The following is a 115343-nucleotide window of genomic DNA, read 5'->3' on the forward strand; positions in this document are numbered from 1 at the left end:
GCGTACGGCGAGAAGAAGCTCTACGGCAAAACGGTGACGGGTGTCATCCGGTCCACGGTCGTGGTGGACGAGGAGGGGAAGGTCGCCCACGCGTTCTACAACGTGAAGGCCACCGGCCACGTCGCCAAGATCATCAAGGACCTCAAGATCTGAGATCCGGCGGGGCGGAACGGGCGGGTCCGCAAGCGACGCGGAACAGTCCGAAACGGGCCATCCACTCGACCAAATGGCCGAAATCATGTGATGGACATCCCATTCCTTCGCCGAACCGGTTTGCGGCCGCCATGTCCGCGCAGAAGCCTTTCCTGTAACAGTTGCCGAGGAAAGGAACCGGCCATGGCGGCCTCCGACCCCCACCAGGTGGCCGACCCGGAAGCGGTCAAACGCCACCCCGCGCTGTTCCGTGCCATCCGGAAGCGCCAGAACCCCAAGCTGCGGCGCACCGACATCACGATCACGGACGACCAGTCGGTCAAGCGCGCGGTCAAGGCCGCCTCGCTCGGCAACGCCATGGAGTGGTTCGACTTCGGCATCTACTCCTACCTCGCCGGCACCCTCGGGCACGTGTTCTTCCCGTCCGGGAACGACACGACCCAGCTGCTCTCCTCGTTCGCCACCTTCGCGGTCGCCTTCCTCGTCCGCCCCCTCGGCGGCATGTTCTTCGGGCCGATGGGCGACAAGATCGGCCGCAAGAAGGTCCTCGCCCTCACGATGATCCTGATGGCGACCGGCACCTTCGCGATCGGCCTGATCCCCTCCCACGCCACGATCGGCGTCTGGGCCGCGGTCCTGCTGATCTTCTTCCGCATGCTCCAGGGCTTCTCGACGGGCGGCGAGTACGGCGGCGCCTCGACCTTCATCGCGGAGTACGCCCCCGACAAGCGGCGCGGCTTCTTCGGCAGCTTCCTGGAGTTCGGCACGCTCGCCGGCTACGTGGGCGCCGCGGGGCTGGTGACGCTGCTGTACGCGCTGCTGAACGACGCCCAGATGGAATCCTGGGGCTGGCGCGTACCGTTCCTGGTCGCGGGCCCGCTCGGCCTGGTCGGCCTCTACCTGCGACTGCGCCTGGACGAGACCCCGGCCTTCCAGAAGCTGGAGGGCGGCACGGCGCACGCCACGGAGGCGGCGGACAGCGTCGAGACGACGGCGAAGGGCGACCTCGCGAAGATCTTCCGCGACTACTGGCCCACGCTGATCCTCTGCATCTGCCTGGTCGGCGCGTACAACATCACCGACTACATGCTGCTGTCGTACATGCCGACGTACCTCTCCGACGAGCTCGGCTACAGCGAGACGCACGGCCTGCTGATCCTGCTCGGCGTCATGGTGTTCCTGATGCTGATCATCAACCAGGTCGGCAAGCTCTCGGACCGCTTCGGCCGCAAGCCGCTCCTGATGACGGGCATGCTGGGCTTCCTGATCTGCTCGCTGCCGTCCTTCCTCCTGATCCGCCAGGGCAGCATCCCGGCGATCATCATCGGCATGCTCCTCCTGGGCCTCTCCCTGGTCTGCATGCTCGGCACGATGTCGGCGGCGCTCCCGGCCCTGTTCCCGACGAACGTCCGCTACGGCTCCCTCTCGGTGGGCTACAACCTCTCCGCGTCGATCTTCGGCGGTACGACTCCGCTGGTGATCACGGCCCTGATCAGCGTCTCCGGCTCCAACCTGATGCCGGCGTACTACTCGATGGCGGCGGCCCTGGTGGGCGTGATCGCGGTGGCCTGCATGAAGGAAACGGCGAACAAGCCCCTGGCGGGCTCCCCGCCGTCGGTGGAGACGACGGCGGAGGCGGAGGAACTGGTCCACGCCCAGACCCCGGACCCGAAGTTCTGACCGTCCCGCCCGGTCACGGCCCGTACCGCTTCCCCCTCGGCGGTACGGGCCGTTCCGCATCTTGTCGGATATCGGACGTGCCATTCCGGTAATCGGTTCGTTACTCCGTACGAGGCCGCGAACGGGCGGCCGGATGCGGAGGGGAACGTGCCGAGGAGCCCATACACACGCGAGCAGCTTTCGGAAGCCGCCGCCGGATCGCGGACCTTGTCCGAGGCCCTGCGCAGACTCGGAGTCGATCCCAGAAGCAGTACGCGGGCATATCTGAGGGAACGCATGCGAAAGCTCGGGGTGGACACCAGCCACTTCGAGCGCGAGGGCGCACGCTGGACGAGAGAGGTCCTCGAACCCGTCGTAGCGGCATCGACGAGCGTGCACGAGGTGCTCAGGCGACTCGGCCTCGAACTCGTCGGCGGGCACCATACGAATATCAGCCGCCGCATCAGGGCGTACGGCCTGGACACCTCCCACTTCGCCCAGCCCTCGCGAGCCGGCATCAAGCAACGACGCCGCACGCCTCAGCAGCTCCTCGTCAAGGACGAGTCGCCACACGCCCGACGCCTTCCCGGTGCCCGGCTGAAGGCCGCGATGCTCGCATGCGGTTTCGTGGAAAGGTGCGCCGGCTGCGCCACCGAACCGACCTGGCTCGGTCGGCCGCTCCCCCTGGAGGTCGACCACATCAACGGCAGCTGGCGTGACAACCGACCGGAGAATCTGCGGCTGCTCTGTCCCAACTGCCACTCCGCGACGGATACCTATCGAGGCCGCGGGAAGAAGCGTCGCGCCGAGGCCGGTGCCGCATGAGCAACAGGGCGACCTCCGCGCTCCACGAAGCGGTGGAGAGCTCGCGGTCCATCGCCGAGCTGCTCCGCAAGCTGGGCCGGCCGGACAGCTCGCGCCAGCGAGCGCTCGTGCGGGAGTGGATCAGTGAGTGCGGGCTCTCGACCTCGCACCTTCTCGGTCAGAGGCACCAGCGGGGACGACCTGGTCCGACACCTCTCAAGCCGGCTGCAGAGATCCTCGTGAAGCACAGCCGTCCGAGACGGACGAAGACAGTGCTGCTCCGCCGCGCCCTGACCGAGACGGGCGTACCCGAGGCCTGCGCGTCGTGCGGCACGGGCCCGCACTGGCAGGGCGCGCGCCTGACACTCGAAGTCGATCACATCAACGGCGACTGGCACGACGATCGGGCCGAGAACCTGCGGCTGCTGTGCCCGAACTGCCATGCGGTCACCTCCACATGGTGCCGGGGAGGCGCACGCGCAACGAGATCAAGTTGAGGCGGTACCTGCCCGGTGGCCCGGCCGGTACCATGGCAGGCGACCAGCGGCGGTGGTGCAATGGCGACACAGCAGACTTAGGATCTGTGGCCCGTGAAACGGCTTGAGGGTTCGAATCCCTTCCGCCGCACCGAAACGGCCTGTACATCGAAGCTTCGATGTACAGGCCGTTTGTGCGTTCGGGGGCAGGTCAGCCCACCAGCTCCCGAACCACCGGCACCAGCGCCCGGAACGCCTTGCCCCGGTGGCTGATCGCGTTCTTCTCGTCCGGGGTCAGTTCCGCGCACGTGCGGGTCTCGCCGTCGGGCTGGAGGATCGGGTCGTAGCCGAAGCCGTAGCCGCCGGCGGGGGTGTGGCGGAGGGTGCCGGTGAGGCGGCCCTCGACCACGCGTTCCGTGCCGTCCGGGAGGGCCAGCGCGGCGGCGCAGGCGAAGTGGGCGGCGCGGTGCGGGGCGTCGATGTCGGAGAGCTGGGCGAGCAGCAGGTCCAGGTTGGCGCGGTCGTTGCCGTGGGTGCCGGACCAGCGGGCCGAGAAGATGCCGGGGGCGCCGCCGAGGACGTCCACGCAGAGGCCGGAGTCGTCGGCGATCGCCGGATGGCCGGTGGCCTGCGCGAGGGCGTGGGCCTTGAGCAGGGCGTTCTCGGCGAAGGTGACGCCGGTCTCCTTGACGTCGGGGACCTCCGGATACGCGTCGGCGCCGACGAGCTCGTGCGTGAGGCCCGCGTCGGCGAGGATCGCGTGGAGTTCGGTGATCTTCCCGGCGTTGCGGGTGGCGAGGATGAGACGGGTCATGCGACCAGTATCGCCGGGCCCGCCCTCACGCCTCGTCGGGCAGGGCGGCGGCCAGCGCGCGGATGCCGGCCAGCACCTCCCCGGCGGTGGGTGCCGACTCCGGGTCGGTGATGTGCTGCATCATCAGGCCGCCGACCAGGGCGAGCTGTACGGAGCCGAGGGTGCGCACCGTCTCCTCGGAGAGTTCGTCCTCGGGTGTCCCCGTGACCTCGTGCGCCATGCCGCTGCGCCCCTGCCGCAGCCCTGAGGCGACCTGTTCGCGGAGCTCCGGGTCGCGCTGGGCGCGCAGGATCGTCTCGAGGTTGGCCAGCCAGAAGGTCTTGTCTGCCGAGAACGCCTCGATGAGGCCGCTCCACAGCGCCGCGAGGCCGCCGTGACGCCCGGCCGGTCCGAAGGCCCGGCCGCCCGAGTCGAGCGCTTCGAAGAGTGCCTGGTTGAGCAGGGCCTCCTTGGAGCCGAAGTGGTAGCCGATGGCCGCCATGCTGACGCCGGCCGCCGAGGCGAGGTCGCGGACGGTGGTGCGCTCGTACCCCTTCTCGAAGAGGCACTTCCTGGCCGCTTCCAGCAGCTTCTCCCGGTTTCCCATACCCATGCGCCGCATCCTAGGGCCGCCCGAGGGAGCGAGGCGAACGCCTGACGCAGGCGTTTTGCGCGTTCGCCTTACACAAACGTATTGCACGATTGCCCAACTGCCCGCTACGTTGATCCCGTTGGCGCACCGAAGACCACGTCGAACTCTGGAGTCCGCATGAGTCCCCTGAAGTCCCGTGTCACCGCCCTCGCCGCATCCGTCGTCGGCGCGGCACTCACCACGACCGCCCTGGCACCTGTGGCCGACGCCTCGGAGCGTCCTCTTCCCACCCGGGTGGTGACCGCCGAAGGCCCTGTGCGGGGAGCGGTCGCCGGTGCGGTGCGGACGTTCCAGGGCATCCCGTACGCCGCCCCGCCCACCGGTGAGCGCCGGTGGAAGAAGCCGCAGCAGGCCCTGCCGTGGTCCGACACCCTGGACGCTCGGGCCCCGCGGAGCGCGTGCGCACAGCCGACGGACCAGCCCATCGCGATCGCCGGCGGCGGGAGCGAGGACTGCCTGTATCTGAATGTCACGACGCCGGCCGAGCGCTCGGCACGGCCCCGGCCGGTGATCGTGTGGCTCCACGGCGGGAGCTTCACCTACGGGGACGGCGCGAGCTACGGCGCGGCGAAGCTGGCGGCCGCGCGGCAGGGCGCGGTGGTGGTGACGGTGAATTACCGGCTGGGGGCGTTCGGGTTCCTGTCGGCGCCCGGTCTGCGCGCTCCGGCGAACCTGGGGCTGCTGGACCAGCAGGCCGCGTTGCGGTGGGTGGCGCGCAACGCGGGTGCGTTCGGCGGGGATCCGGACAACGTGACGCTCATGGGCCAGTCGGGCGGGGGCTACAGCGTGTGCGCGCAGTTGGTGTCACCGGGGGCGCGGGGGCTGTTCCACAAGGCGATCGTGCAGAGCGCGGGGTGCGTCGGGCCGGACGGTTCGTTCACCAGGGCCGAGGCGGAGGAGCAGGGCGAGGCGGTCGTCGAGGCGGCCCTGGGCGGCGACGCGGAGGATGTCGACTCCCGGTTGCGGGCCCTGCCGACGGAGGACCTGGTCGCCGCGTCGGGGTCCGGTCACGACGGGTACCGGCCGGTGGTGGACGGTGAGGTGGTGCCGGAGGCGCCGGCGCGGGCGATCGCGGCGGGGCGGTTCGCGCGGGTGCCGGTGCTGCACGGTTCGACGCACGACGAGATGGCAGGGCTGGCCGGGCTGGACGAGGTCATGACGGGGAAGCCGCTGACCGCCGAGGGGTACGCGGAGAAGGTGGCGGCCCGGTTCGGGGTGGACGCCCCGGCGGTGCTGGCCGAGTATCCGGTGGAGCGGTATGCGGCTCCGGCGGCGGCGCTGTCGGCGGTGCTCACGGACGCGGACTGGTCGACGTCGGCGCTGGACACGCAGCGGGCGCTGGCGCGGCACACGTCGGTGTACGCGTACGAGTTCGCCGAGAAGTCGGCCCCTTACTTCCGGGGCGTGCCGCGTCCGGCGAGCTTCTCGCTGGGCACGGGCCACATGATCGATCTCGCCTACCTGTTCGAGAACGAGCTCTTCGAGCCGCTCGACGCGGCGCAGGCGGAGTTGTCGGACACGGTGGTCGGCTACTGGAGCCGGTTCGCGAGCAGCGGCCGGACGAGCGGCCCGGGGCTGCCGGCGTGGCAGCGGTTCACGGACGACGACGCGTACGTGCAGCGCCTCGCGTCCGGGAACGTCGGCCGGACGGACTTCGCGGCGGACCACCACTACGCGTTCTGGAAGCGGCTCGCCTCGTCGTGAGCGGGTCCGGGTGTCCCCGGCGGCCGTCGTGCCGCCGGGGACGCCCGCGCGTCACGGGGTGCAGACCTTGGCGATCTCGCCGGCCGCGTCGGTGACCGGGCTGATGTCCGGGGTGGCGTCGCCCTTGTCGATGGCGTCGCGGACGTTGGTGACGCCGGAGCGGAGGTCGTCCACGGCGTCGGAGAGGTCGGCGTTGTCCGTCTTGTCGCCGAGGTTGCCCAGCTCCTCCTGGATCTGGTCCAGGGCCTCGGACGCCTGGGTGGGGTCGCTGGAGGCGTTGGACACGGCCTGGCGGAGGTTGTCGACGCTGGTGGCGATGGCGTCGGCGGTGCGGACGCAGTCGAGCGTCTTGTCGAGGGCGCCGCAGCCCGCCGCCGCGGTGGCGGTGATCAGTACGGCCGTGACGGCCAGTGCGGTGCGGTGGAGCCGGTGGCGCGCGGGCATGGTGTGGTCCCTCCCCGGGATGCGGATACGCGGACGGGCGCACGGTTCGACCCGTGCGCCCGTATGCGTATCGACGCCGCTCGGCGGGACTTGGTTGCCTCTTTACCTTCTCGGTTTCGCCGTCTCAGGCGCCGAGCGTGGTGGCCAGTGCCTCGGTCTGGAGCCGGGCGAGGTCGACGCAGCCGGCGGTGGCGAGGTCGAGCAGCGCGTTCAGCTCCGTACGGTCGAAGGGTTCGGCCTCGGCGGTGCCCTGGACCTCCACGAAGCGGCCGTCGCCGGTGCAGACGACGTTCATGTCGGTCTCGGCGCGGACGTCCTCCTCGTAGCAGAGGTCGAGGAGCGGGGTGCCGTCGACGATGCCGACGCTGATGGCGGCGACGGTGCCGGTCAGCGGCTTGCGGCCGGGCTTGATGATCTTCTTGCCCTGGGCCCAGGCGACGGCGTCGGCGAGGGCGACGTAGGCGCCGGTGATGGCGGCGGTGCGGGTGCCGCCGTCGGCCTGGAGGACGTCGCAGTCCAGGACGATGGTGTTCTCGCCGAGGGCCTTGTAGTCGATGACGGCGCGCAGGGAGCGGCCGATGAGCCGGCTGATCTCGTGGGTCCGGCCGCCGATCTTGCCGCGTACGGATTCGCGGTCGCCGCGGGTGTTGGTGGAGCGGGGCAGCATCGAGTACTCGGCGGTGACCCAGCCCTCGCCGCTGCCCTTGCGCCAGCGCGGCACGCCTTCGGTGACGGAGGCGGTGCAGAAGACTTTGGTGTCGCCGAAGGAGATGAGCACGGAACCTTCGGCGTGCTTGCTCCATCCGCGTTCGATGGTGACGGGACGGAGCTGGTCGGCGGTGCGGCCGTCGATACGAGACATGGCGCCGAGCCTATCGGGTGCCTGGGGTCCCGGTTTCCGGGTGCGCCGCAGGCCCCGCCCGGGGTGGGCGGGGCCTGCGGGGACGGGTTCAGGCGGTCGTCACATCATGTCTTCGATGTCGGCCGCGATCGGGTCGGCGTCGGTGCCGATGACGACCTGGATCGCGGTGCCCATCTTCACGACGCCGTGCGCGCCGGCGGCCTTGAGCGCGGCCTCGTCGACCTTGCCCGGGTCGATGACCTCGGTGCGGAGGCGCGTGATGCAGCCCTCGACCTCTTCGATGTTCTCGATTCCGCCGAGCCCGGCGACGATCTTCTCAGCCTTGCTGGCCATGGCCTTCTCCCTGGTTCCTCATGTGCGTGCGACGGCCCACCCTGGGTCCGTTTCGTCACGGTAACGCACGGTTGGCCCAACTTCTCGGGCGGGCAACCGCACGGTCCCCAATGATGACGATCACCGGCGCCCCGCCTTCCGGGCCGGGCTCCGCACCGTATCGCGACTGGTCTACACCAGTATGCGACGACCGCCAAACCAGGCGTGTTCCGGGAGGATGCCGATGAGTTCGAACGCGGCCGCGCTACCGCAGCGGAAGTGGTGGAACGGGCCGGTGCAGGGCCTGCAGAAGGTCGGCCGCAGCCTGCAGCTGCCGGTGGCCGTCCTGCCCGCGGCGGGCCTGCTGGTCAGCCTCGGCAACCTCTTCGACTCCTCGCTGCACGGACGCTTCTGGGACAAGACCGCCAAGGTCCTCCTCAACGGCGGGAGCGCGATCCTCGACGGCGAGCTGGGCCTGCCGCTGCTCTTCTGCATCGGGGTCGCGATCGGCTTCGCGAAGAAGGCGGACGGCTCGACGGCCCTCGCCGCGGTCGCCGGCTTCCTGGTCTACCGGGGGGTGCTGACGGCGTTCCCGGTGGACGGTTCGGTGACCAAGGACGTCCCGGAGGGGGTGCCGCAGAACCCGGGCGTGCTGGGCGGGATCATCATCGGGCTGCTGACGGCCGTGGTCTGGCAGCGCTACCACCGCACCAAGCTGGTCGACTGGCTCGGCTTCTTCAACGGCCGGCGGCTGGTCCCGATCCTGATGGCGTTCCTGTGCGCGGTCCTGGGCGTGCTGTTCGGGCTGCTGTGGCAGCCGGTGGGTGACGCGCTGACCTGGTTCGCCAAGCAGCTGATCGACCTGGGCGCCTGGGGTGCGGCGATCTTCGGCTTCGCCAACCGGCTGCTGATCCCGATCGGCATGCACCAGTTCCTGAACACGTTCTTCTGGTTCCAGGCGGGCGAGTTCACCGGGAGCGACGGGGGCACCGTCCAGGGCGACATCTCCCGGTTCTTCGCCGGGGACCCGTCGGCCGGGCAGTTCACCTCGGGCTTCTTCCCGATCATGATGTTCGGCCTGCCCGCGGCGGCGCTGGCCATCGCGCACACCGCGCGGCCGGAGCGGCGCAAGGAGGTCGCCGGTCTGATGCTGTCCGTCGCGCTCACGTCGTTCGTGACGGGCGTGACGGAGCCGCTGGAGTTCTCGTTCCTCTTCGTCGCGCCGCTGCTGTACGGGGTGCACGCGATCCTGACCGGGGCGTCGATGGGCATCACCTGGGCGCTGGGCGTGCACGCCGGGTTTAGCTTCTCGGCGGGGCTGATCGACTACGTCGTCAACTGGCACCTGGATACGAAGCCATGGCTGATCATGCCCATCGGCGCCTGCTTCGCGGTCGTCTATTACGTGATCTTCCGGTTCGCGATCACGAAGTTCAACCTTCCGACGCCCGGGCGGGAGCCCGAGGAGGTGGAGGAGGACATCGAGAGGAACCTCACGAAGTAGCCTTTATGCAAGGTCACTGACCTTGCCCGAGCGACCCCCGGACCCTGCGGTCCGGGGGTTTTCCGCATGTCACGGTACGTATGCGCGGCCTGCTGCGAAGTAGTCGCAAATTGCAGGTTCCTTATCTATCCCTCACCGTGCTACAACTGGTCTACACCACTCAGTGGTCCAGACCACGTGAAGCTCCGCGCCTCACGTTTCTCGAGTCGTCGCCCACCCAAACCCCCTGTCCCCGGCGGCGCCTTGCTTACTGGAGGAAGTTGATGAGTACGGCCACCGCTACGGCGGCCCCCGCGAAGAAGCGGGGCTCCGGCCTGTTCCAGGGCCTGCAGAAGGTGGGTCGCAGCCTGCAGCTGCCGATCGCGGTGCTGCCGGCGGCCGGCATCATGGTGCGTCTCGGCCAGGACGACATCTTCGGCAAGGACGGTCTCGGCTGGGACAAGGTCGCCGCCGTCTTCAACAACGCGGGCGGCGCCATCACCGGCAGCCTCCCGATCCTGTTCTGCATAGGCGTCGCCATCGGCTTCGCCAAGAAGTCCGATGGCTCGACCGCGCTCGCGGCGCTCGTCGGCTTCCTCGTCTACAGCAAGGTCCTGCAGGCGTTCCCGGTCACCGAAGCGGTGGTCCAGAAGGGTCAGGACGTCGCCGCGACGTACAACGACCCGGGTGTCCTCGGCGGCATCATCATGGGTCTGCTCGCCGCGGTCCTGTGGCAGCGGTTCCACCGCACCAAGCTGGTCGACTGGCTCGGCTTCTTCAACGGCCGCCGCCTGGTCCCGATCATCATGGCCTTCGTCGGCGTCATCGTCGGTGTCTTCTTCGGCCTGGTCTGGGAGCCGATCGGTGACGGCATCTCCAACTTCGGCGAGTGGATGACCGGTCTCGGCTCCGGCGGCGCCGCCCTGTTCGGTGGCGTCAACCGCGCGCTGATCCCGATCGGCATGCACCAGTTCGTGAACACCGTCGCCTGGTTCCAGCTCGGTGACTTCACCAACTCGGCCGGCGAGGTCGTCCACGGTGACATCACCCGCTTCCTGGCCGGCGACCCGACCGCGGGCATGTTCCAGTCCGGCTTCTTCCCGATCATGATGTTCGGTCTGCCGGCCGCCGCGATCGCCATCGCGCACACCGCCCGCCCCGAGCGCCGCAAGGCCGTCATGGGCATGATGGTCTCCCTGGCCCTGACCTCCTTCGTCACCGGTGTGACCGAGCCGATCGAGTTCTCGTTCATGTTCATCGCGCCGGTCCTGTACGTGCTCCACGCCGTGCTGACCGCCGCCTCGATGGCCATCACCTGGGGTCTGGGCGTTCACGCCGGCTTCAACTTCTCGGCCGGGTTCATCGACTACGCGCTGAACTGGACCCACGCCACCAAGCCGTGGATGATCATCCCGATCGGTCTGGTCTTCGCGGTGATCTACTACGTGACCTTCCGCTTCGCGATCGTCAAGTTCAACCTCACCACCCCGGGCCGTGAGCCCGAGGAGGAGGTCGAGGACCTGACCAAGTAGGTCCGGCCCGACAGCCCGAAGCCCTCACCTTCCCGGCGGAAGGTGAGGGCTTCGTCGTACGCGGAAGGGCGCACCGCTCAGAGTTCGTACACCGCGCCCGGCGCCGCGAGTTCCGTCGGGCCGGTGAAGACCTCGCGGGCGTCGGAGAGGTTCCGCCCGGCGTCGGTCCACGGCGGGATGTGCGTGAGCACCAGGCGGCCGACGCCCGCCCGGGCCGCCAGCTCACCGGCCTCGCGGCCGTTGAGGTGGAGGTCCGGGATGTCCTCCTTGCCGTGCACGAAGGACGCCTCGCAGAGGAAGAGGTCCGTGCCCTGGGCCAGCTCGTCCAGGGCCTCGCAGGTGCCGGTGTCACCGGAGTACGTGAGCGAGGAGCCGCCGTGCTCGATGCGGATGCCGTACGTGTCCACGGGGTGCCGGAGCTTCTCCGTACGCACCGAGAAGGGGCCGATCTCGAACCAGCCCGGCTTCAGCGTGTGGAAGTCGAAGACCTCGCTCATCGCGTGGTCGGAGGGGGTGTCCGCGTGCGCGGTGGTGAGCCGCTGCTCGGTGCCCTCGGGGCCGTAGACCGGGATGCGGGCGGGGCGGTCGCCGCCGTGCGGGTAGTACCGGACGACGAAGTACGCGCACATGTCGATGCAGTGGTCGGCATGCAGGTGGCTGAGGAAGATGGCGTCGAGGTCGTAGAGACCGACATGGCGCTGCAGCTCGCCGAGGGCGCCGTTGCCCATGTCGAGGAGCAGCCGGAAGCCGTCGGCCTCTACGAGGTAGCTCGAGCATGCCGATCCCGGGGAGGGGAACGAGCCGGAGCAGCCGACGACGGTGAGCTTCATGGAGCGTGAACCTCCGAGACGTGGGAACGGGGAGGGTTCGTGCGGTTCTCGCGGTGCGGTTTGTCGAGCGTAAGGCGCGAAAGAGCGGGTCGCTCCTTCGGGGTGGCTCGTTGTGGGGGAACTCACCTGCGCTGTCACCGGTTCGGGTGGCGTTCCCCTCCCCGCCCCTTCCCGAAACCGGGGCGCTGCCCCGGACCCCGCTCCTCAAACGCCGGAGGGGCTGGACATGGCCGCAGCCACCTCCAGCCCCTCCGGGGAAAATACGGTCACGCCCAGAGCTGGCCCTGCAGCGTGGCGATCGCCGCCTCCGTGGTCGGCGCGGTGTAGACGCCCGTGGACAGGTACTTCCAGCCGCCGTCGGCCACGACGAACACGATGTCCGCGCTCTCCCCGGCCTTCACCGCCTTGTTGCCCACTCCGATCGCGGCGTGCAGCGCCGCCCCCGTGGAGATGCCCGCGAAGATCCCCTCCTGCTGGAGGAGTTCGCGGGTGCGGGTGACCGCGTCGGCGGAGCCGACCGAGTAGCGCGTGGTCAGGACCGAGGCGTCGTACAGCTCGGGGACGAAGCCCTCGTCCAGGTTGCGCAGGCCGTAGACGAGGTCGTCGTAGCGCGGCTCGGCGGCCACGATCCGGACGCCCTCGACGTGCTCACGCAGGTAGCGGCCGACGCCCATGAGGGTGCCCGTCGTGCCGAGCCCCGCCACGAAGTGGGTCACCGAGGGGAGGTCGGCCAGGATCTCCGGCCCGGTCGTCGCGTAGTGGGCGCCCGCGTTGTCCGGGTTGCCGTACTGGTAGAGCATCACCCAGTCCGGGTGCTGCGCCGAGAGCTCCTTGGCGACGCGGACCGCGGTGTTGGAGCCGCCCGCCGCCGGGGAGGAGATGATCTCGGCGCCCCACATGGCGAGCAGGTCGCGCCGTTCCTGGGAGGTGTTCTCCGGCATCACGCACACGATGCGGTAGCCCTTGAGCTTGGCCGCCATCGCGAGCGAGATGCCGGTGTTGCCGCTGGTGGGCTCCAGGATCGTGCAGCCGGGGGTGAGCCGGCCGTCCTTCTCGGCCTGTTCGACCATGTGGAGCGCGGGGCGGTCCTTGACCGAGCCGGTGGGGTTGCGGTCCTCCAGCTTGGCCCAGATGCGGACGTCGTCCGAGGGTGACAGCCGCGGCAGGCGGACGAGCGGGGTGTTGCCCACCGCGGCGAGCGGGCTGTCGAAGCGCATCAGTTCATGCCGCCGGCGACGGCCGGGAGGATGGTGATGCTGTCGCCGTCGCTGAGCTTGGTGGAGATGCCGTCCAGGAAGCGGACGTCCTCGTCGTTCAGGTAGACGTTGACGAAGCGGCGCAGCTGGTCGCCGTCCACGATCCGCTCCCGGATGCCGGTGTGGCGGCTCTCCAGGTCCGTGAAGAGGTCGGCGAGGGTGTCCCCCTGGCCCTCGACGGCCTTGGCGCCGTCGGTGTAGGTGCGGAGGATGGTCGGGATGCGGACCTCGATGGCCATGGCGTGGGCTCCTGTCGAAGCGGAGTGGTGGCGGTGGGCGTGGGGCGTGCGGCTCTGCCCCCGCGCGGGGTCGGTACGTGGTGCGATGGGCGCCCGGCCGGTCGGCGGCGTCCGGGTGCGGCCCGCTCAGGCCGTGCGGCCGGCGGACCGGTGGTTCGTACAGATCGCGCTGGAGAGGCGGCACAGGTCGACGTGCAGGCGCGCCACGAGCAGCGAGCCCGGCGTCTTGTCACTCACGTCATGGGGAACCATGCGGTCATCGTATCGATTCCCGGCCGGGGATTCGGAGTGTGATCTCACCTGGTGGATGGTTTACGTTCGAGGGGCGGACAGGGCCGGGGTCCGCACGGCCCTGTCGCACCGCTGCCGGGGTGGTCAGGCCGCCGGGTACGCCTCCACGACCCGGACCTCCTCCTCGGTGATCTCGCCGTCCACGATCCGGTACGAGCGGAACTGGAAGGGCCCCGCGTCGTCCGTGTCCGCGGTGGAGACGAGCACGTAGTGGGCGCCGGGCTCGTTGGCGTACGTGACGTCGGTGCGCGAGGGGTACGCCTCGGTCGCCGTGTGCGAGTGGTAGACGATCACCGGCTCCTCGTCGCGGTCGTCCATCTCGCGGTACAGCTTGAGCAGGTCGGCGGAGTCGAACTCGTAGAACGTGGGCGAGCGGGCGGCGTTCAGCATGGGGATGTAGCGCTCGGGGCGGCCGCTGCCGGCGGGGCCCGCGACGACGCCGCAGGCCTCGTCGGGGTGGTCGGCGCGGGCGTGCGCGACGATCTGGTCGTACAGCGTCTGGGTGATGGTCAGCATGGCGCCCAGGATAGGACGACGGGCCCCCGCGTACCGAGGAGTGGTACGCGAGGGCCCGCATCGTGGAACGCCGCTGGTGGGGGCGTACGGATCAGCGCTTGACGCGGTCCGCGAAGGCCTTGCCCTCCGGGTTCCTGGACTTCAGGACCAGGTAGGAGACGCCGAGGATCAGGGCCCAGAGCGGGGCGCAGTAGAGCGAGATCCTGGCGTCCTTGTCGATGCCCATCATGACGATGACCACGGCGATGAACGCGAGCGCGAAGCCGCTGGTGTACGGCGCTCCGGGGGCCCGGAAGGAGGACTGCGGAAGCAGTCCGCGCTCGGCGAGGCGGCGGTAGCGGATCTGGCTGATCAGGATCATGATCCAGGCCCACATGCCGGAGATCGTGGCGAAGGAGACGACGTAGGTGAAGGCGTCGCCGGGCCACTGGTAGTTGACCCACACGCCGACGAGCATGAGCGCGGCGGAGAACGTGGTGCCGATGAGCGGGGTGCCGCTGCGGGTGAGCCGGGTGAAGAACTTCGGGCCCTGGCCGTTGAGCGCGAGGTCGCGCAGCATGCGGCCGGTGGAGTACATCCCGGAGTTGCAGGAGGAGAGCGCGGCGGTGAGGACGACGAAGTTGACGATTCCGGCGCCGACGCCGAGGCCCATCTTCTTGAAGGCCTCCACGAACGGGGAGACGCCGGGCGAGAACTCGGTCCAGGGCACCACCGAGAGGATCATGATCAGCGCGCCGATGTAGAAGACGGCGATGCGCCAGGGCACGGTGTTGATGGCCTTGGGCAGGACGGTCTTGGGGTCCTTGGACTCGCCGGCGGTGACGCCGACGAGTTCGACGGCGAGGAAGGCGAACATGACGATCTGCAGGGTCATCAGGGTGCCCTTGATGCCGTGCGGGAAGAAGCCGCCGTCGGACCACAGATGGGTGACGCTCGCGGTGTCCCCGGCGTCGGAGAAGCCGAGGGTGAGGATTCCGGCGCAGATGAGGATCATGCCGACGATGGCGGTGACCTTGACCATCGAGAACCAGAACTCCAGCTCACCGAAGAGCTTTACGGAGATGAGGTTCACGCCGTACAGAATGATGGTGAAGACCAGGGCCGAGACCCATTGCGGAATGTCGAACCAGAAGGTCATGTACTGGGCGGCCGCGGTGACTTCGGTGATTCCGGTGACGACCCAGAAGAGCCAGTACGTCCAGCCGGTGACGAAGCCCGCGAAGGGGCCGATGAATTCGCGCGCGTACTCCGAGAAGGAGCCCGAGACCGGGCGGTACATGAGGAGTTCGCCGAGCGCGCGCATGATGAAGAAGATGACCAGGCCCGCGATGGCGTAGGCCAGGATGAGGCTGGGTCCGGCCTTGGCGATGGCCTTTCCCGCGCCGAGGAAGAGCCCGGTGCCGATGGCGCCGCCGATCGCGATCATCTGGATCTGGCGGGCTCCGAGTGCTCTCTGATAGCCCTCGGCGGAAGTGGTGGCATCCGCGGCCGCGGCGTGCGGGCCGTCGGGCCCCTTGTCGTCGATCTGCGCCGATGTCATGTGGTTGCGCCTTTCTCCACGCCGATCCGCGCCTTTCGGCCGCGGATCAGGTCCTGATCCCCCCGGATACGGATGGAGTGCCGCCGGTGGTTACCGGCTGATAGCGCCTACCCGGGAACTTGGGTGGCGTTCCCGGGTGGTCGTGAAGATTTATCACGGGCGCAACGGCGATCCGGCGGACGTTTTGTGGCGCACACCACAAGTAAAAGCGGACAAGGCGGAACGGGCGCTGCAAAAAAGACCGTTCAGGTGACGCGATCGTTATTCGGATTTGAGTGTCCGTTGAGCGAACACCGTGACCGGACGCACACCCCGCGTCACGGCATCATGGTCTCGACCAGGGTTTCCTGGAGCGCGCCGAGCCAGAGATAGGCCATGACCATGGGCTTTCGGGGGTCACTGTCCGGAAGCCGGTAGAGCGAGCTCCGCTCGTCCTCCTCCTCGTCGCCGACCTCCAGGCGGGTGCCGATGGTGAGCCGGAGGTCGTTGAGCGAGCCGAGCCAGTTGCGGCACTCGTCGGCGGTGAGCGTGAGGACGGCACCCTTGCCCTCCCGTCGCCCACCACCACCCTTGTCCGAGTCGCTGCGCGACGCCCCTCCCGAAGCGGGGGTCAGCGCGTCGAGCGTCCGGACGACCACGAGCGCGTCCTCGCGCTTGCGGGTGCGCAGGTCGTTCTCGGTGAAGCGGCGGAACTCGGCGGACGCGGCGCGCAGTTCGTCGTCCTCGTCGCCGTACGCCTCGGGGAAGAGGCGGGCCAGCGCCGGGTCACTGGGCGGCTCGCTCGGGCCCTCGGCGAAGAGCGCGGCGAGCGGGTCCTCGCCCTCGGCGGGCTCGTCGCCGGGGCCGATGAGTTCGAGCAGCTGGACGGCGAGGGAGCGCAGGATCGCGATCTCCACCTCGTCGAGCGCGACGGCCGCGCCGCCGCCGGGAGTGGCCTCGAAGTGGCCGGCCATGGGTTCTCTCCGATGATGGTCGGGCGGGCGGGGCGGGGCGTGCTAGTTGCGGTCCTGGGTGAGCGTGGCCCACAGCCCGTAGCCGTGCATGGCCTGGACGTCGCGTTCCATCTCCTCGCGGCTGCCGCTGGAGACGACGGCGCGGCCCTTCTGGTGGACGTCCAGCATCAGCTTGTGCGCCTTGTCCTTGGAGTAGCCGAAGTACGCCTGGAACACGTAGGTCACGTAGCTCATGAGGTTGACCGGGTCGTTGTGGACCAGCGTCACCCAGGGGACGTCGGGCTCGGGGACGACGAGGTGGTCCTCGGCCGATTCGGGACGTTCGATCTCTGTAGGGGCGACGCTCACCTGTCCCATGCTGCCACTCGCAGGGGCCCCTCGCACAAACGGCCCCACCCCGGCACCCCCATCTCGTCACTTTGACGAAATAGGGGTAGCATCCCCGGCATGAACTCTGCGGACCTTGGGCGACGGGTCGGTGTGCCCTCGACAGCGCTCTTCACCGACCAGTACGAGCTCACGATGGTGCAGGCCGCGCTGAAGGCCGGGACGGCCGGACGGCACTCGGTCTTCGAGGCGTTCACCCGCCGGCTGCCGGAGGGGCGGCGCTACGGCGTCGTGGCGGGCACCGGGCGGGTCCTGGACGCGGTGGAGAACTTCCACTTCGACGAGGAGATGCTCGGCTTCCTGCGGGACCAGGCGATCGTGGACGGGCCGACGCTGGACTACCTGGCGGACTACCGGTTCGGCGGCGACATCTGGGGCTACCCGGAGGGCGAGGTCTACTTCCCGGGGTCGCCGGTCCTGCGCGTGGAGGGCTCGTTCGCCGAGTGCGTGCTCCTGGAGACGGTGATCCTCTCGATCCTCAACCACGACTCGGCCATCGCCGCGGCGGCCTCCCGGATGTCGGCGGCGGCGGGCGGGCGGCGGCTGATCGAGATGGGCGCGCGCCGCACGCACGAGCTGTCGGCGGTCGCCTCGGCCCGTGCCGCGTACATCGGCGGCTTCGACACCACCTCCGACCTGGCGGCCGGCTTCCGCTACAACATCCCGACGGTCGGCACGAGCGCCCACGCCTTCACCCTGCTGCACGACACGGAGCGGGACGCCTTCCGGGCCCAGGTGGACTCGCTGGGGCGCGGTACGACGCTGCTGGTGGACACGTACGACGTGGCCGAGGCGGTCCGGACGGCGGTCGAGATCGCCGGGCCGGAGCTCGGCGCGGTACGGATCGACTCGGGCGACCTGCTGCTCGTCGCCCACCGGGTGCGCCAGCAGCTGGACGAGCTGGGCGCCACCGGGACGAAGATCGTGGTGACCTCGGACCTGGACGAGTACGCCATCGCCTCGCTGGCCGCGGCGCCGGTGGACGCGTACGGGGTGGGCACGCAGCTCGTCACGGGCAGCGGGCACCCCACCTGCTCGATGGTCTACAAGCTCGTCGCCCGCGCGGGGTCCGGCGATCCGGGCGACGAGCTGCGGCCGGTCGCGAAGAAGTCGATGGGCGCGAAGTCCTCCAAGGGCGGCCGCAAGTGGGCGGCGCGCCGGCTGGACGAGGAGGGCGTGGCCGAGGCCGAGGTGATCGGCACCGGGCCGGTGCCCGCCGGCCTGGCCGACCGGCAGCTGCTGGTGGAGCTGGTCCGGGGCGGCGAGGTGGTGGCCCGTGAGCCGCTGGACGCGGCGCGGGACCGGCACATCGCGGCGCGGGCGGGTCTGCCGTTGTCGGCGATGCAGCTCTCGCGCGGCGAGGCGGTCATCCCCACGGAGTACGCGTGACGGGCGCGCTTGATTGAACCGCTGGAATCTCTAGGCTCGGGACCGTCCCCGTACCGCTCCCCCACTCCCCGAAGGACAGCCACCATGCACCGCGCCTTGATCGTCGTGGACGTTCAGAACGATTTCTGTGAGGGCGGGAGCCTCGCCGTGGCGGGGGGTGCCGATGTCGCCGCCGCCATCACCGACCTGATCGGCGAGAGCCGGCCCGCCTACCGGTACGTGGTGGCCACCCGGGACCACCACATCGATCCCGGCGACCACTTCTCGTCGGCGCCCGACTTCGAGCACTCCTGGCCGCCGCACTGCGTGGCCGGTACGGAGGGCGTGGGCTTCCACCCGAATTTCGCCCCCGCGGTCGCCTCCGGGGCCATCGACACGGTGTTCGACAAGGGTGCCCACGCGGCGGCGTACAGCGGCTTCGAGGGCCTGGACGAGAACGGCACCGGTCTCGCCGAGTGGCTGCGCGAGCGGGACGTCCGCGAGGTCGACGTGGTCGGCATCGCCACCGACCACTGCGTGCGCGCGACCGCGCTGGACGCCGTCCGCGAGGGCTTCGACACGCAGGTGCTGCTGGACCTGACCGCGGGCGTCGCCGGGGCGACGACGGACCGGGCGCTGGCCGAGCTGCGCGGCGCGGGCGTGAAGCTGACCGGCAAGCCGGTCGTCTGAGCGTCCCGGGGGCCGGGGTCAGCCCCGGCCGGCCGGGACCGCCGGTGCGGGCTCCAGGAGGGTGCGGATGGGGTGCCAGAGCTCCTGCGCGCAGCCGGGTCTCGCGCGCCACAGGACGCCGTCCGGGTGGTGCAGGACGGCGGTGACCTCGTCCGGGGTGGGCGGCTCGGCGTTGCCCCGCAGATAGACGGCGCGCAGGCCCAGGTTCCGCAGCCGGGTCAGGGCGCGGGACCGGTTCGCCGCGTGCACCAGGACCCGGACGGGGGCGCCCGGACCGGGGCCGTCCGCCGGGGCCGGCAGGGTGATCGCGACGACCACACTGCCGTTCGGCAATTTGCTGAATCCTCCGCCTGCCATGCGTACGCGCTCCCCCGTGAGACATCGTGTCAATAAGAAAGTGAACAGGGGCACCTAAACACGATCGGCCGCCGCCCGCTAGAGGGCGACGGCCGATCATGCTGTGACCTGCGGTTATGCGGTACTACTTCTTCGAGGCACCGACCTGGACGGTCATCGTGTCGCCGCTGAGCGGCTCGTTGACGATCGTGATCTTGGTGTTGGTGTCAGGAACCTTGACGCTTCCGGTCGGGTTCTCCTTGTACCAGTAGGTGCCCTTGTGGTCGTCGAAGGACGGGACGCCGAGCTGCGGCTTGATCTTCACGGCCTGGTCGGCCAGGTGCAGCGTGAAGCCGTCCGTCGGGTACCAGCTGAAGGGCGCGTCGAAGGGCTGGATCTTGTTGCGGATGATCGAGCCGTTCGCCCACTTCAGCGGCTTGGCGTGCGCGTCCACCGGCAGGATCAGGCCCTGACCCGGGTGCTGCGAGACGTTGTTGTCCTTCTGGGAGGTGTCCCAGAGCCAGACCAGCAGGCCGTTCTGGTACGGGAAGTGCTCGACCCAGTCCGGACGGGTGGTGGAGAACCCGAAGTTGTACGGGCCCGTCTTGAGCGTCTCGTCGTAGCTGACGTACTGACGGTTCTCCGCGAGGTAGTACTGCGGGTAGTCCTTCTCGAACGACGCGCCGACCCGCGAGAAGCCCTTGCTGGTCCAGCCGTTGTCGTCGCCCTCGGCGTTGTCCGTGAAGAGCGCGGTGCCGTCGGCGGTGACCGAGATGGTGTCGGCCGCGAAGCCCACGCCGCCCGCGCCGCCGTCGGTGGCGTAGCGGAAGCGGATGTCGATCTTCTGGCCCGCGTAGGCGTCCAGCGAGTACGACAGCTTCTGGTACTTGCCGGAGACGTCGGTCAGGGCCGGCTTGTCACTGGCGTCGCGCGGGATCGGCTGACCGTCGGCGGTGCCGTCGATCGCGGTCCAGCTGGTGCCGCCGTTGGTGGACACCTCGGTGTAGAGGTAGTCGTAGTCCTTCTCGATGTCCCACCAGCCCTGGAGGTCCAGGGACGCCTTGGACTTGCCGGTCAGGTCGACGGAGCGCGACAGCGTGTTGCTGAGGTTGTCGCCCATGTCGCTCCACCACTGCTTGGCGCCCTCGGCGGGCGTCGTGACGGCGGTGGTGACGGCCTTCTTCGGCAGCTCGACGACGAGCGCCTGCTTGTCCTTGGTGTTGTACTCGGACACGCCCAGCTTGTGGGTGGACTTCGTCGCGGCCTTGGCCTCGGCGTAGTTCAGCCAGCCCAGCTGGAGCTTGTCCCAGGCGGTCATGTCACCGGGCATGTCCCCGATGCTGTTCTTGCCGGTGCCGAGCCAGGAGCCCGCCGACATCAGCGACCAGAAGCCGACCGAGTTCTCGGCGGTGTTGGTCGTGTCGTAGAGGTCCGGGAGACCGAGGTCGTGGCCGTACTCGTGGGCGAAGACGCCCAGGCCGCCGTTCTCGGGCTGCGCGGTGTAGTCGCCGACCCAGATGCCGGTGTCGCCGATCTCGGTGCCGCCGGCCTTGTTGTTGGCCGGGCCGGTGGCGCCGGCGTTGGTGCCGTACGCGTACCAGCGGTGCGCCCAGATGGCGTTGGTGCCCTCGACGCCGCCGCCGGCCGACTCGTCCTCGCCCGCGTGCACGATCTGGAAGTGATCGATGTAGCCGTCGGGCTCGTTGAAGTCGCCGTCGTTGTCGTAGTCGTAGCGGTCCCACTGGTCGTACTGCGCCAGGTCCGCCTTGATCTGCTCCTGCGTACGGCCCTTGGCCTTCTGGTCCGCGGCCCAGGCGTTGACGCCGTCCCTGATCATGTCCCAGGCGTTGGCGCAGTTGGTCGAACCGCAGTAGTTCGAGCCGTAGCGCGCCTCGTTGTAGGGGACCTTGACCCAGTCGGAGACCTCACCGTCGACCGAGTAACGGCCGGACGAGGTCTTCTCGTAGTACGTCTTCAGAGAGTGCTTGCCGGCACCCTCGCCGAAGTACAGGTCCTGGAAGTGCGCCTGGTTGTAGTCGGCCTGCCAGGCGGTGCTGTTGTCCTTCTTCGGGTCCGGCTGGGCGATCTGGTTGTGCAGCGGTCCCGGCGTGCCGCCGTACTTCTTGACGGGGGGCTTGGGGCCCGCGCCGTCCGGGTCGTACGTGGTCGTGTCGTCGACCTTGTCGCCGAACTCCACCAGCACGGTGAAGATCTTGTCGGTCTTCTCCCGGCCGAGCTCGACGTACTTGTTGCTGTCGAGCTTGACGACCTTGGAGCCCTCGCGCGACGAGACCTTCTTGTCGCCGGATATGACCTGTTCCAGGGCAGCCTGGCGCTGAGCGGCCTGCTGCTTGCTGAACGGGCCCTCCAGGTCGTGGTCGTTGCCCTTGGCCGACCCCGGGTCCCGGCGGTCGATCGAGGCAGCGGTGCCTGACGCCTGGTCATCTGCCTGAGCGGTGGCGAAGGCGGATGCGGTCGCGGCGGTCGCGGCCATGGCCACGACAACCGCTCCGGTCCGAAGCGCCCGTCTCTTAATGATCACGTGATGCAGTCCTCCCCGGCGCCCGCGGCGACGGCCCGGGAGTGTGGAGAGGCCGCGCGCGGAACGCGTCACAAGTGACGACATTCGACCGGAGTTACGGAAGAAAAGACAGACCTTGACTTGAACGGAGCAAGTGCACTATGCAGGAGCACCACTCCGGTATGCGGACGAGACGTTCGCCACCCACCGGCGCGTCAACCCCCCGCAGGAGCGCGGGAGATGACTCCGTGCGCCCCCCATGCACCGGCACTGTGGGTTAGGTTACGCTTACCACCCGTTCCTCCAGGGCATCCACCGTCATAGAGTCGCTTGACAGCGCGACCGTGTTGAGAGACCGCCCATCCGACGTCCCGAGGACGGAAAACGCCATGCCGCGTCCCACTGCCGCACAGCTCTCCTACGGTTCGGTCACCGTCGTCCTCTCGACCCTGGCCATGTTGCTGCTGTTCCGGACCACTTCGGGCATCGGTGTCGCCGCCGTCGGCACGGTCGCGCTCGCCCTCGGACTCGCGGTGTCCCTCACCCTCCCCGCGAGGTCCCGCCGGCACACGGCGAGGGCGGCGAGGACGGCCGCCCCGGTGTCCGCACACCGTGGCACCGCGCCCGCCGCCCGGGACGAGGACCGCTCGCCGGTCTCCGCGCAGAGCCTGCGCTGAGTTCCGGGCCGGGTCCGGGTCGAGCCTCAGTTGACGGTGACCACCACCGTCTTGGCCGCCTTGTCCTGGAGCCCCTGCCGGTAGGGCTTGTCGGTGAACATCAGCACGATGTTGATCAGCCACCACAGGCACGGGCAGCACAGCAGTGCCGGCAGCCACAGCACCACGGCCCGCAGGAACGCCGCGCCGGTGTCCGGCACCCTGCCGTCGTTGAGCATCGCGACCCGCATCTTCAGCAGCCGCTTGCCGAGCGTGCGGCCGTCCTTGTGCGTGAAGTACGTGTCGTACGCGACGTAGCAGACGAGCCCGATCAGCGACCAGACCAGCTGGTGCCCGCTGTAGGTCTGGGCGAAGACATCGCTGACGTCGTCGTTGCCGTTGCTGTCCGACACCTCGACCGCGCCGCCCCACGGCAGCGAGATCAGGTACAGCGGGATGGAGATGATCAGGAAGTCGATCAGCCGGGCCAGGATGCGCTTGCCGGGCTCCGCGAGCGGCGGCATCCCCGCCAGCGGGTCCGCTCCGCCGTACGGGCCGCCTCCCCCGTAGGGTCCCGGATCGTACGGCGGTGGCGGCGGCGGTGCGCCGTAGGGCGAGCCGGACGACGGCGGCTGGTCCCCGGGCGGCTGCTTCCTGAACGGGTCGTCCTCGGGCGGCTGACCGGGCGGCGGCTGATCGTTGCTCATGGGGGCAGTGCATCGCGGGGCCCGGGGCCCCGCAACGGCTCAGGTGCGTTCGGGGGACGGCGTCCGGCGGATGGTGTCAGCCCGCGACGAAGGTGCGCGCCGCCTTGTCGTGCCAGCACTGGCGCCACGGCCGGTCCACCAGGCACCACAGCACGCCGGCGATCCCGACGACGAGGACACCCGGCACCCCGAACACCAGCCAGCGGCGCAGCGCGGCGCCGAAGCCGGGGGTCTCGTGGGACTCGATGTCCCGTACGTCGACGCCGCACAGCTTCTTGCCGAGCGTACGGCCCCACTTCGCGGTCGGCAGCGCGTCCAGGAGTACGCCCAGCACGAGGAACACCCCGAGCAGCGCGCCGCCCAGCGCGGCCGTGGTGGAGTCCAGCAGCCAGACGGTGACCGTCTCACCGCTCTGCCTGGCCGCGTCGAGCTTCCCGTCGATGTGGTCCACGGCCCGGCCGGCCAGCGGCACGGCGGCCACGGCGGTGAGCGCGCCCAGCACGAGAGTGTCGATGAGGCGGGCGGCGACCCGCTTGCCGAGCGGGGCGGGGCGACCGGACGTGCGCGCCGCGACGAGGTCCCGGAAGGGGTCGTTGGCGGGGGGCCTCCACGGGGTTACCGGTGCGGGGCGCGTGCGGAGGGTCAACGTGCCTTCAGCCTGGTCCGGCTCACCGGTTCCGTCCTCAATCGCCGGACGGGCTTGATTTGGCTGGACGAGCTGGTCAGCCGCAGCCAGTTGCGCCTCAGCCCGTTGAAACCCAGCCCGTCCGGCGTTTGAGGACGGAACCCTCTGCGCGGGGGGCGCCGCGTCCTCGGGGGGCGGGGCCGCCGGTGCCGCCGCGGTCCCCGGGGCCTCCGCGCCGCCCCAGGAGACGCGGTGGTCCCGGTCCCCGGCGAAGCCGGACTGGTGGGAGGCGTCGGCCTGCCAGGCGGTGGCGGGTTCGGGGCGGCCGTCCTCGGGGCCCTCCTCGTCGAGGAACACCGGCCCGGTCTCCTCGACCACCGCCGGCTCCGACGGTTCCGCCTGCCCCGTCGGCTCCGGCTTCGGGGCCGGGCGGCTGGAACCGGGCACCCAGGAGTTGCCGTTCCAGTAGCGGACGTAGCCGGGGATGGACGGGTCGGGGTAATAGCCCTCGCGGGGGCTCTCGTCACCGGGTGCCGGGGTTGGGGCGCTCATCACCGTGGTCCCGTATCTCTTCGCGGCCTCAATACAGGGGTCCACATCTACCAGACGGGCGCGTACTCCCGTGCCGGTCCGGCCGTTTGGCCCTCTTTCCGGTCACGCGAACTTTTTTCGCGAAGTCGCGTAATGGATGGCGTGCGGCGCGCTCTCACCTGTGCGGGCCGGTCGTGGGACCGGCCCCGGACAACGGAAGGACGCCGTCATGCACACCGTCGTGGAACGCGAACTGGAGCTCAAGCTGGTCCTCTCGCCGGAGCGCAGCATCCCCGTACCGGCCAGGCTGACGTACCGCACGGAGGACCCGTACGCGGTGCACATCACCTTCCACATCACCTCGGACGCGCCGGTGTACTGGACGTTCGCCCGGGACCTGCTGGTGGAGGGGGTGTTCCGGCCGTGCGGGCAGGGGGACGTGCGGATCTGGCCCACCAAGGTGGACGGGGCCAGTGTCATCTGCGTGGCGCTGACCTCCCCGGACGGCAACGCGCTGCTGGAGGTGCCGTCCGCGGCCGTCGCGGTCTGGGTGGAGCGGACGCTGCGCGTGGTGCCGCCGGGTACGGAGACCGAACGGCTCGGCATCGACGAGGGGCTGGCCGAACTCCTCGCCCCGCTGCCCGCCGACGACCTGTGGATGAGCGACCCGTGGCCGTCGGACGAGTCGCAGGACGGGGAGGGTTGAGGAGCGCGGGCCGGGACCGGGGCCGGTCAGAACACCTTGCCCGGGTTGAGCAGCCCGAGCGGGTCGAACGCCTGCTTGATGCCCCGGTGCAGCTCCACGCCGGTCTCGCCGAGTTCGCGGGCCAGCCACTCCTTCTTCAGCACGCCCACCCCGTGCTCGCCGGTGATCGTGCCGCCGAGCGCGAGACCGAGCTCCATGATCGCGTCGAAGGACTCCCGGGCCCGCCGGGACTCGTCGGCGTCGGCGGGGTCGAAGCAGACGACGGGGTGGGTGTTGCCGTCGCCCGCGTGGGCGCAGACGCCGATGGTGAGGCCGTACGTGCGGGCGATCTCCGCCGTGCCCGCCAGCATCGCACCGAGCCGCGAACGCGGTACGCACACGTCGTCGATCATCGTCGCCGGCTTGACGGTCTCCAGCGCGGTCAGCGACATCCGCCGGGCCCGGAGCAGCATCTCGGACTCGGCCGCGTCCTCCGCCGGGACGACCTCCGTGGCACCGGCGGCGGTGCACAGGTCGGCGACGGCGGCGAGGTCGGCGGCCGGGTCCGGGGTGTCGAAGGCCGCGAGCAGCAGGGCCTCCGTGGTCTCGGGGAGACCCATGTTCGCCATGCGGTTGACCGCCTGGACGGTCGTACGGTCCATCAGTTCGAGGAGTGACGGGGTGTGGCCGCTCTCCATGATCCGGCAGACCGCGTCGCAGGCGCCCGCCGCGTCGGCGAACTCGGCGGCCAGGACGAGCTGCCGGGACGGCCTGGGTTTCAGTGCGAGGACGGCCTTCACGACGATCCCGAGGCTGCCCTCGGAGCCGACGAAGAGGCGGGTGAGGTCGTATCCGGCGACGCCCTTGGCGGTGCGGCGGCCGGTGGTGAGCAGGCGCCCGTCCGCGAGGACGACGTCGAGGCCGAGGACGTATTCGGCGGTGACCCCGTACTTCACGCAGCACAGGCCGCCGGACGCGGTGCCGATGTTGCCGCCGATGGTGCACGTCTCCCAGCTGGAGGGGTCCGGCGGGTAGTACAGGCCGACTTCGTCCACCGCGCGGGACAGCACGGCGTTGATCACCCCGGGCTCCACGACGGCGACCCGGTCGACGGGGCTGATCTCCAGGATGCGGTCCATCTTCACCAGGGAGAGCACGATGCAGCCGTCCGTGGCGTTGGCGGCGCCCGACAGGCCCGTGCGGGCCCCCTGCGGGACGACCGGGAGGCGGAGCGCGGTGGCGGTGCGCATGACGTGCTGGACCTGCTCCACGGTGCGCGGGAGCACGACGACGGCGGGGGCACCGGCCGCGCAGAAGCTCGCCATGTCGTGGGCGTAGGAGGCGGTGACGTCCGGGTCGGTGATCAGTGCCTCGGCGGGAAGACCCGCCCGCAGCCGTTCGAGGAGATCGTCCATGATCCAAGCGTGACACCCGGGCCCATTGGTGTGAACCCGTCTGCGGCGGCGTTCCCAAGGCTCGGTGTGATCTTCATACTGACGCACAGTGAGCGGCATGGATCTCACGCCTCAGCAGCCCCCGGGGGCCTCCGGGCCCGAGTACTCCTTCGACACCGACTGGTCCGCCCCGGACGCCTCCCCGCCGGACCCCGCGTCCCCGGCCGAACCCCCTCCCCCCACGATGCGCACGACGCTGCGCCGGGCCGCCTTCGGCATGGTGGCGGGCGCGGTCCTGGTGACGGGCGCGGTGGTCGCGGTGCCCGACGACGACAAGGACGCGGCACCGCCCGTGGCAGGGCCGGTCTCGCGCGCGATGTCCGCGACGGCCGCGGGCTCCCCCGCCTCGCTCGCCGACCTGAGGGCGCTCATCGGGGACCGGCAGAAGTGGGTGGGCACGCACCCCTCGGACGCGGACTCCTGGGCGGTGCTCGGGTCGGCGTACGTGGAGGCGGGGCGGCGGGCCGCCGATCCGGCGTACTACACCCGGGCCGAGCAGGCGCTGAAGCGGTCGCTGGACGTGCGCCCCGGCGAGAGCGGCAACACGGCCGCCTGGGTGGGCCTCGCGTCCCTGGCCAACGCCCGCCGCGACTTCGTGACCGCCAAGAAGTGGGGCGAGACGGTCCGGAAGCGCACGCCGAAGGAGTGGACGGTCTACCCGCAGCTGATCGACGCCTACAACGGCCTCGGCGACCAGAAGTCCGCCATCACGGCGGTCGAGCGGTTCACCGAACTGCGGGCCGGGGTCCCGGCGCTGGGCCGGGCCGCCGAGATGTACCGCGACCGGGGCTGGCGCGAGGACGCGCTGGCCACCGCGCAGGACGCGGCGAACCGGGCGAAGGCACCGGCCGAGAAGGCCGCCTGCCTGTCCAGGCTGGGCGACCTGGCCTGGGAGCGCGGCGAGCCGGAGGAGGCCGTGGCGCAGTACGGGGCGGCGCTGCGCGTCGAGAAGGGCCACCAGCCCTCGCTGGCCGGGCGGGCCCGGGCGCTCGCGGCCCTCGGGCGCACCGACGAGGCCGTGCGGGACTACCAGGCCGCCCTGGCGAAGTCGCCGCGCCCCGGCTACCTGCTCGAACTGGGCGAGCTCTACGAGTCGTTGGGGCTCGACGGCGACTCGGTGGGCCAGTACGAGAAGCTGCGGGCGGCCCTGGACCGGGGCAAGGCGCGTGGCGTGGACGAGTCGCTGCTCCTGGGCCGCTTCGAGGCCGCGCACGGCGACGCGGAGGCGGCGGTGGGGCTGCTGCGGGCCGAGTGGCAGCGGGGCCACCGCAGCCCGGCGGTGGCGGACGCGCTGGGCTGGGCGCTGCACCGGTCGGGCGACTCGGACGGGGCGCTGGAGTACGCGCAGCGGGCGGTGGACTCGGGCGGGCAGAACGCCTCGTACGCCTACCACCTGGGGATGGTGCAGCGCGCGCTGGGCGACTACGGCTCGGCGCGCCGCCAGTTGGAGGGGGCGCTGCGGACCAACCCGAAGTTCTCGCCGCTGGACGCGCCGCTGGCCCGGGAGGCGCTGGACGACCTGGGCGAGCCCCCGGCGGGCGGCCCGGCGGACATGCAGCCGCCACCGGCCCCTGAGCCCCCGGCACCACAGGCCCCGGCGCCCCAGGCCCCCGCACCGCAGGCCCCGGCGCCCCAGGCCCCCGCACCGCAGGCCCCGGCGTCCGGGCAGCAGCCCGCGCCCGGCGGGGGTACGGCGGCCGCGGCGGCCGTCGCGCAGGCCCCCGTAGAGCCGTCCCCGGCACCGGCCGCGGCCGTTCGCTGACGCAGCGGCACACGGACGGAGGGGCGGGCCGGAAGGCGGCCCGCCCCTCACTCAGGTCCTCACGCGTCAGAGGTTGCCGCGCTTCTCCTGCTCGCGCTCGATCGCCTCGAAGAGGGCCTTGAAGTTGCCCTTTCCGAAGCCCATGGAGCCGTGGCGCTCGATCATCTCGAAGAAGACGGTCGGGCGGTCCTGGACCGGCTTGGTGAAGATCTGGAGCAGGTAGCCGTCCTCGTCGCGGTCCACGAGGATCTTCAGCTCGCGCAGGGTCTCGACCGGCACCCGGGTCTCCCCGGCCCACTCGCCGAGCGTGTCGTAGTACGAGTCCGGGGTGTCCAGGAACTGCACACCGGCGGCGCGCATCGCCTTGACCGAGGCGACGATGTCGTTCGTGGCGAGCGCCATGTGCTGGACACCGGCGGCGCCGTAGAACTCCAGGTACTCGTCGATCTGCGACTTCTTCTTCGCGATGGCCGGCTCGTTGATCGGGAACTTGACCTTGAGCGTGCCGTCGGCAACGACCTTGGACATCAGCGCGGAGTACTCGGTGGCGATGTCGTCGCCCACGAACTCCTTCATGTTCGTGAAGCCCATGACCTTGTTGTAGAACGCGACCCACTCGTTCATCCGGCCGAGCTCGACGTTGCCGACGCAGTGGTCGATGGCCTGGAAGAAGCGCTTGGCCGGCGGCTCGACGATCGGGGTGGCGGCGACGTAGCCGGGCAGGTACGGGCCGTCGTAGCCGGAGCGCTCGACCAGAGTGTGGCGGGTCTTGCCGTACGTGGCGATGGCGGCGCGCACGACGGTGCCGTGCTCGTCCTTCGTCTCGTACGGCTCCTCGATGCCGGTGGCCCCGTGCTCGACGGCGTACGCGTACGCCGCGCGGGCGTCCGGGACCTCGATGGCGAGGTCGATCACGCCGTCGCCGTGCGCCGCGACGTGGTCCTCCAGGAAGTGGCCCCAGTCCGAGGACGCCTTCACCACGGAGGTGAGGACGAAGCGGGCGGAGCCGCTGGTCAGCACGTAGCTCGCGGTCTCGCGGCTGCCGGTCTCGGGGCCGGAGTAGGCGACCAGCTTCATGCCGAAGGCGGTCGAGTAGTAGTGCGCGGCCTGCTTGGCGTTGCCCACGGCGAAGACGACGGCGTCCATCCCCTTGACGGGGAAGGGGTCGGCCTGCCGCTCCGCTGCGCTCCGCCTCGGCTCCTTATTCGAATCCTGGCTGCCGAGCCCCGTCTCGGGGGTGCTGTGCATCGTCTCTGTCATGCCCAGAGGTTCCCGCCACTCCGCAAGGTGCGCAACAGTTCGCGAAATCACTGGTCAACCTGTACAGCTGGTGGCCATGATGGCCGGACTATCTGTACATGGTGCCCATCACACCGACGGAGGCCGGGGCATGGCGATCGACCGACTGGACGGGCGGCTCATCGTGCTGCTCGCGCGTGAACCCAGGATCGGCGTCCTGGAGGCGTCGCGCAGGCTGGGCGTGGCGCGCGGGACGGTGCAGGCGCGCTTGGACCGCCTTCAGTCGAATGGCGCCATCCGCGGTTTCGGGCCGGACGTCGATCCGGCGGCCCTCGGCTACCCGGTCACCGCGTTCGCGACGCTGGAGATCAAACAGGGCCAAGGTGCCGACGTACGGGCGCACTTGAGCGGCGTACCGGAGGTCCTCGAACTGCACACCACCACCGGGCACGGGGACATGCTGTGCCGGCTCGTGGCCCGGTCCAACGCGGACCTTCAGCGGGTGATCGACCGGGTTGTCGGATTTGATGGCATCGTCCGGGCCTCCACGGCCATCGTCATGGAGAACCCCGTGCCGCTGCGCGTCATCCCGCTCGTGGAACAGGCGGCGCGGGACACCGACTGAGCAGAGGAGGACGGGTGAGCTTCTGGGAGTACGTGGCCAACCGTCATCAGCAGTTGCTCACGGATGCCTTCCAGCACGTCAGCGCGGTCTTCCAGTGCATGGTCATCGCCACCGTCCTCGGCGTCCTGATCGGGGTCGTCAGCTATCGCAGCGGCTGGGGCTCCTCGGTGGCGATCACCTCGACGGCGACCGTGCTCACCATCCCGTCGCTCGCCGCCATCGGTCTCCTCATCCCGCTGGTCGGCCTGGGCGTCGCCCCGACGGTGATCACGCTGACGCTGTACGGGCTGCTCCCCGTCGTCCGCAACGCGATCGTGGGCCTGCGCGGCGTCGACCCGGCCCTGGTGGACGCGGCCAAGGGCATCGGGATGTCGCGGACCGCGCGGCTGTTCAAGGTGGAGCTGCCGCTGGCCTGGCCGCCGATCCTGACCGGCATCCGGGTCTCCACGCAGATGCTGATGGGGATCGCCGCCATCGCCGCGTACGCCTCCGGGCCCGGCCTCGGCAACGAGATCTTCCGGGGCATCGCCTCGCTGGGCAGCGCCAACGCGATCAACCAGGTGCTCGCGGGCACGCTCGGCATCGTCATCCTCGCCCTGCTCTTCGACGCCGCGTACGTCCTGCTGGGCCGGCTCACCATCCCGAGGGGAATCCGTGTCTGAGACCGAGGCCCTGCCGGAGCCGGTGGCCACCTCCGGCGCCGCCATCCAGCTGGAGAACCTGTCCAAGCGCTACCCGGGCAACCCGAACCCGGCCGTGGAGAACGTCTCCATGGAGATCAAGGCCGGCGAGACCGTGATCTTCGTGGGTCCGTCCGGCTGCGGGAAGTCCACCACGCTGAAGATGATCAACCGGCTGATCGAGCCCACCTCGGGCCGCATCCGGATCGACGACGAGGACGTCACCGACATCGACCCGGTGAAGCTGCGCCGGAAGATCGGTTACGCGATCCAGTCCTCCGGGCTCTTCCCGCACATGACGGTCGCCGAGAACATCGCCCTGGTCCCGAAGATGGTGGGCTGGTCCAAGTCCCGGGTGAAGGACCGGGTGGAGGAGATGCTCGACCTGGTCGGGCTCGATCCGCGCGAGTTCCACGGCCGCTATCCGCGCGCGCTCTCCGGCGGGCAGCAGCAGCGCGTGGGCGTGGCCCGGGCGCTGGCCGCCGATCCGCCGGTGCTGCTGATGGACGAGCCGTTCGGCGCGGTCGACCCGATCACCCGCGACCACCTCCAGGACGAGCTCATCCGGCTCCAGCACGAGCTGCACAAGACGATCGTCTTCGTCACGCACGACTTCGACGAGGCGATCAAGCTCGGCGACCGGATCGCCGTCCTGCGCGAGCGCTCGCACATCGCGCAGTTCGACACCCCGGAGGCCATCCTCACCAATCCGACGGACGACTTCGTCTCCGGATTCGTCGGCGCGGGCGCGGCGCTGAAGCGGCTCAACCTGACGCGCGTGCGCGAGGTGGAGATCGCGGACTTCCCGACCGTGACCGTGGACGACCCGCTCCAGTCGATCTTCAACAAGCTGCGCAGCGGCTCGCACAACGAGCTGCTGATGCTGGACCGCCGGGGCCGCCCGTACAAGTGGCTGCGGCGCGGCGACCTGATGCGGGCCCGGGGCTCCCTGGCGCGCGCCGGGCAGCTGGTCCACGACACGGTGACCCGCGACGCGACGCTGCACGACGCGCTGGAGGCCGTGCTCACCGACAGCGGCGGGCGGGTGGCGGTGACCGGGCGGCGCGGTGAGTTCACCGGGGTGGTGGACATGCACACCCTGATGAACTCGGTGCACGAGCTCCTGGAGGCGGACCGGCTGACCGCCATCGAGCACCAGCACGACCTGGAGGAGCTGCGCGTCCACCAGACCGCGGAGGAGCTGGAGGGCGGTGCGGGCGCATGACCCCCGACTCCCCCTCCGGCTCCTCCCGCGCACGGCCGCCGGGCGAGCACGACGTGAAGGGGCACGCCTTCCGCGACGAGGAGGCGGACGCGGAGGCGGAGGCGGAACAGCGGCCCGCCCCGCAGCCGGCGAAGCCGGCGCGGCGGATCACCTGGCGGAAGCTGGTGGTGCTCCCGGCGGTCCTCGCGGTCGTCCTGGTCCTCACGTACGTCTGGATCGAGAACGTGCACCTGGACTCGATCGCGGAGAACTCGATCGCCGGTGACACCGTCGAGGTGCGCTGGTGGCAGCACGTGAAGCTGACCGCGATCTCCACCTTCTGGGTGCTGATCATCGCCATTCCGCTGGGCATCGCGCTGACCCGGCGCGGGCTGAGCAGGGCGGCCCCCGTGGTGACGGCGATCGCCAACATCGGGCAGGCGACCCCGGCGATCGGTCTGCTGGCACTGCTGGTGATCTGGCTGGGCATCGGCCCGTCGACCGCGATCACCGGCATGGTGATCTACGCCGTGCTGCCGGTGCTGTCCAATACGGTCGCCGGTCTCAAGGCGATCGAGCCGAACATGGTGGAGGCCGCGCGCGGCATCGGGATGTCGGCCATGGGCACCCTGACCCGGGTCGAGCTGCCCCTCGCCGTGCCGTTGATCCTCGCCGGGGTCCGGACCGCGCTCGTGCTGAACGTGGGCACGGCGACCCTGGCGACCTTCGGGGGCGGCGGCGGGCTCGGCGACCTGATCACCTCGGGCATCCAGACCCAGCGCATGCCGGTCCTGGTGCTGGGCTCGGTCCTGACGGTGGTGCTGGCGCTGCTGGTGGACTGGCTGGCCTCGCTGGCCGAGGTGGCGCTGACCCCGCGCGGGCTGGAGGTGGGGCGATGAGGACGCGGACGCGTGGGACGCTCGCGGCAGGGGCCGCGCTGTCGCTGGTGCTGGCCGGGTGCGGGCTGAAGAGCGGGTCGCCGATGGTGGACGACGTGGTGCCCGGGTCGGTCGGGCAGGGGCAGCCGCTGGACGGCGCGTCGCTGACCGTCACCTCGAAGAACTTCAGCGAGAACATCATCCTGGGCCAGATGATCGGGCTGATCTTCAAGGCGGCCGGGGCGGAGGTCCTGGACCGGACGAACCTGCCGAGCTCGATCAGCGCCCGCGAGGCGGTCATCCAGGGCGACGCGGACGCCGAGTACGAGTACACGGGCACCGGCTGGATCACGTACCTCGGGCACGCGAAGCCGATCAAGGACCCGATGGAGCAGTGGAAGGCGGTGCGCGACGCGGACCTGAGGAACGGGGTGACCTGGCTGCGGCCGTCCACTCTCAACAACACGTATGCGCTCGCCATCAGCCGCAAGAACAACGCCAAGTACCACCTGAAGACGCTCTCCGACGTCGCGGCCCTGGCGAAGAAGAACCCGGCGGCGGTGACGGTCTGCGTCGAGAACGAGTTCGCCTCGCGCGACGACGGGCTGCCCGGCATGGAGAAGGCGTACGGGATGTCCCTGCCGGCGTCCAACATCAAGAAGATGGACGCGGGGATCATCTACACCCAGGTCTCCAAGTCCGACTCCTGCCTGCTCGGCGAGGTCTTCACCACGGACGGGCGGATCAGGGCGATGAACCTGGAGGTGCTGGAGGACGACAAGCACTTCTTCCCCAACTACAACGCGGCGCCCGTCGTCCACACCCCGACGCTGGAGAAGTACCCGGAGATCGCCGGCCTCCTCGATCCGCTCAGCAAGCGGCTGAACACGGAGGTCGCCCAGGTGCTGAACGCCAGGGTGGACGTCGACGGGCAGGATCCGCACGAGGTGGCGAAGGACTGGCTGATCGAGGAGGGGTTCATCAAGGAGGGCTGAGCCGGCCCGGCGCCTTCCCGGTCCCGGTCAGCAGCTGGGGATCCTGCCGCCGTGGTCCAGGGCCCGCAGCGAGTTCACGGCGTCCTTCAGCGTGGTGACCGGGATCAGCCGCAGACCCTTCGGCAGCTCGGACTCCGCCTCGGAGCACTCCGCCTTCGGCACGAGGAAGACGGTCGCCCCGTCCCGCCGGGCCGCCTGCGTCTTGAGCGAGACCCCGCCGACCGCGCCGACCGTGCCGTCCGCGTCGATGGTGCCCGTGCCCGCGATGGTGCGGCCACCGGTGAGGTCGCCGCCCGAGCCGTCGCCGTCCAGCTTGTCCACGATGCCGAGCGCGAAGAACAGCCCGGCGCTGGGGCCGCCGATGTCCGCCAGGTGCAGGGTGACGTCGACCGAGCCGGGTTTGCGGTCCAGATAGTTCAGGGCGGCGTCGACGGCGGCGTCCTGGGACTCCGCCATGTCGTCCAGGTTGTGCTTCTCGATCTCCTTCTCGGAGCCGCCCGTCGGATAGACGGAGTCACGGGGCAGCACGGCCCGGTCCGTACGGAACCAGCTGTCCACGACGTCCCCGATGCCGACGTCCGTCTTCGGGCCCGTCGCCACGATCGTCGTCATCCGCAGCTCGCCCTTCGTGGCGCGGGTGGGTGTGCCCTCGATGCTGATCACGGGGGTGCCCCGGTCGTCCCCGAGCACGTCCGCGGTCGTCCCGGGCTGTGCCAGCGTGAACGGCAGCGGCGCGAAGGCGGCTACGCCGAGGAGGGCGACTACGGGGAGGGCGGCTAGGGCGAGGCGTTTTCTGGACACCGGTCCAATCTAACGTGCGGCCCGCCCGTCGCTCCGGGCCACCGAGGGCACCGGCCCCCGGCGAGCCGGTTCCGTCCTCGAACGCCGGACGGGCTGAAATGCTCAGCGCAACGCGTCGGCGACCTCGCGGGCCGCGTCCACCACCCGGGGCCCCACCCGCTCGGGGACGGAGTCCGCGAGCATGACGACGCCGACGCTGCCCTCCACCCCCGTCACGCCCACGAGCGCCGCCGCCGCACCGCTCGCGCCCGCTTCGAGTTCGCCGTGGGTGAGGGTGAAAGCGGTCTCGCCCACCGGCTTCTGGCGGGCGGCAAGGATCGCCCGGCCCGCGGCGCCCCGGTCGAGCGGGTGGCGGAAGCCCGCCCGGTAGGCCACGTGGTAGTCCGTCCAGGTCGGTTCGACCACCGCGACCGCCAGCGCGTCGGAGCCGTCGACCAGGGTGAGGTGGGCGGTGGCCCCGATGTCCTCGGCCAGCGAGCGCAGCGCCGGAAGCGCCGCCTCCCGGACGAGCGGGTGGACCTGGCGGCCCAGCCGCAGGACGCCGAGGCCGACCCGCGCCCGGCCGCCCAAGTCGCGGCGGATCAGTGCGTGTTGCTCCAGCGTGGCGAGCAAGCGGTAGACCACGGTGCGGTTCACGCCGAGTTTGTTGGACAACTCGGTGACCGTCAGGCCGTGGTCGGTGTCTGCGAGCAGCTTGAGGACGCGCAGTCCTCTGTCGAGCGTCTGGGAGGTCTCCGCGGTCACGACGCCCCCTCCTCCGTGGTGAGCGGCCGCGGCTGGTCCCGTGGGAGGTGCGCCACCGGTCCCGGGGCGACGCACGGAGAGGCCGCCGGCCTGGCCAAGGCACCGGCTGCGCTCCGCGGCGGCATTGCCACGGGGCGTTCACATTTTTTGGACAGTAGCGAGCGAGTCCGCTCAGCGGAAGCCCTCGTCCAGAATCCGGTCTGCCTCGAAAACCCGGTTGCGCCGTACGAGCATAAGTGCCGGTCAGCGGCGCGCGGGTCGTTCCTCGCGCATCTACGCGCGTCCATGTCGGCCGACTCTCCCGCGACGCTCCGTAGACCGGATGTGAACCGCGGTTAACTCACCGTGAAAATTTTTCGGCCGGTTCATTGATCGACAAGGCCCCGGCACCCTCATGCGGGAGGGTGCCGGGGCCTGTGGGTGCCGTACGCGGGTCAGCGCATCCGGGTTGCCCACTCCTGGACCTTCTTGATCCGCTGCTCGATCTGCCCGGCGGTCGCCTCCGCGCTCGGCGGTCCGCCGCAGACGCGGCGCAGCTCGGTGTGGATCACGCCGTGCGGCTTGCCGCTCTGGTGGGTGTAGGCGGAGACCATGGTGTTCAACTGCTTGCGCAGGCCGAGGAGTTGCTTGTGCGTGACGACCGGGCGGTCCTGGGCGGGCTTCTCCAGCAGGTCGGCCTCGGACGCGGGCTTCTGACGGCTGTGCGCGATCTGCCGGGTCTGCCGCTTCTGGAGCAGCAGCTGGACCTGGTCGGGTTCGAGGAGCCCGGGGATGCCGAGGTAGTCCTGCTCCTCCTCGCTGCCGGGGTGCGCCTGCATGCCGAATTCGGCGCCGTCGTAGAGCACCCGGTCGAAGACCGCGTCGGACTCCAGGGCCTCGAAGGGCAGCTGCTCCTCGGTCTCCTCGTCCTCCAGCTTCTCGGCGTCGGCGAGGAGCTTGTCCTCCTCGGCGAACGGGTTCTCCTCGTCGCTGCCCTTCTTGGGCTTGTCGAGGACGTGGTCCCGCTCGACCTCCATCTCGTTGGCGAACTCGAGGAGCATCGGGATGGTGGGGACGAAGACGGACGCGGTCTCGCCGCGCCTGCGGGAGCGCACGAAGCGGCCGACGGCCTGGGCGAAGAAGAGGGGGGTCGAGATCGTGGTCGCGTACACCCCGACGGCCAGCCGCGGCACGTCGACGCCCTCGGACACCATGCGGACGGCGACCATCCAGCGCGAGTCGTCCTGGCTGAACCTGTCGATCTTCTTCGACGCGGCCTTCTCGTCGGAGAGGACGACGGTGGCCGACTCGCCGGTCACCTTCTTCAGGATCTTGGCGTACGCACGTGCCGACTCCTGGTCCGTGGCGATGACGAGCCCGCCCGCGTCCGGGATGCCCTTGCGGACCTCGGTGAGCCGCTTGTCGGCGGCGCTCAGCACATTGGGGATCCAGTCGCCGGTGGGCGACAGGGCGGTGCGCCACGCCTGCCCGATGGCGTCCTTCGTCATCGGCTCGCCGAGCCGGGCCGCGATCTCGTCGCCGGCCTTGGTGCGCCAGCGCATGTTGCCGCTGTAGCTGAGGAATATCACCGGGCGCACGACGCCGTCGGCCAGGGCGTTCCCGTAGCCGTAGGTGTAGTCGGCGGAGGAGCGCCGGATGCCGTCGTTGCCCTCCTCGTACACGACGAAGGGGATCGGGTTGGTGTCCGACCGGAAGGGCGTGCCGGTGAGGGCGAGCCGCCGGGTCGCCGGGTCGAACGCCTCCTGGCACGCCTCGCCCCAGGACTTGGAGTCACCGGCGTGGTGGATCTCGTCCAGGATGACCAGGGTCTTGCGCTGCTCGCACCGGTTGCGGTGCAGCATCGGGCGGACTCCGACGCCCGCGTAGGTGACGGCGACCCCGTGGTACTCCTTGCTCAGCGGACCGGCGCTGTAGTCGGGGTCCAGCTTGATCCCTATCCGGGCGGCCGCCTCGGCCCACTGCTTCTTCAGATGCTCGGTGGGCGCGACGACGGTGACCTGCTGCACGACGTGGTGGTGCAGCAGCCAGGAGGCGAGGGTCAGCGCGAAGGTGGTCTTCCCGGCGCCGGGGGTGGCGACGGCGAGGAAGTCGCGCGGCTGCTCCTGGATGTACTTCTCCATGGCCCCCTGCTGCCAGGCTCGCAGCTTTCCGGCCGTGCCCCAGGGGGCGCGGCCGGGGAAGGCGGGTGAGAGGTGGTGGGAGGCGGTAGTAGTCACGGTCTCCGGTTCGGGTCTCTCGGGTACGTGGGCGCTGTCCGCACGGGCCGGACCGGCTCCGCACGCGATACGACAACCGGGCCACCCTACCGGTGCGACTGCCCCGCACCACGGCGTACCGCGCCACCGCACACGCAAGTGCGACGGCTCTCACACGGCGGTCCCGTGCCGCGCCGGCCGGCGCCCGCTCACCGTTCCCGCACCCGTCCCGCCACCCACGCCCCCGCCAGGGCCACCGCCGCCATCGGGAAGAAGACGACCGCGAAGGCGGCGGGGTGGGAGGTGGTGGCGGTCTTCTCCGTGGCGTCCATCGTGCCCCCGCCCAGGGCGGCGAACGCGGCGCCGCCGGCGGCCAGCAGGAGGACGTTGGAGAGGCCGTCGGAGATCTGGAGGGCGGCCGAGTTGGCCCCGGCCTCCTCGGGGGCGGACAGCTTCAGGAGCAGCACGCTGGTGGAGGCGATCACCACGCCCATGCCGAAGCAGCCGAACGCCCAGGCGACGGCCACGGTCCAGACCGGCACGGAGGCGATCAGCACGGCCGGGGCCGCCGCGATGGACAGGGCGACCAGGACCATCGCACCGACCATCAGGGGCTCGCGGTGCGGTTCCAGGCGGGGCCGGGACTGCACGTACGAGCCCAGTGCCCAGGTGCCGCCGCCCGCGGCCAGGGAGAGGCCCGCCAAGGTCGGGGACATGCCGCGCTGGGTGACCAGCATCAGCGGGACGAACGATTCGGCGGCGATGAACGACCCGGCCGCGACGCCGCGCAGCAGCACCACCGCGGGCAGCCCGCGCGCCGCGCGCCAGGTGCCCCGGGGCAGCAGCCCCCGGATCGCGGGGACGAGCAGCGCGGCCCCGGCGGCGGCCGGCAGCAGCGAGAGCCAGTTCCGCTCCTGGCCGGCGTACTGGAGGAGCCCGGCACCCAGCGAGATGCCCAGCGCGAGCGCGATGCGCCGTCGGTCGTACGCCTCCACCGGCGCCTCCGGGTCCGCCGGGCCGGACGCCATGCGCCGGATCTCGGGCAGCGCGAGCGCGAGGGGGAAGACGATCAGGACCGGGATGCCGACGAAGACCCAGCGCCAGCCCAGGTGCTCGGTGACACTGCCGGCGGCCAGCGGCCCGACGACCGAGGGGATGACCCAGCTCGCGGCGAACGCTGCCAGGATCGCCGGCCGCAGGCGCTCCGGATAGGCGCGGCTGATCACCACGTACAGCGCGACGATCACCAGCCCGCCGCCGAGCCCCTGGACGGCGCGGCCCGCGATGAACATCCACATCGAGCCCGCGGTCCCGGACAGCAGCAGCCCCGCCGCGAAGGCGCTGATCCCGGTGGCCAGCGGGGCGAGCGGCCCGCGCCGGTCGGCCCACTGCCCGGACAGCACCATGGCGAAGAGGCTGGTGGTGAAGTACGCCGAGAACGCGTACGCGTACAGCGGGATGCCGTGCAGCTCACGCGCGGCGACCGGCATCGCGGTCCCCACGGCGGTCGCCTCGAAGGCGATCAGGAACACCACGGAGACGATGCCGATGCTGAGCGCCCGGTACGTCCGCCCGAGAATGCCCTCCGGCAGCACGGGCCCCTCCGGGGCGGGGACGTCGACGTCTTTGATGAGGCGCGGGACATCGGCGTCGCGCGGTTCCAGGGCGGTCATGAGCCAAGGGTAAGGGGCGAAACACCTGATGAACCCTGTCGGTGGTCGGTCCTGCCCTCGGTCGTTGGACCTAGGACGGCTGCCGCGATCGTGAACGGCGTGTGGCAGTCGCGTTGCACGGCTCCCGGAAGCCTTGAGCGCCCGCGCGGCCGGGCCTACGGTCGGTTCAGCGACACCACGCAGGACCGTGTGCCCGAGAGGCTCAGGGGCTCGACTGCAACTCGAGTTACACCGGTTCGAATCCGGTCACGGTCTCCATGAACCGCCCGCCCCCGCGCCGGGGGCGGGCGGTTTCCGTGTGCGGGGCGCGTCAGCCCTTCGGCGCCGCGACCGCTGCCTGGGGGCGGATCGGGAGGCGGTTGACCGGGCGGCCGGTCGCGGCGCGGACCGCCGCCGCCACCGCGGCCGGGGACGTCACGACCGGGACCGCCGACGCGGGCTTCGCGCCGAACGGGGCGACCACGTCCCGCTCCTCGACCAGTTTGACGATGCGGATCTCCGGCGCGTCCAGCGAGGTCGGCAGGGCGTAGCCGGTGAGGTCCGGGTGGCGGACCAGGCCGCGGGCGGTGCGCAGGTTCTCGGTGAGGGCGGCGCCGATGCCCTGGGTGACGCCCGCCTCGATGCGGGTCGCCAGCTGGGACGGGTTGAGGACGCGGCCGACGTCCTGGGCGACGGCCATCTCGACCACCCGGACCGAGCCCAGCTCGATGTCGACGTCCACCACCGCGCGGACCGCGCAGAACGCCATGCCCACGAAGGCGTCGCCCTGCCCGGACTCGTCCAGCGGTTCGGTGGGGTGCGGGCGGCACTGCGCGGTGGCCCACAGCTCCTTGCCGTCCAGCGCCTCGGACACGGTCGTGGAGAGCACCCCGTCGTACGAGGTGATCTTGCCGTCCGTGATCTGGAGCAGCTCCGTGGACATCCCGAACTTGTGCGCCAGGGGCTGGAGGAGCTGGGTGCGGACCATCTTCGCGGCGCGTTCGACCGCACCGGCGGAGACCCAGGTGTGCCGGCCGTGGGTGGCCGCGCCCGCCGGGGGCTGATCGGTGTCGACGGAGGCGACGTGCACCTCCTCGACGCCCAGGGTCTCCTGGACGACCTGCCGGGCCAGCGTGGAGAAGCCCTGGCCCGTCTCGACGGCGGCGCAGATGACGGTGGCGACCGAGTCCTGGACCCGGACCGTGGCCGTGGACACCTCGTCGGCGCCCTCCGCGCCGAGCATGTGGACCATGCCCAGCGCGTATCCGACGCCGCGCCGCACCGCGCCCGGTTCGCCCGCGCCCTCGGGGCCGCCCGGCAGCAGCCAGTCGTCCTCCGAGCCGTCCTTGGGCAGGGCGGGCAGCGGGTGGTCGCGGACGGCGGTGAGCAGTTCGGCGACGGGCGCGGGGCAGGTCACGGTCTGCCCGGTCGGCAGGATGTCGCCGGTGGCCAGCACGTTGCGCATGCGCAGCTCGGCCGGGTCGATCCCCAGCTTCGCGGCCAGCTTGTCCATCTGGCCCTCGTAGGCGGCGCAGACCTGCATCGCGCCCTCGCCCCGGACATGGCCGGAGGGCGGGTTGTTCGTGCGGACGGCCCAGCCCTCGATGAAGGCGTGCGGGACGACGTACGGGCCGCAGGCGAAGGCGACCGCGGCGGCCAGCGACTCCGACGAGGCGTCCGCGTAGGCGCCCGCGTCCAGCAGGATCTGGGCCTCCACCTTGACGAGGCGGCCCTCCGCGTCCGCGTGGTGGCGGTAGCGCAGCAGGGTCGGGTGGCGGTGGCCGTGGCCGAGGAAGGACTCCTCGCGGGTGGCGGCCAGCTTGACCGGGCAGCCGGTGCGCAGGGCGAGCAGGCCCAGCGGCAGCTGGAAGCCCGGGTCCTCGCGGTCGCCGGTCGCGCCGGGCACTCCGGTGACGACGATCTTGACCCGCTCCGGTTCGAGCCCGAAGCAGGCGGCGGCCAGGTCGCGGTCGGTGTGCGGGTCCGTGGACGCGGTGTACAGCTCGACGCCGCCGTCCGGGCGGGGCACGGCGAGCCCGGCCTCCGCGCCGATCGGGGCGGGGTCCTGGCGGCCGATGCGGTACAGCCCGTCCACGACGACCTCGCCGGCCGCCTCCGGGTCGCCGTAGCGCAGCGGGATGTGGCGAATGAGGTTGCCGTCGGGGTGCAGGGGCTCGGCCTCGAACGCCTTCTCCGGGTCGGTGACCGGGTCCAGCACCTCGTACTCGACGGCGATCGCGGCGGCGGCGAGCCGGGCGGTGTCCGGGTGGTCGGCGGCGACGGCGGCGATCGGCTCGCCGTGGTGGCGGACCAGGTCGGCGGCGAAGACGGGGCGGTCCACGACCTTGCGGCCGTACAGCGCCTCGCCCGGGACGTCCGCGTGGGTGACGACCGCGCGCACCCCGGGCATCTCGGCGGCGGCCGAGGTGTCGATGGAGAGGATGCGGGCGTGCGCGTGCGGGGAGCGCAGGACGGCCGCCCAGAGCAGGCCCTCGGCCCACAGGTCGGCGGCGTACGGGAAGGTGCCCTCGGTCTTGGCGCGGGCGTCGGCCGGCGGCAGCGAGGCGCCGATGCCGAGCCGCGGCTGCTCGGCCTCGGGTCCGCCCGGGCCGGCCGGCGACGGGATGCTGATCGTCGTGGGGGTGGCGCCGGCCGCGTCGTTGCTCACGCCATGCCTCCGTCCTGCTGGTGGGCCTGCACACTACCGGCGCCCGGAGCCGCCTGGTGCGGGATGCGGGGCTCCTCGGACTCGCCGGCGCCCGCCTCCCCGGCGGCTTCCGCGGCGGCCTCGCGGCCCGCGATGACCTCGTTGACCGCGTCGAGGACGCCCCGGTAGCCGGAGCAGCGGCAGAGGTTGCCGCACAGCGCCCGCCGGGTCTCCAGCTCGCTGGGGCGGTGGTTGCCCTCCAGGAGGTCGTGGACGGTCATCGCCATGCCGGGGATGCAGAAGCCGCACTGGACGGCGCCGCAGTCCGCCAGCGCCCGCTGCACGTCGGACGGTTCCCCGTCGACGGCCAGGCCCTCGACCGTACGCACCTCGCTGCCGGCGGTCGTGGCGGCGGGGACCAGGCAGGAGGCGACGAGCCGCCCGTCCACCTGGACGTTGCACGCCCCGCACTCGCCCTGCGAGCAGCCGTCCTTGGCCCCGGCGAGGCCGAGGCGTTCGCGCAGCACGTAGAGCAGGGACTCGCCGATCCAGGCGTCCGTGACCGGCCGGTCGACGCCGTTGACGTGCAGCACGTACGAGGCGGCGGGGTGCTCGCTGGGCTGCGGGGGCCCCTCCGGGGCCGCGGCCTCGGGCACCTCCGCGGGCCGGACCGCCTCCGCCTCGGGCGCCTCCGTGTCCGGCAGTGCCTCCCCGGCGGGCTCGGCGCCGGGCGCCGCCGCGACGGGGTCCGGGGCCGCGACGGGCGCCGCGTCGGGCGCGTCGGCGAGGGCGTCGGCCTCCGGCGCGGGCCGCTCGCCGTCGGCGGGCCCGGCCGCCTCGGGAGCGCTCTCGGCGGGGGCGCCGGCCGGCGCGTCGGCGGGGCCTTGGGCCGGGGCGTCGCCCGGGACGCCCTCCGGGCCGTCGCCCGGGACACCCGACAGCCCTTCGGCCGGGACGCCGATCCGTGCGTCGCCCGGTACGCCTGCCGGCCCATCGGCCGGGACGTCGGCGGGTTCACCCGCCTCCCGCTCCGTGGCCCCGGCCGGGTCCGGCACCGCCCAGGGGGCCGGGGCGCCGCCCGGCAGCGTGGCCGGGCGGTCCGCGTACCAGTCGGCGACGGGCGGCGGGGTGTACAGCTCGCCGGAGTCGTCGGAGAGCGGGGCGGCCGGGGCCGGCCAGGACGAGGTGTCCACCGTCCACTGGCCCGTGGCGGCCGGGTCCGTGCCGTACGGCTCCTGGTACGAGCCGGTGTGCTGCTGTTCCTCGGGGTGCGGGTAGCCGTAGCCGGACTGCTGGTTCGGGTCGGGCCAGTGCACCGCGTCGGGCGCGGGCTGTCCGGGCTGCTGCTCCGGAGCCTGGACGACCCAGTTGCCGGCGGCCGCCGGGTCGCGGTCGGCGGCGGGGGTCAGCGGCAGGATCATCGGCGGGGTGTAGCCGTGGCCGGGCGCGGCCAGCGGGATGTCCGCCAGGTCCTCCGGCGACAGCTGGACGAAGGCGGTCGCCTCGCCGTCGTAGTCGCCGCCCTGCGGGGTCGGCTGCCAGCCGCCGTGCTGCTGCTCGGCGGGGTTCTCCTTGCTCACGACAGTGCCCTCCCCAGCGCGCGTCGGGCGAGCGCGGCGACGGTGCGCCGCAGGTGCAGTACGGCGGGGGGCAGCGGTGGCGCCTCTCCCCCGTCGGCGGGTGGTTCCTGGTCCGGGATGCAGGCGGCCGCGACGTACTCGCCGAAGGCGGCCAGCGCGTCGGGTGCGAGGCCGCGCGCCCCGTCCCAGTCGATCAGCGAGGCGATCCAGCGCTCCGCCTCCAGCGGGCGCAGCGGCATCGGGGCGATGGCGCCGACCGCGCAGCGCACCCCGCGCCTGGCCGGGTCGAGGACGACCGCGACGGAGGCGGTGGCGCGGCCCGGGCCGGTGCGGCCGGTGGCCTTGAGGAAGACCTGCGGGGCGTGCAGCAGGGGCACCCGGACGAAGCCGATCAGCTCGGCGGGCTCCAGCATCTCGCGGCCGGCCAGCAGGTGGGAGACGGGGATCTCGCGGCGGGCGCCGCCGGGTCCGGCGATGACGAGCTCGGCCTCCAGCGCGGCGAGCACCGGCAGCGCGTCCCCGGTCGGTGCGGCGGTCGCGATGTTGCCGCCGAGCGTGCCGGCGTTGCGGATCTGCGGGGGGCCCGCGGCGCGGGCGGCGGCGGCGAGCGCGGGGATGAGGGCCGCGAAGTCGGGCCGCCCCATGCGGGCGTGGGTCAGGCCGGCGCCCAGCAGGGCGTGCCCGTCCTGGTAGTGCCAGCCGCGCAGCTCGCTGATCCGGCCGAGTCCGACCAGACCGGAGGGGCGCAGGAGCCCCTTGTTGACGGCCGACATCAGGTCCGTGCCGCCTGCCACGGGGACGGCGGCCGGCATGGCGCCGAGTGCCGCCACCGCCTCGTCCAGCGAGGCAGGCAGCGTCACGGACTGCGTCGCCTGCGGTGCGTGCGTGGTCAACCCAGCTGCCCCTTCCCGGTGTCCGGCGCTCCCGCCTGTTTCGCCGTACGGTACGTGCTCGAAGCCCGGACGTGGCAACTCTGGCACATCTTCGGACCGGCCCGACGCGCAGGTCCGCGAAGGGTGTGTCCGTCAACGTTCAGGGTAATGGTCCCGATTTCGGGCCAGTTCAGGGGTGCGCACCCTTTGCCGGTCTTCCTCATGTCCGTACGGCTTTCTCCGTTGCCAGGGGCGGCACTCGGGAAACGCCGCCGCCACCACGGTCGCAGGGACCGCGGTGGCGGGAGAGCGGGTCGGGACCGGGCTCACACGTTCGGGGGTGCCCCCTCGATAGGGCGTCCGAGGACGCCGGGGCGCTGCTGCCAGGGCAGCGGTCCGGTCGGCGGCCGATAGCCGACGCCGAGGGCGTCGAGCCGCCCGTAGTGGGTGGTCATGCGGCGCTCGAAATCGGCGAAGTCCCGCTCGTCCGGGGCGGGCAGAGCGGACCAGGCGACCTCGGCGAAGGCGGCGAGGCGGGGGAAGACCTGGTAGTCGACGCGGGCCCGGTTCTGCATGACCTCGGACCAGGCGTTGGCCTGGGTGCCGAGGACGTGCCGGGCCGCCTCCTCGCTCAGGGACGGCGGCACGGGTTCGAAGCGGTAGACGTCCTCCAGCGTGCGGACGTACCCGATGGGCATCGGCTCGTCGGGGCCGCCGTGCTGACGGTGGTCCAGATACACCTGCTGCTCCGGGCACATGACCACGTCGTGCCCGGCCTCGGCGGCCGCGATGCCGCCCGCGTAGCCGCGCCAGGAGGAGACGGCGGCGCCGGGTGCGAGGCCGCCCTCCAGGATCTCGTCCCAGCCGATGAGGCGGCGACCGCGTTCGGTGAGCCAGGTGTCGAAGTGGCGGATGAACCAGGACTGGAGCTCTTCCTCGTCCGCCAGCCCGAGCTCCTTGATGCGGGCCTGCGCGGCGGGCGACTGCTTCCACTGGTCCTTGGGGCACTCGTCGCCGCCGACGTGGACGAACGGCGAGGTCTCCGGCGGGAAGAGTTCGAGCAGTTCCTCGAAGACGCCCTCGTAGAACCGCAGGACGTGGTCGGTGGGGGCCAGGACGTTCGGTGTGACGCCCCAGTTGTCCCAGACGCCGAGCGCCGAGGTGTCGATGACGTCGGTGTTGCCGAGCTCCGGGTAGGCGCTGATCGCGGCCTGCGAGTGGCCGGGGATGTCGATCTCGGGGACGACGCGGATGTGCCGGGCCGCGGCGTAGGCGACGATCTCGCGGATGTCGTCCTGGGTGTAGTAGCCGCCGTGCGGGGTCTCGTCCCACAGCTCGGAGGCCCGGTGTCCGTACTTGGTACGGGGGCGCCAGGCGCCGACCTCGGTGAGGCGCGGGTACCGCTTGATCTCGACGCGCCAGCCCTGGTCGTCGCTGAGGTGGAAGTGGAAGACGTTCAGCTTGTGCGCGGCGAGCAGGTCGAGGTAGCGCGTGACGTCGTCCTTGGGCATGAAGTGCCGTGCCACGTCGAGCATCAGACCGCGCCAGCCGAAGCGGGGCGCGTCCTCGATGTCGGTGAACCCGAAGCCGTGGGCGGCGGCCCCGCCCACGGGCGCCCGGCGGAACGCCTCCGGGCCCAGCAGCTGGCGCAGGGTCTGGGCGCCCCAGAAGACCCCGGCGGGGCTGCCGCCGGTGATGACGACGCCCTCGTCGGGCGTGGTGGTCAGCCGGTAGCCCTCGGGGGGCAGGGTGTCGTCGGTGCGCAGCACGACGGCGCGCGGGGCGTCCTCGGGTCCGGGGGCGAGGGACAGGCCGAACGCGGCGCCCAGGGTGGCGCGCAGCCAGCGTTCGGTGGTCCCGGTGCCGGGGGCCGCCGCGACGACGGTGGACGCGTCGAGGACGAATCCGCAGCGCCCCCGGTCGTCGGCGCTCCGGGGCGCCGGGATCAGTTCCATGGCCATGACGTCAGTCCTTAACCGCTCCGCCGAGTCCGGAGACCAGGCGTCGCTGTACGAGTACGAAGAAGACCAGCACGGGCACGGTCATCACCGTCGAGGCTGCCATGATCCCGCCCCAGTCGTTCTCGTCGGGTTTGAAGAAGACCAGCAACGCCATCGGGAGCGTCGACTGGGAGGTGTCGCTGATGATGAACGACTTCGCGAACAGGAAGTCGTTCCAGGTGGAGATGAACGAGAAGACGCTCGTCGCCACCAGGCCGGGGAAGACCAGCGGGAAGAGGACCTGCCACAGGAAGCGGGTGCGGCTCGCCCCGTCGATGTACGCGGCCTCCTCCAGCGCCTCCGGCACGGCCCGCACGAAGCCGCGCAGCATCCAGATCGCGAACGGCAGCGAGAACGCCAGGTGCGGCAGGATCAGCGAGCCGAGCGTGTTGAGCTGGCCGAAGTCCCGCATCAGGAAGAACAGCGGGATCGTCAGCGCCTCGACCGGCACCATCTGCGCGACCAGGAACATGATCAGCAGCGTGGTCCGGAAGCGGAACCGGAACCGGGTGACCGCCGTGGCCGCCAGGAACGCGACGAGCGCGGAGGCGACGACGACCGTCCCGGCGACGAGCAGGCTGTTGAGGAAGTAGCGCCCGAAGTCCTGCTGCTGGAAGACCCGCCGGAAGGAGTCCAGGGAGGGCGCGAGGGTCCAGGGCCTGGGGTGCGTGGACTGGATCTCGCCCGCCGGTTTGAGGGCGGAGAGCACCATCCAGTACAGCGGGAAGGCGACGGCGGCGGCGATGAGCAGTGCGGCCGCCTCGGCGGCGAGCCGGCCTGGCCGGCGGACGGGCGGCCTCACAGTTCCTCCCCCTGACGGCGCACGAGCCGCAGGTACACGAGCGTGACGGCGAGCAGGATCAGCAGCATCACGACGCCGATCGCGGAGCCGAGGCTGTACTGCGAGGAGGCGAACGCCTTCTGGTACGCGTACACGTTCAGCACCAGGTTCTGCCCGGCGATCCCGCCGCCGTTGGTCATGACGTAGATCTGGGTGAACACCTTGAAGTCCCAGATGACCGACTGGATGGTGACGACGGTCAGGATCGGCCGCAGCATCGGGGCCGTGACGGAGCGCCAGGTCCGCCACTGCGAGGCCCCGTCCAGTGCGGCCGCCTCCAGGACCTCGGAGGGGATCGCCCGGATGCCCGCGTACACGGTGACCATCACGAACGGGAAGGAACACCACAGGACTTCGAGGAGCACCAGCGTGAAGGCGCTGTAGCGCCCGTACGTCCACGAGTGGTCGCCGAGCCCCAGAATCCGGTTGACCGGCCCGAAGTCGGCGTCGAAGAGGAAGACCCAGACGGTCGACCCGGTGATCGCTGGGGTCGCCCAGGCGCCGAGCGCGGCGAGCATGAGGGCGAGCCGGGGCACGGCCCGTATCCGGGTCAGCAGGACGGCGAGGGCGCAGCCGACGAGCAGGGTCGCCAGGACGCAGGCGGCGGCGAAGACCACGGTGGCGAGGAGGACCTGCCAGAACTGGCCGTCACCGAAGAGGGTTGCGTAGTTGCCGAACCCCTGGAAGGTCGCCGGTTCGCCGCCGCTGACCTGGGCCTGGGTGTATTCCAGGAAGGAGATCAGGCCGAGCTGGTAGATCGGGTAGACCAGCAGCCCGCCGAGCAGGACGAGCGCGGGCAGCAGATAGAGCCAGGGGGTCCAGCCCGGCCGCCGGGCCGGGGAGGCGGACCGGCGGCGCGGGCGGGGGGTGGGGGGCGTGGGGGGCGCTTTGTACGCCGTGCTGTTCGCGGTCATCGTCAGCCTGCTTCGGCGAACGCCGCGTCCATCTTCTTCGCGGCGTCGTCGGCCGCCTCCGCCACGTCCTTACGGCCGCTGACGATCTCCTGGAACATCGTGGGCAGGATCAGCGAGGAGTCGATCTGGCCCCAGGCCGGTGACGCGGGGACGAACTTGGCCCCGGCGCCGAGCGTCCTGACGAAGGGCTCCACGAACGGCTCGCGCTTCGCGGCGGCGGCGCGGACGTCGGTGTAGGTCGGCAGGAAGCCCATCGCGTCGAACATGCGGGCCTGGGAGGCCTTGCCGGTCAGCTCCTTCATCAGGTCGACGGCCAGGGTGCGGTGCCCGCTGCTCTTCAGCACGCCGATGTTGTTGCCGCCGGCGAACGCGGGCGCTATGGAGCCCTCGGCCACGCCGGGCAGCGGGACGACCGCGTACTTGCCCTTGACGCTGCCGGCCTCGACGGCCGCGTGGCTGAAGTCGCCGCCGATGGCCATGGCGGCCTTGCCGGACGCGAAGGCGGTGACGGTCGCGTTGCCGCCCATGGCCGCGCACTTGGCGGGCGGGCAGTTGCCGGCGCCGAAGAGCGAGGTGTACGCCTCGATGCCCTTGCGGGCCTTCGGGCTGTTGATGGCCGACGTGTACGAGGAGCCGTCCCGGTCGGCCAGTTCGCCGCCGTTGGCCCAGATGAACGGCATCGCGCCGTAGGTGTAGGCGCCGCCGACGGCGAGCCCGTACAGGTCCGGCTTCTTCTGGTGGATCTTCTTGGCGGTGGAGATGAGTTCGGCCTGCGACTTGGGCGGTTCGATGCCCAGGTCCGCGAAGACGTCGGTGCGGTAGTAGAGCGCGCGCACGCCGACGAAGAGCGGGGCGCCGTAGACCTTGCCGTCGACCGTCACGGACTGCTCGGCGGCCGGGTCGGTGTCCTTGGCGTCGGCCCAGGCACCGAACTCGGAGGTGATGTCGGCGAGTCCGCCGTCCTTGACGTACCCGGCGGTGTCGGTGTTGCCGTACTCGATGAGGTCGGGGGCGCTCTTCGGGTCGTTGAAGGCGGCCTTGACGCGCTGGGCGCGGGTCTCGACCGGGATGTACTCGATCTCGACCTTGGCGCCCTCGTGGGCCTTCCTGAAGGCGGCGACCGCGGTGTCGACCACCTTCTCCTTCGGCTTGTTGCCGACCTCCTGGAACAGCCAGACCCGCAGCGTGCCGGTCTTCTCGTCGCCCTTGGCTCCGGTGTCGGAGGTCTGCGGCGCGCAGGCGGTGGCGGTGAGGCCCGCCAGGACGAGCGCCGCGGCCGGGGCGGCGATTCGGGCAGAGAACTTCATCCGGGAACCCCTACCGGTCAGCGTTGCAGAATGTGCAACGCACATTTCGTTCTGCACAACAGGCAGGAGAGTAGGTCCGGACCAGGGCGGCCACAAGTGGTCTGCACCACGTCTGCACCACTCCGTGACCTGACGGAGCAGCCCGTGCAACGGCACGCGAAAGACCCCCGGGGCGCACGGATGCGCGCCCCGGGGGTCTCCCGGACCTTCAGCTGCGGGCCGTACCGGTGGCCGCTACTTCTTGTCCTTGCCGCCCTTGCCCTTGTCGCCGCCGGCGCCCATGGACTCGTAGATCTCCTTGCACATCGGGCAGACCGGGTACTTCTTGGGGTCGCGCCCCGGTACCCAGACCTTGCCGCACAGTGCGACCACGGGGGTGCCCTCCAGGGCACTCGCCATGATCTTGTCCTTCTGGACGTAATGGGCGTAGCGCTCGTGGTCGCCGTCGCCGTTCGACACCTGCGGCGTCGGCTCCACGAGGGTTCCGGTACCTGCCCCGCGCTCGGGCTCAAGAGTGCTCATAACCGCCAAGCGTACTGAAGAACGGGACATCAGTTCAGCGAAGGGTCGTCCGGATACGTGGCGATCATGGCCAGTTCGCTGCGCTGCCGCCGCAGGACCGCACGCCACAGCCCCTCCGGGCGTGGCGAGGACACGTCACCGGGCTCGGATTCCACCACGTACCAGGCGCCCTCGGACAGCTCGCGCTCCAGCTGTCCCGGCCCCCAGCCCGCGTACCCCGCGAAGATCCGCAGCGAGCCCACGGCCGCCGCCAGCAGCTCGGGCGGCGCCTCCAGGTCGACCAGGCCGATCGCCCCGTACACCCGGCGCCAGCCGAGGGGGCCCTCGCCGCCCGGGATCACCGCGACCCCGAGGGCGGAGTCCAGCGAGACGGGACCGCCCTGGAAGACGACCTCCGGCTCTCCGGTCAGCCCGGCCCAGGCCGCCAGGATGTCCACGACGCCCACCGGCGTGGGCCGGTTGAGGACCACGCCGAGTGAGCCCTCCTCGTCGTGGTCGAGGAGCAGCACGACCGCGCGGTCGAAGTTCGGGTCCGCCAGGGCGGGCGCGGCCACGAGCAGCCGCCCTGTGAGCGAGGACACCTCGGTCATGGCAGAAATGATCCCGCATCTCCGGCCGTGGCGGGGGCCAAGTGACGTCCTCGTCGCGCTCGGTGCCCGAGCGCAGCTCAGGGCGCACGGGTGCACGAGGAGCGCACGGCCCGGCCGAAGATCCGGACGGTGACCCTCCGCAAGTCCCGTGCAGCAGAGCGTGTTGTGGCGGATTCATGACGTTCGTACACCACCCGTTCCCCTACGGAACGGGGGTGCGGGGCCATTACCCTCTTGTTTGGCCCCCTGCCCGACCACTCCGGAACGCGAGATTCATGACCGGCACAGACGATGTCCTGCTTGTCCACGGCGGAACCCCGCTGGAGGGCGAGATCCGCGTCCGAGGCGCCAAGAACCTGGTGCCCAAGGCGATGGTCGCCGCGCTGCTCGGCAGCGGGCCCAGCCGACTGCGCAACGTGCCCGACATCCGCGACGTACGCGTGGTGCGCGGGCTGCTCCAGCTGCACGGCGTGACGGTCCGCCCCGGCGAGGAGCCGGGCGAACTGGTCCTCGACCCCACGCACGTCGAGAGCGCCAACGTCGCCGACATCGACGCCCACGCGGGCTCCTCGCGCATCCCGATCCTGTTCTGCGGTCCGCTGCTGCACCGCCTGGGCCACGCGTTCATCCCGGGGCTCGGCGGCTGCGACATCGGCGGGCGGCCGATCGACTTCCACTTCGACGTGCTGCGCCAGTTCGGCGCGACCATCGAGAAGCGGGCGGACGGGCAGTACCTGGAGGCCCCGCAGCGGCTGCGCGGCACCAAGATCCGGCTGCCGTACCCCTCGGTGGGCTCCACCGAGCAGGTGCTGCTGACCGCGGTGCTCGCCGAGGGCGTCACGGAGCTGTCCAACGCGGCCGTGGAGCCGGAGATCGAGGACCTGATCTGCGTCCTGCAGAAAATGGGCGCGATCATCTCGATGGACACCGACCGGACCATCCGGATCACCGGTGTGGACCGCCTCGACGGCTACACCCACCGCGCCATCCCGGACCGCCTGGAGGCCGCCTCCTGGGCGTCTGCCGCGCTGGCGACCGAGGGGAACATCTACGTCCGGGGCGCCCAGCAGCGCTCGATGATGACGTTCCTGAACACCTACCGCAAGGTGGGCGGCGCCTTCGAGATCGACGACGAGGGCATCCGCTTCTGGCACCCGGGCGGCGCGCTCAACGCCATCGCGCTGGAGACGGACGTGCACCCCGGCTTCCAGACGGACTGGCAGCAGCCGCTGGTGGTCGCGCTGACGCAGGCCGCGGGCCTCTCCATCGTCCACGAGACGGTGTACGAGTCCCGGCTCGGCTTCACCTCCGCGCTGAACCAGATGGGCGCGCACATCCAGCTCTACCGCGAGTGCCTGGGCGGCTCGGACTGCCGCTTCGGGCAGCGCAACTTCCTGCACTCCGCGGTCGTGTCGGGCCCCACGAAGCTCCAGGGCGCGGACCTGGTCATCCCGGACCTGCGCGGCGGCTTCTCGTACCTGATCGCCGCCCTCGCGGCCCAGGGCACCTCCCGGGTGCACGGCATCGACCTGATCAACCGGGGCTACGAGAACTTCATGGACAAGCTGGAGAAGCTGGGCGCCAAGGTGGAGCTGCCGGGCGGCTCGCTGGTCTGACCGTCCGGACGGCCTGAGCGGCCGCTGACGGGCCGAATGCCGGAGGGCGGCCACCCCGGGTGGGGTGGCCGCCCTCCGTCGTGCCCAGGGGTCTTACTTGCCCTTGGCGGCTTCCTTGAGCTTGGAGCCCGCGGAGACCTTCACGCTGTAGCCGGCCGGGATGTTGATCGGGTCGCCGGTCTGCGGGTTACGAGCGGTGCGAGCGGCACGGTGGGTGCGCTCGAAGGTCAGGAAACCGGGGATGGTGACCTTCTCGTCGCCCTTGGCGACGACCTCACCGACGGTCTCGGCGAGAGCGGCCAGCACGGCGTCGGCGTCCTTGCGGGTCACCTCGGCACGGTCGGCCAGGGCGGCCACCAGCTCACTGCGGTTCATGTTGTTACTCCCGTGTTCTTCTTGCCTGTGAGGCGTGAGATCGAAGCCGATGCTGCCAGGGCCCTCGGACAGTCCCCGTACCCGGGTCCGCCCTTGAGAGGGTCCGGTAGACCTCGCGCCCTGTGGGGTCTCCCCTGGACGTAGTCCTTGAGGAAGCATCCTGCCCCCACCTGCGGCGGGAAAGCCAATCCGGCACCCTCCGGGAGCCGCGCGAACAGCACCACTGCCTCGTCGTGGTGACGTCCCGTCGACTCCCCCAGAGCCGTCCGCAGCGGGTGCGGGGCTCTGCGGGACGCGTCGCCCGCCCACCCTAAAGGGGCGTTTGGGGCGCCGCGACCCGCGACGCGCCGTAGTCAGACGGACGTGGGCGCCGTCACAGTGGCGCCGGCGGCCCGCGCGGCGTCCCGGACGGCACCGGCGACCGCACCGGCGACCTTGTCGTTGAAGACCGACGGGATGATGTAGTTCGCGTTCACCTCGTCCTCGGCGACCACGTCGGCCAGGGCGCGCGCGGCGGCGAGCATCATGTCCGTGTTGACCGTGCGCGACTGGGCGTCGAGCAGGCCCCGGAAGACGCCGGGGAAGACCAGCACGTTGTTGATCTGGTTCGGGAAGTCCGAGCGGCCGGTGGCCACGACGGCGGCGGTGCGGCGGGCGATCGCCGGGTCCACCTCGGGGTCCGGATTCGCGAGCGCGAACACGATGGCGCCGTCCGCCATGGCCGCCACGTCGTCCCCGTCCAGCACGTTGGGGGCGGAGACGCCGATGAAGACGTCGGCGCCGACCACGGCCTCCTTGAGGGTGCCGGTGATGCCCTCCGGGTTGGTGTTGTCGGCGATCCAGCAGAGCGGCGACTCCGGGTCGGCGGACCGCAGGTCCTCGCGGCCGGAGTGCACCACGCCGTGGATGTCGGCGACGACGGCGTGCTTGACGCCCGCCGCGATGAGGAGCTTCAGGATGGCCGTGCCGGCCGCTCCGGCGCCGGACATGACGACCCGCACGTCCCCGATGGCCTTGCCCACCACGCGCAGCGCGTTGGTCAGCGACGCCAGGACGACGATCGCCGTGCCGTGCTGGTCGTCGTGGAAGACGGGGATGTCCAGGGCCTCGCGCAGCCGGGCCTCGATCTCGAAGCAGCGCGGCGCGGAGATGTCCTCCAGGTTGATCCCGGCGAAGCCGGGCGCGATGGCCTTGACGATCTCGACGATGGCGTCGGTGTCCTGGGTGTCCAGGCAGATCGGCCACGCGTCGATGCCGGCGAAGCGCTTGAAGAGGGCCGCCTTGCCCTCCATGACGGGCAGCGCGGCCTTCGGGCCGATGTTGCCGAGGCCGAGCACCGCGGAGCCGTCCGTCACGACTGCGACGGAGTTGCGCTTGATGGTGAGGCGGCGGGCGTCCTCGGGATTCTCGGCGATCGCCATGCAGACCCGGGCCACGCCGGGGGTGTAGATCATCGAGAGGTCGTCGCGGTTGCGGATGGGGTGCTTGGACGCCATCTCGATCTTGCCGCCGAGGTGCATGAGGAACGTACGGTCGGAGACCTTGCCGAGCACGACGCCGTCGATGTCGCGCAGCCCCTTGACGATCTCGTCGGCGTGCGCGGTGGAGGAAGCGGCGATCGTGACGTCGATCCGCAGCTTCTCGTGGCCGGAAGCGGTCACGTCGAGGCCGGTGACCGACCCGCCGGAGGACTCCACGGCCGTGGTGAGCTGGGAGACCGCGGTGCCGCTGGCGGGCACCTCCAGCCTGACCGTCATCGAGTACGAGACGCTGGGCGCCGTTGCCATGGCCGAGTCCTTCGCTTTCCTTAGCTTCATTGCTATGCGCGTCCGAGCTCCGAGCAGGCCCGGCAGCGGACACGCCTTCCGATATTCGCACCTACCGACGAGTAGTCGTTAATGACTGTCGCAGCGCGGAAACTGTTTTCCACCATACGAGAATGCGCGCCGCAGTGGAACCCCTGGCCGTTGCTGTCCGGGAACGCGAAGAGGCCCGCGCCACCGGAAGGTGACGCGGGCCTCTTCTTCAGTTGACGACACCGGCCCGCCATGCTCGCCTCGCGGCAAGTGGTCGCTCGAAGCGACTAAGGTTGGGCCCGGGGGCTTGGATCGAGCCGGTGCCACACCCAGGCTAACAAATCACCTGGAAAAGCGATTCCCGCACCGCGTGTTGACCGGAATCAGTCCCTGAGCAGGTCCGGCACCCCGTCCTCGTCCGGCAGGTCCCGCTCACCGGAGACCACGGTCAGCTGCTGGGTCGCCCGGGTCAGCGCCACGTACAGCACGCGCAGCCCGGCCGGGGACTCGTCCGCGATCTCGGCCGGCGAGACGACCACCGTCGCGTCGTACTCCAGCCCCTTGGCCTCCAGGCTGCCGAGCGCCACCACCCGGTCCCCCAGCTCCGCCAGCCACTCCCGGGCCTGGGCGCGCCGGTTCATCGCCACGACGACGCCGACCGTCCCGTCCACCTCGGCGAGCAGCCGCCGGGCCTCCTCGCGCACGGTCCCGGCCAGGTCGTCGTCGCGCACGGTCTCGAAGCGCGGGACCACGCCCGTCGAGCGGACGGCGGCCGGGGACTCCATGCCGGGCATGGCGAGGGCCAGCACCTTCGCGGCCAGCTCCGCGATCTCGGCCGGGTTGCGGTAGTTCACGGTCAGCGTGAAGTTCCGGCGGGGGCGGCTGCCCAGCGCCTCGTCACGGGCGGCGGCCGCCTCGTCCGGGTCGGACCAGGAGGACTGCGCCGGGTCCCCGACGATCGTCCAGGTGGCGTGCCGGCCGCGCCGGCCGACCATCCGCCACTGCATGGGCGTCAGGTCCTGCGCCTCGTCCACGATGACGTGGGCGTACTCGGTGCGCTCGGCGGCGAGCCGTTCGGCGCGCTCCCACTGGGTCTCCTCGCGGCGGGGCATCAGCTCCTCCAGGCCGGTGAGCTGGTCCAGCGGGTCCGCCTCGCGCTTGCGCTTGGGGCGGCTCGGGGTGCCGAGCAGCGTGTGCAGCTCGTCCAGGATCGCCACGTCGTGCACGGAGAGCGGCCCCTGCCCGGCGGCGTCCAGGCGCTTGAGGGAGCGCGCGAGCCGGCGCACCTCGCCCTGGTTGAGCGTGCGCCGCGCCCACCGGGCGAGCCGCTTCTCGTCGGCCATCGCGGCGAGCACCCCGCGCGGGGTCAGCTCGGGCCACCAGGCGTTCAGGAACTCGATGAACGGGGTCTCCGTGGACACGTCCTCGTCGAAGGAGCTGCGCAGCTCCGCCGCCAGCTCCGGGTCGGTGTAGCGGCCCCGGCCTGAGGAGCGGTTCCACAGCGCGTCGAGCAGCAGCCGGCGGGCGCGCGGGCGCAGCAGGTTGACCGGGGCGGTCCCGCCGAGGACGTTGTTGCGGATGCGCCGCAGCTCGTCCTCCTGGAGCTCGACCCGGGCCCCGAACGCGACCACGCGCAGCCGGGTCGGCGTCCCGGCGGGCTGCCGCGTCGCCTCCTCGGCCGCACCGAACTCCAGCTGCCCGTCGCCGGGGGCGGGCCGGGGCGCGGGCTGTTCCAGGGCGCCACGGGCCGCCTTGCGGAGCACCGGGAGCATCCGCGAGGAGCCCTTGATCCGGGCGACGGCGGGCTCGTCGTAGGCGGTGGCGCCCTCGGGCCCCGCCGCGTCGTCGGAGAGCGAGCCGACCGCGCGGATAGCGACCTGGCCCTCCTCGCCGAGCGAGGGCAGCACGCCCTCGGTGTAGGCCACCAGCAGGGGCGTCGGCGAGACGACGAGGATGCCGCCCGCGTACCGCCGCCGGTCCTGGTAGAGCAGGTACGCGGCGCGGTGCAGGGCGACCGCGGTCTTGCCGGTGCCGGGGCCGCCGGAGACCTCGGTGACGGAGGCGGCGGGGGCCCGGATGACGAGGTCCTGCTCGGCCTGGATGGACGAGACGATGTCCCGCATGGTGTGGCTGCGGGCCTGTCCGAGCGCGGCCATCAGGGCGCCGTCGCCGACGACCGGAAGCTTCTCGCCGTCCAGGTGGGCGGTCAGCTCGGGGCGCATCAGGTCGTCCTCGACGCCGAGGACCCGGCGGCCCTTGGAGCGGATGACGCGGCGGCGGACCACCCGGCCCGGCTCCTTGGGCGTCGAGCGGTAGAACGGGGCCGCGGCCGGGGCCCGCCAGTCGATGACGAGCGGCGCGTAGTCGGAGTCGAGGACCCCGATCCGGCCGATGTGCAGCGTCTCGGCGATGTCCGCGGTGCCGTCCTCGCGCACGACGTCGTCGGCGGGCTCGACGGAGGTGTACGCGCCGTCCGGGCCGCGTTCGCCGTCCTTGCCGAGCAGGAGGTCGATCCTCCCGAAGAGGAAGTCCTCGAACTCGCTGTTCAGCCGGTTGAGGTGGATTCCGGCGCGGAACACCTGGGCGTCGCGCTCGGCGAGCGCCCCCGGCGTCCCGACCTGGCCGCGCTTGACGGCGTCGTCCATGAGAAATTCCGCCTCGTGGATCTTCTCCTCAAGGCGGTGGTACACCCGGTCGAGATGTTCCTGCTCGACACCGATTTCCCGGTCCCGCAGCGATTCGACAGCGGCATCCTGCGCGGCCACCGAGGCCCCCTTCTGACGTGCACTGGGCAGCCGTCAACCTTATGCGACGGGGAACCTTCGCGCACCTGCCGGGGGCCTTCGAACTCCTCGTACGATGAGCGGATGAACGCCCACGCGCGCCCTGTCCGCCTGTCGGCCGGTTCCCTGGTGTTGCGCCCCTGGCGGCCGGGGGACCTGGGAGTGCTCCTCGACGCGTACCGCGACCCCGCCGTCCAGGCCGGTTCGCGGGCGCCGGTGGACGACGAGGAGGCGGCCGCGCACTGGCTGCGGGCCCAGGAGGAGGGCCGGGCGGCCGGGCTGCGGCACAGCTTCGCGGTGCTGGACCCGGAGCTCGGACCGGGCCCGGTGGGCAACGTCGCCCTGTCGTTCCCGGAGTCCGGCGCGCCCTCGGCCGAGGTGGGGTACTGGACGGTCGCGTCCGCCCGGGGCCGGGGCATCGCCCCGCGCGCCCTCGAAGCGCTGTCCGGCTGGGCGTCGGAGACCTTCGCCGGGCTCGTGCGCCTGGAACTGCTGCACCAGGTGGACAACGCGGCCTCGTGCCGGGTCGCCGAGAAGGCCGGGTACGCGCTCACCGGGGTGCTGCCCCCGGCCCCGCCGTGGCCGCGCGAGGGCCACCTCCACACGCGCGGGGTCCAGGGCCCGGCCTAGACGATCCCGGTTGCCGGGCCGTCGTGCAGGATGCGCTGGAAGAGCCGGTGGTCGCGCCACTCGCCGTCGATGTGCATGTAGCGCGGGGCGACCCCGAACTCCTCGAATCCGCACTTGGCGAGGACCCGTTGGGACGCGGTGTTGTGCAGCACCGTGCCCGCCTCGATCCGGTGCAGCCGCAGTTCGTCGCGGGCCAGCTCGCAGATCCGGAGCACGGCGGCCGTCGCCAGGCCCCGGCCCGCGTGTTCGACGTCCACCCAGTAGCCGAGGACAGCGCTGTGGAAGGAGCCGAGCACGATGGCACTGAGGTTGAACCCGCCGACGACCCGGTCCTCGGCGTCGCTCAGCACCCAGGGCATCACGCGCCCCGCCTCCCGCTCCGCGAGCAGCCCGGCCAGCCGCTCGCGCTGGCCCTCCTCGGTGTAGAAGGACTCGGGGCGCACGGGCTCCCAGGGCCGCATGTACGCACGGCTGCGGGTCAGCGCCTCGGCGCGGGAGGCGGCGTCGGCCATCGTCGTGGGGCGCAGCTGTATCCCCGCGACGAGCGGGTGGGCATCGTCGATCATGCCCAGGACGCTATCCGGCCGCTCAGGCCCCCGCGTACTTGGCGTCCGCCGCCGGGTCGAGGGCCAGCCGGTAGCCGCGCTTGACGACCGTGTGGATCAGCCGGGGCACCCCGAGCGCCGTGCGGAGCCGGGCCATGGCCGTCTCGACCGCGTGCTCGTCGGTGCCGCTGCCGGGCAGGGCGCGCAGCAGGTCGGCGCGCGAGACCACCCAGCCGGGGCGCCGGGCCAGGGCGTGCAGCAGGGCCATCCCCGCGGGCGGGACCGCGCGCAGCTCGTCGTCCACCAGGACGGCGTGGCCCCGGATCTCGACGCGGTGTCCGGCGACGGGCAGCGTACGGGCGCGGGCGGGCAGCTCGCGGCAGATCAGCTGGACGAGCGGGCCGAGCCGGAAGCGCTCCGGCTGGACGGTGTCGATGCCGCGCGCCTGCAACGGCACGGCGGTGACCGGTCCGACGCAGGCCGGCACGATGTCGCCGCGCAGCGCCGTGACGACGTCGGCGAGCAGTCCGCGTTCCTCGGCGCGGCCGAGCAGCGAGGCCGCCGCCGGGGCGCTGGTGAAGGTCAGCGCGTCCAGGGCGCGGGCGGCGGTGAGGTCGAGGAGCCGGTCCAGGGGGGCGATGTCCTCCGGCGGCATCCAGCGGTAGACGGGGACGCCGACCACCTCGGCACCGGCCTCGCGCAGCGACTCCACGAAGCCGGGCAGGGGTTCGCCGTGCAGCTGGAGCGCGACGCGACGGCCCCGTACGCCCTCCTCCAGAAGCCGTTCCAGGACCTCGGCCATGGATTCGGAGGCCGGGGACCACGCCTCGGTCAGCCCGGCGGCGCGGACCGCGCCCTTCACCTTGGGGCCGCGCGCCAGGAGTTCGACCCCGCGCAGCGTCTCCAGGAGGCGGTCGCCGATGCCCCAGCCGTCGGCCGCCTCGATCCAGCCGCGGAAGCCGATCGCGGTGGTGGCGACGACCACGTCGGGCCGCTCGGCGACCAGCTGTTCGGTGGCGGCGAGCAGCTCGCCGTCGTCGGCGAGCGGCACGATCCGCAGGGCCGGCGCGTGCACCACGGTGGCGCCCCGGCGCCGCAGCAGCGTGCCCAGCTCCTCCGCCCGGCGTGCGGCGGTGACCCCGACCGTGAAGCCCGCGAGGGGCCCGTGCGCCGCGTCGTCGTGCTGTCGGTCGTCGTGCTGTCCGTCGTGCATGAGGTCTACCCGGCTCTCGTCCCGCTGCTGCTCGATGGTGCGGAGGACCGAGCCTGCCAACGCCGCGTGACAGACCCGGTTCGGCTGTATTTCCCGCTCGTTACGTCGCCCGGCACCGGCCGTCCATCATCACACCCCGGCATGGCCGAGACGGGGCTGCGCCGGTACGGCCGCGGCGCGGCGGAGGTAGACCGACCAGGTGAGCGCCGAGCACACCGCGTAGAAGGCGAGGAAGGACCAGAAGGCCGCCGTGCCCTCCCCCGAAGTCTGGAAGGACTGCCGGAAGGCCAGGTTGATGGCGAGCCCGCCGAGCGCGCCCACCGCCCCGATCAGCCCCATCGCGGCACCGGAGATCCGCCGCCCCCGGGCCGCGGCCTCCTCGCCGCGCAGCCCCTGGGCGACGGCCCGGGCGTGGAAGATGCCCGGGATCATCTTGTACGTCGAGCCGTTGCCGAGCCCGGACAGCACGAACAGGGCGGTGAAGCCGACGAGGAACACGGTGAGCGAGGCGATCTCGGAGGCGTATACGACGACGCCGGTCGCGGCGGCCATGGCGGCGAAGTTGCCGAGGGTGATGCGGGCCCCGCCGTACCGGTCGGCGAGCCGGCCGCCGACCGGGCGGATCAGCGAGCCGAGCAGCGGGCCGATGAAGGTCAGCGAGGCCGCCTGGAGCGGGGTCCTGCCGAACTGGGTCTGGAGGACGAGCCCGAAGGCGAAGCTGTAGCCGATGAAGGAGCCGAAGGTGCCGATGTAGAGGACGGCCATGATCCAGGTGTGCCGGTCGCGCACGGCTTCCTTCGCGGCCCCGGTGTCGTTGCGCACCGGTGCCAGGTTGTCCATGTGGCGGGCGGCGCACCAGGCGGCGAGCAGGATCAGCGGGAGGTAGGCGGCGAGCACGATCCGGGGATGGGTGGCCCCCGCCGTCCCGATGACCAGGAGTCCGGCGAGCTGCACGACGGGCACGCCGATGTTGCCGCCGCCCGCGTTCAGCCCGAGCGCCCAGCCCTTCCTGCGCAGCGGGAAGAAGGCGTTGATGTTCGTCATGGACGAGGCGAAGTTGCCGCCGCCGATGCCGGTGAGCGCGGACACGGCGAGGAAGGTGCCGTAGGAGGTGCCCGGCTCCATCACGACGAGGGCGGCGACCGTCGGCACGAGCAGGGTGAGCGCGCTGAAGACCGTCCAGTTCCGGCCACCGAACCGGGCGACCGCGAAGGTGTACGGCACCCGGACGACGGCGCCGACCAGGGTGGCGGTGGAGATCAGGAAGAACTTCCCGGCCGGGTCGACCCCGTATTCGGGCCCCATGAAGAGCACCATCACGGACCACAGGGTCCAGATGGAGAAGCCGATGTGCTCGGAGAGGACGGAGAACCAGAGGTTGCGGTGGGCAACGCGCTCGCCGGTGTCCCGCCAGAAGGTCTCGTCCTCCGGGTCCCAGTGCTCGATCCAACGGCCTGCCATCACGCGCCTCCACGGGTGGTCGGGGTGTCGTCCCGAACCTAGGAAGCGCGCGTTTCGGTGCCGTGCCGCGAGGTGACCTGTGGGCAACCTTGCTCTCACCGGGCCGGGTGCGGCCCGGTGAGCGCGTGGTCACGTACGGGCGCGGGCGGCGCCGTTGGGCCAGAGCCTCGGGCGGCGCTTGGCGGCGAGGTCCTCGACCCAGCCGACGGCGAGGATCATCAGCCCGATCAGCGGCCAGACGATGATCAGCGCGAGGGCGTTGTCCGCGCGGTCGATGTACGTGCCGAGGTGGTCGCCGACCCAGGGCACGTCCCACAGCAGGTCGATGATGGGGAAGGTGGCCATCAGCAGCATGTTGTGCCAGAGGTAGATGGTCACCGCCCGGTTGTTGGCGAGGGTGACCAGGCTGTCCCACCCGGCCAGCCGGCCCGGCAGCTCCCGCCACGAGGGGGCGTACTGGAGCAGGATCATGCAGAACCCGAGCGACCAGGTGGCCTGGGCGAGCGGGATCTCGTCCAGGTTCCAGCCCTCCTCGGTGAGGTGGTGGGCGCCCCACCACAGCGCGAAGGCCATCAGCATCGCGGACAGCGACACGGCGAGGTAGCGCGGGACGGTCTTCAGCAGCCCGTCGTTGTGCGCGAAGCCGAGGACCCAGCAGGAGCCGAACACCGCGAAGTCGACCAGGCCCTCACCGGCCGTGCCGGGCACGGTGACGAGTCCGGTGCCGATGACGGCGGTGAGTCCGATCGGGGCGAGCAGCGTCACCCAGGGCAGCTTCCGGAACGCCTTGAGCAGCAGCGGGGAGGCCAGCACGAACCACAGGTAGGCGCGGATGTACCAGAGCGGCCCTATGCCCTGCTCGGCCCAGGAGGTTTCCAGCCAGCCGCCCTCGGAGCCGCTCTCCCAGGGGAAGGGCGGGGTGCCGACCGGCAGGATGTAGCAGCCCAGCTTGAGGAACCACCAGATTCCCTCCTCGCGCACCGGCTTCCAGCCGAGCGCGAAGACCATGGGCACGACGACGGCCGCGAACGCCCACATGGGCGGCAGCAGCCTGCGTACGCGGGAGAGGATCACGCTCCGGGCGGGCCGGGCCAGCGACCGGGCCATCAGCGATCCGGCCAGGGCGAACATGACGCCCATGGACGGGAACACGACGGTGAGCCAGGCCCAGCCGAAGAGGTGGAAGACGACGACCCGGACGAGCGCGACGGCCCGCAGCAGGTCGAGATAGCGGTCCCGGCCGGCCCTGGCGGGCGCGGGGGCCGGCTCGTCGGCCGGGACGGGCTCGGCGGCGGGGGCGGGCAGCACCACGCGCAGCGCCATGGTCCGCTCGTCCGTGTGCGGCTTTCCGTACGACTGCTCGGGGTGCGTCATGCGACGGGCCTCCGCTCGTGGGTGCGCGCCCGCTGGGACGGCATCGCACCGGGTGCGTCCACGACCCCGGTACGGCGCAGCTTCTGCCAGCGCAGCCGGCCCCCGGTGAGGGCGGTGATCCAGGACTGGAGCAGCACCACGTACATGAGCTGCCGGTACAGGACCTGCTGGAGGGGCAGCGAGAGCAGATGGGTCATGCGCTCCCGGTCGAGCCGGAAGGCGTACGCGGCACAGACCACCTGCACCGCGAGGACGCCGAGCCACGCGCCGACGGTCTTCTCGGTGGGGCCGAACACGAGCCCGTACAGCAGGAAGACGTCGATGAGCGGGGCGAGCAGCGGGGCGACGACCATGAACAGCGAGACGAACGGCAGTCCGACGCGGCCGAACCGGCCCGAGGGCCCGCGCTCGATGACGGCGCGGCGGTGCTTCCAGATCGCCTGCATGGTGCCGTACGACCACCGGTAGCGCTGCGACCAGAGCTGCTGCACGGTCTCCGGCGCCTCGGTCCAGGCTCGGGCGTTCTCCGCGTAGACGACGCGCCAGCCGTCCCGGTGCAGGGCCATCGTGACGTCGGTGTCCTCGGCGAGGGTGTCCTCGCTGATGCCGCCGACCCGTTCCAGGGCCTCGCGCCGGAAGGCGCCGACCGCGCCGGGGATGGTGGGCATGCAGCGCAGCACGTCGTACATGCGGCGGTCGAGGTTGAAGCCCATCACGTACTCGATGTGCTGCCAGGCGCCGATCAGCGAGTCGCGGTTGCCCACCTTGGCGTTGCCGGCGACGGCCCCGACGCGCGGGTCGCCGAAGGGCTGCACCAGCTCGCGGACGGTCGTCGGCTCGAAGACCGTGTCGCCGTCCATCATCACGATGATGTCGTTGCGGGCGTGCGCGATGCCGTTGTTCAGGGCGGCGGACTTGCCCGCGTTGCGCTGGCGCACCACCCGTACGTTGGGCAGCCGCATCCGCTGGACGATGTCCGCGGTGCCGTCCGTGGAGCCGTCGTCGATCACGATGACTTCGACCGGATAGTCACTTGCCAGGAGCGAACGCACCGTGTTCGCGATGCACTTCTTCTCGTTGTACGCGGGCACCAGGACGGTCACCGTGCCGGTGACGGGTCCGCCCCAGCGGAAGTTGTTTCCGCGGACCCGGCGCGCGTGGATGAAGGACAGCACCAGCATCAGCCCGAAGCGGGCGAAGACCAGCACGCCGATCACGGCGAGTCCGGCCACCATCACGTCGGTGATGTGCTCCGAGACGCCGACCGCCCAGACGAACGCCTTGCCCTTCCACAGGTCGAAACCGGTGACCGGGGTGTGCGCGCTGGGCGCGCCGAGGGCGCCGGTGAGGTTGTCGAACGTGTACCCCTGCTTCTGCATCTTCGGCAGGAACTTCCCCAGGGCGGTGACGGTCTGGGACCGGTTCCCCCCGGAGTCGTGCATCAGGATGATCGCGCCCTTGCCGTGCTTGGGCGTGGCCCGGTCGATGATCGCCCTGACGCCCGGCCGCTTCCAGTCCTCGCTGTCCGTGTTGTTGACGACGGTGAGGTAGCCGCGGCTGCCGATGTACTGCGTGACCGGCCAGGACTTGTTGTCCATGGCGTCGGCGAACGAGGAGTAGGGCGGCCGGAAGAGCGAGGTGCGGATGCCCGCCGCACCGGCCAGCACCAGCTGGTTCTGGGACAGCTCCCAGTCGATGCGGCTGGTGGACTGGTAGGAGAGGTCGGGGTGGTTGAAGGTGTGCAGCCCGACCTCGTGCCCCTCCTTGACCATGCGCTCGACCAGGTCTGGGTAGCGCGAGGCCATGGTGCCGGTGACGAAGAAGACGCCGTGGGCGTCGTACTTCTTCAGCTCGTCCAGCACCTTCGGCGTCCACTCCGGGTCCGGGCCGTCGTCGAAGGTCAGCACGATCCGGTGGTCCGGTATGCGCAGGGTCTTCGCGGGCTCGGTGGTGGAGCGCGCGTCGATGACCGGCCCGCCCTCCAGCACCTGCTCGGGCACCCGGTCGGTCGCGACGGGGGGCCGGACGCGGAAGTCGGCCATGATTTCGCTGTGCACGTAGCCACGCAGCATCAGCATGGCGAGCAGGGCAACGAGAAACAGGAGCGGCAGCATGTAGCGCATGGGAAGTCTGCGCCGGCGGGTCTGCTTCTTCCTGTGGGAGTTGCGCCTGCCCCGGGGGGCAGGGGAGGTCATCTAGTTGGCGCCTTCTTGTTCTTGCGCGGGGACCGGGGAGCCGCCGGTGGGAAGCCCGGCGTCCGGAGCCGTCGGATCGGTGCTGCCCGTGTCCTGCTGTTCCTGATTGGAGAGCGGGAGGAAGGGGGCGCTGGAGTTGCCGCCGAGCACGGCGACGACCAGGGTCACCGCGTAGCAGACGCAGACCGCGGCCAGCACCCAGCCGAGCCGTCGCAGCGTCTTGCCGCGCCGGCCGCTCTCGTCCACGAAGACGGGGCCGTCGGAGTCGTCCGGAGCGGATGGTTCCGGCAGCAGCTCGGAGAGCTGCCGCCCGATTCCGTCCAGCTGGATCGTTACTTCGTTCGGCTCGTGTGTGTGCCCCGCATGGGCACCTTCACGCCAAGTTTCCACTGGTGTACGCACTTCCCCCACTCAGGAACGGGTGCGCGCAACTGCCCCTGTCGTGTGTCGCAGGACGGGCCCCCACTCGTCCACGCGCCCCCTACCACAGTGCACCCGGGCCATGAATGTAGCGCACGCCCGGCCTCCGGGCACACCCGGCGGTACAAACAGCGAGGACCCCGCTGCCGGTGGCAGCGGGGTCCTCGCTCACATGGGAATTTGTGGAGATGGCGGGAATCGAACCCGCGTCCAACGGTGCGGAACCAGGGCTTCTCCGAGTGCAGTCCGCTACGCTTTTCTCGGCCTCGGAGGTCACGCGGACAAGCCTCCGACAGGCCCAGTCACTGTTTGATTTCCTTCAGAGACCCGTGACCGGACTCAGAAGTTTAGATCCCTTGATGATGCCAGGATCCGGGTCGGGATCACCCCCGGGCTGACACTCCGCAGAGTCTTCGCTAGCTGCTAATTAGGCAGCGAGGGCGAAGGCGGAGGAATCGCGCTTGGAATTGGCGATTATTGGTTGCGACATATGGTTTACGAGATCATTGCCGCTTCCTCGACTCGCTTCCCCTGCTTCGACATCCGCTGTCGAAACCGATCATCCCCATGTTGATTTTTCAAGGTGGTGCCACACCCTCCGTGGGGTGCGCTGCCATCGTACGTGACCAACGCACGACGATGCCAGCGTATTCCTGCCGGAGGGGCCGGCGGCGGTCGCCGGGTCCGGATCAGGCGCTGCGCTGCCTGCGGCGGGCCGCCGCGATGGCGCGGTTGGTCTCCCTGGTGTCCTGCTTCTCGCGCAGCGTCTGCCGCTTGTCGTACTCCTTCTTGCCCTTCGCGAGCGCGATCTCGGCCTTGACCCGGCCGTTCACGAAGTACAGCGAGAGCGGCACGATGGTGTGGCCGGTCTCCTGCGACTTCGACTCCAGCTTGTCGATCTCGGCCCGGTGCATCAGCAGCTTGCGCTTGCGCTTGGCGGAGTGGTTGGTCCAGGTGCCCTGGACGTACTCCGGGACGTGGATGTTGTGCAGCCACGCCTCGCCGCCGTCGATCTGGACGAAGCCGTCGACCAGGGACGCCCGGCCCAGGCGGAGCGATTTGACCTCGGTCCCCATGAGCACGAGCCCGCACTCGTAGGTGTCGAGGATGGTGTAGTCGTGGCGCGCCTTCTTGTTCTGCGCGATGAGCTTGCGCCCGGTGTCCTTTTCCTTAGCCATAGTGCGGCCATTTTCGCACTACGACCCGCCCCCGAGGCCACTCAATACCGTCTCGGCCCGCTCCTGGGCCCGGTCGCTCACCGCGACGTCCGGTGTGATGCCCTTGCCGTCGACCCCGTGGCCCGCCGGTGTCCGGTAGTGGCCGACGGTGAGCTCGGCCACAGATCCGCCCGCGAGCTTGCTGGGCATCTGCACCGAGCCCTTGCCGAAGGTCCGCGAGCCGACCGTGACCGCCCGGCCCCGGTCCTGGAGCGCCCCCGTCACCAGCTCGGCCGCGCTCATCGTCCCCCCGTCGACCAGCACGACGACGGGGCGCTCGGTGTCGCCGCCCGACCGCGCGTACAGGGCGTGCTGCTCTCCGCGCACGTCGTACGTGGCGACCAGGCCGCCGTCCAGGAAGGCGGAGGCCGCGGTGACCGCCTCGTTGACCAGGCCGCCCGGATTGCCCCGCAGGTCCAGCAGCACCCCGGCCCCCGCGGGCGCCTCCCGCACCGCGTCGCGCACGGCCGCCCCGGAGCCCTTGGTGAACGAGGCGACCGCGATGCGCACCGCCCCGGACGGGCCCGAGCGCCGCTCCCCGACCCGCCGCACGCTCACCGACTCGACCGTGAGCCGGGCCCGGCTCAGCGTCACGGTCCGGGTCGCGGAGCCCCGTCGGACGCCGAGGCCGACCGTGCTCCCGGCCTCCGCGCCGGTGCGGTCGCCGCGGAGCAGGGCCACCACGTCGGAGACGGGCAGCCGGTCGACGCGGCGGCCGTCGACGGTGCGGAGCAGGTCGCCGGAGCGGATGCCCGCGCGGTCGGCGGGGCTGCCGGGCTGGACGCGGGCGACGGCGACCTGGCCGTCGGCGGAGCGCCGGGCGGCGAGGCCGACCCCGGTGTACGTGCCGCCGAGGGCGTCCTCGAACTCCTGGTACTCGCGCTCGTCGTAGACCGCGCCCCAGCGGTCGCCGCTGCGGCTGACGACCTCCTCGGCCGCCTCCGTACCGGACTTGCCGTCGGCGACCGCGTCGGCCGCGGCCTCCGCGACCTCGTCCCGGTCGGCGGTGGCGGCGACCGACCGGGGGTGGACCGGGGGCTCCTGCGCCTCGCCGCGGGGCAGCGCGCCGGTCGCGGCCCCCGTGGCGAGGACGCCGGCGAAGACCAGCGTCAGGGCCGCCCCGCGGCGCAGGCCGCGGGACCCGACGCGACATCCGGGGTCCGACATGGCGCCGATTCTAGGACAACGGCCCACAGGCGCAGGGGACGTTGGGCGTGCACCTCACGGGGCGCACATCACACCTTCAGGTACTTGCGCAGGGCGAAGAGAGCGGCAACGGCGGGCATCAGCAGGCCGATCGCCAGCACCAGCGGCAGCTTGGTGAGGACCGCGTCCCAGCCGATGAAGTCGATCAGATTCAGCTTGTCCTGGAGCGCGAGACCGCCGTCGATCAGGAAGTAGCGCCCGGCCAGCAGCATGACGCAGGCCAGCACACCGCCGATCAGACCGGCGAAGGCGGCCTCCATGATGAACGGGGCCTGGATGTAGAAGCCGGAGGCGCCGACGAGCCGCATGATGCCGGTCTCCCGGCGCCGGCTGAACGCGGAGACGCGCACGGTGTTGACGATCAGCATCAGCGCGATGACGAGCATCAGCGCCATCACGAACAGCGCGGCGACGTTCATGCCGTTCATCAGTCCGAAGAGGTTGTCCAGGATGCTTCTCTGGTCCTGGACCGACTGGACGCCGTCCCGCCCGGCGAAGGCGGTCGCGACGACCTTGTACTTGGTGGGGTCGTGGAGCTTGACCCGGAAGGACTCCGGCATCTGGTCCGGCGTGATGTTGCCGGCCATCGGGGAGTCGCCGAACTCGTCCTGGTAGTGCTTGTACGCCTCGTCGCTGGACTCGTAGATCACCTTCTCCACGACGTCCATCTTCTTGAGATCGCTCTCGATCTCGTCCTTCTGCTGCTTGGTGACCGCACCCTTGGCGCACTGGACCACCGTCTCCGCGTCGCCCTTGCCGCAGAGGTAGATGGAGACGTTGACCTTGTCGTACCAGTAGTCCTTCATCGTGCTGACCTGCTCGCGCATGAGCAGCGCGCCGCCGAACAGGGCGAGCGAGAGGGCGACGGAGACGACGACGGCGAAGGTCATCGTGAGGTTGCGACGGAGGCCGACGCCGATCTCCGACAGGACGAACTGGGCGCGCATGGCGTCCTTTCAGTGCTGGGTGCTCAGTGCTGGTAGCCGTAGACGCCGCGCGCCTGGTCGCGCACGAGACGGCCCTTCTCGAGCTCGATGACGCGTTTGCGCATCTGGTCGACGATGTTCTGGTCATGGGTCGCCATGATCACGGTGGTGCCGGTCCGGTTGATCCGGTCCAGCAGCTTCATGATGCCGACGGAGGTCTGCGGGTCGAGGTTGCCGGTCGGCTCGTCCGCGATCAGCAGCATGGGCCGGTTGACGAAGGCCCGCGCGATCGCCACGCGCTGCTGCTCACCACCGGACAGCTCGCCGGGCATCCGGTCCTCCTTGCCGCCGAGCCCGACGAGGTCGAGGACCTGCGGGACCGCCTTGCGGATCTCGCCGCGCGGCTTGCCGATCACTTCCTGGGCGAACGCCACGTTCTGCGCCACGGTCTTGTTGGGCAGCAGCCGGAAGTCCTGGAAGACGGTGCCCAGCTGGCGGCGCATGTGCGGCACCTTCCAGTTGGACATGCGCGCGAGGTCTTTGCCCAGGACGTGGACGGCGCCCGTGCTGGCGCGCTCCTCGCGCAGGATGAGCCGCATGAAGGTGGACTTGCCGGAGCCGGACGAGCCGACCAGGAAGACGAACTCGCCCTTCTCGATGTCGAGCGACACATCCCGGAGAGCGGGACGGCTCTGCTTCGGGTAGGTCTTGGAGACGTTGTCGAATCGGATCACGGATGCACCACGGTCGGCCGGGAGTAGGTGAGCGTGACCATACGCGAACCGGGCTGAGCCGTGCAGGCACGCATACCGGGATGGGTGATTTACGGTGAAACGGCCCCGATTCCGGGGCGGCGCGACGGGCAAGGGGCCCGGGTGTGACGGGCGGGGCGGGCCGAATGGGACGCGAGCTGGCACAGTGGGAGGGGAACGGTCGCGTTTCCGTGAGCGTTGTGCGGAGAGATGGCTTGTGCGGCTCCGCCGCGCGGGAGGAGGAAAGCGCATGACCTACGACCGACTGGTGTGCGCGAACTGCGCGGCGCCCGTCACCGAGGGTCGCTGCCCCGTGTGCCGGGCGAGCCGCGAGCGGATGCGGGAGCAGGGGCAGGGGCCCTTCGCCGGAATCAGCCCGGCGGCGCTGGCCGCGCTCCTCGTGGTGCTCCTGACCGCCCTGGCCCTGCTGGCCCACCAGACCGTGTAGCGCCCGCCCCCTAGTCGGCCGTGCGGTTGCGCGTGAGGCTCGGCAGGACACGGAAGCCGATGCCGCCGGCGATCATCGTCGCGGCACCGACCAGCAGGAAAGCGGTGCCGCCCGCGCCGGTCTCGGCGAGTTCGTCCTTGCCCCTGCCCTGTTCGACGGGCTGATTGCCGACCGAGTCGGTGTCGGTGTTGCCACCGCCGCCGGAGACCCCGATCCGGCCCACGCCGCTGCCGTTGTCGCCCCTGTCGCCCGTCCCGTTGCCCGGGTCCGCGGACCGGGTCGGGGCCTGCGTGGGTGTGGCCGAGGGCTTCGCGGGCGTCGAGGGCGGGTCCTGCGGGGTCGTGGGCGGCTCGCTCGGCTCCGCCGGGCCGGTCGGCGGGGCCGACGGGTGCGACGGGGTGGCCGGCGGCTGCGACGGCTCGCAGCGGGGGTCGAGCGGGCTGCACGGGTCGCTGTCGTCGCCCGGCTCCTCGCCACCCGGCCCGGCGGCGGTCCGCCCGCCGGTCTCCCCGCCGGTGACCTCGACGCCGATGCCGACGGCCTGGGCCGCCCCCGCCGCGGTCAGCGAGGCGCCGACGGCGATCACCGCGCCCGCCGCCGTCCGCGCGACGCGGATGCGCGTCTTCTTCGTCATGTGCCGCTACCCCCTGGAGCCGTTCTCGTCAGGCTGCTCCAGCACCCTCGCCGGGGGCACGGGGAACGTCAAGGCCGTTCCGGGCCAATGCGCCTTGTTCCAGGGGGAGTTGCGGCGATTCTCGGACTACTTCTCGTTCTGCTTGCGCCAGCGGATGCCGGCCTCGATGAAGCCGTCGATCTCGCCGTTGAAGACCGCGTCCGGGTTGCCCATCTCGAACTCCGTACGCAGGTCCTTGACCATCTGGTACGGGTGCAGGACGTAGGAGCGCATCTGGTTGCCCCAGGAGTTGCCGCCGTCGCCCTTGAGGGCGTTCATCTTGGCCTGCTCCTCCTGGCGGCGGCGCTCGAGCAGCTTCGCCTGGAGGACGTTCATCGCGGACGCCTTGTTCTGGATCTGCGAGCGCTCGTTCTGGCAGGAGACGACGATGCCGGTCGGCAGGTGGGTCAGCCGCACCGCGGAGTCCGTGGTGTTGACGCCCTGGCCGCCGGGGCCGGAGGAGCGGTACACGTCGACGCGCAGGTCGGACTCGTCGATCTCGACGTGGTCCGTCTGCTCGACCACGGGCAGCACCTCGACGCCCGCGAAGGAGGTCTGGCGGCGGCCCTGGTTGTCGAACGGCGAGACGCGCACCAGGCGGTGGGTGCCCTGCTCGACGGAGAGCGTGCCGTAGGCGTACGGCACCTCGACGGCGAAGGTGGTCGACTTGATGCCGGCCTCTTCCGCGTACGCCGTCTCGTAGACCTCGGTCTTGTAGTTGTGCCGCTCGGCCCAGCGCAGGTACATCCGCTGGAGCCGCTCGGCGAAGTCCGCCGCGTCGACGCCGCCGGCCTCGGCGCGGATGGTGACCAGCGCCTCCCGGGCGTCGTACTCGCCGGAGAGGAGGGTGCGGACCTCCATCTCGTCCAGCGCCTTGCGGACGGACTCCAGCTCGGCCTCCGCCTCGGCGAGCGCGTCCGCGTCGCCCTCGGCCTCGGCGAGCTCGAAGAGGACTTCGAGGTCGTCGATGCGGGCGCGCAGGCCCTCGGCCTTGCGGACCTCGGCCTGGAGGTGGGAAAGCTTGCTGGTGATCTTCTGCGCCGCCTCGGGGTCGTCCCACAGGGACGGGGCGGCCGCCTGCTCCTCGAGCACGGCGATGTCCCCCCTCAGCGCATCCAGGTCCAGGACGGCCTCGATCGACCCCATGGTCGAGGAGAGGGACTTCAGCTCTTCGGAAATATCGACGACTGCCACGGGTCCAGCGTAACGGCTGTCGGCGCGTACGTTCCTCGGGCTGCCGGATCACCGGCCCTAAGGCTGTGCGGGCGCCGAGTTCCTGGTGTCCTGGGGGCCCGGGTCCGCGTCGTCGCCGCTCAGGGCGAGCCAGCCGGCCGCGCCGAGCCCGGCCACCAGCACGAGGGCCGCCGCCCCCAGGGTCAGGCGGCGCTTGCGGACGGCCGCCGACTTGTTGCGGGCCGAGCCGGGGCGGGGACGGCCGGGGGCGCGCGGGGCGCGGGCGGTGCCCCGAGGGCCGCCGGACAGCTCGTCCGGGGCCGGGACGCGCATGCTCGTGTGGGTGTCGCGGTTGGAGTCCGGGGTGGAGCCGGGCACCAGCGGCACCGCGCCGCGCCTGCGGGGCTCGTCGCCCGACGGGGTGTACTGCTGCTCGTCGTAGCCCTGCGGGGTCTCCGGCTCCTCGTCCGGCTCGTCCACGTCCAGGGGCGGGATGCCGGCCAGGTGCGGCAGCTGCTCGCGCAGCCGGGCGGCCAGCTCCGAGGCGCGCAGCCGGGAGGCGGGGGCCTTGGCCAGGCACTGGACGAGCAGCTGCCACAGCTCGTCGGGGATGCCGGGGAGCGGGACCACGGTCTCGGTGACGTGGCGGCGCAGGACGGCGCCGGGGTGGCCGCCGCCGAACGGCGTGAAGCCCGCGAGGAGCTCGTACAACACCGTGGCCAGGGCGTAGATGTCGACGGCGGCGCGCGGCGGCAGGCCCTCCACGATCTCGGGGGCCAGATAGTCCGGCGTACCGATGATCTTGGTGGTCCGGGTCCGGCGCGGGGTGTCGATGAGCTTGGCGACGCCGAAGTCGGTGAGCAGGGCGGGGTGGGAGTTGCCGGGGCCGAGCGGCCCCTCCATGTCCAGCAGGATGTTCTCGGGCTTGACGTCGCGGTGGACGATCCCGGCGGCGTGCGCGGCGGCGAGGCCGTCGGCGACGTCCGCGACGACGGCGACGGCGGCCTCGGGGGCGAGCCGTCGTTCGCGGTCGAGCCGGGTGCGCAGGTCGGTGCCGCGGACCAGGTCCATGACGAGGGCGAGGTCGTTGCCGTCGACCACGAGGTCGCGGACCGCGACGACGTGCGGATGGCCGAGGCCGAGGAGCGCGGTGCGCTCCTGGACGAACCGGCCGACGAGCTCCTGGTCGGACGCCAGGTCCTCGCGGAGCAGTTTGATGGCGACGGGGCCCTCGGGTCCTTCCCCGAGCCACACCGTGCCGGCGCTGCCGCGCCCCAGTATCTGGTGGGCGGTGTACCGGCTGCCGATTTTCCGTGCCAAGACTGCTCCCTCAGCGGCTGGCGATGGACCCCAACAACCCCCGGTCGACAAAGCTACGCGGCGATCGGGGGCCCGCGTGCCGTGGTTGGCGCCAACCTTCGCTTCTGCGGGCGAATTGCCTCGGAATTGTTCCGCGGAAGTCGATATAGCTACAGAGTTGTGCGCCTCCGCGCGCGGTCAGCCGCTGCTGCCGCCCAGTTCGGAGATCCAGTCCTTCACCGTGGAGACGGCGTCGGTGATCGCGTTCCAGTAGCTCTGGCCCTGCCCGATCCAGTCCTTGAGCGGGGTCAGTTCCCAGATCAGCCAGCTCGCCACGACGAGCAGCACCAGCGTGAACAGGCAGCCCTTGAGGCAGCCGAGCCCGGGGATCTTCATCGGGTTGGCGCTGCGCCTCGGCTCGCGGGGCGCGCGCTGCGGCTGCTGGGGCTGCTGCGGCGGCGCGTACGGCTGCGGCTGGGGCTGGTACTGCTGGCGCTGCGGCGGCTGGTACTGCTGCTGCGGCTGCGGCTGGTACTGCCGCTGCTGATGCGCGTACTGCTGGTTCTGGGGCTGCTGGTACCCCGGCTGCCGGTCGCGCGGCTGCTGCGAGGGCTGCGGCCGGCGCTGCGGGCGGCGGCGCAGCGGGTCCTCGCTCGGGTCGAGGTACTGGACCTGCGTCTGCTCGTTGCGGTCGCGGGCGGCCCGGAGCTGGGACTGCCAGGGGTGCGGGTCCTCGGGGCGCGGGTCGCTGTCGGGGCGCGGCGGCACGGGCGGCATGACGGCGGTCGGGTCGGCCTGGGAGCCGCCGCCGGGCGCGCCGCCGTGCGGCAGGACGCTGGTGACCCCGTTCGGGTCGTACGAGCCGGCGTTGCTCGGCAGCACCTGCGTCGGGTCGGCCGCGCCGGGGGTCTCGGGGACGGCGGTGGGCGCCGGGTCGGGCGCGAGCAGGGCGGCGACCCCGTCGGCGGCGGCGATCTGCGCGGCGCTCGCGTGGACCCCGATGCCGTCGGCGACGGTACGCAGGGCACGGGCCAGGTTCTCCGCGCTCGGCCTGCGGTCCGGGTCCTTGCTCAGGCACCGCTCCATGACCGTCCACAGGGGCTCGGGGACGGTGCTGGGGCGGCGCGGCTCCTCGCTGAGGTGCCGGTGCAGGACTTCGAGCGCGGTGCCCCCGGCGAACGGCGGGCGGCCGGTGACCAGCTCGTACAGCAGGATGCCGGCGCCGTAGATGTCGACGGCGGAGGTCTGCGGGCGGCCCTCGGCGGACTCCGGCGCCACGTAGGCGGGGGTGCCGACGAACTCGTGGGTGCGGGTCAGGCCCGGGGAGTCGGCGAGGCGCGCGATGCCGAAGTCGGTGAGCATCGGGCGCATCGCGCCGTCGGGGTCGGCGAGCAGCACGTTGGCGGGCTTGAGGTCGCGGTGGACGACCCCCTGGGCGTGGCTGGCGGCGAGCGCGTCGGCGATCTGCGCGGTGAGCAGGGCGGCCGCGACCGGAGTGAGCGGGCCGTTGTCGCGCAGGTAGCGGTGCAGGTCGGGGCCGTCGATCAGGTCCATGACGAGGGCGAGGAGGTCGCCCTCGACCACGAGGTCGCGGGTGCGCACGATGTTGGAGTGGGTCAGCCGCAACAGGACGGAGCGTTCCCGCAGGAATCGCATCACCACGTCCGCGTCGTTGGCCAGCTCCTCCTTGAGGACCTTGATCGCCACGGTCTCGCCGGGCCGGCCGGCCACGGCCGCCTCGGCGCCCGCCGCCTCGCGCTGGCTGGCGCGCCAGACGGTGCCCGTGGCGCCGCGTCCCAGCGGCTCCTCGAGCAGGTACTTGCTGCCTACCGGCCGCACGTCATGCGCTCCCTGCTGGTCGTGGTGGATCGTTCCCGGGGTACCCCCGGAGTTTCCGGCCCACTCTAGAGGCTGTAAGGGGAAGGGCGGCCGGGTCCGGGTCCCGGGGGAAGACGTCCGTCCGGGGCGGATGGTTGCCAGGGCGTGCGCCGGGAATCCGGTCATGCCGCACTTTTTGGGGCCACAGCAGACGTTTCAAGATCACTAACTGATGACCGCCGGGCGTGTTGTCAGTGGCAGGTGCGAGGATGCCTGGAGCACGACTGCGCGGTCGGGAGCCTCGCGGTGCGTGACGAACCTGTACCGGACGACGCGTCCGTGCCGGGTGGGGGGAATCACAGGGCGATCCCCCGGCCGGTGCCGCGCGCAGAAGGGACCGCTGACGGCGATGCAGATCCGGCTGACCGTCCTCGCGCCGCCCAGCGGCCAGACCCCGGCGCGCGCCTGCGATGTGCTGGTCACCGCCCCCGCGGGCACGGCACTGGCCTCCGTCGCGTCGGGCCTGGCCATGGCCGTCGCCGGTCCCGACGGTTCCCTCGGCAGTGGTGCGGTGGTGCTGTTCGCGGGCCGGGAGCGGCTGGACGCGCAGCGGTGCGCCCTCGGCGAGCCGCCCCTGGTCGACGGCGCGGTGCTCTCGCTCCAGGTGCCCGGCGAGGACGAGACCGCCGACGACGCGGTCCCCGCCCAGCTCCAGGTGGTCGCCGGTCCCGACGCGGGCGGGGTCCATCTGCTGCACGGCGGCACGGTGCGGGTCGGCCGCTCCGCCGAGGCCGACGTCCCGCTGGACGACCCCGATGTCTCCCGGCTGCACTGCGAGGTGACGGTCTCGGAGGACGGCCGGGTCACGGTGGCCGACCTGGGCTCCACGAACGGCACCACGCTGGACGGCACCGAGGTCCACGGCCGCCCGGTCCGGCTGACCCCGGGGGCGCTGCTGAGGCTCGGTGAGTCGACGCTCCGGCTGGCCTCCGGCGCGCGTCCGCCGGCGCTGCCGACGGCCCCGGACGGCGAGGGCCACCTCCGGGTCGCCCGGGTCCCGGCCCCGCCGGCCTCCCCCTCGCCCGAGGCCGCCCGCCCCGCCCACGACCGCCCCGCCCCCGACGCCGGGGACGGGTCCCGGCCCGGGTCCGCCGCCGGGCACCCGGGCCGCTTCCCGGAGCAGGAGGCGCCCAGGCGCGGCGGCATAGGGGCGTGGGCCCGCCGGCTCAAGGGCGCCCGGGCCGAGCCGGTGCCCGCGAGCGCCCCCGCCGAGCCGGTCCCGCCCGTCCCCGAGACGTTCACCTCGCTGCCCACCGCCCCCGAGGGCACCTGGCCCGATCCGGCCGCCGTCCTGCTGACCGCGCTCGGCCCGGGCCCCCGGCTGTGGGAGCGCGACCCCGCGCACCCGGAGGCGCTGGTCGTCCGGCTGGGCACCACCGACCGGGCCGACCTGCCCGCCGTGCCGGTGACCGTGAGCCTGCGCGAGGCCGGTTCGCTGGGGCTCGCGGGGCCCCGGGAGCGGCTGGCCGGGCTCGCCCGGTCCGCCGTGGCCCAGCTGGCCGCGCTGCACTCCCCCGCCGACCTGGAGATCGTGCTGATCAGCACGGACCGGGCGCGGACCACGGAGGAGCGGCGGCGCGAGTGGGCCTGGCTGGGCTGGCTGCCCCATCTGCGCCCGATGCACGGCCAGGACTGCCGGCTGCTCCTCGCCTACGACCGGGACCAGGCGCTCGCCCGCACCGCCGAGCTGGTCCGCCGGCTGGACGACGGACCGCTCGGCCCCGGCTGGGCGAGCCAGGACCCGGCCACGGTCGCCGAGGCCGCCCGCGGCTACGAGGGCCCGTTCACGGTGGTGATCCTCGACGGGGACCCCGGAGCGGCGGTCCTCCGCGAGAACACGGCCCGGCTGGCCGCGGCGGGTGCGGCGGCGGGCGTCCATCTGATCTGTCTGGCCGAGACCCCGGCCGCGACGCCCACCTCGCCGGTCGCCGCGACGTACGAGGCCGCGTGCCACGCGTCGATCGCCTTCCGCGAGTGCGGGGCGGTCGGGATGCTCAGCGGTGACGTGGCGACGGCCCTGCGGCTGCTGCGCACGGCGGGCGGCCGGGCCGCGGGCCACGGCACGGTGGCCTCGGTGGACGCGGTGTCGGCGCACTGGGCCCAGCGGTTCGCCCGGGCGCTGGCTCCCCTCCGCGCGGAGGGCTCGGCCGCGCTGCCGGGCCGCCAGGTGCCGGTGGCGCTCCCGCCGTCCGCCCGCCTCCTGGACGAACTGGGCCTGGCCCGCGCCACCCCGGCCTCCCTGATGGCCCGCTGGGCGTCCACGGCGGACGACCACCCGGCCCCCCGCGTGGGCGCGCAACGCACGGCGGCCGACTCCCCGGACTCCGGCCGCACGGCGTACCCGTCCGCGACAACGACGGGCTCGGGCCGCACCCCGTCCCCCGGCACGGCCACGGGCGGCTCCGGCCGCACCCCTTACCCCCGCACCGGCACCGGCGACTCCGGCCGCACGGCGTACCCGGACGGCACCACGGACCCGGGCCGCACCGCGTACCCGGGAACGGGTGACTCCGGCCGCACTCCGTACCCGGACAGCACCACGACCGGCTCCGGACGCACCCCGTACCCCTCCCCCGCGCGTCCCCGGGTCAGCGGTCCCCGGCAGGCCGATGGGCCCCAGGTCGTCGCGCGGGGCGCCGACACCGGCGGGGGGACGCGGACGGCGACGCGCACCGCCGTGCGGCCGGCCGTTCATGCCGGGTGGCCCGTCGTCGTGCTGGGGGCCGGGCCGCACGGGCCGGTGAGCGTGGATCTCGCGGACGAGGGGCCGCACCTGCTCATCGAGGGCCCCGGCGGCAGCGGGCGGACCGAGCTGCTGCGGGCCGTCGCCGCGTCGCTGGCGGCCGCCGCCCGGCCGGACCGGCTGGGCATCGTGCTGGTCGACGGCGCCGGCGGCGAACGCGGCGAGTCGCTGGGCCCGTGCACCGAGTTGCCGCACGCGTTCACGCACCTGGTGGCCTCGGACCCGGTCCGGATGCGGGAGTTCGCCCAGGCGCTGGGCGGCGAGGTGAAGCGGCGGGCCGAGCTGCTCGGCGAGCTCGACTTCGCCGAGTGGCACAGCCGCGACGAGAACGGCACGACGGCCGTCCCGGTCCCGGAGCAACGGGGCGACGTGGAGGCCCCCCTCAGCGGCACCCTGCGCCTGCGCCCGGGGGCGGGCCGCCCCGTGGACCCGGGCCCCTCCCCGCTGCCCCGCCTGGTGGTGCTCGTGGACGACTACGACGCGCTGATAGCCCCGGCGCTCGGCGCCCCGGGCCGGCCGGCGGCCGGTTCGGTGGTGCGGGCGCTGGAGGCGGTGGCCCGGGACGGCGGGCGGCTCGGCATCCACCTGGTGGCGGCCTCGGCCCGCCCCGACCGCACGGAGGACACGGAGCTGGCCCGCGGCGCGCGGCTGCGCATCGTGCTCGATCCGCCCGCGGTCCCGCCCTCCCCGGACGAACCGGCGCCGGGCCGGGGGCGGCTGGGGCATCCCGACGGGCGGGTGACGCCGTTCCAGGGCGGCAGGGTGACCGGCCGCATCCCGCGTACGGCGACGCTGCGCCCGACGGTCGTCCCGCTGGAGTGGGAACGGATGGGCGACCCGCCCACCCGCCGCCCGGTCCGCGAGCTGGGGAACGGGCCGACGGACCTGGCGCTGCTCGCCAGCGCCCTGGACCGGGCGGCGCGTTCGGTCAACGCACTCCCCCTCGCGCCCCTGTCCACCTGAGAGCCCGCCCAGCCCCGCCCGAGTCACGCCGGAGCCGCCCTCGAAGCCACCCCGCACGGGGCCGGAAGAGGGCGGCTGGATCGTCCCCAATGGCCGGATACCTGCACTGACCCCACGTCACGAGGGCATCACGATCAATGATTTGGGGCCGAAGGCGGTATTGCGACACCAGAACGCCGGGCATAGGACTGGGCGCACACGACGACGTGACGCACGACCGGCAGCGCTGGCTTCCCGACCCGGCGCCCGGTGGGCGCACGCGGACAGAGAGACGGGGCAGGGATGCGCACAACCCTACGGATTCGCAGGGCGGCCGTGGTGTTCACCGCCATCGGCGCACTGGCCCTCACCGGCTGCGGCGGCGACGGTGACGGCGGAGACAAGAAGACGGACGAAGGCGGCTCCACGACGGGCAAGGGCTCCACTCCGAGTGTCGCCTTACCGAAACTGGACGGTGAGAAGCTCTCTGTCGCCGCGGTCTGGACGGGGCCGGAACAGGCCAACTTCGTCAAGGTCCTCAAGGAGTTCGAGAAGCGGACCGGCGCGACGGTGACGTTCGTCCCGGCGCAGGACCCGATCGTCAACTTCCTCGGTACGAAGATCGCGGGCGGGCAGCCGCCGGACGTCGCGATGATCCCGCAGGTGGGGGCGATCCAGCAGGCCGTCGCGAAGAAGTGGGCCAAGCCGGTCGGCGCCGAGGCGAAGGCCCAGCTGAGCAAGAACTACGCGAAGGTCTGGCAGGACCTCGGCACGGTGGACGGCACCCAGTACGGGGTGTATTTCAAGGCCGCCAACAAGTCGCTGGTCTGGTACAACACCAAGGCGTTCGAGAACGCGGGCGCGAGCGAGCCGAAGACCTGGAAGGACTTCCTGGCGACCGCCGAGACGGTGTCCGCCTCGGGCGTCACCCCGGTCTCGGTCGGCGGCGCGGACGGCTGGACGCTCACCGACTGGTTCGAGAACGTCTACCTGTCGCAGGCGGGGCCGGAGAAGTACGACCAGCTCGCCCAGCACAAGATCAAGTGGACGGACCCGTCCGTCAAGGACGCGCTGACCACGCTGGCCCAGCTGTTCGGCAAGCCGTCCCTGATCGCGGGCGGCGCGGACGGCGCGCTCCAGACCGAGTTCCCGGCGTCGGTCACGCAGACCTTCACCGGCGGCGACCAGCCCAAGGCCGCCATGGTCTACGAGGGCGACTTCGTCGGCGTCAACATCGCGCAGACCAAGGCGAAGATCGGCACGGACGCCAAGGTCTTCCCGTTCCCCGCGGTCGGCGCCGAGTCGCCCGTGGTGACCGGTGGCGACGCGGCCATCGCGCTGAAGGACGGCAAGGGCGCCCAGGCGCTCCTGACCTGGCTCGCCTCCGCGGACGCCGCGAAGATCGCCGCCGAGCAGGGCGGGTTCATCTCGCCGAACAAGGGCCTGGACGCCGCCGCGTACCCGAACGACGTGCAGCGCACGATGGCCAAGGCGCTGATCGCGGCCGGTGACTCCGTCCGGTTCGACATGTCCGACCAGGCCCCGCAGTCGTTCGGCGGGACACCGGGGAAGGGCGAGTGGAAGACCCTCCAGGACTTCCTGAAGAACCCGAAGGACATCGCGGGGACTCAAGCCAGGCTGGAGTCCGACGCGGCCAAGGCGTACAAGAGCTGACGCCATGACGACAGCGGCAGCGGGGGGCGCCGACGAGGCGCTCCCCGCCGACAGGCAACGGTCCGGCGGGCCCCGTGTGCCCGCCCCCAGGAAGCCCGCCCCGGCCGGCACCCCGGGGCGCGCGCCCCGGAGCGTCACCGGCACCCGCAGGGTGATCGCGGGGCTCTTCCTGCTGCCGGCGCTGGTGCTGCTCGGGGCGCTCGTCGTGTACCCGATCGTGTACTCCGTCTACCGGTCGTTCTTCGACCAGGCGGGTACGGGCTTCGCCGGCATCGACAACTACAAGACGCTGTTCACGGACGACACCATCCGCACGGCGGTCAAGAACAACGCGATCTGGGTGGTCTTCGCGCCGACGGTCTCCACCGCGCTGGGACTGATCTTCGCGGTGTTGACCGAGCGCATCCGCTGGGGCACGGCCTTCAAGCTGGTCGTCTTCATGCCGATGGCGATCTCCATGCTGGCGGCGGGCATCATCTTCCGCCTCGTGTACGACCAGGCGCCCGAGCGCGGGGTCGCCAACGCGGTGTGGGTGGGCGTGCACGACACGTTCGCCGAGTCCTCGGGCTTCCCGAAGGCGCATCCGCTGCCCGTGGCCCCGCTCGAGGCGGCGGGCGGCGGGACCTTCGTGACGAAGACCACCGTGCACGCCGGGCAGCCGGTCCGGCTCCCCCTGGTCGGGGTGCTCCCGGCGAAGATGCCCGGCGACGCGAAGCCGGCGAAGGCCCCGGCGGCGGCCGGGGACGGCGCGGTCACCGGCACCGCGTGGCTGGACTTCACCAAGGGCGGCGGCGGCAAGCCCAATGTCATCGACGCCAAGGAGCTCGGGCTCAAGGGCCTGAAGGTGGAGGCCGTCAAGGGCGGCGAGGTGGTCGCGACCGCCGAGGCCGCGGCGGACGGCACGTTCACGCTGCCCGCCTCGGCGGACGGTGCCGAACTGCGCCTCCCGGCGTCCAACTTCAGGGAGCCGTACAACGGCGTGGACTGGCTCGGCCCGACGCTCGTGACGCCCGGGATCATCGGGAGCTACGTGTGGATGTGGGCGGGCTTCGCGATGGTGCTGATCGCGGCGGGCCTGGCCGGGCTGCCGCGTGAACTCCTCGAAGCGGCCCGGGTGGACGGGGCCAACGAGTGGCAGGTGTTCCGCCGGATCACGGTGCCGATGCTCGCGCCGGTCCTCGCGGTGGTGCTCGTCACGCTGATGATCAACGTGCTGAAGGTCTTCGACCTGGTGTTCATCATCGCGCCCGGCTCGTCCCAGGACGACGCCAACGTGCTGGCGCTCCAGCTGTACCGGTCCTCGTTCGGCACGGACGCGGACCTCGGGGTCGGCAGCGCCATCGCCGTGCTCCTGCTGCTGCTGGTGATCCCGGTGATGCTCTTCAACATCAGGCGGATACGGAAGGAGGGGCGCCGATGACGACACCCTCGGCACCGGCGACCCGGTCGGTGGGCGCGCGGCTCGCGGCGCGGGCCGGCGGCGGCGTGATGCGGGTCTTCCTGGTCCTGGTGGCCCTGTTCTGGCTGATGCCGACGATCGGGCTGCTGCTCTCCTCGCTGCGCAGCCCGGACAAGATCGCGTCGACCGGCTGGTGGCAGGTCTTCACCGCCCCCTCCGAGCTCACCGTCGACAACTACTCCCGGCTGCTCGACAATTCGGCGATCACCGACTCGCTGCTCTCCACGGTCATGATCACCGTGCCGTCCACGGTCCTGGTCGTGGTGATCGGCTCGCTCGCGGGATACGCGTTCGCGTGGATGGACTTCCCCGGCCGCGACTGGTGGTTCCTGCTGGTCGTGGGGCTGCTGGTGGTCCCCGTACAGGTGGCGCTGATCCCGGTGTCGAAGCTGTTCGGCGAGATCGGGATCTTCGAGACGACGCTCGGTGTGGTGCTCTTCCACACCGCGTTCGGGCTGCCGTTCGCGATCTTCCTGCTGCGCAACTTCTTCGCGGAGATCCCCCGGGAGCTCCTGGAGGCGGCGCGGCTGGACGGGGCGGGTGAGATACGCCTCTTCACCCGGGTCGTGATGCCGCTGGGCGGTCCGGCCATCGCCTCGCTCGGGATCTTCCAGTTCCTGTGGGTCTGGAACGACATGCTGGTCGCGCTGATCTTCGCGGACTCCGGGTCGCCGCCGATCACGGTGGCGCTCCAGCAGCAGGTGCGCCAGTTCGGCAACAACATCGACGTGCTGGCGCCCGGCGCCTTCGTCTCGATGGTGATCCCGCTGGCGGTGTTCTTCGCCTTCCAGCGCCAGTTCGTCTCCGGCGTGATGGCGGGGGCGGTCAAGTAGCGGTCACGCGGTCACGTCACGGCGCGGGGCACTCCGCCGGGGTGCCCCGCAGTCGTGCGGTGCCCGGAATCACGCGCCGCGCGGGCGCCCGTCATGGGTCCGCACGCCCCCTATTGCCCAAGGTTCACTTACTGTCCCGGGTAGTATGATAAGTGGGGCCTTCATCAGCCGCGCGGTCGACCGCTCACGGGCCCGACGCGCCCGTCTCTTCGGCCTTCGTACGCCTGCCCGCCCCCTGACCCGTCCTGCGGAGCCCGCCCCAGTACGCTGTGTGGTCTCCCAGTACGCACAGTCCGAGAAAGAGTCCGTATGCCCCGGCTGAGTGTCATCATCCCTGTCCGTCGCGCCCGAGGAAGCCTGCGCGAGTGCCTGGAGTCGGTGCTCTCGCAGTCGTTCACGGACATCGAGGTCATCGGGGTGGACGACGGCGCGCCGGACGGCTCGGGCCTGGTCCTGGACGAGTTCGCCGCCCGCGACAGCCGCGTCCGGGCCGTGCACCTGGAGCCGGGCGCCGGTGCGCACGGCCGCCGGAACGCCGGGATCGAGGAGGCCGCCGGGGAGTACGTCCTCTTCCTGGAGGGCTACTACGTCCTCCTGCCCGGCGCGCTCCAGGCCGTCGCGGACCGGCTGGACGCCACCGGCGACCCAGACGTGCTGCTCTTCGGCCACCAGAAGCGCCCCTTCCGCGGCAAGGTCCGCTCGACGCGGTCCCTGCAGAAGCTGGAGGGGATGCCCGAGGGCCCGCTCACCCTGGCGAAGCGCCCGGACCTCCTCGACCTCGCCCCGGTCTCCTGGAACCGCGCGGTCCGCCGCGCCCTCCTGGAGCGCGAGTCCGTGACCTTCGGCCCGGGCCCGCACGGCGAGCGGATGTACGCGCTGGCGACCGTCGCCGTCGCCGCCTCGGTGGCCACGCTGGGCACCGCCTGCGTCGAGCACCGCCAGCAGCGCTATCTGCCCGGCCTCGTGGACGACGTGGAGCCCCGGACGGGCTCGACCCCGCTGGAGCTGGTCGAGGCGTACGACGCGCTGATGACCTTCGTGGAGGCGCGCCCGGCCCTGAAGGACGTGCGCGGCCTCCTCTTCGACCGCGCGGTGCAGGAGCTGCTGACCGCGTACCCGACGGTGACCAAGCGCCGCCGGCAGTACGTGGGCGCGGTCGGCGCGTTCCACCGCGCGCACCGCCCGGAGGGCTTCAAGTTCCCCGGCGGCGCCAAGGGGCTGCGCCCGCAGCTGATGGGCGGCGGCAAGTACACCGCGCTCGGCGCCCTGGACACCGCGCTCGCCACCCGCCGCAGCCTGCGGGCCGCGCCCAGCACGGCCCGCGCCAAGGCGAAGAAGCAGTTCACCAAGCGCTACTACAAGGCGCAGCGCAAGCTGCCGCTGGACCCGAAGCTGGCCGTGTACGCCGCCTACTGGAACCGCGGCGTGAGCTGCAACCCGGAGGCGATCTACCGCAAGGCGAAGGAGCTGGCGCCCGACATCCACGGCGTCTGGGTGGTGTCGAAGAAGAACGTGGACTCGGTGCCCAAGGGCATCGACTACGTGGTGCCCGGAACCCGCCGCTACTGGTCGGTGCTGGCCCGTGCCACGTACTTCTTCAACAACGTCAACTTCCCGGACCACCTGGTCAAGCGCCCCGGCCAGATCCATGTCATGACCCACCACGGCACCCCGCTGAAGATCATGGGCATGGACCAGCAGAACTACCCGGCCGCGGCCCAGGGGCTCAACTTCGACCGGCTGCTGAAGCGCGTGGACCGCTGGGACTGGAGCGTCTCGGCCAACCCGCACTCCACCGAGGTGTGGTCCCGCGCCTACCCGAGCGCGGCGCGCCCGCTGGAGACCGGTTACCCGCGCAACGACGTCTTCGCGACGGCCACCGAGGAGCAGATCGCCAAGATCCGCGAGGACCTGGGCATCCGCCCCGGCCAGCGCGCCGTGCTCTACGCGCCGACGCACCGCGACTACGAGGCGGGCTTCACCAACCGCCTGGACCTGGACCGGTTCTGCGCGGCCGTCGGCCCGGACACCGTGGTCCTCATGCGCGCCCACTACTTCTACGGCGGCTCGGGCCTCCCGGAGAACGCGTCGGTCATCGACGTCTCCACGTACCCGCGCGTCGAGGACCTGTGCCTCGCGGCGGACGCGCTGGTCACCGACTACTCCTCGGTGATGTTCGACTACGCCCACCTGAACCGTCCGATCGTGATCCTGGCCCCGGACTGGGAGACGTACCGCACGGTCCGCGGTGTCGTCTTCGACCTGCTGTCCGGGCAGCCGGGCGAGACGCCGGGTGCCGTGGCCACGAACACGGACGAGCTGGCGGCGATCTTCACCGACGGCAGCTGGAACAGCCCGGAGAACGAGGCGCTGCTGAAGGCGTTCAAGGAGCGCTTCTGCCCGTACGACGACGGCCGCGCCGCCGAGCGCGTGGTGCGCCGCGTGCTGCTGGGCGAGGAGTCCTAGACCGTACGACGCCGAAGGGCCCGCACCGGAACGTTCCGGTGCGGGCCCTTCGGCGACACGCCCTAGCGTTGCTGACCGGCCATGACCGTGATCAGGCCGACCACCACGAGCAGCGAGCCGCCCCAGGTCCACAGCGAGGTCCGCTCGTGCAGCACGGTCGCCCCGGCCAGCACGATCAGCAGGTAGCCGAGCGCGTTGAAGGGGTACGCGACGGAGAGCGGCACCTTCGCCAGCGTCGTCATCCAGGCGAGCGCGGACACCGCGAAGACGAGCAGCCCGAACACGACCCAGGGGCTGCCCGCGGCGCGCAGGGCGACGGAGCCGCCGTCGCGCCCGGCGGCGGCCGCGGCGCCCTTCATTCCGTGCTTGAGCATGATCTGGCCGCCCGCCGACGAGAACACGGCGAACAGGAGCAGCAGCACACTGGGGAGGGTCAAGGGCTTGCTCCTGACTGCGGGGGCGGGGGGTTCGGGCGTCCGGGCGGGCGCGGGTCCGGGGCGGGGCGCCTCAGACACCGACCCGGTCGGCGGGGACGTACTGTCGGTTGAGGATGTCCTGTACATCGACGTGCTCTCCAGCGATGATCGTCTCGGCCGCGTGCGGGGTGAGCAGCGCGACGTGCTGATAGCCGAACAGCGTCGGCCGGACGCGGGTCAGCAGCCTCGACGCCCCGCCGAGCACGGCGGCGAGCGGGCCCCGGCCGAGCAGCGACCAGAACGGCGCTCCGGTGGAGGAGAGTTCGAGCACGTCGTAGCCCGCGGCGCGCACGGTGCGGCGCAGGCTGGCCCGGGTGAAGAAGCGCAGATGCGTTTCGTCGAGGATGCCGCGGCGGTCGTAGTCGAAGGCGCCGACGGCCACCCGCAGCCGGGAGTACCAGTGGCTGAAGTTGGGAACGGACAGCAGCATCCGGCCGCCCGGCCGCAGCACGGACGCCGCCTCGGCGAGGACGTGTTCGGGGCGTGACAGGTGCTCGATGACGTCACCGGCCACCACGTAGTCGAAGCCGGTCCCGGCCTCGGCGGGCAGCCCCTCCTCCAGGTTGGCGAGGTGGAAGTGGCTGCACCGGTCGCGGACGCCGGGCACCTCCACGTAGTCGACGCCGGTCACCTCGTGGCCCAGGGACTCCAGCCGCTCGGCGAACAGTCCGCCGGAGCAGCCGAGGTCCAGGACGCGGCCGGGCGGCAGCGCGCGCATCTTCTCCAGGATGACCGCGTGCGAGGAGCCGTCGCCCTCCTTGAAGGCGTACTCGACGGGCTTGGGAATCCACCGGCAGGTCCCGAACCCCTTGACGGCCAGCCGGTATTCGAGGACGTCCTTGATCACGTCCTTGGCGTACTTCATGCCGTTGACGTAGCAGATCTCGTCGCCGTAGTAGGTGGGGACGGGGATCTCCTTGATCCGCATGCCCGCGTTGAGCAGCTGCACGATGATCTGGGTGTCGAAGTCGAAGGCGTCGGTGTTCCGGTCGACGGGCAGCTGCTTGAGGGCGGCGACGCTGTACGCGCGGTAGCCGGAGTGGAATTCGGTGAGGTCCGAGCCCAGGAGGCCGTTCTCCAGCCGGGTGAGGACGCGGTTGCCGAGCCACTTGTACAGCGGCATGCCGCCCTTGAGCGCGCTGCCGGAGGTCATCATCCGGGACCCGAACACCGCTTCGCACTCGCCGCGTTCGATGGGTGCGACCATCTCGGGCAGCAGTTCGGGGGCGTACTGCCCGTCGCCGTGCAGCAGCACGATGATGTCGAGTCCGTGCTCGGCGGCCAGCGCGTATCCGGCCTTCTGGTTGCCGCCGTAGCCGAGGTTCTTGGTGTGCCGCATCACGACGGTCCGCGGCATGCCCTCGGCCTGCGACCAGCGGCAGCCCGCCGTGAAGGTGGCGTCGTGACTCGCGTCGTCCAGGATCAGGATCTCGTCGATCCGCGACCGGAAGTCCTCCGGAATCCGGTCGAGGGTCTTCTCCAGCGTTGTCTCCGCGTTGTACGCGACCACCAGGATGCCGATCCTGGGGCTCGGGCTTTCCTTCACGGGGCGTTCTCCAGTTGCGGTCGGGGACGGGGGGTGCGGGATCAGTCGACGGTGGAGCAGGAGCGGAATTCCGTACGGGGTGCGGAGATCGCTGCCCGCTCGGTGGGGGCGGCGTCCGGGGGTGTGGCGAGGATGCGGCGTACGCCGGTGAACAGGCCCACCGCCAGGACGAACCAGCCGGCCGCGCCCAGGTACAGCACGGGCTCGCTCCAGCGCACGGCGGACCGCCCGCTGTAGCCGAGGACGGCGACCAGGCCGACGACCGCGCTGTACGCGAACCCCTCGACCGGGCCGAGCACGAACATCCCGGCGGCGGCCCAGGTCAGGTACTGGAGGCCGGACGCGGTGGACAGGAGCAGCAGCAGGCCCAGCGTGGCGGCGACCACCCCGGGCGCCTCGGCGGGCCGCAGCCAGGCGAGCCGGGCGCCCGCGGCCACGCACACGAGGACGAAGAGGAAGTGGCCGCCGCCCTGCACGAAGGCGATGACCGGCTCCGGCGCGCCGAGGACGTCCGCGAACCGCACGAGCCCCCACAGCCGGTAGCTGCCGCCCGCGTACTCCAGGACGTTGTGCACCAGGTCCAGGGGCACGGTCAGCAGCGCCGGCCCCCACACGAGCGCGGTGACCCCGGCGAGCCCGGCGGCGAAGCGGCCCAGGACCGGCCGTCCGCCGCGCAGGGCGGCCACGAGGAGGGCCGGGATCACCACGACCGGGATGAACTTGACGCTGATGGACAGCGCCGCGGCGACGCCCGCCGCGAGCGGGGCCTTCCGGTCGGCCAGCAGGTGGGCGGCGGCCAGCGCGAAGGCGACGGCGACGGCGTCGGTGTTGCCGTGGTAGCCGGAGGTCGCGATGAGCACCGGGCTGACGGCGACCCCGGTCCCGCAGAGCATCGCGGTGCGCGGGGTGGCGCGGCGGCGGACGATCTCGAACACGAGGACCGCGCAGGCGAAGTCGGCGGCCGACGCGGGAACGCGGATCAGCGTGGCGAAGGAGAAGCCGAGTTCGGTGAGGCGGTCGAGGCCCAGCAGCATCCACCCGGCCAGCGGCGGGTGGTTGTAGACGGGAAGCCCGGGGAGCGGGTGCGCGTAGATGCGGACGGGGCCGTACCCGGTGATGGCCTTCGCGAACCCCTCGAAGATCCGCACGTCGGCGGGGCCGGGCGAGTTGGCCGCGATGATCATGCGGGTGAGGAGGCCCGCGGTCGCCGCGACGAGCACGACGGCCCTGGCTCGCCGCACGTCCGTTTCGCCCCACATTCGGATACCCATGAAAGCAGAACGTAGCAAGGCGGCGACGCTATGCGACGCAGCGAATCGTCACCGTGGCGTAAACACCGGCCATGGAAACACCGATGCCCGGCCGGTAGGGACCGGCCGGGCATCGGGGCTCATCAGTGGCGACTACAGCATGCGGTCGACCACGCGGGCGGTGGCCCGGCCGTCGTCCAGGTCGCAGAAGTCGTGCCGGAACTGCTCGTACGCCTTGGCGTGTCCGGCGATCGCCCGCTCGGGGTCCTTCAGCGCGGCGATCAGGTCGTCGGAGTCCGGGATCAGGGGCCCGGGCGCCCGCTTCTCGAAGTCGAAGCTGAACCCGCGCAGCGTGTCGCGGTAGTGCTCCAGGTCGTACGTGTGGAAGAGCATCGGCCGCCCGGTCTGGGCGAAGTCGAACATCAGCGAGGAGTAGTCGGTGACCAGGGCGTCGCTGATGAGCATGAGCTCGCCGACGTCCGGGTAGCGCGAGACGTCCTTGACGAAGCCCGTGCCGCTGTCCGGGAGCCGGTCGGTGACCATGTAGTGACGGCGCACCAGGAGCACGGTGTCCTCGCCGAGTTCGCGTTCGGCAGCGGCCAGGTCGAGCTGGAGGCCGAGCGAATAGCGTCCGCCGCCGAGGCGCTGGTCCTCGCGCCACGTCGGCGCGTACAGGACGACGCGCTTGCCGGCCGGGATGCCCAGCTTCTCCCGTACCGCGGTGGCGACCTTGGCGCGGTCCGGGGCGTGGAAGATGTCGTTGCGCGGGTAGCCGCACTCCAGCACCTCGCCCTCGAAGCCGAACGAGCGGCGCAGGACGGGCGTGGAGTACGTGTTCGGCGAGACCAGGAAGTTCCACTGCTTGGCCCGCTCGGCGAGGGTCGCGATGTACCCGGCGTTCGCCTGGGCGGTGCCCGCGAGTTCGAGGCCGATGCGCTTGAGCGGGGTGCCGTGCCAGGTCTGGACGACCGTCTGGTCCTCGCGGCGCACGAACCACTCGGGCAGCTGCGTGTTGGTGATGACGTAGCGGCTGCGGGCCAGCGCCTCGTGCCAGGCGGCCGAGCCGTGCTCGACGGCGGTGGTGCCCTCGGGGACGATCGCCTGCTGGTCGCGGACGACCCAGATGTGCTCCACCTCGGTGCCCCGGCGCACCAGTTCCTCGTAGACGGCGCGCGGCGAGTCCGAGTACTGGCGGCCGTCGAAGGTGCTGTAGAGCGCTGCGGCGCGCAGCGGCTCGGAGCGCTGTGCCGCGTACGCCTCGCTCAGCAGGCGCTTGGCGCGCGGGCCGCGCTCGGCGGCGCTGAGCACGGGGCCGGAGACGACGAGGAGCTGGTCGCCGAAGCGGCGCTCCAGGGTGTAGTCGCGGCCGCCGAGCGTGCGGGTGGCGGGCAGGGTGTGGAAGGCGGAGGCGGGGAGCCGCAGCGCGCGGTCGCCGCTCTCGTCGGCGGCGCCCTTGTCCCGGAAGAAGAAGTACCAGTTGCCCTCGCCGAGCGGCACGGCGCCGCCCGGTCCCTCCACGGCGTCCGGCCGCAGCTCGGCGCGGAAGCGGCGGGCGCTCTCGGGTCCGGTGAACTCGACCGGGAAGACCTGCTCCTCGCGGTGGGCGCTGTTCTGCACAACCAGCTCGACCGGGTGCTCCGGGTCCTCGGGGAAGGTGCCTTCCAGGAAGAGCCGGCCGTCGTCCGTCCAGCTGGCCAGCTCGACGGCGGGCTGCACAACGCGGTCGCCGATGACCAGGTTGCCGCGCGCGCTGACGACGAGGGCCAGCTCGCGGCGGACGCCGTCCGGCCCGTCGGCGAGCGGGTAGCGGCCGGGGTGGACCGAGCCGGGCGCGTCGAGCGACGCCTTCAGGCCCGTGCCGACGAGATGGATGCTGTACGCGACGTTCTTCGGGGTCTCCTCGCCGGCGGGGCGGTTCGCCTCGACCGCGGCGAGCGGCAGCTCGGCGGTGAAGCGGTTCCAGCCGGCTCCGGCGCCGGTGCCCACGGTGACGGGGACCTCGACGGTGGTCTTGGTGGCGCCGTGCGTCAGGACCAGCGTCAGCTCGTCCTTGACGAGGCGGGCGCGGACCACGCCGGTCACCTTGACGGTGCCGGGCCGCTCGCCGGGGCCGTGGGTCTCGAAGCGGGCGTCGACGCGCTCGGAGTGCAGTACGAGCTTGTCGCCCTCGAACGCGGAGGCGATGCGGTGGTCGCCGTCGGGGCGGTGGACGGGCGGCGCGACGGACGCCTCGCGGACCGAGGGGAAGGCACGGCGGAGCAGGCCGCCCCGGGCGATGCCGACCTGGAACTGGAAGGTGAGCTGCTTGGGGCCGCTGTCTCCCTGGATGCGGAGCTTGGAGGCGTCGACGGAGGTCTCGAAGCCGGCCCGGTGGTAATCGTGCAGGCTCTGCCGGGAGCGGGTGGTGGCCTCGGGCTCGTCGGTGCGGCGCAGCCGGAGCGGGACGACGTGGCGCCGGCCGGCCCGCAGCCAGCCGATCCGGAACTCACTGACCCCGGAGCTGACCGGCAGGTTGCGGATGTACGCGTAGCCGCTGAGGTGCAGCTTGCCGTCGCGCCACTGGGCATCGCGCAGCCGGGCGGCGAGCGGCAGGTCGCGGTCGCCGACGCGCGCAACGGGCGCGGGCAGCGGCCGGGTGAGGACGGGGTAGTGGGCGACGCGCCGGCGCATGCCGCTGACCTCGAACGCGCCGGGCTCCCGCTTCTCCTGGAGGAGCAGCGCCAGCAGCTCGTCCATGCGGTGTTCGCGCACCAGATACCACATCACGCGCAGGCGCAGCGGCAGCCCGTCGAGCACCGCGGGGTCGACCTGGTCGATGAACTTGTTGGTGTACGTGAGGAACGCGTCCCGGTACTCCTGGTCGCCGTCCGGCAGGACCTCCATGAAGTACCAGAGGTCGTTGGCCAGCGCGTGGGCCTCGTAGTGGTTCTTGTCGGCGGGGGTGCGGTTCTCCGCCAGGAACTCCGAGACGCCCTGGACGTGGGCGACGCGGTCGTGGATGCCGCGGACGACGGCCCGGCTGGTGGTGATGGAGCCGGGACGGTCGCGCCAGTAGTAGACGGGGTCCTTGACGATGTCGACCGAGCCGGCCAGGAAGTGGGCGGGCAACACGACGGGGATGTCCTCGTACAGCGCGCCGACCGGGAAGGCGAACTCGTGCTTGTCCCAGAAGGAGCGGCGGAAGACCTTGTTGCAGGCGATGCGGTCGCCGAGGAGGTCCAGGTCGCGCGAGACGTGGGTGCGCTTGCGGGTGGTCGCCATGGGCTTGCGGAACATCGGCGACTGGACCAGCTTGCCGCCGGCGCGCAGCCGCAGGACGTTGCCGGACGCCAGGTCGGAGCCGGTCTCCTCCAGCGATTCGACCAGCAGCTCGTAGGCGTTCGGCGGGATGATGTCGTCGCTGTCGCAGAAGGCCAGGTAGCGGCTCTCCGGGTGGGCGTTGCGGAAGCCGGTGTTACGGGCGTGCCCCAGTCCGCCGTTCTTCTGCCTGACCAGCTTGAAGCGGTCGTCGCTCGCGGCGAACTCGGCGGCCAGCGCGGCGCTGCCGTCGGTGGACCCGTCGTCGACCATCACCACCTCGAGGTCGGTCATGGTCTGCTCCGCGAGGGACTTCAGACAGTCCGTCAGGAAGAGTTCCACGTTGTAGACGGGGACAACGACACTGAGCCGTGGCGGCATGTTGAGCACGTCCGTTCATCAAGGGCCTGGCTATCCGTAGGGCTCAACCGCAGAGGCGGTCGGGGGTCACCGGTTACGGTCCCGAACGAGTGACTGCGCCTGCACCGTGCTCGCCCCGTGCACATGCTCCGGAAGGCCCGGTGGGCGGCCCACCCACCAGATTAACCGATCGAAGAGTGACCCCTACAAGCACGCTGGCACACCCCCGCCGGGGCCTTTCGTTCGGGTCAGGCCGGACCAGGGAGCGGGCTCTGGTGCCGTGCATCGCAAGGCGGAGGATTGAGGCAGATGGGGTCTCCCCTGCTCGAGCGGAGCCGAGAGCTTGGGGAAGGAGCGTTGGTGATTGACGACAACGCCGCGAGGTGCGGCACCAGAGCCCGCGAGCCCGGCCTGACCCGAACGAAAGGCCCCAGCTCATCCGGCGGGGTCCGCGCCCTGTGTGAGCGCCGCCACGGCGGAGGCCGCGAGGTCGTCCAGATAGTCCTGGGACACCTCGCCCCGGACCACGGCGAGCCGCCAGTAGAGCGGGCCGACGATCAGGTCGAGGGCGCGGTCGGGGTCGCTGCCGGGGGGCAGCTCGCCGCGCGCGACGGCGTCCCGGACGACCACGGCGGCCATGCCCTGCTGCGGGTCGAGCAGGGCGGCCTTGATGGCGTCGGAGATCTCCGGGTTCCTGGCGGCCTCGACCAGCAGGTCCGGGATGACCTGCGAGGCCAGCGGGTGGCGCAGGGCGTACGCGGCCAGTTCGAGGACGGCGCGCACGTCCCCGTACAGGGAGCCGGTGGCGGGGGCGGGCATGCCCTGCGCGGCAACGGCCGAGACCAGGTCCAGGACCAGGTGCAGCTTGGACTTCCAGCGCCGGTAGACGGCGGTCTTGCCGACGCCTGCCCGGCGGGCGATGCCCTCGATGGACATCCGGGCGAACCCGACCGCGGCGAGCTCGGCGAACACCGCGCTGCGGATGGCGTCGGTCACGTCCTCGCGCAGGACGGCGGCTCCCGCCGGGGCTCGGCGGCGGCTTCCGGGGTCGGTGGTCATGGCCGAATCATAGTCCGCGACGACGAAACGGTTGCGTCCCGACGTGGATACGTCCTACCCTCGGCGTTGCGACGATACGGTCCCGTCCCGTCGCCGGGCGCGTTCTTCTCCGCCCGCACGCCGTGCCCCCGCCTGCCCGCCTCCCGTCGAAAGCGATCGTGGTGAGCCAGACAACAGCCCCGGCCCCGGCGGACAGCCCGCCGCCCCTCTCCCCGCCCGTGTACGGCTCCGGCGAGCTCGCCGCGCTGGCCGCGCGCCACGGGCTGACCGTGAGCGGCGCGCGTCCCTCGCTGCCCGCGTACGTACGACAGCTGTGGGGGCGGCGCCACTTCATCACGGCCTTCGCCACGGCCAGGCTCACCGCCCAGTACAGCCAGGCGAAGCTGGGCCAGGTCTGGCAGCTCATGACCCCGCTGCTCAACGCGACGGTCTACTACTTCATCTTCGGCATCCTGATGAAGACGAAGCACGGGGTGCCGGACTTCGTGCCGTTCCTGGTCACGGGCGTCTTCATCTGGACCTTCACCAGCTCCTCGATCACCGCCGGCACCCGTGCGATCAGCGGCAACATCGGTCTCGTACGGGCGCTGCACTTCCCGCGCGCCTCGCTGCCGATCGCGCTCGCCCTGCAACAGCTCCAGCAGCTGCTGTTCTCGCTGGGGGCGCTGGTCCTGATCCTGCTGGGCTTCGGGCAGTATCCGCGGCCGGCCTGGCTGCTCGCGGTCCCCGCCCTGGCCCTCCAGGCCGTGTTCAACACCGGCCTCTCGATGGCCATGGCCCGCCTCGCCGCGCGCACCCCGGACATCGCCCAGCTCACCCCGTTCGTGCTCCGCACCTGGATGTACGCGTCGGGCGTGATGTGGAGCATGGACACGATGCTGAGCGGCGACCGGGTGCCGGACTGGGTGAAGCTCGCGCTCGAACTGAACCCGGCGGCCGTCTTCATCGACCTGGTGCGCTTCGCGCTGATCGACAGCTTCGGCGCGAACCAGCTGCCCCCGCACGTCTGGGCGGTCGCCGCCGGCTGGGCGCTGCTGTGCGGCGCGGGCGGCTTCGTCTACTTCTGGAAGGCCGAGGAGAGTTACGGACGTGGCTGAGCCTACGAATGCGGCGGTGCCGACGGTCGTCGTGGACGACGTCCACATCACGTACAAGGTCAACGGAGCCCGCACCGGCCGGGGCAGCGCCACCTCCGCGCTGAGCCGGATCGCCTCGCGTCGGCAGGCCCCGGGCGTGCGCGAGGTGCACGCCGTGAAGGGCGTCAGCTTCGCCGCGTACAAGGGGGAGGCGATCGGGCTGATCGGCTCCAACGGCTCGGGCAAGTCGACCCTGCTGAAGGCCATCGCGGGCCTGCTCCCCGCCTCGAAGGGCCGCGTCCACACCCATGGCCAGCCCTCGCTGCTCGGCGTCAACGCCGCGCTGATGGGCGATCTGACCGGCGAGCGGAACGTGGTGCTCGGCGGTCTCGCGATGGGCATGACGCGTGCGGAGATCCGCGAGCGCTACGAGGAGATCGTGGACTTCTCCGGCATCAACGAGAAGGGCGACTTCATCACGCTGCCGATGCGCACGTACTCCTCCGGCATGGGCGCCCGCCTGCGCTTCTCCATCGCCGCCGCGAAGAACCACGACGTGCTGCTGATCGACGAGGCCCTCTCCACGGGCGACGCCCGCTTCCAGCAACGCAGCAAGGACCGCATCCGCGAACTGCGCGAACAGGCCGGCACGGTGTTCCTGGTGAGCCACCACAACAGATCGATCACCGAGACCTGCGACCGGGCGATCTGGCTGGAGGCGGGGAGGCTCCGGATGGACGGGCCGGCAAAGGACGTGATGAAGGAGTACGAGAGGTTCACGGGCCGCAAGTAGGCGGGGCGCCGGCACCCCGCCTCCCGGTCACCGCCCCGCCGGCGCCGCCCACAACCGCAGCAGCACCCGCTCCGGCCGCTCCCCGCCCGCCAGGAGCGAGGCGGCCCGCCGCCAGGACGCGACCGGCAGCCGGTGCTCGGTGACCAGCCGGTACAGGACGGGCAGCGGCCCCGGCAGCATCAGCAGCTCCCCGAGCAGACGGGCGTCGGCGGGCGGCGCCTCGCTCGACAGGACCAGGTCGAGCGCGTCCGGACCGAACCGCTCCACCAGTTCGAGCCCGTCCTCACCGGCCGCCAGCAGCCACGGCGTGAGCCGGCCGCTCCGGGCGCCGTGCCGCTCCCCGTGCTCGATCAGCAGCCGCAGCACCCGCTGCCCGGCTCCCCCCGCGAGCAGCGGCAGCCAGCGCGGCCCCCAGACGGTGAGGGCGTCCGCCGCGCCCGGCAGCCGCTGCTCGACGACGGCCGCGGTGACCGCCACGCGTGGCCCGAACCGGACGCCGAGCGTGAGCACCGCCTCCAGCGAGGGCCCCGCGAGCACCCCGGTGAGCGGCGCGAGCCCGGCGAGCGTCCGGCGCTTCTCGGGGCTGAGCCCGCGCCGGTCCGCGAACTGCTGGGCGATCACCCCGAGCCCCTCCCGCAGCAGGGTCCGCAGCGCGGCGGCCGGGTCCGGGGCGCCGAGGATCATGGGCAGTTCGCGCCGGGCCCGCGGATCGAGGACGGCCTCGGGCTCGGCGGCGTACAGATCGAGGAGCGCGGCGCGCTGTCCGGGGCTGCCCAGGGAGGCGAGCAGCGCCAGCAGGGCGGGCTCGGCCCGCAGCGTCTCCAGCACCGAGGCCCTTGCCCCGGACGTGCCCAGGACCGCTTCGGCCACCCGGCGCTCCAAACCCTGGCCGTTCACCGCCCAGCCGCGTATCCGGCCGGGGCGCTCCACCACGTTGCCCACGATCCAGCCGAGCGGCTTGCCCCGGATGAGCTGGGCACGGGACCACTCGACGGCCGCCGCGGTGGCGAACGGGTCCGCCTGCTCGCTCTCGTAGGACCGCTCCTGGAACGCGACGAGCACCTCGTCCAGAGGGTGCCCCAGGCCCTGCGCGTAGGCGTCGAGGATCTCCATCGCCCGCTGGTCCAGGCCGAGTTCGTGAGCGTGCCGCAGCCCCTGGGTGCCGAGGCGGGCGAGCGCCGCCTCCGGGTCGGGGAAGGCGGCGGTGATCTCCGCGATGTCCAGGTCGCCCTGCTCGGCCAGCCAGCGGGACGCGAGCAGCGGGTGGGCGCAGACGGTGCCCCAGTGCTCGGCGCCGGTGCCCAGCAGGGCGCGGACCGCGTCCCGGCCGGGGACCTGCGCGTCGGCCGCGATCCGGAGGAGCACCCGGGCGTCGACCGTGCCCGCCGGGTCCTGCGCCACGATGTGTACCCAGCCCAGGCCGAGCGCGCCCAGGTGCTCGGGCTGCCGGAGCCCGTCGAGCAGCATCCGCCACATCTGCGGGGTGTAGCGGCTGAGCAGGTCCAGGTCCTCGCCCTGGAGGTGCGGGCCGAGCAGTCCGAGGAGTTCCGGGTCCTCCAGACGCCCGGCGAGGAACTGCAGGCTGGGTGCCGGGATCTCGCATAGCGCGGTGACGAGCGCGTCGTCCATCCCGGCGACGGCCTCGGCGAGCCGGGCCGGGGCGACTTCGGTCACGGCGGTGCACAGCCGCCCGTACAGGCCGACCCGGCGGATGCCGGACCGCTCGCGCAGGGCGTCCTCCATCAGCAGCTCCCCCGGCGCCACCGGGCGGTCGGGATCGAAGACGTCCGCCAGCCGGGTCGCGACCGGGAGCAGCCGGCGCGCGGCCTCGTCGTAGAGGTCCTCGGCGGCGGGGCCCAGCAGCGCGGACATCAGGCAGTCGCGGAAGAGGGAGCCGGGGACCCCGGACAGCGCGGCGACCAGGCGCCGCATCCGGGCCTCGTCGAGCAGCCGGTTCTGTTTGCGCATGCCGGGGGCGTTCTGCCGGGCGCGCACGGCGACCAGGAGTTCGGTGTTGGTGCCGAAGCAGTCGGTCATCTGGTCCAGCAGCCTGCCGCGCTGGCGCGGGGGCATCTGGTCGGCGCCGCCGAGGGCAAGCGTCCAGCCCGCCGCGAAGGTCCGGCGCCGCATCGCCTGGCCGCCCACGCCGCCCAGCAGTTCCGCGGAGTAGGCGTCCATGTCGCGGTCGGTGAGGTACGGCAGCTGGTCGGCGGGGCGGCCCGCGATCCTGGGCACGGACGCGCTGAGGTCGTCCGGGTCGACGCGCTGGGCGGGCGCGCCGTGCACCCCTTCGATCCGCCGCAGGTCCTCCTCCCCGATCCGGCCCGCGACGACGAGCCGGGCGCCGGGGGCGGCAGCCGCGGCCCGGCAGACCTGGGCGGTGAAGTCCTTCGGGTTCAGCAGGACCCAGCCGGCGCCGGAGAGCAGGGTGGCGGTCCGGGTGCCGAGCCGGCGCTGTTCGAACGCGGCGAGCGCGAGCACCCGGGGCCCGTGGTCGTGCAGCAGTCCGAGGCGCAGCACCTCGGGGTTGATGTCGAGCCGGCCGCCGCCCCCGGTCCCCTGCGCGGCGTCGTCGTACACGAGCAGCGCCTCGGCCTCGGTGAAGTCCCGCAGGGCGCGGGCCTCCTCCTCCTGCCGGGCGGCGCGGGCCAGCGTGTCGGCGAGCTGCCCGGGGCGCAGGGCGGGCACACGCTGGAAGCCGGCCGCCGCCAGATATCCACCGAGGTCCGCGGGGCCGCGCACCGGTCCCCAGGCGGCGGGCGGCAGTCCGCAGGCCATCCAGCCGGCCAGCCGGGTCAGGGCCCGCAGCTGCACCTCGCGCCAGCGCACCGCCGTGTCCTGCCCCGTGGTGGAGGCGGGCGGCAGGTCCTCGCCCAGCAGGAGAGCGCTCGGCAGGGACATGCCCTGCGCCCCGGGCAGCCGGCCCTCGGACGGCACATAGCCGTGGCGCCCGAGACCGACCAGGGCGAGCGAACCGGAGTTGACGACGAGGTGGTCCGGGGAGAGCTCCAGCGGGGTGAATCCCGCCCGCGCCATGTCGTCCAGGGCCCGGCCCAGCGGGACCAGGGTCTGCAGGGCCTGGGCCGGGGTCCAGCGGTGGCCGGCCGCGAGCATGGTGTCGAGGTCGTCGCGTTCCCGCAGGGCGTGCAGGGGGACCGAGGAGGCGCCGGGCGACCAAGCGGTGACCAGGGCGGGCGGCAGTCCGGGGTGGTCGACGATGTCCAGCAGCGCGGGGGTGACCGGATTGCCCGCGGCGAGGAGCGCAGCCGCCCGGCCCCGCTGCTCGCGGTTCGGGAAGACCCGCAGCGCGCCGTACGCGTCGGCGTCCTCGTCCTTCACCAGCCGGGTGGCCCGGACGGCGGCGCCGCCCGACGAGCGCAGGTGGCCGGGGCGCAGCTGCACGGTGTGCGGCTCCCAGATCCGGCCGGAGCGGCCGGGGATGCGGGTGAGGAGCCGGGTGAGGGTGGATCCGCCGGCCCGGGGCGCCGAGGTGTGCCGGTCGTTCATCACTGCTCCCCGAGGATGCGCAGCGCGGACTGCAGGGCCGTGGCGCTGCGCGCGCGGGCCAGGTCGGTACGGACCCGGTCGACGGTCGCCAGCCGGAACTTCTTCGCCGACAGGCAGGTGGTGAGGGCGTTGGTGAGGATCGGCCCGTAGCGCAGGTTGGCGATGAACCGGCGGGCCGGGGCGCTCACGTCGAAGTCCTCGGCGTACAGCTCGCGCGCCTGGCGGTCGGTGAGCCTGCGCAGGGCGGCGGCGTGGGCGAGAGTGGCACCCAGCATGTAGATGTCGAACCGTTCGGAGGCAGGGGCCATTTCGGAGGGTTCGTCGGTGCCTTCGGCAGAGGGCGGGGCGTAGGCGCTCGTTGTGGTGCTGATGCGGTCGCCGATCCGCACGGCCGCGTCGTAGTCGATGAGCACGTACCGGGCGGGCGGCCCGAGCACGAGGATGTTCTCCGGCTTGATGTCGGCGTGGATCCAGCCCTTGGAGTGCTCGCTGCCGTTGTGCCGGTCGGCGTGCAGCGCGGCGAGCGTGTTGCACAGCTGCTCGGCCAGGTCCAGGAGCTGGTCGGGCTTGAAGCGGCGGTGCGCGGCGGCCCGTTCGTCGATCTCCTCCTGGAGGGTGCGCGAGACCCCGCCCTGATGACCGATGAACTGCTGGACGAGAAAGCTCTCGTACGGCACCTGGTCGCCGTCCGGACCGCCGTGCCGTCCGTCCGCTAGCAGCGAGGGGGAGGGCTGCGCCTCGACGCTGATCACGACCGGGCACTGCTGGGTGAGCTGCGCGGCCTGCCGGGCGGCCCGCAGTCCCTGGTCGCGCTGCTTCTTCTGCTCGCCGAGCGCGCCGAGGACGCTGCGCGGGTCGTCCAGGTGGGCCTGGGACCACCACATCCCCTTGATCACCACGTCGCCGCCGGACCAGCTGTCCCGGGCGAGTACGGCGTACCCCTGGCCGGCCCCGGCGAGCAGGCGGCGGGTGCGGAACCGGCCGTCGTCGCCGTAGCTCTCGGGTATCCAGGCGAGCCGGGGCGAGCCCAGGCTGTCGGGGTGGTCGGCCCGTACCCAGCCGGGCCGGAAGCCGGTCATCCGGTCTCCTCGCTTCCGGTGTCGTCCCGGCCGCCGGGCCCGTTGCTGATGCGCAGCCGTACGAGGCCGGGGCCCAGGTGGAGTTCGTCGCCGTCCTCCAGCGCGTAGGGGGTGCCGACGGCCAGCCGGGCGGTGCGCGGCAGTCCGTCGAAGTCCAGCTCGGGGTTGAGGAAGGAGGCGTTGTTCTCGGGCAGGTGCTCGGCGAGCGGCCGGCCGTCGTCGTCCAGGAAGATGCGCAGGTGGGCCCGGCTGATCTCGGCCGCCCGGCCGGCGCCGAGCCCTTCGGTGACATCGGTGGTGCCGGGGCGTGAGCGCGACGCCCGGCCCAGCGTCAGGCCCTCCGGCGGCACGGTGACCGTCGTCCGGACGGTGTACCCGTGCTGCACGGTGACCAGGACCGGGCCCTCGTCCAGGTCTTCGGGGACCGGCGGCTCGAAGACCACCTCGACCGCCTCGTAGCCGCACGAGCGGCAGAACCACCGGTTGCCGTCCTTGTTGACCTGGCGCGGCAGCAGGACCGTACCGCCGCGCAGACAGGTGCCCGCCGGGTCGGTGCAGCGGAAGCGCTCCTCCGCGTCCTCGCGCAGCAGCCCGGCCTTGTCCAGCTTGTGCAGCCGGTCGCGCTCGATCTGCTCGTCGGTGGCGACGCCCAAATGCCGGGGGGTGAACACGACCCGGCCGTGCATCCGGCGCACCGACCAGACCCGGGAGTTGTTCCCCTGCAGCCAGGTGTGCTCGCGGCGGGCGAAGCGGAAGTTGTCGCTGGAGACGATGGCGGCCCCGAACTGCGCGGCGAGCGCCAGGATGCGGTCGTCGGCGTCGCCCTGGTGGACCTCCAGCCACTGTTCGCGCTCGGCCTGCCGCACCAGGTGCTGCTCGTCGAGGAAGGGGCGGACGCTGGCGTCGAGCACGGCGATCGCGCTGCTGCCCGGATGCTCGCGCAGCCAGGCGTCGCGCACTCCGACGACGCGGGAGAAGGGCCAGGGCCGCTTCCTGGTGGCGGCGACGTTCGAGGCGTCGATGATGACGCCGGGCACGCTCACCGCGGGTCCCGGTCCGGCGGCGGTTGGGTGGGGGCCGCGGGCGGCGGGGTGGCCGGAGCGCCGTAGGCACCACTGCCGTACGTGCCGCTGCCGCCCGCGTACGTACCGCTGCCGTAGGCGCCGCCGTAGTCCGCGTCGTCGTCATCGTCGTCGTCGAGGCTGGACCGCCTGCGCCGGGCCCGGATCTCGTCGGGGGTCTCGACCGGGATCTGCTGGAACCAGTCCCGCTTGGACTTCGTGGAGCTGCGGCTGGAGGCCGCCCGTGCCTCGTTCGCGACGTCCTTGGGGTCGAGCCCTTCGCGCAGGCCGCCGCTCGCCCGCTGGTAGGCGGCGACGAGCTCGGGGGCGGGAATGCGCCCCGCCCGCTCGACGCCCTCCTGGTAGATCCGCTCGCGTTCGCCCGCGGAGGTGGCAGCCGCGATGCGCGCGTTGATCTCCCGGTCCAGTTCGATGCCCCTGATCTGCCGCTTCAGGTCGGGCTGCAGGATGGGGGACGCCGGGTTGTCGACGGTACGCAGCGCGATCTGCCCGGGGGCCAGCTGCCGGGCGTCGCGCCCGGAACCGAGGGAGCCGGTCGCCTTCAGTACGGGCATCGGGCCGGCGCTGATCCGCTCCGGGGCCCGCAGTTCGAGCGCGTACAAGGGCTGGCCCTCCTCCCCCGCGCCGATCGCGCCGAGCTTGAGGTGCACCCGGCTGGGCCGCCGCCCGCCGCCGTCCGCGACCGCGCCCTCGATCCGCCGGCGCGTCGGATCGAGCTGGTAGACGCCGAGGACCGGGAAGTTCGGGTTGATCTCCAGGGACAGTTCGCCGCTGCCCGCCACCACGTCCCGGCCGAAGGCCGCGAACCGGGCCGTGATCTGCTTCATCGCGCCCGCCGCCCCGGCCCGGGACGCGACGTGCTCGGGCAGGCCGGTCGGCGCCAGCCGTTCCAGCAGCCCGAAGTCGGCACCGGCGCCGATGCCGATCACATCGGTGTGCAGCTCGCGGTCGGCGGCCTCGGCAGCGAGCGCGGCGAGCCGGCCGGGGTCGGTCTCGCCGAAGTTCGGCAGGCCGTCGCTGAACAGCACCACCCGGCGCGAGGCCGCCCGCTGCTGCTCCAGCTGCTGGTACGCGCGCCGCAGCGCGCCCTCGATGTTGGTCCAGCGGCGCTCGTCGTCGAGGTTGCCGTTCCACCGGCCGCGCCGCTGGAGTTCGCCCGCCGCACCGGAGAAGCGCACCCCGGCGTTCTGCGCGAAGGTCAGCACGTCGATGTGGGCGTTGCCCGGCAGCGCGGCGAGCAGCTCCCGCACGCCCGCCTCGGCGACCTGCTTGCGGCTCGGCCGGTCCGGGTCGGCCGGGTCGGCGAACTCGTCGCTGGTCGAATCGGCCCTGATCTCCATGGAGTAGCTGTCGTCGACCGCGAGGACGTAGGCGACGCCCTCGGCGACCCGGTCCCGCCGTCCCAGCTCGCGCGGGGCGATCAGGACGGTGAACTCCTCCCCGATGTGCACCTCCTGCCGGTCCGCGGTGATCTTGATGTCCTCGGTAGCGCTCATCAGTCCTTCGCCTCCCCCACCGCGCAGACCAGCGCGGTCGCGTTGTCCCATCCGCCCAGCGCCTCGGCCCGCTGCACGAGGGCGGCGGCGAGCGCGGGCGCCGTCGGCCGGCCCGACGCGTCGAGCTGGGCGGTCAGTTCCGCGAGTACGGCCCCGAACCACCGGTCCCGTTCCGGTTCGGTCGCCCCGTCGGACGCGAGGAGCAGCAGGTCCCCGGGGCCGACCTCGAAGGTGCGGTGCGCCCAGCGGGCCGCACCGCCGCCGAGGAAGGAGACGAGCTGCGACTCCTCGCCCTCCGCGTCGGCGGTCACCCGCAGCTGTTCGGCGAATCCGGTGTGGGCGGGTGTCAGCTTCCAGGCCGTGTACGGGATCTCCCCCGCCGGTACGCGCAGCGGGCGGATCAGCCATGCCTCGGCGTCGCCCACCGACACGACGGACGCGGTCCCATCCGGCCGCACCGTCGCCAGGACCGCGGCCGCGCTGCCCTCGGCCGTGGCCCGTCCGACCGCCGCGTCCAGCTCCCCGATCAGCTCACCGGGCCGGAAGGCACCCCGGTGCTCGTCCCCGGACACCTGGGCCTGTGGCTCGCCCGGCCGGGTTTCGAGGGCCGCGCCGTCCGCCGCCTCCTCGAGCCGCCACCGGCGCACCACCTGTTCCAGGGCCGCCTGCGCCGCCGTGCCGCCCGAGCCGTCGCCGTCCCCGGTCACCCCGTCGAAGACGGCGCACCGCAGCACTCCGCTCGGCCCGGTGAACGCCCCCGCCGTGTCCTCGTTGTCCGTGGCCGGGTCGCCCTTGGCCTTGCGCGAACCGACCCCCGATTCGCGGTAGCACCGTGTCGACACGCCTTCGGACGTACGCCGGTCCAGCGCCTCGTGCAGCGGGGCGAGACCGGCGGCGACTCCGTGCCTCAGGTCGTGCCCCAGCAGCCGTCGGCAGACCGCGTCGAGACCGGGCGGAAAGGCCCCGGCGAACACGTCCAGCATGTGCAGGGCGTCGCGCACGTCCAGGGACGGCCGCTCCGCCACGGCGTCCACCAGGGCTCTGACCAGCGCCCTGCGGTCCCGGAGCTGGGGTGCCGTGTGCGGCGCCCCGTCCCCGCGGTCACGGGCGCGGACCCGGCCCTCCAGGTCGTAGCGGGGCAGCGCGGCCACCTGCCAGCCCTCGTACGCGTCGTGCCGGACGGACTCCGCGACCAGGCTCCCGGGTCCGGCGAGATCCAGGGCCTCGTCGACCGCCCGCCACAGTCCGGGCAGGGCCCCGACCAGGTCGTCGCGGGCCAGGCTGTGCGCGTCGAGCACACTGTCGCGCAGGGTCGGCGCCAGCGTCTGCGGCCACTCCACGGTGATCTCCGGCAGGGCGACGGCGCCGCTGCCGGCTGCCCCTGCGGGCGGTTCCACGTTCATGTCCCCTCGTCATTCCCTGATCAGCGTCCGCCGTTGGCCCGCCGTCTGCGGTCGCGCAGATGCTGGAGGACTCCGGCCTGCTCCGCCCTGGCCAGCTCGGCGCCCATCCGGGCGACCTCCGCCTCGGCCCGCAGTGCCCGGTCCTCGGCCCACTGCGCCCGCTCCTGCCACTGCCGGACGACCGCGGCGACGTCGTCGCGAGCCTGCGCGATCTGCTGCTCGGCGTACGTCCGCGCACGCCGCGACGCCTCCTGCGCGCGCTGCTCGCGCTCGGCCGCCCGCGCCTCGGCCGCTTCGGCCCGGGCCCGGGCCTCGGCCTGGGCCTCGGCGAGTTCGCGTTCCGCACGGCGTGTCCGCGCCTCCGCGTCGGCCCGGGCGGCGGCGCGTTCCTCCGCGACCGCGCGCTGGAGCAGGGTGTCGAGATCGGGGCCCTGGCCGACCGGGAAGACCCCGGACCGGCCGGACGCGGCGGAGGCGTGCGGCTCGGGGTCCTCGTACAGCTCCGACACCGGGGTCGCGGCGCCGATGGGCGGGTCGGCGAGGGCGAGCGGGACAAGCCGTACGGTGAGCGCGGCCGGGTCGACGACGACCACCGGGCGCCAGCCGGTGAACCCGTCCGCCACCGCCTCCCCGTCCTCGTCCGGGACCACGGCGACCCGGCAGCCCGAGCCGAGCACGGCGACCCGCCCGTCCACCTCGGCCCACAGCGTCTCGCCCGCGGTCAGCAGGGACGCGGCGACCTCGGGTGAGGGTGCGGGAATGGCCTGGGGCCGCTGGACGGGCTGCGGTGGCGCGGAGGGCGGTGCCTGCCCGCCGGACGCGGCCGGCGCCTCGTCGGCGAAGCTGCCCCAGCCGTCGCCCCCGGTGCCCTGGACGGCGGCCGGTCCTGCCTGCGGGCGGTTGTCGGGCGGTGGCGTGGCCGGCGGCGGCGGTGTCTCGTCCACGAACGAACCCCACTCCGACACCGGAACGCCCCCACGTTGCTCGCACCTGCCACCGAACTGGCCAATATAGTTGCAGGGCAAGGGAATTAACATCTGATCAGCTCAGTCGCCCGGCTTCTCGGGGAAGGCGTCCCGCAATGGAAAAGCACCTCACCACGGACTTCACCGAGGCGTGCTTCCTGGTGGATCTCTCCAACGTGGTGCGCAACCAACACCTGGGCGAACCGGGCGCCCGTTCCCTGCGCCGGCTGAGCCTCCTGGTGGACGCCGCCAAGGCGCTGGCCCGCGATCCGGACGTGAAGCTGTACCTGGTCGCCGACGCGAGCCTGCGGCGCGGGGGCCGCCGGGAGTTCACCGACCCCGCCGACATCCGTCTGCTCGGCCGCTGGGTGGACCGCGGTCTCGTGGAGGAACTGCCGGACGCCGATCCCCGACTGCTGGAACTCTGCGCGTACACCGGTATCCCGGTCATCAGCGGCGACCGTTTCCGCGGCCACCGGGACGAGCACCCCTGGATCCAGGGCAACACCGACGACTTCCTGGAGGCCGTCCCGGCCTCCGGGCGTACGGTCCGGCTGGTTCCCGTCGACATGGGGGTGGCCCGTGCGGTGGACATGTCCCGGAAGCACGAGGAGGACGTGCTGAAGAAGATGGGCCTGCTGGACGGGCGCCGCACCCCGCGCTTCGACATCGTCGGCCGCAACTGGCGCTGCGAGGAACGCCGTTGCACGTTGTACGACACGCGCAAGGGCAGCGCCGCCCTGCTGCCGCGCGTCGTCGGGGGCGTCCCCCGCTGCCAGAACCACGGCACCGCGCTGGTCGACGACGGCCCGCGCCGCGCGACCGTTCAGCTGAAGCTGCTGGTCGAGGGGGAGCTGAAGGGCCGTTTCACCCTGGAGGACGGCACGCTGGTGAGGGTGGGCCGGGCCCCCGGCGAGGGCGGCATCACGCTGCACGGCCTCGTCCCGGACCACCTCACCGGAGGGCTCAGCCGCAGCCACGTGGAACTACGGGTGACGGGCGGCATCGTGCACGTGAGCGACCACAGCACCTACGGCACCCAGTGGCGCTCGGGCCCTGGCCCCTGGCAGCCCCTCGGCCCCGCCGGACGGCAGTACCGGGGTGGCGACGAACTCCAGCTGACCGAGGGCGTCGTCCTCTCCCGCAGCGGCCGCCGTTTCCCCACGGAACTGGCCCAGGACTGGCAACGCCGCCAGCCACCCCCACCGGAAGCCACCGCGGAAACCCGCCTGTACTGACCCGGCTCCCCACCCGCCCGGCGACCGGGGACAAAGGGGCGGGCGGCCACGAACCCGCAGCCGCCCGCCACCCGCGGCGCAGCCTAGACGTGCGTACGGAGCAACGTCCGCATCGTCCGCATGGCCACCGAGAGATTCGCCAGGTCGAACGCGTCCGACCCCTGGATCTCCTCCAGCGTCGAACGCGACCGGGCCAGGATCGCCGCGTTCTTCTCCTCCCACGCCTCGAACCGCTCCTGCGGCGAAGACGCCCCGTTGCCCACGGCCAGCACATCGGCCGTCAGCGCCGCATGCGCCGCGTACAGGTCCTCGCGGATGGACGCCCGCGCCATCGACTGCCACCGGTCCGCCCGCGGCAGCTCGATGATCCGGTCCATCAGCTGCGTGATCCCCAGCCGGTCCCCGAGGTCGTAGTACACGTCCGCGACGGCCAGCGGCTCCTTGCCCGTACGGTCCGCGATCGCCACGATGTCGAGCGCGGGGAAGACGGAGGAGAAACCGGCGACGCGCTGCGCCAGTTCGTCCGGGACGCCCGCCCCGGTCAGCTCGTCCAGGATGCCCTGGTACCACTCCTGGTCGGCGCCCTTCAGCATCTTCGGCAGCGCCGCCCAGACCTGCTCGACCCCGTCACGGAAGAACTCGACCGTCTCGGAGATCGCCAGCGGCTGCGGCCGGTTGCCCAGCAGCCAGCGCGAGCCGCGCTCGACCAGCCGCCGCGAGTGCAGCCGGATCCGGGTCTGGACGTCGGCGGCGACCTCGTTGTCGAGGGCCTCCACCGCGTCCCAGACCTCGCCGAGCCCGAAGATCTCCCGGGCCGCGAACTGCGCGCGCACGATCTCCTCGATGGAGGCTCCGGTCTCCTCCCGCAGCCGGTGCAGGAAGGTCGAACCACCGCTGTTGACCGTGTCGTTGACCAGCACCGTGGTGATGATCTCGCGCCGCAGGGCGTGCCCGTCGACCGCCTCGGGGTAGCGCGCGCGCAGCTGCTCCGGGAAGTAGGCGTGGAGCAGCTTCTGCAGGTGCGGGTCGTCCGGGAGGCTGGTCCCGATCAGCTCCTGCGCCGCCGTGATCTTGGTGTAGGCGAGCAGCACGGCCAGCTCGGGCTGCGTGAGCCCCTTGCCGGCGTTCAGCAGCTCGCGGATCTGGCGGTCGCTGGGCAGGAACTCCAGCGCCCGGTCGAGGTAGCCGTCGCGTCCGAGCCGCCGCATGAAGCGCTGCTGGGCGTGGAGCAGGGAGGGCGCCTGCGCGACCGAGTTGGCCAGGGCCGTGTTCTGCGCGTAGTTGTTGCGCAGCACCAGGCGCCCGATCTCGTCGGTCATCTCGGCGAGCAGCTTGTTGCGCTGCTTGACGGTCATGTCGCCGTCCCGCACCAGCCCGTTGAGCAGGATCTTGATGTTGACCTCGTGGTCGGAGGTGTCGACCCCGGCGCTGTTGTCGATCGCGTCAGTGTTGATCCGGCCGCCGTCCCGGGCGAACTCGATGCGTCCGAGCTGGGTGGCTCCGAGGTTGCCGCCCTCGCCGACGACCTTGGCGCGCAGGTCGGCGCCGTTGACGCGGATCGCGTCGTTGCCCTTGTCGCCGACGTCCGCGTTCGACTCGGCGGTGGACTTGATGTACGTGCCGATGCCGCCGTTCCAGAGGAGGTCGACGGGCGCCTTGAGGACGGCCTGCATCAGCTCGGCGGGCGTCATCTTGGTGACCCCGGCCTCGATGCCCAGCGCCTCGCGCATGTGGGCGTTGACCGGGATGGACTTGGCGCTGCGCGGGTGGACGCCGCCGCCCGCGGAGATCAGGTCCTTGTCGTAGTCGGCCCAGGAGCTGCGCGGCAGGTCGAACAGGCGGCGCCGCTCGGCGTAGGAGGTGGCGGCGTCCGGGTTCGGGTCGATGAAGATGTGCCGGTGGTCGAAGGCGGCGACGAGCCGGATGTGCTCGGAGAGCAGCATGCCGTTGCCGAACACGTCGCCGGACATGTCGCCGACGCCGACGACCGTGAAGTCCTCGGTCTGGGTGTCGTGGCCGAGCTCGCGGAAGTGCCGCTTGACGGACTCCCAGGCGCCCCGGGCGGTGATGCCCATGCCCTTGTGGTCGTAACCGGCCGAACCGCCGGAGGCGAACGCGTCCCCGAGCCAGAAGCCGTACGCGACGGCGACCTCGTTGGCGATGTCGGAGAACTTCGCGGTGCCCTTGTCGGCGGCGACGACCAGGTAGGTGTCGTCCTCGTCGTGCCGGACGACGTCCTTGGGCGGGACGACCTCGCCGGCCACCATGTTGTCGGTGATGTCGAGGAGCGCCGAGATGAAGGTGCGGTACGCGGCGATGCCCTCGGCCATCCAGGCGTCCCGGTCGGACGGGTCGGGCAGCTGCTTGGCGACGAACCCGCCCTTCGCGCCGACCGGCACGATGACGGTGTTCTTCACCATCTGCGCCTTGACCAGGCCCAGGATCTCCGTACGGAAGTCCTCGCGCCGGTCCGACCAGCGCAGACCGCCGCGGGCGACCTTGCCGAAGCGCAGGTGGACGCCTTCGACGCGCGGCGAGTAGACCCAGATCTCGAACGCGGGCCGGGGCGCGGGCAGGTCCGGGATGGACTGCGGGTCGAACTTCATCGAGACGTACGCGTGCGGCTCGCCGTCGTCCGCGTGCTGGAAGAAGTTGGTGCGCAGGGTGGCCTTGATGACGGTGAGGAAGGAGCGCAGGATGCGGTCCTCGTCGAGCGAGGCGACCTGGTCGAGCGCCCCGTCGAGCTCTTCGAGGAGCCCGTCCGTCAGCTCCGTGCCCGCGCTCTGGCGGCCCGGCGACATCCGGGCCTCGAAGAGCGAGACGAGCAGCCGGGTGGTGTGGACGTTGTTCTGGAGCGTGGACTCCATGTAGTCCTGGCTGAACGTGGAACCGGCTTGGCGCAGGTACTTCGCGTAGGCGCGCAGCACCATGGCCTGGCGCCAGTCCAGCCCGGCGCTCAGCACCAGCGCGTTGAATCCGTCGTTCTCCGCCTCGCCGGTCCACACGGCGGCGAAGGCGTCCTGGAAGCGCTCACGCGCCCCGTCGGCCAGGTAGCCGCCGTTGGCGGTGGCCCGCGGCATCCGCAGCCCGAAGTCGTAGATCCAGGCGTGCGTACGGTCGGCGCAGCGCAGCTCGTACGGGCGCTCGTCCACGACCTCGACGCCGAGGCGCTGGAGGGCGGGCAGCACGGCGGACAGCGAGACCTGCTCACCGGTGCGGTAGATCTTGAAGCGGCGCTCGCCCGGGGCGGCGCCCACGGGCTCGTACAGGCTGAGGGAGAAGTCCCGCCCGTTCTCCTTGAGCGCTTCGAGGTGGACGAGGTCGGCGACGGCGGCGCGCGCCGAGTGGTCGGCCTTGTAGCCCTCGGGGAAGGAGTGCCCGTACTGGCGGAGCAGTTCGGCGGCGCGCTCCTCACCGCACTCGGCGTTCAGCGCCTCCTGGAAGCCGTCGGCCCAGGAGCGGGCGGCCTCGACGAGGCGGGCCTCGATGCGGTCGGCCTCGGCGTCGGTGAGGCTGGGCAGCTCGCTGCCGGGCGCGACGCGGACGACGAAGTGGAGCCGGGAGAGGATCGACTCGGTGTTCCAGGCCGTGAAGTCGACGCTGGTGCCGTTCAGTTCCTCCTTGAGGATGTCGATCAGCCGCAGCCGGACACCGGTGGTGTAGCGGTCGCGCGGCAGGTAGACGATCGCGGAGTAGTAGCGGCCGTACTCGTCCTGGCGCAGGTAGAGGCGCAGCCTGCGCCGCTCCTGGAGGTAGAGCACCGAGGTGACGATGGATCGCAGCTGGTCGACGGGGGTCTGGAACAGCTCGTCGCGGGGGTAGGTCTCCAGGATCTGGAGCAGGTCGCGGCCGTCGTGGCTGTTGGGCGTGAACCCGGCGCCCTCCAGCACCTCGGCGACCTTGCGGCGGATGACGGGGACCCGGCGCACGGACTCGGTGTAGGCGGCGGACGAGAAGAGGCCGAGGAAGCGGCGCTCACCGATGACGTTGCCGTCGGCGTCGAACTTCTTCACGCCGACGTAGTCCAGGTAACTGGGGCGGTGCACGGTCGCCCGGCTGTTGGCCTTGGTCAGGACGAGGAGCTTGTGTTCGCGCGCCTTGGCACGGGCGTCGGCGGGCAGCCGGTCGAAGGACGGGCTGACGGGGTGCGCCTCGTTCTCGGTGTGGTGCGGGTCGGAGCGCAGGATGCCGAGACCGGTGCCGGGGACGGCGGCCAGCGAGTCGGAGTCCCGCAGCTCGTACTCGCGGTAGCCGAGGAAGGTGAAGTGGTCGGCGGCGAGCCAGCGCAGCAGCTCCCTGGCCTCGTTGATCTCGTCGTCGGCGAGGTCGTCCAGCGGCTCGCCGGGCAGGTCGTCGGCGATGCGGAGCGCCGCGCCGCGCATCTTCTCCCAGTCCTCGACGGTCTCCCGTACGTCGGACAGGACGCGCAGCAGGTCCACCTGGATCTGCTTCAGGTCCTCGCGGTCGGTCTCGCGGTCGATCTCGACGTGGATCCAGGACTCGACCAGCGCGTCGTGCGGCAGGCCCTCCTTGGCGTCCTTGGGGCCCTTGCCGCCGTCCCGGCGGGTGCCGTCGGTCAGGACCTCGACCAGCTTGCCGGTCACGTCGCGGCGGACGACGACCTGCGGGTGGATCACGACGTGGATGCCGCGGCCCTGGCGGGAGAGCTCGTTGGTGACGGAGTCGACCAGGAACGGCATGTCGTCGGTGACGACCTCGACCACGGAGTGGCTGCACGTCCAGCCGTTCTCCTCGACGGTCGGGGTGTGCACCCGGACGTTCGCCTTGCCCTGGGGGCGCTCCTCGGCCAGCCGGTAGTGGGAGGAAGCGGCACCGAAGACGTCGATCGGGTCCCGGCCCACGATGTCCTCGGGGGCGGTGTGCAGGTAGTAGCGCTGGAGGTAGGAGAGCAGGACGTCCTGACGGGGGAGCTCCTGCCCGGTCCCCGAGCCGTCGGCCCCGGCGGCCGCGACGTGCACCCGGGGGGCACCGCCCGGCCCGCCGACACCACCGCCCGGGCTGTTGTCAGCTACCTTGGCGGCCCGTGCGAGCAGCTCGGCCTTGGCTTCGTCCAGCTTGGTCTGCATGTCCTCTGGCTCCTGTCGCGCGCCGTTGCGTGACGTAGGTGAAAAGGTCGGCGTAACGCCACGACGCGGGGTTTCCGGTCGGGATCGACGCTATGCCGCGATGAGAGACCGCCGGGACCGTATCGGCCGTTTCCAGCGGCCGGTCCGGGCGGGAGGGATCAGCCGAGGCAGCCCGGGCACGGTGGCGCTCCGGGCGCGGGCCGGGGGCTTCACTGCCCCCGAGGCATATCGCGCTGATCACGGGACCAGGCTATCTCGCCCGGACCGGTGACCGTCACGATCCGGATGTGTACAAAAGAAGGCCGCGAAATTTGACACTCTGGACAGCGCGAACGCACCGGAGGCAGACCTTCACCGGCTACCGGGTCAGCCGCACGGCGGCGGCGATCCGCTACCAGGTCAGCCGCTCGGAGACAGCGATCGGCTACCGGGTCAGCCGCTCGGCCAGGGCGATGGCCTCGGTCAGTGTGTCCACGACGGGCACACCGGCCTTCTCCAGACTGGCACGACTGTGCGAGCCGCCGGTGTAGAGGACGGCCTTGGCACCGGCGTGCGCGGCGGCCACGGCGTCGTCCACCGCGTCTCCTATGACGACCGTGTGGTGCGGGGATATCCCCTCCATGGCCGCGAGATGCCGCGCCATGTACTCCGACTTGCTGCCGCCGGACGGACCGGTGCGCCCGTCCACGCGCACGAAGTGCCGCTCGATGCCGAATCCGCGCACGACGGGGACGAGCTCCTCGTGCCGGTACATGCTCATGATCGACTGGCTGCGTCCGGTCAGCTGCCACTGGGCCAGCAGTTCGGCGGCCCCGGCGGTCAGCCCGCAGGCGTCGCGCTGCTCGGTGTAGTGGCGGTGGAAGACCCCGTCCATGCGCTCCCACTCGGCGTCGGTGGGAAGCCGCCCCATCAGCCGCTCGTAGAACCGGGGTATGGGGATGCAGTACATCTCGCGGTACTGCTCCACGGTGATCGGCGCGAGGCCGACCTCGCCGAACGCGGCGTTGGTCGCGCCGACGACGGCGGTGTTGTCGTCGAGCAGCGTGCCGTTCCAGTCCCAGACCAGATGCGTGCGGTGGTGTTCCCCCGGTGCGATCCCCATGCCGGAAACGGTACTCGCCCCCACTGACAACACCCTCGCCTACCCGATCAGACCGGGGATCTCCTGCACGCCGAACCACAGCAGCTCGTGGTCCTCGGCGCCGTCGACGGTGAACTGCGCGTCGTCGTCCCCGAGGTCCGCCGCCCCGAGCGCGGCCGCGGCGGCCGTGACGTCCTCGTCGGCGTCGTCGGAGTCGACGTGCACCGCGGCCGCCTTGGCCAGCGGCACGGCGGAGGCGATCGTGACCTCGCCGAGCGAGGAGGCGTCGAGGACGTGGTCCGGGTCGGCGACGGCGTCCCCGTCCGGCACGTCGACGGCGACGACGACACGGCGCCGGGCGGCCCGCGGGTCCCCGGCGATCAGCCGCAGCGAGGCGGAGGCGGCCCGGTTGAGCGCCGCGTACTCCAGCTCCTCGATGTCGTCGGATACGTACCACTCGCGCAGCGCCGGGGTGACGGCGTAGGCGGTGAGGGGTCCGGGCCCCAGCTCACCGGCCCGGTGCGCGGCGGCGAGCCCGGCGAGGGTCAGGGGTACGTACACGCGCATGGCTCGGCCGCTTTCGTAGTCGGAGACGCCCTCAGGATACGTGCGACGTCCCCCTTTGGGGTTACGCGTACGCCCTCGCCCCCGTCCACCCGGCGATGCCCCACTCACCCCAGCACCCCGCACCGCACCCGGCTCCCCCGCCGTCCCGCCACCCGAACAGGTGAACCCCACCGCACGCCACCCCACCTCCCCGACACTTGCGACAAATCCGACGCCCCCGTAGAAGATCCCCAACAGAAGTTACCGCCCGGTATAGCCGGGCCTCTGACGCACGGGGGCGACAGATGAACACGAACAGGACCCGGCCCGCAGGACGCCACGACTCCCGCAGGCCCGAAGCCGTACCCGCCCAGCGCCACCGCGTCCCGAGGCGCATGCGCCCCCACCACTGGTTCGCCGAACGCCTGCTCGCGGTCCTGAGCGGCCAGCGCCCGGTCCACTGGATGCTGGGCCACACGATCGGCGACGCCTACGACCAGCTGGCCGAACTGGCCCCCACGACCCCCCTGCGCACCCGGGGCACCCGCCCGGTCATCCGCATGTGCCGAGGCGCCCAGCCGGCCCCCGGCGTAGTGGAAGCCTGCGCCAGCATCGCCGCGGGCGAACAGGTCCGAGCCATGGCCTTCCGCCTGGAACAGGGCCCGGATCTCCGCTGGCGCTGCGCCGCGGTCGAACTGGGCAACACCCCGATGCGAACGCGATGAGCCGCCGCACGAGACGCCCCAGGGCCCCACCACAAGGCCCTCCGCAGGCCCACACGCACGGGAGGGGAGCCCGAGGAGCCCCCGGAAGCCCCGAGGGGCCTACGGAGCCCCGGAGGAGCCTACGAGGCGCCCCACCCAGCCCCTCCACTTGAGAAGCGGGGTCCGGGGCGGAGCCCCCAACCCCCAGCCCCTCCGGCGCTTGAGAAGCGGGCCCCAGGGCAGCCCCCAACCCCCCGCCCCTCGGCGCTTGAGAAGCGGGGTCCGGGGCGGAGCCCCAACCTCCAGCCCCTCCGGCGCTTGAGAAGCGGGGGTCCGGGGCGGAGCCCCAACCTCCAGCCCCTCCGGCGCTTGAGAAGCGGGGTCCGGGGCGGAGCCCCGGTTTCGGGAAGGGGCGGGGAGGGGACAAGAGCCCGCCGCAGGCGCAATGCACCCGCACCCGCACCCGCACCCGCACCCGCACCAAACACAACCTGGGCCGGGCACCACCCGGTGCCCGGCCCAGCCAAACCACAACGTCAGCGCAAGCTACTTCTTGCGCCGCCGCCCCCCAGAAGACTTCTGCGCCTTACGCCGCTCCGCCCGAGTGAGCCCATCGGACGCACCCCCGGCCCCACCGTCCACGTTCGCGAAGTCGCCCTCGACGACCCCGCCCTCCCCGTCAACCGTGGGAGCGGAGAAGTGCAGCCGATCCGGCCGCTGCGGAGCGTCCAGCCCCTTCGCCCGGATCTCCGGCCGCGAGGCCGGCACCGCGTCCTCCTTGGACAGCGAGGTCGCCGCGTCCTCGACCGGCACCTCCTCGACCTGCTGCTCGACCTGGACCTCCAGGTTGAAGAGGTAGCCGACGGACTCCTCCTTGATGCCCTCCATCATGGCGTTGAACATGTCGAAGCCCTCGCGCTGGTACTCGACCAGCGGGTCCTTCTGCGCCATGGCCCGCAGGCCGATGCCCTCCTGGAGGTAGTCCATCTCGTAGAGGTGCTCACGCCACTTGCGGTCCAGGACGGACAGCACCACGCGCCGCTCCAGCTCACGCATGATCTCGGAGCCGAGCGTCTTCTCCCGCTCGTCGTACTGCTCGTGGATGTCTTCCTTGACCGATTCCGCGATGAACTCCGCCGTGACCCCGGCCAGGTCCCCCGCGGTCTCCTCCAGCTCGGCGACGGTGACCTTCACCGGGTAGAGCTGCTTGAACGCGCCCCACAGCCGGTCGAGGTCCCACTCCTCGGCGAAGCCCTCCGCCGTCTCCTGGCGGATGTAGTCGTCGATCGTGTCGTCCATGAAGTGGCGGATCTGCTCCTGGAGGTCCTCGCCCTCCAGGACCCGGCGCCGCTCGCCGTAGATGACCTCACGCTGCCGGTTGAGCACCTCGTCGTACTTCAGGACGTTCTTACGCGTCTCGAAGTTCTGCTGCTCGACCTGCGACTGCGCCGACGCGATGGCCCGCGTCACCATCTTGTTCTCGATCGGCACATCGTCCGGCACGTTGGCCATCGACATGACGCGCTCGACCATCTGCGCCTTGAACAGCCGCATCAGGTCGTCACCGAGCGACAGGTAGAAGCGGGACTCGCCCGGGTCGCCCTGACGGCCGGAACGACCGCGCAGCTGGTTGTCGATGCGGCGCGACTCGTGCCGCTCGGTGCCCAGCACGTACAGCCCGCCGAGCTCCTTGACCTCCTCGAACTCCGCCCGCACGGACTCCTCGGCCTTCTCCAGCGCGGCGGGAAGGGCGGCCGCCCACTCCTCGACGTGCTCGACGGGGTCGAGCCCGCGCTGCCGCAGCTCCGCCTCGGCGAGGTCGTCCGGGTTGCCGCCGAGCTTGATGTCGGTGCCTCGTCCGGCCATGTTCGTCGCGACGGTCACCGCGCCCTTGCGGCCGGCCTGGGCGACGATCGTCGCCTCCCGGTCGTGCTGCTTGGCGTTGAGCACCTCGTGCTGGACACCGCGCTTGGAGAGCTGCTGCGAGAGGTACTCCGACTTCTCGACGGAGGTGGTGCCGACGAGGATCGGCTGCCCCTTCTCGTGCTTCTCGGCGATGTCGTCCACGACGGCGGCGAACTTCGCGACCTCGGTGCGGTAGATCAGGTCCGACTGGTCGACGCGCTGCATCGGCCGGTTCGTCGGGATCGGCACGACGCCCAGCTTGTAGATCTGGTGGAACTCCGCGGCCTCGGTCATCGCCGTACCGGTCATGCCGGAGAGCTTGTTGTAGAGGCGGAAGAAGTTCTGCAGGGTGATCGTGGCGAGCGTCTGGTTCTCGTCCTTGATGTCCACCCCTTCCTTCGCCTCGATCGCCTGGTGCATGCCCTCGTTGTAGCGGCGGCCGGCGAGGATACGGCCGGTGTGCTCGTCAACGATCATGACTTCGCCGTCGATGACGACGTAGTCCTTGTCCTTCTTGAAGAGTTCCTTGGCCTTGATGGCGTTGTTGAGGTACCCGACGAGGGGGGTGTTCACCGACTCGTACAGGTTGTCGATGCCGAGCCAGTCCTCGACCTTGGAGACACCGGACTCATGGATCGCCACGGTCCGCTTCTTCTCGTCGACCTCGTAGTCGCCGGTCTCCTCGATGCCCTTGAGCGGATTGCCCGCCTCGCCCTTGGTGAGGCGCGTGACCAGCTTGGCGAAGTCGCCGTACCACTTGGTGGCCTGGTCGGCGGGACCGGAGATGAT

General features: G+C 71.8%; 92 protein-coding genes, 2 tRNA genes and 1 other RNA gene (2 of these 95 cut by a window edge). 30 read left to right on the top strand and 65 right to left on the bottom strand.

What is annotated here, in order from left to right:
- From bcp to AB0L33_RS16230, 4 genes are all read left to right on the top strand, one after another.
- A protein-coding gene (gene bcp / locus AB0L33_RS16215) for a thioredoxin-dependent thiol peroxidase (protein WP_365681810.1) crosses the window boundary here: on the top strand, positions 1–153 show its 3' portion. The gene continues 315 nt to the left of window position 1, outside the view; 153 of the gene's 468 nt are visible here — the last part of the coding sequence; its start codon lies beyond the left edge, outside the window; the stop codon is at positions 151–153.
- 183 nt (positions 154–336) lie between these two features.
- Positions 337–1833: a glycine betaine/L-proline transporter ProP gene (proP, locus tag AB0L33_RS16220; protein ID WP_365681812.1), complete on the top strand. Its 1497-nt coding sequence runs from the start codon at positions 337–339 to the stop codon at positions 1831–1833.
- Positions 1834–1980: 147 nt separating this feature from the next.
- Positions 1981–2637: an HNH endonuclease gene (locus tag AB0L33_RS16225; protein ID WP_365681814.1), complete on the top strand. Its 657-nt coding sequence runs from the start codon at positions 1981–1983 to the stop codon at positions 2635–2637.
- A 522-nt stretch (positions 2638–3159) separates the two neighbouring features.
- Positions 3160–3243: transfer RNA gene (locus AB0L33_RS16230), tRNA-Leu, on the top strand.
- A 60-nt stretch (positions 3244–3303) separates the two neighbouring features.
- Here AB0L33_RS16230 and rdgB read toward each other — a convergent pair.
- Positions 3304–3906, bottom strand: a complete 603-nt coding sequence (gene rdgB, locus AB0L33_RS16235) for an RdgB/HAM1 family non-canonical purine NTP pyrophosphatase (protein ID WP_136201948.1) — start codon at positions 3904–3906, stop codon at positions 3304–3306.
- Positions 3907–3931: 25 nt separating this feature from the next.
- On the bottom strand, positions 3932–4498 hold the full coding sequence (locus AB0L33_RS16240; RefSeq protein ID WP_365681817.1) for a TetR family transcriptional regulator: 567 nt from the start codon (positions 4496–4498) through the stop codon (positions 3932–3934).
- Between the two features lie 156 nt (positions 4499–4654).
- Here AB0L33_RS16240 and AB0L33_RS16245 point away from each other — a divergent pair, with 156 nt between their 5' ends.
- A complete protein-coding gene (locus tag AB0L33_RS16245) occupies positions 4655–6241 on the top strand; it encodes a carboxylesterase family protein (protein ID WP_365681819.1) in 1587 nt (528 codons plus the stop codon).
- A 51-nt stretch (positions 6242–6292) separates the two neighbouring features.
- Here the strand turns inward: AB0L33_RS16245 and AB0L33_RS16250 are convergent, their stop codons facing one another.
- The 3 genes from AB0L33_RS16250 to AB0L33_RS16260 all read right to left on the bottom strand — a co-directional run bounded on the left by AB0L33_RS16250 (position 6293) and on the right by AB0L33_RS16260 (position 7880).
- Positions 6293–6685: a hypothetical protein gene (locus tag AB0L33_RS16250; RefSeq protein WP_365681820.1), complete on the bottom strand. Its 393-nt coding sequence runs from the start codon at positions 6683–6685 to the stop codon at positions 6293–6295.
- 124 nt (positions 6686–6809) lie between these two features.
- Positions 6810–7547, bottom strand: a complete 738-nt coding sequence (gene rph, locus AB0L33_RS16255) for a ribonuclease PH (protein WP_365681822.1) — start codon at positions 7545–7547, stop codon at positions 6810–6812.
- A gap of 99 nt (positions 7548–7646) precedes the next feature.
- Positions 7647–7880 carry a glucose PTS transporter subunit EIIB gene (locus tag AB0L33_RS16260; protein WP_093708643.1) on the bottom strand — a complete coding sequence of 78 codons (234 nt, stop codon included), beginning with the start codon at positions 7878–7880 and terminating at the stop codon, positions 7647–7649.
- A 223-nt stretch (positions 7881–8103) separates the two neighbouring features.
- Between AB0L33_RS16260 and AB0L33_RS16265 the strand changes: the two genes are divergently transcribed.
- Complete coding sequence (locus AB0L33_RS16265) at positions 8104–9363, top strand: PTS transporter subunit EIIC (RefSeq protein WP_365681824.1); 1260 nt, start codon at positions 8104–8106, stop codon at positions 9361–9363.
- A 263-nt stretch (positions 9364–9626) separates the two neighbouring features.
- Positions 9627–10874: a PTS transporter subunit EIIC gene (locus tag AB0L33_RS16270; protein ID WP_365681826.1), complete on the top strand. Its 1248-nt coding sequence runs from the start codon at positions 9627–9629 to the stop codon at positions 10872–10874.
- 77 nt (positions 10875–10951) lie between these two features.
- Here AB0L33_RS16270 and AB0L33_RS16275 read toward each other — a convergent pair whose 3' ends face one another.
- The 8 genes from AB0L33_RS16275 to clpS all read right to left on the bottom strand — a co-directional run bounded on the left by AB0L33_RS16275 (position 10952) and on the right by clpS (position 16856).
- Complete coding sequence (locus AB0L33_RS16275; RefSeq protein ID WP_365681828.1) at positions 10952–11704, bottom strand: MBL fold metallo-hydrolase; 753 nt, start codon at positions 11702–11704, stop codon at positions 10952–10954.
- A 266-nt stretch (positions 11705–11970) separates the two neighbouring features.
- On the bottom strand, positions 11971–12921 hold the full coding sequence (locus AB0L33_RS16280) for a cysteine synthase (RefSeq protein ID WP_365681830.1): 951 nt from the start codon (positions 12919–12921) through the stop codon (positions 11971–11973).
- Entirely contained in the window at positions 12921–13199 is a 279-nt protein-coding gene (locus AB0L33_RS16285; protein WP_018105612.1) for a MoaD/ThiS family protein, read from the bottom strand. Before AB0L33_RS16285 ends, AB0L33_RS16280 begins: the two co-directional genes overlap by 1 nt.
- Positions 13200–13325: 126 nt before the next feature.
- The gene (locus tag AB0L33_RS16290) at positions 13326–13451 is read right to left on the bottom strand and encodes a putative leader peptide (RefSeq protein ID WP_020207342.1); all 126 of its coding nucleotides are present in this window, start codon (positions 13449–13451) and stop codon (positions 13326–13328) included.
- Positions 13452–13574: 123 nt separating this feature from the next.
- A complete protein-coding gene (locus tag AB0L33_RS16295) occupies positions 13575–14006 on the bottom strand; it encodes a M67 family metallopeptidase (protein ID WP_365681833.1) in 432 nt (143 codons plus the stop codon).
- A 91-nt stretch (positions 14007–14097) separates the two neighbouring features.
- Positions 14098–15546, bottom strand: coding sequence for an amino acid permease (locus AB0L33_RS16300; RefSeq protein ID WP_365681835.1), 1449 nt, complete (start codon positions 15544–15546; stop codon positions 14098–14100).
- Positions 15547–15863: 317 nt separating this feature from the next.
- Positions 15864–16499, bottom strand: a complete 636-nt coding sequence (locus tag AB0L33_RS16305) for a DUF2017 domain-containing protein (RefSeq protein WP_365681837.1) — start codon at positions 16497–16499, stop codon at positions 15864–15866.
- Between the two features lie 42 nt (positions 16500–16541).
- Positions 16542–16856 carry an ATP-dependent Clp protease adapter ClpS gene (gene clpS / locus AB0L33_RS16310; RefSeq protein ID WP_073964985.1) on the bottom strand — a complete coding sequence of 105 codons (315 nt, stop codon included), beginning with the start codon at positions 16854–16856 and terminating at the stop codon, positions 16542–16544.
- Positions 16857–16946: 90 nt separating this feature from the next.
- Here clpS and AB0L33_RS16315 point away from each other — a divergent pair, with 90 nt between their 5' ends.
- On the top strand, positions 16947–18275 hold the full coding sequence (locus AB0L33_RS16315) for a nicotinate phosphoribosyltransferase (protein ID WP_365681839.1): 1329 nt from the start codon (positions 16947–16949) through the stop codon (positions 18273–18275).
- 84 nt (positions 18276–18359) lie between these two features.
- A complete protein-coding gene (locus AB0L33_RS16320) occupies positions 18360–18944 on the top strand; it encodes an isochorismatase family protein (protein WP_365681841.1) in 585 nt (194 codons plus the stop codon).
- Between the two features lie 18 nt (positions 18945–18962).
- On the opposite strand, the gene AB0L33_RS16325 is transcribed toward AB0L33_RS16320, so the two are convergent.
- Together AB0L33_RS16325 and AB0L33_RS16330 are read right to left on the bottom strand one after the other, a co-directional pair.
- Positions 18963–19301 (bottom strand): hypothetical protein, encoded by a 339-nt coding sequence (locus AB0L33_RS16325; protein WP_365681843.1) that lies wholly within the window; start codon positions 19299–19301, stop codon positions 18963–18965.
- A gap of 124 nt (positions 19302–19425) precedes the next feature.
- Positions 19426–21822, bottom strand: a complete 2397-nt coding sequence (locus AB0L33_RS16330) for an immune inhibitor A domain-containing protein (RefSeq protein WP_365681844.1) — start codon at positions 21820–21822, stop codon at positions 19426–19428.
- Between the two features lie 368 nt (positions 21823–22190).
- Between AB0L33_RS16330 and AB0L33_RS16335 the strand changes: the two genes are divergently transcribed.
- Positions 22191–22478 carry a hypothetical protein gene (locus AB0L33_RS16335; RefSeq protein WP_365681845.1) on the top strand — a complete coding sequence of 96 codons (288 nt, stop codon included), beginning with the start codon at positions 22191–22193 and terminating at the stop codon, positions 22476–22478.
- A 26-nt stretch (positions 22479–22504) separates the two neighbouring features.
- Here AB0L33_RS16335 and AB0L33_RS16340 read toward each other — a convergent pair whose 3' ends face one another.
- Both AB0L33_RS16340 and AB0L33_RS16345 read right to left on the bottom strand, forming a co-directional pair.
- Positions 22505–23164 carry an RDD family protein gene (locus AB0L33_RS16340; RefSeq protein ID WP_365681847.1) on the bottom strand — a complete coding sequence of 220 codons (660 nt, stop codon included), beginning with the start codon at positions 23162–23164 and terminating at the stop codon, positions 22505–22507.
- 76 nt (positions 23165–23240) lie between these two features.
- Positions 23241–24341, bottom strand: coding sequence for an RDD family protein (locus tag AB0L33_RS16345; protein ID WP_365681849.1), 1101 nt, complete (start codon positions 24339–24341; stop codon positions 23241–23243).
- A 208-nt stretch (positions 24342–24549) separates the two neighbouring features.
- Between AB0L33_RS16345 and AB0L33_RS16350 the strand changes: the two genes are divergently transcribed.
- On the top strand, positions 24550–25026 hold the full coding sequence (locus AB0L33_RS16350; protein ID WP_365681851.1) for an SsgA family sporulation/cell division regulator: 477 nt from the start codon (positions 24550–24552) through the stop codon (positions 25024–25026).
- Positions 25027–25052: 26 nt separating this feature from the next.
- Here the strand turns inward: AB0L33_RS16350 and AB0L33_RS16355 are convergent, their stop codons facing one another.
- The gene (locus AB0L33_RS16355) at positions 25053–26420 is read right to left on the bottom strand and encodes an FAD-linked oxidase C-terminal domain-containing protein (protein ID WP_365681853.1); all 1368 of its coding nucleotides are present in this window, start codon (positions 26418–26420) and stop codon (positions 25053–25055) included.
- A 97-nt stretch (positions 26421–26517) separates the two neighbouring features.
- Between AB0L33_RS16355 and AB0L33_RS16360 the strand changes: the two genes are divergently transcribed.
- On the top strand, positions 26518–28221 hold the full coding sequence (locus AB0L33_RS16360; RefSeq protein WP_365681855.1) for a tetratricopeptide repeat protein: 1704 nt from the start codon (positions 26518–26520) through the stop codon (positions 28219–28221).
- Positions 28222–28287: 66 nt separating this feature from the next.
- On the opposite strand, the gene hppD is transcribed toward AB0L33_RS16360, so the two are convergent.
- Entirely contained in the window at positions 28288–29481 is a 1194-nt protein-coding gene (gene hppD / locus AB0L33_RS16365) for a 4-hydroxyphenylpyruvate dioxygenase (RefSeq protein ID WP_365681857.1), read from the bottom strand.
- A gap of 130 nt (positions 29482–29611) precedes the next feature.
- Here hppD and AB0L33_RS16370 point away from each other — a divergent pair, with 130 nt between their 5' ends.
- Genes AB0L33_RS16370 through AB0L33_RS16390 form a run of 5 tightly spaced genes read left to right on the top strand, consistent with a single transcriptional unit; the run spans position 29612 to position 33842 of the window.
- Positions 29612–30085, top strand: a complete 474-nt coding sequence (locus AB0L33_RS16370) for an Lrp/AsnC family transcriptional regulator (protein WP_018100765.1) — start codon at positions 29612–29614, stop codon at positions 30083–30085.
- A 14-nt stretch (positions 30086–30099) separates the two neighbouring features.
- Entirely contained in the window at positions 30100–30747 is a 648-nt protein-coding gene (locus AB0L33_RS16375) for an ABC transporter permease (protein ID WP_018100766.1), read from the top strand.
- A complete protein-coding gene (locus tag AB0L33_RS16380; RefSeq protein ID WP_365681859.1) occupies positions 30740–31990 on the top strand; it encodes a betaine/proline/choline family ABC transporter ATP-binding protein in 1251 nt (416 codons plus the stop codon). Before AB0L33_RS16375 ends, AB0L33_RS16380 begins: the two co-directional genes overlap by 8 nt.
- Positions 31987–32868: an ABC transporter permease gene (locus AB0L33_RS16385; protein WP_365681861.1), complete on the top strand. Its 882-nt coding sequence runs from the start codon at positions 31987–31989 to the stop codon at positions 32866–32868. Before AB0L33_RS16380 ends, AB0L33_RS16385 begins: the two co-directional genes overlap by 4 nt.
- Complete coding sequence (locus AB0L33_RS16390) at positions 32865–33842, top strand: glycine betaine ABC transporter substrate-binding protein (RefSeq protein WP_365681863.1); 978 nt, start codon at positions 32865–32867, stop codon at positions 33840–33842. The genes AB0L33_RS16385 and AB0L33_RS16390 overlap by 4 nt, the downstream gene beginning before the upstream one ends.
- A 27-nt stretch (positions 33843–33869) precedes the next feature.
- Here AB0L33_RS16390 and AB0L33_RS16395 read toward each other — a convergent pair whose 3' ends face one another.
- From AB0L33_RS16395 to AB0L33_RS16410, 4 genes are all read right to left on the bottom strand, one after another.
- Complete coding sequence (locus AB0L33_RS16395; protein WP_365681865.1) at positions 33870–34643, bottom strand: S16 family serine protease; 774 nt, start codon at positions 34641–34643, stop codon at positions 33870–33872.
- A 102-nt stretch (positions 34644–34745) separates the two neighbouring features.
- On the bottom strand, positions 34746–35387 hold the full coding sequence (locus AB0L33_RS16400) for a helix-turn-helix domain-containing protein (protein ID WP_266746457.1): 642 nt from the start codon (positions 35385–35387) through the stop codon (positions 34746–34748).
- A gap of 434 nt (positions 35388–35821) precedes the next feature.
- A complete protein-coding gene (locus tag AB0L33_RS16405; protein WP_365681867.1) occupies positions 35822–37603 on the bottom strand; it encodes a DEAD/DEAH box helicase in 1782 nt (593 codons plus the stop codon).
- 188 nt (positions 37604–37791) lie between these two features.
- Positions 37792–39255, bottom strand: coding sequence for an MFS transporter (locus tag AB0L33_RS16410; RefSeq protein WP_365681869.1), 1464 nt, complete (start codon positions 39253–39255; stop codon positions 37792–37794).
- 183 nt (positions 39256–39438) lie between these two features.
- On the opposite strand from AB0L33_RS16410, the gene AB0L33_RS16415 reads away from it, so the two are divergent.
- Positions 39439–39513: transfer RNA gene (locus AB0L33_RS16415), tRNA-Cys, on the top strand.
- A gap of 52 nt (positions 39514–39565) precedes the next feature.
- On the opposite strand, the gene AB0L33_RS16420 is transcribed toward AB0L33_RS16415, so the two are convergent.
- The 9 genes from AB0L33_RS16420 to AB0L33_RS16460 form a co-directional block, all read right to left on the bottom strand.
- On the bottom strand, positions 39566–41902 hold the full coding sequence (locus tag AB0L33_RS16420) for a xanthine dehydrogenase family protein molybdopterin-binding subunit (protein ID WP_365681871.1): 2337 nt from the start codon (positions 41900–41902) through the stop codon (positions 39566–39568).
- Positions 41899–43461: a 2Fe-2S iron-sulfur cluster-binding protein gene (locus AB0L33_RS16425; RefSeq protein ID WP_365681873.1), complete on the bottom strand. Its 1563-nt coding sequence runs from the start codon at positions 43459–43461 to the stop codon at positions 41899–41901. The genes AB0L33_RS16420 and AB0L33_RS16425 overlap by 4 nt, the downstream gene beginning before the upstream one ends.
- Positions 43458–44354 carry an FAD binding domain-containing protein gene (locus AB0L33_RS16430; protein ID WP_365681875.1) on the bottom strand — a complete coding sequence of 299 codons (897 nt, stop codon included), beginning with the start codon at positions 44352–44354 and terminating at the stop codon, positions 43458–43460. The genes AB0L33_RS16425 and AB0L33_RS16430 overlap by 4 nt, the downstream gene beginning before the upstream one ends.
- A gap of 305 nt (positions 44355–44659) precedes the next feature.
- Positions 44660–46294: a beta-N-acetylhexosaminidase gene (locus AB0L33_RS16435; protein ID WP_365681877.1), complete on the bottom strand. Its 1635-nt coding sequence runs from the start codon at positions 46292–46294 to the stop codon at positions 44660–44662.
- A gap of 4 nt (positions 46295–46298) precedes the next feature.
- Positions 46299–47135 (bottom strand): carbohydrate ABC transporter permease, encoded by an 837-nt coding sequence (locus AB0L33_RS16440; RefSeq protein ID WP_365681879.1) that lies wholly within the window; start codon positions 47133–47135, stop codon positions 46299–46301.
- Positions 47132–48088, bottom strand: coding sequence for a sugar ABC transporter permease (locus AB0L33_RS16445; RefSeq protein ID WP_365681881.1), 957 nt, complete (start codon positions 48086–48088; stop codon positions 47132–47134). Before AB0L33_RS16445 ends, AB0L33_RS16440 begins: the two co-directional genes overlap by 4 nt.
- 2 nt (positions 48089–48090) lie before the next feature.
- Positions 48091–49395, bottom strand: coding sequence for an extracellular solute-binding protein (locus tag AB0L33_RS16450; protein ID WP_365681883.1), 1305 nt, complete (start codon positions 49393–49395; stop codon positions 48091–48093).
- 234 nt (positions 49396–49629) lie between these two features.
- Entirely contained in the window at positions 49630–49917 is a 288-nt protein-coding gene (locus tag AB0L33_RS16455) for a DUF3039 domain-containing protein (RefSeq protein ID WP_026171211.1), read from the bottom strand.
- Between the two features lie 29 nt (positions 49918–49946).
- The gene (locus tag AB0L33_RS16460) at positions 49947–50507 is read right to left on the bottom strand and encodes a YqgE/AlgH family protein (RefSeq protein WP_018100784.1); all 561 of its coding nucleotides are present in this window, start codon (positions 50505–50507) and stop codon (positions 49947–49949) included.
- Between the two features lie 275 nt (positions 50508–50782).
- Between AB0L33_RS16460 and murA the strand changes: the two genes are divergently transcribed.
- Complete coding sequence (gene murA, locus AB0L33_RS16465) at positions 50783–52123, top strand: UDP-N-acetylglucosamine 1-carboxyvinyltransferase (RefSeq protein ID WP_073964959.1); 1341 nt, start codon at positions 50783–50785, stop codon at positions 52121–52123.
- Between the two features lie 93 nt (positions 52124–52216).
- Here the strand turns inward: murA and AB0L33_RS16470 are convergent, their stop codons facing one another.
- From AB0L33_RS16470 to AB0L33_RS16480, 3 genes are all read right to left on the bottom strand, one after another.
- Positions 52217–52498, bottom strand: a complete 282-nt coding sequence (locus AB0L33_RS16470) for an HU family DNA-binding protein (RefSeq protein WP_017237029.1) — start codon at positions 52496–52498, stop codon at positions 52217–52219.
- A gap of 353 nt (positions 52499–52851) precedes the next feature.
- Positions 52852–54285: an NAD-dependent malic enzyme gene (locus tag AB0L33_RS16475; protein WP_365681887.1), complete on the bottom strand. Its 1434-nt coding sequence runs from the start codon at positions 54283–54285 to the stop codon at positions 52852–52854.
- Between the two features lie 392 nt (positions 54286–54677).
- Positions 54678–57059: a UvrD-helicase domain-containing protein gene (locus tag AB0L33_RS16480; protein WP_365681889.1), complete on the bottom strand. Its 2382-nt coding sequence runs from the start codon at positions 57057–57059 to the stop codon at positions 54678–54680.
- 102 nt (positions 57060–57161) lie between these two features.
- On the opposite strand from AB0L33_RS16480, the gene AB0L33_RS16485 reads away from it, so the two are divergent.
- A complete protein-coding gene (locus AB0L33_RS16485; RefSeq protein ID WP_365681891.1) occupies positions 57162–57707 on the top strand; it encodes a GNAT family N-acetyltransferase in 546 nt (181 codons plus the stop codon).
- Here AB0L33_RS16485 and AB0L33_RS16490 read toward each other — a convergent pair.
- The 11 genes from AB0L33_RS16490 to ftsE form a co-directional block, all read right to left on the bottom strand.
- Positions 57704–58273: a GNAT family protein gene (locus AB0L33_RS16490; RefSeq protein WP_365681893.1), complete on the bottom strand. Its 570-nt coding sequence runs from the start codon at positions 58271–58273 to the stop codon at positions 57704–57706. The two genes, AB0L33_RS16485 and AB0L33_RS16490, sit on opposite strands and share 4 nt — an antisense overlap.
- Before the next feature lie 22 nt (positions 58274–58295).
- Positions 58296–59465, bottom strand: a complete 1170-nt coding sequence (locus AB0L33_RS16495) for a uroporphyrinogen-III synthase (RefSeq protein ID WP_365681999.1) — start codon at positions 59463–59465, stop codon at positions 58296–58298.
- A gap of 129 nt (positions 59466–59594) precedes the next feature.
- The gene (locus AB0L33_RS16500; protein ID WP_365681895.1) at positions 59595–60926 is read right to left on the bottom strand and encodes a nitrate/nitrite transporter; all 1332 of its coding nucleotides are present in this window, start codon (positions 60924–60926) and stop codon (positions 59595–59597) included.
- Between the two features lie 129 nt (positions 60927–61055).
- Positions 61056–62300, bottom strand: coding sequence for an acyltransferase (locus tag AB0L33_RS16505; RefSeq protein WP_365681897.1), 1245 nt, complete (start codon positions 62298–62300; stop codon positions 61056–61058).
- Positions 62297–64495, bottom strand: coding sequence for a glycosyltransferase (locus AB0L33_RS16510; protein ID WP_365681899.1), 2199 nt, complete (start codon positions 64493–64495; stop codon positions 62297–62299). The genes AB0L33_RS16505 and AB0L33_RS16510 overlap by 4 nt, the downstream gene beginning before the upstream one ends.
- Positions 64496–64885, bottom strand: a complete 390-nt coding sequence (locus AB0L33_RS16515) for a hypothetical protein (RefSeq protein ID WP_365681901.1) — start codon at positions 64883–64885, stop codon at positions 64496–64498. It lies immediately after the preceding gene.
- 210 nt (positions 64886–65095) lie between these two features.
- Positions 65096–65482: a transfer-messenger RNA gene (gene ssrA, locus AB0L33_RS16520) on the bottom strand.
- Between the two features lie 122 nt (positions 65483–65604).
- The gene (gene smpB / locus AB0L33_RS16525) at positions 65605–66093 is read right to left on the bottom strand and encodes an SsrA-binding protein SmpB (RefSeq protein WP_365681903.1); all 489 of its coding nucleotides are present in this window, start codon (positions 66091–66093) and stop codon (positions 65605–65607) included.
- An 18-nt stretch (positions 66094–66111) separates the two neighbouring features.
- Complete coding sequence (locus AB0L33_RS16530) at positions 66112–67299, bottom strand: S41 family peptidase (protein WP_365681905.1); 1188 nt, start codon at positions 67297–67299, stop codon at positions 66112–66114.
- Between the two features lie 68 nt (positions 67300–67367).
- Positions 67368–68285 carry a permease-like cell division protein FtsX gene (gene ftsX / locus AB0L33_RS16535; RefSeq protein ID WP_365681907.1) on the bottom strand — a complete coding sequence of 306 codons (918 nt, stop codon included), beginning with the start codon at positions 68283–68285 and terminating at the stop codon, positions 67368–67370.
- Between the two features lie 23 nt (positions 68286–68308).
- A complete protein-coding gene (gene ftsE, locus AB0L33_RS16540; protein WP_026242629.1) occupies positions 68309–68998 on the bottom strand; it encodes a cell division ATP-binding protein FtsE in 690 nt (229 codons plus the stop codon).
- A gap of 268 nt (positions 68999–69266) precedes the next feature.
- On the opposite strand from ftsE, the gene AB0L33_RS16545 reads away from it, so the two are divergent.
- Positions 69267–69464 (top strand): hypothetical protein, encoded by a 198-nt coding sequence (locus tag AB0L33_RS16545; protein ID WP_365681909.1) that lies wholly within the window; start codon positions 69267–69269, stop codon positions 69462–69464.
- Positions 69465–69474: 10 nt separating this feature from the next.
- Here AB0L33_RS16545 and AB0L33_RS16550 read toward each other — a convergent pair whose 3' ends face one another.
- The 4 genes from AB0L33_RS16550 to AB0L33_RS16565 form a co-directional block, all read right to left on the bottom strand.
- A complete protein-coding gene (locus tag AB0L33_RS16550; protein WP_365681911.1) occupies positions 69475–70098 on the bottom strand; it encodes a hypothetical protein in 624 nt (207 codons plus the stop codon).
- Positions 70099–70224: 126 nt separating this feature from the next.
- Positions 70225–71331, bottom strand: coding sequence for a peptide chain release factor 2 (prfB, locus tag AB0L33_RS16555; RefSeq protein WP_365681913.1), 1107 nt, complete (start codon positions 71329–71331; stop codon positions 70225–70227).
- Positions 71332–71388: 57 nt separating this feature from the next.
- On the bottom strand, positions 71389–72630 hold the full coding sequence (locus tag AB0L33_RS16560) for a protein kinase (protein WP_365681915.1): 1242 nt from the start codon (positions 72628–72630) through the stop codon (positions 71389–71391).
- Positions 72631–72807: 177 nt separating this feature from the next.
- Complete coding sequence (locus AB0L33_RS16565) at positions 72808–74448, bottom strand: serine/threonine-protein kinase (RefSeq protein WP_365681917.1); 1641 nt, start codon at positions 74446–74448, stop codon at positions 72808–72810.
- A gap of 388 nt (positions 74449–74836) precedes the next feature.
- Here AB0L33_RS16565 and AB0L33_RS16570 point away from each other — a divergent pair, with 388 nt between their 5' ends.
- The 5 genes from AB0L33_RS16570 to AB0L33_RS16590 all read left to right on the top strand — a co-directional run bounded on the left by AB0L33_RS16570 (position 74837) and on the right by AB0L33_RS16590 (position 84604).
- Entirely contained in the window at positions 74837–78193 is a 3357-nt protein-coding gene (locus tag AB0L33_RS16570) for an FHA domain-containing protein (RefSeq protein WP_365681919.1), read from the top strand.
- A 282-nt stretch (positions 78194–78475) separates the two neighbouring features.
- Positions 78476–79846 carry an ABC transporter substrate-binding protein gene (locus tag AB0L33_RS16575; RefSeq protein ID WP_365681921.1) on the top strand — a complete coding sequence of 457 codons (1371 nt, stop codon included), beginning with the start codon at positions 78476–78478 and terminating at the stop codon, positions 79844–79846.
- A 4-nt stretch (positions 79847–79850) separates the two neighbouring features.
- On the top strand, positions 79851–81266 hold the full coding sequence (locus AB0L33_RS16580) for a sugar ABC transporter permease (RefSeq protein WP_365681923.1): 1416 nt from the start codon (positions 79851–79853) through the stop codon (positions 81264–81266).
- On the top strand, positions 81263–82138 hold the full coding sequence (locus AB0L33_RS16585) for a carbohydrate ABC transporter permease (protein ID WP_365681925.1): 876 nt from the start codon (positions 81263–81265) through the stop codon (positions 82136–82138). Before AB0L33_RS16580 ends, AB0L33_RS16585 begins: the two co-directional genes overlap by 4 nt.
- A gap of 309 nt (positions 82139–82447) precedes the next feature.
- On the top strand, positions 82448–84604 hold the full coding sequence (locus AB0L33_RS16590; protein WP_365681927.1) for a bifunctional glycosyltransferase family 2 protein/CDP-glycerol:glycerophosphate glycerophosphotransferase: 2157 nt from the start codon (positions 82448–82450) through the stop codon (positions 84602–84604).
- 62 nt (positions 84605–84666) lie between these two features.
- Here the strand turns inward: AB0L33_RS16590 and AB0L33_RS16595 are convergent, their stop codons facing one another.
- The 5 genes from AB0L33_RS16595 to AB0L33_RS16615 all read right to left on the bottom strand — a co-directional run bounded on the left by AB0L33_RS16595 (position 84667) and on the right by AB0L33_RS16615 (position 92592).
- Positions 84667–85041, bottom strand: a complete 375-nt coding sequence (locus AB0L33_RS16595; RefSeq protein WP_242441999.1) for an EamA family transporter — start codon at positions 85039–85041, stop codon at positions 84667–84669.
- Positions 85042–85111: 70 nt separating this feature from the next.
- Complete coding sequence (locus AB0L33_RS16600) at positions 85112–86626, bottom strand: bifunctional glycosyltransferase/class I SAM-dependent methyltransferase (RefSeq protein WP_365681929.1); 1515 nt, start codon at positions 86624–86626, stop codon at positions 85112–85114.
- A gap of 41 nt (positions 86627–86667) precedes the next feature.
- The gene (locus AB0L33_RS16605) at positions 86668–87897 is read right to left on the bottom strand and encodes a glycosyltransferase family 39 protein (RefSeq protein WP_365681931.1); all 1230 of its coding nucleotides are present in this window, start codon (positions 87895–87897) and stop codon (positions 86668–86670) included.
- A gap of 132 nt (positions 87898–88029) precedes the next feature.
- A complete protein-coding gene (locus AB0L33_RS16610) occupies positions 88030–91563 on the bottom strand; it encodes a CDP-glycerol glycerophosphotransferase family protein (protein WP_365681933.1) in 3534 nt (1177 codons plus the stop codon).
- A 405-nt stretch (positions 91564–91968) separates the two neighbouring features.
- The gene (locus AB0L33_RS16615; RefSeq protein ID WP_365681935.1) at positions 91969–92592 is read right to left on the bottom strand and encodes a TetR/AcrR family transcriptional regulator; all 624 of its coding nucleotides are present in this window, start codon (positions 92590–92592) and stop codon (positions 91969–91971) included.
- A gap of 218 nt (positions 92593–92810) precedes the next feature.
- Here AB0L33_RS16615 and AB0L33_RS16620 point away from each other — a divergent pair, with 218 nt between their 5' ends.
- Entirely contained in the window at positions 92811–93689 is an 879-nt protein-coding gene (locus AB0L33_RS16620) for an ABC transporter permease (RefSeq protein ID WP_365682001.1), read from the top strand.
- On the top strand, positions 93682–94461 hold the full coding sequence (locus AB0L33_RS16625; protein ID WP_365681937.1) for an ABC transporter ATP-binding protein: 780 nt from the start codon (positions 93682–93684) through the stop codon (positions 94459–94461). Before AB0L33_RS16620 ends, AB0L33_RS16625 begins: the two co-directional genes overlap by 8 nt.
- 27 nt (positions 94462–94488) lie before the next feature.
- Here AB0L33_RS16625 and AB0L33_RS16630 read toward each other — a convergent pair whose 3' ends face one another.
- The 6 genes from AB0L33_RS16630 to AB0L33_RS16655 are packed head-to-tail and all read right to left on the bottom strand — an operon-like array spanning position 94489 to position 103972.
- A complete protein-coding gene (locus tag AB0L33_RS16630; RefSeq protein ID WP_365681939.1) occupies positions 94489–97968 on the bottom strand; it encodes a hypothetical protein in 3480 nt (1159 codons plus the stop codon).
- Positions 97968–99047, bottom strand: coding sequence for a hypothetical protein (locus AB0L33_RS16635; RefSeq protein WP_365681941.1), 1080 nt, complete (start codon positions 99045–99047; stop codon positions 97968–97970). The genes AB0L33_RS16630 and AB0L33_RS16635 overlap by 1 nt, the downstream gene beginning before the upstream one ends.
- A complete protein-coding gene (locus AB0L33_RS16640; protein WP_365681943.1) occupies positions 99044–100090 on the bottom strand; it encodes a hypothetical protein in 1047 nt (348 codons plus the stop codon). The genes AB0L33_RS16635 and AB0L33_RS16640 overlap by 4 nt, the downstream gene beginning before the upstream one ends.
- A complete protein-coding gene (locus tag AB0L33_RS16645; RefSeq protein ID WP_365681945.1) occupies positions 100087–101625 on the bottom strand; it encodes a vWA domain-containing protein in 1539 nt (512 codons plus the stop codon). The genes AB0L33_RS16640 and AB0L33_RS16645 overlap by 4 nt, the downstream gene beginning before the upstream one ends.
- The gene (locus AB0L33_RS16650; protein WP_365681947.1) at positions 101625–103028 is read right to left on the bottom strand and encodes a SpoIIE family protein phosphatase; all 1404 of its coding nucleotides are present in this window, start codon (positions 103026–103028) and stop codon (positions 101625–101627) included. The genes AB0L33_RS16645 and AB0L33_RS16650 overlap by 1 nt, the downstream gene beginning before the upstream one ends.
- Before the next feature lie 20 nt (positions 103029–103048).
- Positions 103049–103972, bottom strand: coding sequence for a hypothetical protein (locus tag AB0L33_RS16655; protein WP_365681949.1), 924 nt, complete (start codon positions 103970–103972; stop codon positions 103049–103051).
- Positions 103973–104109: 137 nt separating this feature from the next.
- On the opposite strand from AB0L33_RS16655, the gene AB0L33_RS16660 reads away from it, so the two are divergent.
- Complete coding sequence (locus AB0L33_RS16660) at positions 104110–105231, top strand: FHA domain-containing protein (protein WP_365681951.1); 1122 nt, start codon at positions 104110–104112, stop codon at positions 105229–105231.
- Between the two features lie 83 nt (positions 105232–105314).
- On the opposite strand, the gene AB0L33_RS16665 is transcribed toward AB0L33_RS16660, so the two are convergent.
- The 3 genes from AB0L33_RS16665 to AB0L33_RS16675 all read right to left on the bottom strand — a co-directional run bounded on the left by AB0L33_RS16665 (position 105315) and on the right by AB0L33_RS16675 (position 111966).
- The gene (locus AB0L33_RS16665) at positions 105315–110318 is read right to left on the bottom strand and encodes an NAD-glutamate dehydrogenase (RefSeq protein ID WP_365681952.1); all 5004 of its coding nucleotides are present in this window, start codon (positions 110316–110318) and stop codon (positions 105315–105317) included.
- 424 nt (positions 110319–110742) lie between these two features.
- Complete coding sequence (locus AB0L33_RS16670) at positions 110743–111420, bottom strand: HAD family hydrolase (protein WP_365681954.1); 678 nt, start codon at positions 111418–111420, stop codon at positions 110743–110745.
- 39 nt (positions 111421–111459) lie between these two features.
- Positions 111460–111966 (bottom strand): hypothetical protein, encoded by a 507-nt coding sequence (locus AB0L33_RS16675; RefSeq protein WP_365681956.1) that lies wholly within the window; start codon positions 111964–111966, stop codon positions 111460–111462.
- Positions 111967–112250: 284 nt separating this feature from the next.
- Here AB0L33_RS16675 and AB0L33_RS16680 point away from each other — a divergent pair, with 284 nt between their 5' ends.
- Positions 112251–112670 (top strand): Rv3235 family protein, encoded by a 420-nt coding sequence (locus tag AB0L33_RS16680; protein ID WP_365681958.1) that lies wholly within the window; start codon positions 112251–112253, stop codon positions 112668–112670.
- A gap of 525 nt (positions 112671–113195) precedes the next feature.
- Here AB0L33_RS16680 and secA read toward each other — a convergent pair.
- Positions 113196–115343, bottom strand: the 3' portion of a protein-coding gene (secA, locus tag AB0L33_RS16685) for a preprotein translocase subunit SecA (protein ID WP_365681960.1). It continues 663 nt past the right edge of the window; the window shows 2148 of its 2811 coding nt (coding positions 664–2811); its start codon lies off the right edge, out of view — the gene reads right to left on this strand; it ends in the stop codon at positions 113196–113198.

It is taken from the genome of Streptomyces sp. NPDC052299, assembly GCF_040679335.1.
Taxonomy (GTDB): domain Bacteria; phylum Actinomycetota; class Actinomycetes; order Streptomycetales; family Streptomycetaceae; genus Streptomyces.

Bases quoted from the DNA above. Each gene is read 5' to 3' on its own strand.
- proP (WP_365681812.1), top strand. From the start codon at position 337: ATGGCGGCCTCCGACCCCCACCAGGTGGCCGACCCGGAAGCGGTCAAA.
- rdgB (WP_136201948.1), bottom strand. From the start codon at position 3,906: ATGACCCGTCTCATCCTCGCCACCCGCAACGCCGGGAAGATCACCGAA.
- AB0L33_RS16240 (WP_365681817.1), bottom strand. From the start codon at position 4,498: ATGGGTATGGGAAACCGGGAGAAGCTGCTGGAAGCGGCCAGGAAGTGC.
- AB0L33_RS16245 (WP_365681819.1), top strand. From the start codon at position 4,655: ATGAGTCCCCTGAAGTCCCGTGTCACCGCCCTCGCCGCATCCGTCGTC.
- AB0L33_RS16250 (WP_365681820.1), bottom strand. From the start codon at position 6,685: ATGCCCGCGCGCCACCGGCTCCACCGCACCGCACTGGCCGTCACGGCC.
- rph (WP_365681822.1), bottom strand. From the start codon at position 7,547: ATGTCTCGTATCGACGGCCGCACCGCCGACCAGCTCCGTCCCGTCACC.
- AB0L33_RS16260 (WP_093708643.1), bottom strand. From the start codon at position 7,880: ATGGCCAGCAAGGCTGAGAAGATCGTCGCCGGGCTCGGCGGAATCGAG.
- AB0L33_RS16265 (WP_365681824.1), top strand. From the start codon at position 8,104: ATGAGTTCGAACGCGGCCGCGCTACCGCAGCGGAAGTGGTGGAACGGG.
- AB0L33_RS16270 (WP_365681826.1), top strand. From the start codon at position 9,627: ATGAGTACGGCCACCGCTACGGCGGCCCCCGCGAAGAAGCGGGGCTCC.
- AB0L33_RS16275 (WP_365681828.1), bottom strand. From the start codon at position 11,704: ATGAAGCTCACCGTCGTCGGCTGCTCCGGCTCGTTCCCCTCCCCGGGA.
- AB0L33_RS16280 (WP_365681830.1), bottom strand. From the start codon at position 12,921: ATGCGCTTCGACAGCCCGCTCGCCGCGGTGGGCAACACCCCGCTCGTC.
- AB0L33_RS16285 (WP_018105612.1), bottom strand. From the start codon at position 13,199: ATGGCCATCGAGGTCCGCATCCCGACCATCCTCCGCACCTACACCGAC.
- AB0L33_RS16290 (WP_020207342.1), bottom strand. From the start codon at position 13,451: ATGGTTCCCCATGACGTGAGTGACAAGACGCCGGGCTCGCTGCTCGTG.
- AB0L33_RS16295 (WP_365681833.1), bottom strand. From the start codon at position 14,006: ATGCTGACCATCACCCAGACGCTGTACGACCAGATCGTCGCGCACGCC.
- AB0L33_RS16300 (WP_365681835.1), bottom strand. From the start codon at position 15,546: ATGACATCGGCGCAGATCGACGACAAGGGGCCCGACGGCCCGCACGCC.
- AB0L33_RS16305 (WP_365681837.1), bottom strand. From the start codon at position 16,499: ATGGCCGGCCACTTCGAGGCCACTCCCGGCGGCGGCGCGGCCGTCGCG.
- clpS (WP_073964985.1), bottom strand. From the start codon at position 16,856: ATGGGACAGGTGAGCGTCGCCCCTACAGAGATCGAACGTCCCGAATCG.
- AB0L33_RS16315 (WP_365681839.1), top strand. From the start codon at position 16,947: ATGAACTCTGCGGACCTTGGGCGACGGGTCGGTGTGCCCTCGACAGCG.
- AB0L33_RS16320 (WP_365681841.1), top strand. From the start codon at position 18,360: ATGCACCGCGCCTTGATCGTCGTGGACGTTCAGAACGATTTCTGTGAG.
- AB0L33_RS16325 (WP_365681843.1), bottom strand. From the start codon at position 19,301: ATGGCAGGCGGAGGATTCAGCAAATTGCCGAACGGCAGTGTGGTCGTC.
- AB0L33_RS16335 (WP_365681845.1), top strand. From the start codon at position 22,191: ATGCCGCGTCCCACTGCCGCACAGCTCTCCTACGGTTCGGTCACCGTC.
- AB0L33_RS16340 (WP_365681847.1), bottom strand. From the start codon at position 23,164: ATGAGCAACGATCAGCCGCCGCCCGGTCAGCCGCCCGAGGACGACCCG.
- AB0L33_RS16345 (WP_365681849.1), bottom strand. From the start codon at position 24,341: ATGAGCGCCCCAACCCCGGCACCCGGTGACGAGAGCCCCCGCGAGGGC.
- AB0L33_RS16350 (WP_365681851.1), top strand. From the start codon at position 24,550: ATGCACACCGTCGTGGAACGCGAACTGGAGCTCAAGCTGGTCCTCTCG.
- AB0L33_RS16355 (WP_365681853.1), bottom strand. From the start codon at position 26,420: ATGGACGATCTCCTCGAACGGCTGCGGGCGGGTCTTCCCGCCGAGGCA.
- AB0L33_RS16360 (WP_365681855.1), top strand. From the start codon at position 26,518: ATGGATCTCACGCCTCAGCAGCCCCCGGGGGCCTCCGGGCCCGAGTAC.
- hppD (WP_365681857.1), bottom strand. From the start codon at position 29,481: ATGACAGAGACGATGCACAGCACCCCCGAGACGGGGCTCGGCAGCCAG.
- AB0L33_RS16370 (WP_018100765.1), top strand. From the start codon at position 29,612: ATGGCGATCGACCGACTGGACGGGCGGCTCATCGTGCTGCTCGCGCGT.
- AB0L33_RS16385 (WP_365681861.1), top strand. From the start codon at position 31,987: ATGACCCCCGACTCCCCCTCCGGCTCCTCCCGCGCACGGCCGCCGGGC.
- AB0L33_RS16390 (WP_365681863.1), top strand. From the start codon at position 32,865: ATGAGGACGCGGACGCGTGGGACGCTCGCGGCAGGGGCCGCGCTGTCG.
- AB0L33_RS16410 (WP_365681869.1), bottom strand. From the start codon at position 39,255: ATGACCGCCCTGGAACCGCGCGACGCCGATGTCCCGCGCCTCATCAAA.
- AB0L33_RS16435 (WP_365681877.1), bottom strand. From the start codon at position 46,294: ATGGCCATGGAACTGATCCCGGCGCCCCGGAGCGCCGACGACCGGGGG.
- AB0L33_RS16445 (WP_365681881.1), bottom strand. From the start codon at position 48,088: ATGACCGCGAACAGCACGGCGTACAAAGCGCCCCCCACGCCCCCCACC.
- AB0L33_RS16450 (WP_365681883.1), bottom strand. From the start codon at position 49,395: ATGAAGTTCTCTGCCCGAATCGCCGCCCCGGCCGCGGCGCTCGTCCTG.
- AB0L33_RS16455 (WP_026171211.1), bottom strand. From the start codon at position 49,917: ATGAGCACTCTTGAGCCCGAGCGCGGGGCAGGTACCGGAACCCTCGTG.
- AB0L33_RS16460 (WP_018100784.1), bottom strand. From the start codon at position 50,507: ATGACCGAGGTGTCCTCGCTCACAGGGCGGCTGCTCGTGGCCGCGCCC.
- murA (WP_073964959.1), top strand. From the start codon at position 50,783: ATGACCGGCACAGACGATGTCCTGCTTGTCCACGGCGGAACCCCGCTG.
- AB0L33_RS16470 (WP_017237029.1), bottom strand. From the start codon at position 52,498: ATGAACCGCAGTGAGCTGGTGGCCGCCCTGGCCGACCGTGCCGAGGTG.
- AB0L33_RS16475 (WP_365681887.1), bottom strand. From the start codon at position 54,285: ATGGCAACGGCGCCCAGCGTCTCGTACTCGATGACGGTCAGGCTGGAG.
- AB0L33_RS16485 (WP_365681891.1), top strand. From the start codon at position 57,162: ATGAACGCCCACGCGCGCCCTGTCCGCCTGTCGGCCGGTTCCCTGGTG.
- AB0L33_RS16490 (WP_365681893.1), bottom strand. From the start codon at position 58,273: ATGATCGACGATGCCCACCCGCTCGTCGCGGGGATACAGCTGCGCCCC.
- AB0L33_RS16495 (WP_365681999.1), bottom strand. From the start codon at position 59,465: ATGCACGACGGACAGCACGACGACCGACAGCACGACGACGCGGCGCAC.
- AB0L33_RS16500 (WP_365681895.1), bottom strand. From the start codon at position 60,926: ATGGCAGGCCGTTGGATCGAGCACTGGGACCCGGAGGACGAGACCTTC.
- AB0L33_RS16505 (WP_365681897.1), bottom strand. From the start codon at position 62,300: ATGACGCACCCCGAGCAGTCGTACGGAAAGCCGCACACGGACGAGCGG.
- AB0L33_RS16510 (WP_365681899.1), bottom strand. From the start codon at position 64,495: ATGACCTCCCCTGCCCCCCGGGGCAGGCGCAACTCCCACAGGAAGAAG.
- smpB (WP_365681903.1), bottom strand. From the start codon at position 66,093: ATGGCTAAGGAAAAGGACACCGGGCGCAAGCTCATCGCGCAGAACAAG.
- AB0L33_RS16530 (WP_365681905.1), bottom strand. From the start codon at position 67,299: ATGTCGGACCCCGGATGTCGCGTCGGGTCCCGCGGCCTGCGCCGCGGG.
- ftsX (WP_365681907.1), bottom strand. From the start codon at position 68,285: ATGCGCGCCCAGTTCGTCCTGTCGGAGATCGGCGTCGGCCTCCGTCGC.
- AB0L33_RS16545 (WP_365681909.1), top strand. From the start codon at position 69,267: ATGACCTACGACCGACTGGTGTGCGCGAACTGCGCGGCGCCCGTCACC.
- AB0L33_RS16550 (WP_365681911.1), bottom strand. From the start codon at position 70,098: ATGACGAAGAAGACGCGCATCCGCGTCGCGCGGACGGCGGCGGGCGCG.
- AB0L33_RS16570 (WP_365681919.1), top strand. From the start codon at position 74,837: ATGCAGATCCGGCTGACCGTCCTCGCGCCGCCCAGCGGCCAGACCCCG.
- AB0L33_RS16575 (WP_365681921.1), top strand. From the start codon at position 78,476: ATGCGCACAACCCTACGGATTCGCAGGGCGGCCGTGGTGTTCACCGCC.
- AB0L33_RS16580 (WP_365681923.1), top strand. From the start codon at position 79,851: ATGACGACAGCGGCAGCGGGGGGCGCCGACGAGGCGCTCCCCGCCGAC.
- AB0L33_RS16585 (WP_365681925.1), top strand. From the start codon at position 81,263: ATGACGACACCCTCGGCACCGGCGACCCGGTCGGTGGGCGCGCGGCTC.
- AB0L33_RS16590 (WP_365681927.1), top strand. From the start codon at position 82,448: ATGCCCCGGCTGAGTGTCATCATCCCTGTCCGTCGCGCCCGAGGAAGC.
- AB0L33_RS16605 (WP_365681931.1), bottom strand. From the start codon at position 87,897: ATGGGTATCCGAATGTGGGGCGAAACGGACGTGCGGCGAGCCAGGGCC.
- AB0L33_RS16615 (WP_365681935.1), bottom strand. From the start codon at position 92,592: ATGACCACCGACCCCGGAAGCCGCCGCCGAGCCCCGGCGGGAGCCGCC.
- AB0L33_RS16630 (WP_365681939.1), bottom strand. From the start codon at position 97,968: ATGAACGACCGGCACACCTCGGCGCCCCGGGCCGGCGGATCCACCCTC.
- AB0L33_RS16635 (WP_365681941.1), bottom strand. From the start codon at position 99,047: ATGACCGGCTTCCGGCCCGGCTGGGTACGGGCCGACCACCCCGACAGC.
- AB0L33_RS16645 (WP_365681945.1), bottom strand. From the start codon at position 101,625: ATGAGCGCTACCGAGGACATCAAGATCACCGCGGACCGGCAGGAGGTG.
- AB0L33_RS16650 (WP_365681947.1), bottom strand. From the start codon at position 103,028: ATGAACGTGGAACCGCCCGCAGGGGCAGCCGGCAGCGGCGCCGTCGCC.
- AB0L33_RS16660 (WP_365681951.1), top strand. From the start codon at position 104,110: ATGGAAAAGCACCTCACCACGGACTTCACCGAGGCGTGCTTCCTGGTG.
- AB0L33_RS16665 (WP_365681952.1), bottom strand. From the start codon at position 110,318: ATGCAGACCAAGCTGGACGAAGCCAAGGCCGAGCTGCTCGCACGGGCC.
- AB0L33_RS16670 (WP_365681954.1), bottom strand. From the start codon at position 111,420: ATGGGGATCGCACCGGGGGAACACCACCGCACGCATCTGGTCTGGGAC.
- AB0L33_RS16675 (WP_365681956.1), bottom strand. From the start codon at position 111,966: ATGCGCGTGTACGTACCCCTGACCCTCGCCGGGCTCGCCGCCGCGCAC.
- AB0L33_RS16680 (WP_365681958.1), top strand. From the start codon at position 112,251: ATGAACACGAACAGGACCCGGCCCGCAGGACGCCACGACTCCCGCAGG.